105 protein-coding genes, 1 tRNA gene and 3 pseudogenes (2 of these 109 running past the window's edge) are annotated in these 111,591 nt (G+C 64.4%); 50 read left to right on the top strand and 59 right to left on the bottom strand.

Translation table 11 applies throughout. The features are described from left to right. Together ACKLLE_RS09095 and ACKLLE_RS09090 are read left to right on the top strand one after the other, a co-directional pair. Positions 1-1,174, top strand: partial view of an OprD family porin gene (locus ACKLLE_RS09095; RefSeq protein WP_420057711.1) — the 3' portion only. The gene continues 113 nt to the left of window position 1, outside the view; only the last 1,174 of its 1,287 coding nucleotides appear in the window; its start codon lies off the left edge, out of view; its stop codon occupies positions 1,172-1,174. Positions 1,175-1,484: 310 nt separating this feature from the next. After that, on the top strand, positions 1,485-2,993 hold the full coding sequence (locus ACKLLE_RS09090) for a sensor domain-containing diguanylate cyclase (RefSeq protein WP_420057679.1): 1,509 nt from the start codon (positions 1,485-1,487) through the stop codon (positions 2,991-2,993). Positions 2,994-3,067: 74 nt separating this feature from the next. Here ACKLLE_RS09090 and ACKLLE_RS09085 read toward each other — a convergent pair whose 3' ends face one another. Further along, complete coding sequence (locus ACKLLE_RS09085; protein ID WP_064302716.1) at positions 3,068-3,538, bottom strand: ferritin-like domain-containing protein; 471 nt, start codon at positions 3,536-3,538, stop codon at positions 3,068-3,070. A gap of 210 nt (positions 3,539-3,748) precedes the next feature. Between ACKLLE_RS09085 and ACKLLE_RS09080 the strand changes: the two genes are divergently transcribed. Further along, positions 3,749-3,973, top strand: coding sequence for a DUF3820 family protein (locus tag ACKLLE_RS09080; RefSeq protein ID WP_064302780.1), 225 nt, complete (start codon positions 3,749-3,751; stop codon positions 3,971-3,973). A 16-nt stretch (positions 3,974-3,989) separates the two neighbouring features. After that, the gene (locus ACKLLE_RS09075) at positions 3,990-5,186 is read left to right on the top strand and encodes an aminotransferase class V-fold PLP-dependent enzyme (protein WP_420057678.1); all 1,197 of its coding nucleotides are present in this window, start codon (positions 3,990-3,992) and stop codon (positions 5,184-5,186) included. 128 nt (positions 5,187-5,314) lie between these two features. On the opposite strand, the gene ACKLLE_RS09070 is transcribed toward ACKLLE_RS09075, so the two are convergent. The 3 genes from ACKLLE_RS09070 to ptsP are packed head-to-tail and all read right to left on the bottom strand — an operon-like array spanning position 5,315 to position 10,844. Next, entirely contained in the window at positions 5,315-7,039 is a 1,725-nt protein-coding gene (locus tag ACKLLE_RS09070) for a PTS fructose-like transporter subunit IIB (protein ID WP_064302714.1), read from the bottom strand. Further along, the gene (gene pfkB / locus ACKLLE_RS09065; protein WP_420057677.1) at positions 7,036-7,992 is read right to left on the bottom strand and encodes a 1-phosphofructokinase; all 957 of its coding nucleotides are present in this window, start codon (positions 7,990-7,992) and stop codon (positions 7,036-7,038) included. The genes ACKLLE_RS09070 and pfkB overlap by 4 nt, the downstream gene beginning before the upstream one ends. A 2-nt stretch (positions 7,993-7,994) precedes the next feature. Continuing rightward, positions 7,995-10,844: a phosphoenolpyruvate--protein phosphotransferase gene (ptsP, locus tag ACKLLE_RS09060; protein WP_420057676.1), complete on the bottom strand. Its 2,850-nt coding sequence runs from the start codon at positions 10,842-10,844 to the stop codon at positions 7,995-7,997. Positions 10,845-11,134: 290 nt separating this feature from the next. Between ptsP and cra the strand changes: the two genes are divergently transcribed. Both cra and ACKLLE_RS09050 read left to right on the top strand, forming a co-directional pair. Beyond that, positions 11,135-12,130, top strand: a complete 996-nt coding sequence (gene cra / locus ACKLLE_RS09055) for a catabolite repressor/activator (protein ID WP_420057675.1) — start codon at positions 11,135-11,137, stop codon at positions 12,128-12,130. A 1-nt stretch (position 12,131) separates the two neighbouring features. After that, positions 12,132-12,941: a TatD family hydrolase gene (locus ACKLLE_RS09050; protein WP_420057674.1), complete on the top strand. Its 810-nt coding sequence runs from the start codon at positions 12,132-12,134 to the stop codon at positions 12,939-12,941. A gap of 23 nt (positions 12,942-12,964) precedes the next feature. Here ACKLLE_RS09050 and ACKLLE_RS09045 read toward each other — a convergent pair whose 3' ends face one another. The 5 genes and pseudogenes from ACKLLE_RS09045 to ACKLLE_RS09025 form a co-directional block, all read right to left on the bottom strand. Further along, on the bottom strand, positions 12,965-13,669 hold the full coding sequence (locus ACKLLE_RS09045; protein ID WP_420057710.1) for a methyl-accepting chemotaxis protein: 705 nt from the start codon (positions 13,667-13,669) through the stop codon (positions 12,965-12,967). A gap of 150 nt (positions 13,670-13,819) precedes the next feature. Next, positions 13,820-14,026, bottom strand: a pseudogene (locus ACKLLE_RS09040) (HAMP domain-containing protein); the annotation flags it as partial. Between the two features lie 1,127 nt (positions 14,027-15,153). Next, positions 15,154-15,987, bottom strand: coding sequence for a regulatory signaling modulator protein AmpE (gene ampE / locus ACKLLE_RS09035; RefSeq protein WP_009404434.1), 834 nt, complete (start codon positions 15,985-15,987; stop codon positions 15,154-15,156). Positions 15,988-15,990: 3 nt separating this feature from the next. Beyond that, the gene (gene ampD, locus ACKLLE_RS09030) at positions 15,991-16,563 is read right to left on the bottom strand and encodes a 1,6-anhydro-N-acetylmuramyl-L-alanine amidase AmpD (protein WP_279897141.1); all 573 of its coding nucleotides are present in this window, start codon (positions 16,561-16,563) and stop codon (positions 15,991-15,993) included. Between the two features lie 79 nt (positions 16,564-16,642). After that, the gene (locus ACKLLE_RS09025; protein WP_420057673.1) at positions 16,643-18,835 is read right to left on the bottom strand and encodes a DUF1631 domain-containing protein; all 2,193 of its coding nucleotides are present in this window, start codon (positions 18,833-18,835) and stop codon (positions 16,643-16,645) included. A 257-nt stretch (positions 18,836-19,092) separates the two neighbouring features. Between ACKLLE_RS09025 and nadC the strand changes: the two genes are divergently transcribed. Beyond that, entirely contained in the window at positions 19,093-19,941 is an 849-nt protein-coding gene (gene nadC / locus ACKLLE_RS09020) for a carboxylating nicotinate-nucleotide diphosphorylase (RefSeq protein ID WP_009404447.1), read from the top strand. A 307-nt stretch (positions 19,942-20,248) separates the two neighbouring features. Then, a complete protein-coding gene (locus ACKLLE_RS09015) occupies positions 20,249-21,643 on the top strand; it encodes an amino acid permease (protein WP_009405810.1) in 1,395 nt (464 codons plus the stop codon). Between the two features lie 63 nt (positions 21,644-21,706). Here the strand turns inward: ACKLLE_RS09015 and trxB are convergent, their stop codons facing one another. Together trxB and ACKLLE_RS09005 are read right to left on the bottom strand one after the other, a co-directional pair. Beyond that, complete coding sequence (gene trxB, locus ACKLLE_RS09010; RefSeq protein WP_009405812.1) at positions 21,707-22,669, bottom strand: thioredoxin-disulfide reductase; 963 nt, start codon at positions 22,667-22,669, stop codon at positions 21,707-21,709. A 119-nt stretch (positions 22,670-22,788) separates the two neighbouring features. Then, entirely contained in the window at positions 22,789-23,388 is a 600-nt protein-coding gene (locus ACKLLE_RS09005) for a peroxiredoxin (protein ID WP_009405814.1), read from the bottom strand. A gap of 258 nt (positions 23,389-23,646) precedes the next feature. Here ACKLLE_RS09005 and cysZ point away from each other — a divergent pair, with 258 nt between their 5' ends. Beyond that, positions 23,647-24,381, top strand: a complete 735-nt coding sequence (gene cysZ, locus ACKLLE_RS09000; protein ID WP_064302705.1) for a sulfate transporter CysZ — start codon at positions 23,647-23,649, stop codon at positions 24,379-24,381. Here the strand turns inward: cysZ and ACKLLE_RS08995 are convergent, their stop codons facing one another. Then, positions 24,382-25,023 (bottom strand): DUF1109 domain-containing protein, encoded by a 642-nt coding sequence (locus tag ACKLLE_RS08995; RefSeq protein WP_420057672.1) that lies wholly within the window; start codon positions 25,021-25,023, stop codon positions 24,382-24,384. Further along, complete coding sequence (locus ACKLLE_RS08990) at positions 25,010-25,597, bottom strand: sigma-70 family RNA polymerase sigma factor (RefSeq protein ID WP_064302703.1); 588 nt, start codon at positions 25,595-25,597, stop codon at positions 25,010-25,012. The genes ACKLLE_RS08995 and ACKLLE_RS08990 overlap by 14 nt, the downstream gene beginning before the upstream one ends. A gap of 197 nt (positions 25,598-25,794) precedes the next feature. Between ACKLLE_RS08990 and ACKLLE_RS08985 the strand changes: the two genes are divergently transcribed. The 4 genes from ACKLLE_RS08985 to ACKLLE_RS08970 are packed head-to-tail and all read left to right on the top strand — an operon-like array spanning position 25,795 to position 28,141. After that, the gene (locus ACKLLE_RS08985; RefSeq protein ID WP_064302702.1) at positions 25,795-26,073 is read left to right on the top strand and encodes a BufA1 family periplasmic bufferin-type metallophore; all 279 of its coding nucleotides are present in this window, start codon (positions 25,795-25,797) and stop codon (positions 26,071-26,073) included. A 15-nt stretch (positions 26,074-26,088) separates the two neighbouring features. Then, a complete protein-coding gene (gene bufB, locus ACKLLE_RS08980; protein ID WP_420057670.1) occupies positions 26,089-26,922 on the top strand; it encodes an MNIO family bufferin maturase in 834 nt (277 codons plus the stop codon). Continuing rightward, positions 26,913-27,668, top strand: a complete 756-nt coding sequence (locus ACKLLE_RS08975; RefSeq protein ID WP_420057669.1) for an HvfC/BufC N-terminal domain-containing protein — start codon at positions 26,913-26,915, stop codon at positions 27,666-27,668. The genes bufB and ACKLLE_RS08975 overlap by 10 nt, the downstream gene beginning before the upstream one ends. An 11-nt stretch (positions 27,669-27,679) precedes the next feature. Next, positions 27,680-28,141, top strand: a complete 462-nt coding sequence (locus tag ACKLLE_RS08970; RefSeq protein ID WP_420057668.1) for a DoxX family protein — start codon at positions 27,680-27,682, stop codon at positions 28,139-28,141. Positions 28,142-28,186: 45 nt separating this feature from the next. Here ACKLLE_RS08970 and ACKLLE_RS08965 read toward each other — a convergent pair whose 3' ends face one another. Beyond that, complete coding sequence (locus ACKLLE_RS08965) at positions 28,187-29,500, bottom strand: methyl-accepting chemotaxis protein (RefSeq protein ID WP_064302698.1); 1,314 nt, start codon at positions 29,498-29,500, stop codon at positions 28,187-28,189. 180 nt (positions 29,501-29,680) lie between these two features. Here ACKLLE_RS08965 and ACKLLE_RS08960 point away from each other — a divergent pair, with 180 nt between their 5' ends. Further along, positions 29,681-30,898: a glycosyltransferase family 4 protein gene (locus ACKLLE_RS08960; RefSeq protein WP_420057667.1), complete on the top strand. Its 1,218-nt coding sequence runs from the start codon at positions 29,681-29,683 to the stop codon at positions 30,896-30,898. Here ACKLLE_RS08960 and ACKLLE_RS08955 read toward each other — a convergent pair. From ACKLLE_RS08955 to ACKLLE_RS08945, 3 genes are all read right to left on the bottom strand, one after another. Beyond that, positions 30,867-31,970 (bottom strand): NADH:flavin oxidoreductase, encoded by a 1,104-nt coding sequence (locus tag ACKLLE_RS08955; RefSeq protein WP_420057666.1) that lies wholly within the window; start codon positions 31,968-31,970, stop codon positions 30,867-30,869. The two genes, ACKLLE_RS08960 and ACKLLE_RS08955, sit on opposite strands and share 32 nt — an antisense overlap. A 213-nt stretch (positions 31,971-32,183) precedes the next feature. Beyond that, the gene (locus ACKLLE_RS08950) at positions 32,184-32,666 is read right to left on the bottom strand and encodes a glutathione peroxidase (protein WP_420057664.1); all 483 of its coding nucleotides are present in this window, start codon (positions 32,664-32,666) and stop codon (positions 32,184-32,186) included. A 157-nt stretch (positions 32,667-32,823) separates the two neighbouring features. Then, on the bottom strand, positions 32,824-33,309 hold the full coding sequence (locus tag ACKLLE_RS08945; RefSeq protein WP_009405827.1) for an FKBP-type peptidyl-prolyl cis-trans isomerase: 486 nt from the start codon (positions 33,307-33,309) through the stop codon (positions 32,824-32,826). Between ACKLLE_RS08945 and ACKLLE_RS08940 the strand changes: the two are divergent. The 3 genes and pseudogenes from ACKLLE_RS08940 to ACKLLE_RS08930 all read left to right on the top strand — a co-directional run. Then, positions 33,278-33,397, top strand: a pseudogene (locus ACKLLE_RS08940) (DUF3565 domain-containing protein); the annotation flags it as partial. The gene ACKLLE_RS08945 and the pseudogene ACKLLE_RS08940 overlap by 32 nt on opposite strands. 102 nt (positions 33,398-33,499) lie before the next feature. Then, positions 33,500-35,596, top strand: coding sequence for a phosphate acetyltransferase (gene pta / locus ACKLLE_RS08935; protein WP_064302695.1), 2,097 nt, complete (start codon positions 33,500-33,502; stop codon positions 35,594-35,596). Positions 35,597-35,598: 2 nt separating this feature from the next. Next, a complete protein-coding gene (locus ACKLLE_RS08930; RefSeq protein ID WP_420057663.1) occupies positions 35,599-36,477 on the top strand; it encodes an acyltransferase in 879 nt (292 codons plus the stop codon). A 78-nt stretch (positions 36,478-36,555) separates the two neighbouring features. Here the strand turns inward: ACKLLE_RS08930 and ACKLLE_RS08925 are convergent, their stop codons facing one another. The 4 genes from ACKLLE_RS08925 to ACKLLE_RS08910 all read right to left on the bottom strand — a co-directional run bounded on the left by ACKLLE_RS08925 (position 36,556) and on the right by ACKLLE_RS08910 (position 39,989). Then, entirely contained in the window at positions 36,556-37,254 is a 699-nt protein-coding gene (locus tag ACKLLE_RS08925) for a YiaD family glycine zipper/OmpA-like lipoprotein (RefSeq protein WP_009405833.1), read from the bottom strand. Between the two features lie 94 nt (positions 37,255-37,348). Continuing rightward, positions 37,349-37,993 carry an MBL fold metallo-hydrolase gene (locus ACKLLE_RS08920; protein WP_420057662.1) on the bottom strand — a complete coding sequence of 215 codons (645 nt, stop codon included), beginning with the start codon at positions 37,991-37,993 and terminating at the stop codon, positions 37,349-37,351. A gap of 94 nt (positions 37,994-38,087) precedes the next feature. Next, complete coding sequence (locus ACKLLE_RS08915; RefSeq protein WP_420057661.1) at positions 38,088-39,014, bottom strand: AEC family transporter; 927 nt, start codon at positions 39,012-39,014, stop codon at positions 38,088-38,090. A gap of 90 nt (positions 39,015-39,104) precedes the next feature. Further along, complete coding sequence (locus tag ACKLLE_RS08910) at positions 39,105-39,989, bottom strand: LysR family transcriptional regulator (protein WP_420057660.1); 885 nt, start codon at positions 39,987-39,989, stop codon at positions 39,105-39,107. Positions 39,990-40,136: 147 nt separating this feature from the next. On the opposite strand from ACKLLE_RS08910, the gene ACKLLE_RS08905 reads away from it, so the two are divergent. Both ACKLLE_RS08905 and ACKLLE_RS08900 read left to right on the top strand, forming a co-directional pair. Next, positions 40,137-40,529 (top strand): NUDIX hydrolase, encoded by a 393-nt coding sequence (locus ACKLLE_RS08905; protein WP_420057659.1) that lies wholly within the window; start codon positions 40,137-40,139, stop codon positions 40,527-40,529. Between the two features lie 194 nt (positions 40,530-40,723). Further along, positions 40,724-41,008, top strand: coding sequence for a DUF6555 family protein (locus tag ACKLLE_RS08900; RefSeq protein ID WP_009405842.1), 285 nt, complete (start codon positions 40,724-40,726; stop codon positions 41,006-41,008). Positions 41,009-41,079: 71 nt separating this feature from the next. Here the strand turns inward: ACKLLE_RS08900 and ACKLLE_RS08895 are convergent, their stop codons facing one another. Next, positions 41,080-41,571: a GNAT family N-acetyltransferase gene (locus ACKLLE_RS08895; RefSeq protein WP_420057658.1), complete on the bottom strand. Its 492-nt coding sequence runs from the start codon at positions 41,569-41,571 to the stop codon at positions 41,080-41,082. 429 nt (positions 41,572-42,000) lie between these two features. Between ACKLLE_RS08895 and ACKLLE_RS08890 the strand changes: the two genes are divergently transcribed. Together ACKLLE_RS08890 and ACKLLE_RS08885 are read left to right on the top strand one after the other, a co-directional pair. Beyond that, positions 42,001-42,312, top strand: coding sequence for a hypothetical protein (locus ACKLLE_RS08890; protein WP_064302777.1), 312 nt, complete (start codon positions 42,001-42,003; stop codon positions 42,310-42,312). Between the two features lie 261 nt (positions 42,313-42,573). Then, on the top strand, positions 42,574-42,909 hold the full coding sequence (locus tag ACKLLE_RS08885; protein WP_420057656.1) for a YceK/YidQ family lipoprotein: 336 nt from the start codon (positions 42,574-42,576) through the stop codon (positions 42,907-42,909). A gap of 5 nt (positions 42,910-42,914) precedes the next feature. Here ACKLLE_RS08885 and ACKLLE_RS08880 read toward each other — a convergent pair whose 3' ends face one another. The 6 genes from ACKLLE_RS08880 to peaA all read right to left on the bottom strand — a co-directional run bounded on the left by ACKLLE_RS08880 (position 42,915) and on the right by peaA (position 50,229). Beyond that, positions 42,915-43,610 (bottom strand): sensor histidine kinase, encoded by a 696-nt coding sequence (locus tag ACKLLE_RS08880; RefSeq protein WP_064303637.1) that lies wholly within the window; start codon positions 43,608-43,610, stop codon positions 42,915-42,917. Then, complete coding sequence (locus ACKLLE_RS08875) at positions 43,610-45,217, bottom strand: tetratricopeptide repeat-containing response regulator (protein WP_064303636.1); 1,608 nt, start codon at positions 45,215-45,217, stop codon at positions 43,610-43,612. Before ACKLLE_RS08875 ends, ACKLLE_RS08880 begins: the two co-directional genes overlap by 1 nt. Before the next feature lie 485 nt (positions 45,218-45,702). Next, positions 45,703-46,818, bottom strand: a complete 1,116-nt coding sequence (gene peaD / locus ACKLLE_RS08870; RefSeq protein ID WP_420057655.1) for a quinohemoprotein amine dehydrogenase subunit beta — start codon at positions 46,816-46,818, stop codon at positions 45,703-45,705. Between the two features lie 32 nt (positions 46,819-46,850). Further along, the gene (qhpC, locus tag ACKLLE_RS08865; RefSeq protein ID WP_009405860.1) at positions 46,851-47,174 is read right to left on the bottom strand and encodes a quinohemoprotein amine dehydrogenase subunit gamma; all 324 of its coding nucleotides are present in this window, start codon (positions 47,172-47,174) and stop codon (positions 46,851-46,853) included. 1 nt (position 47,175) lies between these two features. Beyond that, a complete protein-coding gene (gene peaB / locus ACKLLE_RS08860) occupies positions 47,176-48,606 on the bottom strand; it encodes a quinohemoprotein amine dehydrogenase maturation protein (RefSeq protein ID WP_420057653.1) in 1,431 nt (476 codons plus the stop codon). A 45-nt stretch (positions 48,607-48,651) separates the two neighbouring features. Further along, the gene (gene peaA, locus ACKLLE_RS08855; RefSeq protein ID WP_420057652.1) at positions 48,652-50,229 is read right to left on the bottom strand and encodes a quinohemoprotein amine dehydrogenase subunit alpha; all 1,578 of its coding nucleotides are present in this window, start codon (positions 50,227-50,229) and stop codon (positions 48,652-48,654) included. A gap of 398 nt (positions 50,230-50,627) precedes the next feature. On the opposite strand from peaA, the gene ACKLLE_RS08850 reads away from it, so the two are divergent. Next, on the top strand, positions 50,628-52,121 hold the full coding sequence (locus ACKLLE_RS08850; protein WP_420057650.1) for an aldehyde dehydrogenase family protein: 1,494 nt from the start codon (positions 50,628-50,630) through the stop codon (positions 52,119-52,121). A 184-nt stretch (positions 52,122-52,305) separates the two neighbouring features. On the opposite strand, the gene qhpG is transcribed toward ACKLLE_RS08850, so the two are convergent. The 9 genes from qhpG to ACKLLE_RS08805 all read right to left on the bottom strand — a co-directional run bounded on the left by qhpG (position 52,306) and on the right by ACKLLE_RS08805 (position 67,116). Then, a complete protein-coding gene (gene qhpG, locus ACKLLE_RS08845; RefSeq protein ID WP_420057648.1) occupies positions 52,306-53,613 on the bottom strand; it encodes a flavin-dependent monooxygenase QhpG in 1,308 nt (435 codons plus the stop codon). Continuing rightward, positions 53,610-54,275: a subtilisin-like serine protease QhpE gene (gene qhpE, locus ACKLLE_RS08840; protein WP_420057645.1), complete on the bottom strand. Its 666-nt coding sequence runs from the start codon at positions 54,273-54,275 to the stop codon at positions 53,610-53,612. Before qhpE ends, qhpG begins: the two co-directional genes overlap by 4 nt. Then, positions 54,268-55,983: an ABC transporter ATP-binding protein gene (locus ACKLLE_RS08835; RefSeq protein WP_420057643.1), complete on the bottom strand. Its 1,716-nt coding sequence runs from the start codon at positions 55,981-55,983 to the stop codon at positions 54,268-54,270. The genes qhpE and ACKLLE_RS08835 overlap by 8 nt, the downstream gene beginning before the upstream one ends. Beyond that, a complete protein-coding gene (locus ACKLLE_RS08830; RefSeq protein ID WP_420057642.1) occupies positions 55,983-57,884 on the bottom strand; it encodes a sigma-54-dependent Fis family transcriptional regulator in 1,902 nt (633 codons plus the stop codon). The genes ACKLLE_RS08835 and ACKLLE_RS08830 overlap by 1 nt, the downstream gene beginning before the upstream one ends. A gap of 188 nt (positions 57,885-58,072) precedes the next feature. Beyond that, complete coding sequence (locus ACKLLE_RS08825; protein WP_420057641.1) at positions 58,073-60,778, bottom strand: winged helix-turn-helix domain-containing protein; 2,706 nt, start codon at positions 60,776-60,778, stop codon at positions 58,073-58,075. A gap of 294 nt (positions 60,779-61,072) precedes the next feature. Further along, the gene (locus tag ACKLLE_RS08820; RefSeq protein WP_037062082.1) at positions 61,073-62,437 is read right to left on the bottom strand and encodes a DUF1329 domain-containing protein; all 1,365 of its coding nucleotides are present in this window, start codon (positions 62,435-62,437) and stop codon (positions 61,073-61,075) included. 29 nt (positions 62,438-62,466) lie between these two features. Further along, a complete protein-coding gene (locus ACKLLE_RS08815) occupies positions 62,467-64,347 on the bottom strand; it encodes a DUF1302 domain-containing protein (protein WP_064303626.1) in 1,881 nt (626 codons plus the stop codon). A 322-nt stretch (positions 64,348-64,669) separates the two neighbouring features. Further along, positions 64,670-66,352, bottom strand: a complete 1,683-nt coding sequence (locus tag ACKLLE_RS08810) for a fatty acid--CoA ligase (protein ID WP_420057640.1) — start codon at positions 66,350-66,352, stop codon at positions 64,670-64,672. Positions 66,353-66,489: 137 nt separating this feature from the next. Further along, the gene (locus ACKLLE_RS08805) at positions 66,490-67,116 is read right to left on the bottom strand and encodes a LysE family translocator (RefSeq protein WP_009405884.1); all 627 of its coding nucleotides are present in this window, start codon (positions 67,114-67,116) and stop codon (positions 66,490-66,492) included. 129 nt (positions 67,117-67,245) lie between these two features. Here ACKLLE_RS08805 and ACKLLE_RS08800 point away from each other — a divergent pair, with 129 nt between their 5' ends. The 3 genes from ACKLLE_RS08800 to ACKLLE_RS08790 all read left to right on the top strand — a co-directional run bounded on the left by ACKLLE_RS08800 (position 67,246) and on the right by ACKLLE_RS08790 (position 70,092). Beyond that, positions 67,246-68,202: a 2-hydroxyacid dehydrogenase gene (locus ACKLLE_RS08800; RefSeq protein ID WP_064303623.1), complete on the top strand. Its 957-nt coding sequence runs from the start codon at positions 67,246-67,248 to the stop codon at positions 68,200-68,202. A gap of 53 nt (positions 68,203-68,255) precedes the next feature. After that, entirely contained in the window at positions 68,256-69,254 is a 999-nt protein-coding gene (locus ACKLLE_RS08795) for a methyltransferase (protein WP_420057639.1), read from the top strand. A 253-nt stretch (positions 69,255-69,507) separates the two neighbouring features. Beyond that, complete coding sequence (locus ACKLLE_RS08790) at positions 69,508-70,092, top strand: TMEM165/GDT1 family protein (protein ID WP_170395132.1); 585 nt, start codon at positions 69,508-69,510, stop codon at positions 70,090-70,092. 122 nt (positions 70,093-70,214) lie between these two features. On the opposite strand, the gene ACKLLE_RS08785 is transcribed toward ACKLLE_RS08790, so the two are convergent. Further along, the gene (locus tag ACKLLE_RS08785) at positions 70,215-71,030 is read right to left on the bottom strand and encodes a M48 family metallopeptidase (protein WP_420057638.1); all 816 of its coding nucleotides are present in this window, start codon (positions 71,028-71,030) and stop codon (positions 70,215-70,217) included. Between the two features lie 157 nt (positions 71,031-71,187). Between ACKLLE_RS08785 and ACKLLE_RS08780 the strand changes: the two are divergent. Both ACKLLE_RS08780 and ACKLLE_RS08770 read left to right on the top strand, forming a co-directional pair. Continuing rightward, positions 71,188-72,471, top strand: a pseudogene (locus tag ACKLLE_RS08780) (methyl-accepting chemotaxis protein); the annotation flags it as partial. Between the two features lie 15 nt (positions 72,472-72,486). Then, complete coding sequence (locus ACKLLE_RS08770; protein WP_420057708.1) at positions 72,487-73,329, top strand: methyl-accepting chemotaxis protein; 843 nt, start codon at positions 72,487-72,489, stop codon at positions 73,327-73,329. Positions 73,330-73,338: 9 nt separating this feature from the next. Here ACKLLE_RS08770 and ACKLLE_RS08765 read toward each other — a convergent pair whose 3' ends face one another. From ACKLLE_RS08765 to ACKLLE_RS08755, 3 genes are read right to left on the bottom strand one after another with little or no spacing between them, the layout of a single operon-like run. Further along, positions 73,339-73,959 carry an SOS response-associated peptidase gene (locus ACKLLE_RS08765; protein WP_420057636.1) on the bottom strand — a complete coding sequence of 207 codons (621 nt, stop codon included), beginning with the start codon at positions 73,957-73,959 and terminating at the stop codon, positions 73,339-73,341. 10 nt (positions 73,960-73,969) lie between these two features. After that, entirely contained in the window at positions 73,970-74,230 is a 261-nt protein-coding gene (locus ACKLLE_RS08760; RefSeq protein ID WP_009405902.1) for a putative signal transducing protein, read from the bottom strand. Then, on the bottom strand, positions 74,230-74,412 hold the full coding sequence (locus tag ACKLLE_RS08755) for a CPXCG motif-containing cysteine-rich protein (protein ID WP_009405904.1): 183 nt from the start codon (positions 74,410-74,412) through the stop codon (positions 74,230-74,232). Before ACKLLE_RS08755 ends, ACKLLE_RS08760 begins: the two co-directional genes overlap by 1 nt. Positions 74,413-74,519: 107 nt before the next feature. On the opposite strand from ACKLLE_RS08755, the gene ACKLLE_RS08750 reads away from it, so the two are divergent. Continuing rightward, positions 74,520-75,686: a 1-acyl-sn-glycerol-3-phosphate acyltransferase gene (locus tag ACKLLE_RS08750; protein WP_420057635.1), complete on the top strand. Its 1,167-nt coding sequence runs from the start codon at positions 74,520-74,522 to the stop codon at positions 75,684-75,686. Between the two features lie 112 nt (positions 75,687-75,798). Here the strand turns inward: ACKLLE_RS08750 and ACKLLE_RS08745 are convergent, their stop codons facing one another. After that, complete coding sequence (locus tag ACKLLE_RS08745; RefSeq protein ID WP_009405908.1) at positions 75,799-76,059, bottom strand: hypothetical protein; 261 nt, start codon at positions 76,057-76,059, stop codon at positions 75,799-75,801. Between the two features lie 158 nt (positions 76,060-76,217). On the opposite strand from ACKLLE_RS08745, the gene ACKLLE_RS08740 reads away from it, so the two are divergent. Continuing rightward, positions 76,218-76,424: a hypothetical protein gene (locus ACKLLE_RS08740; RefSeq protein WP_009405910.1), complete on the top strand. Its 207-nt coding sequence runs from the start codon at positions 76,218-76,220 to the stop codon at positions 76,422-76,424. A 171-nt stretch (positions 76,425-76,595) separates the two neighbouring features. On the opposite strand, the gene ACKLLE_RS08735 is transcribed toward ACKLLE_RS08740, so the two are convergent. Beyond that, positions 76,596-77,180 (bottom strand): YajG family lipoprotein, encoded by a 585-nt coding sequence (locus ACKLLE_RS08735; protein WP_009405912.1) that lies wholly within the window; start codon positions 77,178-77,180, stop codon positions 76,596-76,598. A gap of 171 nt (positions 77,181-77,351) precedes the next feature. On the opposite strand from ACKLLE_RS08735, the gene ACKLLE_RS08730 reads away from it, so the two are divergent. Both ACKLLE_RS08730 and mqo read left to right on the top strand, forming a co-directional pair. Next, positions 77,352-77,585 (top strand): hypothetical protein, encoded by a 234-nt coding sequence (locus ACKLLE_RS08730; RefSeq protein WP_420057634.1) that lies wholly within the window; start codon positions 77,352-77,354, stop codon positions 77,583-77,585. Between the two features lie 603 nt (positions 77,586-78,188). Further along, positions 78,189-79,694, top strand: a complete 1,506-nt coding sequence (mqo, locus tag ACKLLE_RS08725; RefSeq protein WP_064303618.1) for a malate dehydrogenase (quinone) — start codon at positions 78,189-78,191, stop codon at positions 79,692-79,694. Between the two features lie 203 nt (positions 79,695-79,897). Here mqo and ACKLLE_RS08720 read toward each other — a convergent pair whose 3' ends face one another. From ACKLLE_RS08720 to ACKLLE_RS08705, 4 genes are all read right to left on the bottom strand, one after another. After that, positions 79,898-80,188: a PA4642 family protein gene (locus ACKLLE_RS08720; RefSeq protein ID WP_064303617.1), complete on the bottom strand. Its 291-nt coding sequence runs from the start codon at positions 80,186-80,188 to the stop codon at positions 79,898-79,900. Positions 80,189-80,249: 61 nt separating this feature from the next. Then, the gene (locus ACKLLE_RS08715) at positions 80,250-80,717 is read right to left on the bottom strand and encodes a hypothetical protein (RefSeq protein WP_064303616.1); all 468 of its coding nucleotides are present in this window, start codon (positions 80,715-80,717) and stop codon (positions 80,250-80,252) included. 67 nt (positions 80,718-80,784) lie between these two features. After that, positions 80,785-81,282, bottom strand: coding sequence for a WbuC family cupin fold metalloprotein (locus ACKLLE_RS08710; protein ID WP_420057632.1), 498 nt, complete (start codon positions 81,280-81,282; stop codon positions 80,785-80,787). Then, positions 81,263-81,820 (bottom strand): hypoxanthine-guanine phosphoribosyltransferase, encoded by a 558-nt coding sequence (locus ACKLLE_RS08705; protein WP_009405927.1) that lies wholly within the window; start codon positions 81,818-81,820, stop codon positions 81,263-81,265. The genes ACKLLE_RS08710 and ACKLLE_RS08705 overlap by 20 nt, the downstream gene beginning before the upstream one ends. A 165-nt stretch (positions 81,821-81,985) precedes the next feature. On the opposite strand from ACKLLE_RS08705, the gene upp reads away from it, so the two are divergent. Together upp and ACKLLE_RS08695 are read left to right on the top strand one after the other, a co-directional pair. After that, on the top strand, positions 81,986-82,624 hold the full coding sequence (upp, locus tag ACKLLE_RS08700) for a uracil phosphoribosyltransferase (protein WP_009405928.1): 639 nt from the start codon (positions 81,986-81,988) through the stop codon (positions 82,622-82,624). Between the two features lie 2 nt (positions 82,625-82,626). Beyond that, entirely contained in the window at positions 82,627-83,901 is a 1,275-nt protein-coding gene (locus tag ACKLLE_RS08695) for a uracil-xanthine permease family protein (protein WP_009405930.1), read from the top strand. 61 nt (positions 83,902-83,962) lie between these two features. Here ACKLLE_RS08695 and hemH read toward each other — a convergent pair whose 3' ends face one another. Together hemH and ACKLLE_RS08685 are read right to left on the bottom strand one after the other, a co-directional pair. Next, positions 83,963-84,976, bottom strand: coding sequence for a ferrochelatase (hemH, locus tag ACKLLE_RS08690; protein WP_420057630.1), 1,014 nt, complete (start codon positions 84,974-84,976; stop codon positions 83,963-83,965). Positions 84,977-84,988: 12 nt separating this feature from the next. Further along, positions 84,989-85,891 (bottom strand): TIGR01777 family oxidoreductase, encoded by a 903-nt coding sequence (locus tag ACKLLE_RS08685; protein ID WP_420057629.1) that lies wholly within the window; start codon positions 85,889-85,891, stop codon positions 84,989-84,991. Between the two features lie 191 nt (positions 85,892-86,082). Here ACKLLE_RS08685 and ACKLLE_RS08680 point away from each other — a divergent pair, with 191 nt between their 5' ends. The 5 genes from ACKLLE_RS08680 (at position 86,083) to ACKLLE_RS08660 (ending at position 91,158) form a co-directional block, all read left to right on the top strand. Beyond that, positions 86,083-87,069 carry an NAD(P)/FAD-dependent oxidoreductase gene (locus ACKLLE_RS08680; RefSeq protein WP_420057627.1) on the top strand — a complete coding sequence of 329 codons (987 nt, stop codon included), beginning with the start codon at positions 86,083-86,085 and terminating at the stop codon, positions 87,067-87,069. Positions 87,070-87,180: 111 nt separating this feature from the next. Further along, positions 87,181-88,137, top strand: a complete 957-nt coding sequence (locus ACKLLE_RS08675) for a YbgA family protein (protein WP_420057626.1) — start codon at positions 87,181-87,183, stop codon at positions 88,135-88,137. Continuing rightward, positions 88,127-89,068 (top strand): MerR family transcriptional regulator, encoded by a 942-nt coding sequence (locus tag ACKLLE_RS08670; protein WP_420057625.1) that lies wholly within the window; start codon positions 88,127-88,129, stop codon positions 89,066-89,068. Before ACKLLE_RS08675 ends, ACKLLE_RS08670 begins: the two co-directional genes overlap by 11 nt. Then, a complete protein-coding gene (gene phrB, locus ACKLLE_RS08665; protein WP_420057624.1) occupies positions 89,028-90,455 on the top strand; it encodes a deoxyribodipyrimidine photo-lyase in 1,428 nt (475 codons plus the stop codon). Before ACKLLE_RS08670 ends, phrB begins: the two co-directional genes overlap by 41 nt. 1 nt (position 90,456) lies before the next feature. Continuing rightward, positions 90,457-91,158 (top strand): SDR family NAD(P)-dependent oxidoreductase, encoded by a 702-nt coding sequence (locus tag ACKLLE_RS08660; RefSeq protein WP_420057622.1) that lies wholly within the window; start codon positions 90,457-90,459, stop codon positions 91,156-91,158. Between the two features lie 150 nt (positions 91,159-91,308). On the opposite strand, the gene ACKLLE_RS08655 is transcribed toward ACKLLE_RS08660, so the two are convergent. The 6 genes from ACKLLE_RS08655 to hemA form a co-directional block, all read right to left on the bottom strand. Then, a complete protein-coding gene (locus tag ACKLLE_RS08655; protein ID WP_420057621.1) occupies positions 91,309-91,827 on the bottom strand; it encodes an acyloxyacyl hydrolase in 519 nt (172 codons plus the stop codon). 121 nt (positions 91,828-91,948) lie between these two features. Beyond that, positions 91,949-92,746: a glutamate racemase gene (murI, locus tag ACKLLE_RS08650; protein WP_064303606.1), complete on the bottom strand. Its 798-nt coding sequence runs from the start codon at positions 92,744-92,746 to the stop codon at positions 91,949-91,951. Continuing rightward, the gene (locus tag ACKLLE_RS08645) at positions 92,739-93,494 is read right to left on the bottom strand and encodes a molybdopterin-synthase adenylyltransferase MoeB (RefSeq protein WP_064303605.1); all 756 of its coding nucleotides are present in this window, start codon (positions 93,492-93,494) and stop codon (positions 92,739-92,741) included. The genes murI and ACKLLE_RS08645 overlap by 8 nt, the downstream gene beginning before the upstream one ends. Further along, a complete protein-coding gene (gene prmC, locus ACKLLE_RS08640) occupies positions 93,488-94,318 on the bottom strand; it encodes a peptide chain release factor N(5)-glutamine methyltransferase (protein ID WP_064303604.1) in 831 nt (276 codons plus the stop codon). Before prmC ends, ACKLLE_RS08645 begins: the two co-directional genes overlap by 7 nt. Further along, entirely contained in the window at positions 94,319-95,401 is a 1,083-nt protein-coding gene (prfA, locus tag ACKLLE_RS08635; protein WP_064303603.1) for a peptide chain release factor 1, read from the bottom strand. Next, positions 95,398-96,675: a glutamyl-tRNA reductase gene (gene hemA / locus ACKLLE_RS08630; RefSeq protein WP_009405954.1), complete on the bottom strand. Its 1,278-nt coding sequence runs from the start codon at positions 96,673-96,675 to the stop codon at positions 95,398-95,400. Before hemA ends, prfA begins: the two co-directional genes overlap by 4 nt. Before the next feature lie 177 nt (positions 96,676-96,852). On the opposite strand from hemA, the gene ACKLLE_RS08625 reads away from it, so the two are divergent. The 8 genes from ACKLLE_RS08625 (at position 96,853) to ychF (ending at position 103,672) form a co-directional block, all read left to right on the top strand. Next, positions 96,853-98,586 carry a tetratricopeptide repeat protein gene (locus ACKLLE_RS08625; RefSeq protein ID WP_420057619.1) on the top strand — a complete coding sequence of 578 codons (1,734 nt, stop codon included), beginning with the start codon at positions 96,853-96,855 and terminating at the stop codon, positions 98,584-98,586. Between the two features lie 4 nt (positions 98,587-98,590). Then, positions 98,591-99,208: a lipoprotein insertase outer membrane protein LolB gene (gene lolB / locus ACKLLE_RS08620; RefSeq protein WP_420057618.1), complete on the top strand. Its 618-nt coding sequence runs from the start codon at positions 98,591-98,593 to the stop codon at positions 99,206-99,208. Between the two features lies 1 nt (position 99,209). Continuing rightward, on the top strand, positions 99,210-100,058 hold the full coding sequence (gene ispE, locus ACKLLE_RS08615) for a 4-(cytidine 5'-diphospho)-2-C-methyl-D-erythritol kinase (protein ID WP_420057617.1): 849 nt from the start codon (positions 99,210-99,212) through the stop codon (positions 100,056-100,058). A gap of 34 nt (positions 100,059-100,092) precedes the next feature. Next, positions 100,093-100,167, top strand: a tRNA-Gln gene (locus ACKLLE_RS08610). Between the two features lie 48 nt (positions 100,168-100,215). After that, positions 100,216-101,157: a ribose-phosphate pyrophosphokinase gene (locus tag ACKLLE_RS08605; protein WP_009405962.1), complete on the top strand. Its 942-nt coding sequence runs from the start codon at positions 100,216-100,218 to the stop codon at positions 101,155-101,157. A 138-nt stretch (positions 101,158-101,295) separates the two neighbouring features. After that, positions 101,296-101,889, top strand: coding sequence for a 50S ribosomal protein L25/general stress protein Ctc (locus tag ACKLLE_RS08600; protein WP_009405964.1), 594 nt, complete (start codon positions 101,296-101,298; stop codon positions 101,887-101,889). Positions 101,890-101,965: 76 nt separating this feature from the next. Next, a complete protein-coding gene (gene pth, locus ACKLLE_RS08595) occupies positions 101,966-102,550 on the top strand; it encodes an aminoacyl-tRNA hydrolase (protein WP_009405966.1) in 585 nt (194 codons plus the stop codon). 21 nt (positions 102,551-102,571) lie between these two features. Next, positions 102,572-103,672, top strand: a complete 1,101-nt coding sequence (gene ychF, locus ACKLLE_RS08590; RefSeq protein WP_009405968.1) for a redox-regulated ATPase YchF — start codon at positions 102,572-102,574, stop codon at positions 103,670-103,672. 58 nt (positions 103,673-103,730) lie between these two features. On the opposite strand, the gene ACKLLE_RS08585 is transcribed toward ychF, so the two are convergent. The 4 genes from ACKLLE_RS08585 to ACKLLE_RS08570 form a co-directional block, all read right to left on the bottom strand. Then, positions 103,731-104,363, bottom strand: a complete 633-nt coding sequence (locus ACKLLE_RS08585; protein ID WP_420057615.1) for a glutathione S-transferase family protein — start codon at positions 104,361-104,363, stop codon at positions 103,731-103,733. A 298-nt stretch (positions 104,364-104,661) separates the two neighbouring features. Then, a complete protein-coding gene (locus ACKLLE_RS08580; protein ID WP_420057613.1) occupies positions 104,662-106,005 on the bottom strand; it encodes an SPFH domain-containing protein in 1,344 nt (447 codons plus the stop codon). A 136-nt stretch (positions 106,006-106,141) separates the two neighbouring features. Further along, positions 106,142-107,038: a LysR family transcriptional regulator gene (locus tag ACKLLE_RS08575; protein ID WP_420057611.1), complete on the bottom strand. Its 897-nt coding sequence runs from the start codon at positions 107,036-107,038 to the stop codon at positions 106,142-106,144. 80 nt (positions 107,039-107,118) lie between these two features. Then, positions 107,119-108,321, bottom strand: a complete 1,203-nt coding sequence (locus ACKLLE_RS08570) for an MFS transporter (RefSeq protein ID WP_420057609.1) — start codon at positions 108,319-108,321, stop codon at positions 107,119-107,121. 214 nt (positions 108,322-108,535) lie between these two features. Here ACKLLE_RS08570 and ACKLLE_RS08565 point away from each other — a divergent pair, with 214 nt between their 5' ends. The 4 genes from ACKLLE_RS08565 to ACKLLE_RS08550 all read left to right on the top strand — a co-directional run. Continuing rightward, entirely contained in the window at positions 108,536-108,676 is a 141-nt protein-coding gene (locus ACKLLE_RS08565; RefSeq protein WP_279897861.1) for a hypothetical protein, read from the top strand. A gap of 108 nt (positions 108,677-108,784) precedes the next feature. Then, entirely contained in the window at positions 108,785-109,837 is a 1,053-nt protein-coding gene (locus tag ACKLLE_RS08560) for a helix-turn-helix transcriptional regulator (RefSeq protein WP_064303594.1), read from the top strand. Positions 109,838-109,846: 9 nt separating this feature from the next. Continuing rightward, on the top strand, positions 109,847-111,412 hold the full coding sequence (locus ACKLLE_RS08555; RefSeq protein WP_420057607.1) for a hypothetical protein: 1,566 nt from the start codon (positions 109,847-109,849) through the stop codon (positions 111,410-111,412). A 35-nt stretch (positions 111,413-111,447) separates the two neighbouring features. Further along, positions 111,448-111,591: the beginning of a hypothetical protein gene (locus tag ACKLLE_RS08550; protein WP_064303593.1), read on the top strand. 426 nt of this gene lie beyond the right edge of the window; 144 of the gene's 570 nt are visible here — the first part of the coding sequence; it begins with the start codon at positions 111,448-111,450; its stop codon lies beyond the right edge, outside the window.

Genomic DNA, 111,591 nt, shown 5'->3' with positions numbered 1-111,591 from the left:
CGTGCGCGATAACCGTGAATGGGGCCAGGGCTTCATCGGCAGGTTCGAATCAGGCTTCACCCAGGGCAGCGTCGGCTTCGGCCTCGACGCCTATGCCATGCTCGGCTTGAAACTGGATGGCGGTGGCGGCACCGCCGGTTCCAGCATCCTGCCGATCAACAGCCCGGGCAAGGAAGGGTATGACTACGGCAAGGCCCCGGACGACTTCTCCAGCGCCGGCGCCTCGATCAAGGTGCGCGCCTTCGACACCGTGCTGCGCGCCGGTGACCTGTTCCTGAGCAACCCGGTGATCGCCGGCGGCGAAAGCCGCATGCTGCCGCAGACTTTCCGCGGATTCAGCCTGACCAACAACAGCATCGATAACCTGATGCTCGAAGCCGGCCAGGCCAGCTTCACCAAGCCGTACAACCAGAGTGGCCACCGCCGCATCGATACCTTCTACGGCAGCCTCGCCGACGACCGCGACAGCCGTCACCTGAACTGGGCCGGCGCCGCCTGGACGCCGCTCGAAGGCTTGAGCAGCAACCTGTACGCCTCCGAGCTGAAGGACATCTGGAACCAGTACTACTTCGACCTCGACTACACCTGGCAGCTCGACGACCTGGTCAGCCTCAACCCGGGCCTGCACTACTACCACACCCAGGACACCGGCGACGCCCTGCTCGGCCATATCGACAACAACACCTACAGCCTGCACTTCACGGTGAATGTCGGGTACCACGCGATCACCGCGGTGTACCAGCGGGTCAATGGCAACACGCCGTTCGACTACATCAACCAGGGCGACAGCGTGTTCCTCGACAACTCGCAGATCTACTCGGACTTCAACGGGCCCAACGAGCGCTCCTGGAAATTGAAGTACGACTACGACTTCGCCGGGGTGGGCGTGCCGGGGCTGACCACATCGGTCTCGTATTCGAAGGGTGAGCTGGACCTGACCAAGGTCGACCCGGCGGGTACCGGGTATGGCCATTGGTACAGTGAAAACGACAAGAATGCCCGGCATTGGGAACGCGACCTGGACCTGGCGTACACCGTCCAGGAAAGCACGCTCAAGGACCTGACCCTGCGCCTGCGCTGGGCCGCGCACCGGGGCAGCCAGGGGTATTCGGCAGTGGATAACGATGTCGATGAATACCGGGTGATTGTCGAGTATCCGGTGAACATCTTCTGATTCATGGCCTCATCGCTGGCAAGCCAGCTCCCACAGGACCCTGTGGGAGCTGGCTTGTCGGACCGCCGAACCGCAGCGATGAGGCCATCAGCCCCGACACATGACCAACAGCCATACATCAGCCCCCACCACTAAATTCTTGTCCTACAATCCCCGCCCCACCTAGAATACCCGCCGCCGCACAGGCCCTTCGTGCGGTAAACCATGGAATTCCTTTACCCGAACCGTCCCCCGGAACAGTCCAGCCTGTCGCCGGCGCACGGCGTTATCCGTTTTCCGGCGCCATCGACGCCCAGGCAACTTCGCGACCATGAACGCGCACATCCCGCCCCCACGCTCCGGCCTGTACCGGAAGCACCCGGAGCTGCTCCTGAACCTGGGCAGTTGCCTTGCCGTGGGAGCGATCATTGCCATCGTCACCTTCCTGTTGATGCGCGAGCGGGCCAGCGTGGAACAGGGCGCCATCCGCTCGGCCGGCAATATCGTCAAGCTGATCGAGACCGACATCGTCCGCAACGTCGAGCTGTACGACCTGTCGCTGCAAAGCCTGATCTGGGCGGTGCAGCATCCAGAGCTGCTGGGCATCCCGGCGCCCATGCGCCAGCAGGTGCTGTTCAACCAGGCCTTCGGCAGCACGGTACGCGGCGATATCCTCTGGCTGGACCAGGACGGCAAGGTGGTCGCCGATTCGGCCAGCATTACCCCGCGCACAGCCAGCTTCGCCGATAACCCGATCTTCCAGGAACATCGGCGCAATCCCGATACTGGCCTGGTCATCAGCCCGCCCTTCAAGGCCCGATCCGGCGATCCGCACTGGCTCGTCAGCTTCAGCCGGCGCATCGACGGCGCCGATGGCAAGTTTGCTGGCGTGGCCATCGGTGCGATGCGGCTCTCGCACTTCAATGACATGTTCAAGCGGCTCGATGTCGGTCACGACAGCTCCATCAACCTGATGAACGTCGAGGGCCGGTTGCTGGCTCGTAACGCCACGGAGCCAAGCGTGCAGCGCAACGAGCAGATCGGTGACAGCTTCGCCAGCCGGCCCAATTTCCGCCGCCTGCTGGCCGAGGGCAACGGCAGTTTCACCGCGTCCTCGGCAGATGACGGCCAGTTGCGCCTGTATACCTTCGCCCGCGTCCAGGGGCTGCCGCTGGTGCTGGTGGTGACCCAGTCGGTAAGCGAGGTCTATGGCGCGTGGAAACGCACCGCGATCCTGGTCAGTACGGCGACGGCGGTGTTGTGCATCGGCATCCTGTGGCTGAGCCAGATGCTCGGTCGCGAGCTGAAGCGCCGCCGCAGCGCCGAGCGCAGCCTGGAGGAACTGGCGGCCACCGACAGCCTCACCGGCCTGGCCAACCGCCGCCAGCTGGACCAGACACTGCGCCGGGAATGGGCCAGGGCACAGCGGACCCAGCGCCCTGTCGCGGTGCTGATGATCGATGTGGATCACTTCCGCGGATTCAACCAGCGGCATGGACATCACGGGGGCGACGAGGCGTTGCGGCGGGTAGCCGGGGCCATCGCTGCCAGCCTGTTGCGCCCGACCGATCTGGCGGCGCGCTATGGCGGCGAGGAATTCGTGGCCGTGCTGCCGGACACCGTTCTGGTCGGCGCACTGATCCTGGCCGAACGGATCCGCCTGAACGTGCGGGCACTGCCGCCCTACGGCGCGGATGAACGTTCGGTAACCGTGAGCATCGGAATCGGGGTGTACGAGCCGGGAACTGCGATGGGCCTGGCGGAAATGATGGCCAAGGCGGACGAGGCGCTGTACCGGGCCAAGAGCAATGGTCGCGACCGTGTGGAAGCCCCCGCATGAAGGTGGGCTGCGCATAGGCCAGCTTCATGCAGAAAAAAGCCCCGCCGAAGCGGGGCTTTTTTTCAGGACCAGGATCAGGACTGGGCGCGAGCGCTGTTGCGCAGCACCTTGACCTGGTCGTGATTGCGCTGCACACCGTGGTACTGGCGCTCGACCAGGCTGTACGAAGCCGATGCCGGAGCGATTTTCGCCAGTTTTTCCAGCGCTTCCTTGTAAGCCTTCAGCGCATGGTCTTCACCACGCTCGGCCTCGTTCAGAACGGCTTCGTCGTCCTTGCCGGTGATCATGGCCTTCAGGTCTACCCAGCGGCGATGCAGGTCGCCGGTCAGGCTGGTGGAGGTTTCGGGATCGCCACCCAGGCTGCGGACATGCTGCTGCAGTTCGGCCGCCGCGCTGGCGCAGTCGCCGGAGCGTTGCAGGAAGTAGGTTTTCAGGTCAGCGCGCTTGATGTCCTCGGCGCAGGTGGCGAAGCCTTTCTCGCCGTCCTTGCTGAATTCGATCAGGTCGTTCAGGACAGAAATGACTTCTTTGTTGGTATCGGTCATGACACAGCTCCTTTTGCATGAGGAAAGATGCAAGGGATATCGCAGGCTTCGTGCCAGCTTCGCCTATTTCATAAAACCCAATAATTTCAATTGGTTAGAAAAACAGCCCGAATCTGTATGCTCGCTTTCTGCATGAACTGTCCTTTGGCCTTCGTGCAGATTGCCTGTATCGTCCCGCCAGTCGTCAGCCTTTTCCTGCATGTCTTTCTTATGAATCCCGAAGCCCTCGTCCTGCTGGTTACCCGTGAAATGCCCTACGGCAAATACCAGGGCCGATTGATCGCCGACCTGCCCGGCCATTACCTCAACTGGTTCGCTCGCCAGGGCTTTCCCAAGGGCGAGCTGGGCAGCCTGCTGGCGCTGATGCACGAGGTTGACCACAACGGCCTGTCCGACCTGCTCGAACCCCTGCGCAAGCAATACCCACGTCCCTGATCAAGCGAGAACATCCATGTCAGAACTGCCGTCATCCGAGTCCTCCCTGCTGGCCCGCGATGAGGACTACTGGCGCGATATCGCCGCCAGGTACGACGTCGAACCCGGCCCGATCAACCTGGAATACGGCTATTTCGGGCGCATGACCCGCACCGTCAGCCAGGCGTACCAGGGCCATATCGAAACCATCAACCGCTGCAACTCGGTGCCGGTGCGCCAGCATTTCGAGCAGATCGGCAGCCTGCATAGCCGCGATGCGGTGGCCGGGCTGCTCGGGGTTGCGCCGCGCAGCGTTGCCATCACCCAGAGCGCATCGGCCTCGGTGCAGGCGATCATTCGCAACTACAACCGTCTGCAGCCGGGTGATGAACTGCTGGTCACCGACCTGGACTACGACAGCGTGCAAAACGCCATGGGCTGGCTGGCCCGCCAGCGCGGATTGAAGCTGATCACCCTGGCACTGCCGCATCCGGCCACCTTCGACAACATCCTTGAAAGCTACCGCGACACCTTCGTGCGCAACCCGCGTATCCGCCTGATGGCCCTGACCCACGTCAGCCACCGCACCGGGCTGGTGATGCCGCTCGAAGCCATCGCCCGGCTGGCACGCGAACATGACGTGGAGATCATCCTCGACGGCGCCCACGCCCTCGGCCAGATGGAATTCGACCTGGAACGACTGGGCATTGGCCTGGCCGGTTTCAACCTGCAGAAATGGATCGGCGCGCCGCTGAGCCTGGGCGTGCTCTATATCGCCCCGGACCGGATCGACGCGGTCGATGCGGACATGGGCGAGCTGCGTTATCCACAGGACGACATCCGTTCCCGGGTGCCCTACGGCACACCGAACGTACCGGCCTGGCTGACCTTGCCGACGGTGATCGCCGAGCACGAGGCCATGGGTGGGTCGCTGGTGAAGGGCGCCCGGCTGAACTACCTGCGCGACCTCTGGGTGAAGCCGGCGCGGGAGATCGACGGGATCGAGGTGCTGACGCCGGATGATCCGCGGTTGTATTGCGGGATCACCTCGTTGCGCTTTACCCGGCATCACGACCAGATAGCAATGGCGCAGCGGCTGCTGCGGGAGTTCAACCTGTTCACCGTGGCGCGGGAGGGCTCGGCATGCGGGCCTTGCATCCGGATTACGCCGGGGTTCGTGACCACACCGGAAGAGGTTGGGTCGTTGGTGAGGGCTTTGGAGAAACTGGCCTGATTGTATGGCCTTGCAGGGCCTCATCGCCGGCAACGCCGGCTCCCACAGGGTTCGCGTTGGACACAGATTTTGTGACTGGCTCAGTACCCTGTGGGAGCCGGCGTTGCCGGCGATGAGGCCCGCAAGCGTTACCCCTTCACCGGCTGCACCGCCAGCTCCACCACCTCGTTCTTCTTGATCAGCGCATACACCACGCCGGTCACCAGGCTGCCCGCCAGGATCGCCAGCAGATACAGCACGGCGTGGTTGATCGCGTTGGGAATCAGCATGACGAACAGCCCGCCATGCGGCGCCATCAGCTTGCAGCCGAAGTACATCGACAGCGCCCCGGTCAGCGCGCCACCGGCGATGCTGGCGGGAATCACCCGCAGCGGGTCCTTGGCGGCAAAGGGAATCGCGCCTTCGGAGATAAAGCACATCCCCAGCACCAGCGCCGCCTTGCCGGCCTCCCGTTCGCTCTGGGCGAACTTGCGCCGGGCCAGGAGACTGGCGATCCCCAGGCCGATCGGCGGCACCATGCCCGCCGCCATGGTCGCCGCCATCGGCGCATAGCTCTGCGAAGCCAGCAGCCCTACCGAGAAGGCGTAGGCCGCCTTGTTCACCGGCCCGCCGAGGTCGACGCACATCATCGCGCCAAGGACGATGCCCAGCAGAATGGCATTGGTGGTGCCCATGCTGTCGAGGAATCCGGTCAGCCCGGCCAGCAGCCCGGCCACCGGCTTGCCCACCACGTAGATCATCACCAGCCCGGTGAACAGGCTGGCGAACAACGGGATCAGCAGGATCGGCTTCAAGGCTTCCAGGCTGCTCGGCAGCCTAAGCCAGCGGCTGATGGCTCGGGCGCTGTAGCCGGCCAGGAAGCCGGCGATGATGCCACCGATGAAACCCGCACCCAGGGAGCTGGCGAGCAATCCGCCGATCATGCCCGGGGCCAGCCCCGGACGGTCGGCGATGGACCAGGCGATATAGCCCGCCAGCAACGGCACCATCAGCTTGAATGCCGCCTCGCCGCCGATCTGCATCAGCGCCGCGGGCAAGGTGCCCGGCTCCTTGAAGGCCTCGATGCCGAAAACGAACGACAGGGCGATCAGCAGGCCGCCCGCCACCACCATCGGCAGCATGAAGGACACACCGGTCAGCAGATGCTTGTAGACCCCTGCCTTCTCGCTGCGCGCCTCGGTTTTCTGCGCCGCGCCCGGGCTTTCTTCGCGGGCTTCGGCCAGCGCCCTGGTCAGGGTCGCTTTCGCCTGCTTCAGCGCCACGCCGGTACCGCAGCGGTAGATGCGCTTGCCGGCGAAACGCTCGGTCGGTACCTCGATATCCGCCGCCAGCAGCACCACATCGGCTTCGGCGATGGCCGCCGCGCTCAAGGGGTTGCGCGCGCCCACCGAGCCTTGGGTTTCCACGCTCAGTTGCAGGCCCATCTGCTGCGCCGCCTGTTGCAGCGCTTCGGCGGCCATGAAGGTGTGGGCGACGCCGGTCGGGCAGGCGGTCACGGCAACGATACGGCTTGCCGAAGGCGCCGCGCCGCTTTCACCTGGCTGATGAACGATCGCCTGCGACGCCGCCGCCCTCAGGAAGTTATCCACATCCTCCAGCGCCTGGGCCGGAGTGCTCTGGAACAGGCGCTTGCCGGCGAAGCGCTGCAAGTCCAGCGCGGCACTGGAAACCACCAGCACCCAGTCGGCATCGGCGATGGCCGCCGGCGACAGCTGTCGCTCCGGGCGGGCCGGGTCGTGGATTTCCACGCAGGTGCTCCAGCCCAGGCGCTGGGCGGCGGCGTCCAGCAAGCGGGCGCTGACCACGCTGGACACCTGGCCATTGGGGCAGGCGGTGATGATCGCGAGTTTCATTGGTCACCCTCTTGTTCTGTGCCGGGGGTCTGGATGCGAACCTGCGCTTCGAAACGCGCCAGTTGCGCGCGATCGTTGATGCCGAAACCGATCTGGCTGACCGCCTGGGCGGCGATGGCGGTGGCGCGACGCAGGGTCTGCTGCGGCGCCTCGTTGGCCAGCAGGCCATGAAGCATGCCGGCCAGCAGCGAATCACCGGCACCGACGGTACTGGCGACCACCACGTCGGGCGGCACGCCGTGCAGCACGCCGCCAGCACTGAACCAGTTGACCCCCTGCTCGCCCTGGGACACCACCACATGCTCGATACCCTGATCGAGCAGGCGTTGGGCGGCGTCACGCTGGCGGGGGAAATCCACCAGCGCCTGGCCGACTGCCTCGCCCAGCTCCTCGGTGTTCGGCTTGATCAACCAGGGCGTGGCGCGCAATCCGGCGTCGAGGGCGGCGCCGCTGCTGTCGAAGGCGACCCTCAGGCCCATGCCCTTGAGGCGCAGCAACAACTGCTCCAGCCATTCGGGGCTGATGCCCCGCGGCAGGCTGCCGGCCACCACCACCGCGTCATGTCCGGGTGCCAATTGGTCGAGGCGCTGCAGCAGCGCCTGTTGCGCCGCCTCGTCCACCTCGGGACCGGGGCCGTTGATATCGGTGACCTGCCCGCCCGCCTCGACCAGCTTGATATTGCTGCGGGTCTCGCCGGGCACACGGATGAAGCCATCGACGAAGCCGCGCTGGCGTATCAGCGCCTCGAACGGGCCGAGGTTATCCCGCCCGAGAAAACCGCTGACGCTCAACTGATGGCCCAGATCGGCGAGGACCTGGGCCACGTTCAGGCCCTTGCCGGCGGCATGGCTGTGCTGCGTCGATGCGCGGTTGACCGCGCCGGTACGCAGGGCATCCAGGCTGACGGTCACGTCCAGCGCCGGATTAAGGGTCAAAGCGAGAATCCTGGCCATCGTTACTTCTCCACCAGTGCCCGCACGTCGGCGGCACTGCCCAGGGCCAGCGCCTGTCGCGCCAGCCCGCGGGCCTGTTCAATACCCAGCGCACGCACCTGCGCCTTGACTTCGGCAATGCTGCGCGCCGCCACGCTCAATTCGTCCACGTCCAGCCCCACCAACAGGGGCACCGCCTGGGGGTCGGCCGCCAGTTCGCCACAAACGCCGACCCACTTGCCATGGGCATGGGCGGCGCGCACCGTCATGTCGATCAGGTTGAGCACCGCCGGGTGCAGGCCGTCGGCCTGGGCCGAGAGGCTCGGGTGCCCGCGGTCGATCGCCAGGGTGTATTGGGTCAGGTCGTTGGTGCCGATGCTGAAGAAATCCACTTCTGCCGCCAGCACCGGGGCCAACAGGGCCGCCGAGGGCACCTCGATCATGATGCCGACCTGCAGATCGCTGACCGGAATCTGCGCCAGCAGCCGATCGACCATGCGCCGGGCCTCGCGCCATTCCTCCAGCTGGCCGACCATCGGGAACATGATCCGCAACGGGCGATCACCGGCAGCACGCAGCAAGGCCCGCAACTGGCTTTCCATGACCTGCGGGCGCTGCAGGGTAAGACGGATGCCGCGCACGCCGAGGAACGGGTTTTCTTCCTTGGCGATCGGCCAATAAGGCAAGGGTTTGTCACCGCCGACATCGAGGGTGCGGACCACCAGCGGGCGCCCGGCCAGGCCATCGAGGACGCGGCGGTACTCGGCCTCCTGGGCGGCCTCATCGGGCAGTTGCGGATGGGCCATGAAGATCAGTTCGGTACGCAGCAGGCCGACGCCCTCGGCGCCCTGCTCGACCACCGCGTCGATACCGGCGCTTTCACCGATGTTGGCGAAGACCTCGACGGCATGGCCATCCTGGGTGACTGCCGGCTCGAAGCGGCGCGCATGAGCCGCACGCAGGGCCTTTTCGCGCTGGTCGCGTTCGGCCAGGGCCTTTTCCAGTTGTTCGGTGGCCGGATCGACGGTGGCACGACCGCGCTGGCCGTCGAGCAACAAAGCGGTACCGGGCTCGATCAGCAACACCGCGTCGCCAGCGCCAACCACCGCCGGGATGCCCAGGGCCCGGGCAACGATCGCGCTATGGGCGGTGGCGCCACCACGGGCAGTGAGAATCCCCGCGACCCGCGACGGATCGAGACGGGCCACATCCGATGGCCCGACCTCGGCCATCACCAGCACGTAGGGCTGTTTCGGTTCAGGGGTTTCGCTGATGCCACACAGTTGCATCAGCACCCGCCGCCCGACATCGCGCAGGTCTGCCGCGCGCTCGGCGAGCAAGGCGTCCTGCAGCGATTCCTGCTGGCGCGCCGCCGTATCGATCACGGCCAGCCACGCCGCCGGCGCGCTTTCACCCTGGCGCAGGCGCAACCCGACCTCCTCGGCCAGGCCGGGGTCGGCAAGCATTTCCTGGTGGGTGACGAAGATCTCGCGGATAGCACTGACCTCGCTGCGCCGGATCAGCGCTTCGATATCGTTGCGCACCTGCAGCAGCGCGGCTTCCAGGCGCTGCAGCTCGTGGCTTGGCGACTCGCCCCGCAGGGGATAGTCGAAATGCTGCTGCAATTGCACATGGGCGGGCCCGGCGGCGATGCCGGGAGCAGCAGCGACGCCCTGTATGGTCGATCCGGCAGCGGGCGCAGCCAAGGTCGTTGCCACCGGCTCCGATGGCAAGGGCGCCAGTGCTGCCAGCGGCTCGACCTCCTCGCCCAGCCCGCCCTCCACCGCCGCCAGCAGCGCCGGCAAAGCATCGGCGATGACCGGCTCGACACTGAACTCCAGCACTTGCCCGCGCCGGGCGCCGAGGCCCAGCAGTTTGCTCAGGCTCTTGGCGGAAACCGGCGAACCGACGCCGTCGACCAGGCGCACCCGCACTTCGCCGGGGAATTCCTTCGCCAGTTGCGCCAGCACTTTCGCCGGGCGTGCATGCAGGCCATGGGGGTTGGCCAGGGTGATCCGCGCACTGGGCCAGTCGCCAGGAACGTCCCCGCCAAGCAGAGCCAGCACCGCGCGGACATTGCTGGCGCGCAGCAGCTCCTGGGCGCGACCTTCGATCAATAGCGAACACAGGCGATCCAGCAGCGGCGCCTGCGCCTCGCCATGCGCGGCGAGGCAGAACAGGCCGGCGAGCGGTCGATCGAGGTGGCGCAGCGGTTGCTGTGGCGTAACGAACGCCAGGGCGGGCTGGCGCACCGCCTGGTCACTGGCGACCAGCCACAGGCCATGGCCCAGCGGCAGCGGCTCGGCCCGGTGCAGATGGGTGATGAAACCGCTCTCCACACAATCGGCCCGACGCAGCAGGCGCGCGCCCTGCCAGAGCAGATCATCGAAGTCGTCGGCGGCCACACCCAGGCCAATGCTGCGCTCGTCCAGCACTAGCTCGCGCGGGGCGCCTTGCAGCAGTTGCAGCACGGCCTCGGCACTGTCGGCCTGGCTCAGGGCGATGGACAGATCGCCTTCGCCGAGCGCGCGGGTCAGTTGCTGGAGCAGGCGCAGGTGTTCGTCGGAGCGGGCGGCGATGGCGATCGCCAGGTGGACGATCTGTCCGTCGCCCCAATCGACCCCAGCGGGAAACTGCATCAGGCATACACCGGTGGCGAACACCTGGTCGCGGGTCTGGGGCGTGCCGTGGGGGATGGCGATACCTTGGCCGAGATAGGTCGAGCCCTGCTGCTCGCGGGCCTGCAAGCCCGCCAAGTAGCCCTCGGCCACCAGGCCGTCCTCGACCAGCCGGGCGGCCAGCAGGTCCAGCGCGGCGGACTTGTCCACAGCCTCTTGACCCATGGCAATCTGCGCCGTGGTGAATTGCAGCATCGTCCTCTCCTTTTGCAACGCCGGGGCGGCGCCGAGGTATTGTTGTGGGTACACAATCATAGGGCCAGTACTGTTCAGACCCATCGGCAAGCGTCAGGTGCGGCAGCGAAATCGCTTGCTGAAACGATTAATCTTGAAATGACGAGCACGTTACTCGATAACCTGCGAACAAAGAAGCCCCTTGCTGTCCGACAATTGCGACAATGGTCGTCTGCGCCGGCAGCACAGGATCGGCGACAATGACCGGTCAGGCTTCGCAGCCCGCCCCGGCATATAACAAGGAAAATCTGGTGAAACTCAGCGATATAGCCCGTCTGGCCGGTGTCTCCGTGACCACCGCCAGCTACGTCATCAACGGCAAGGCCGAGCAGCAACGCATCAGCAATGCGACCGTCGAGCGTGTCCGCGCGGTAGTCGAAGCCCACGGCTTCACCCCCAATCCGCAGGCTGCCGGCCTGCGCAGCCGGCACACGAAAACCCTCGGTTTCATTCTTCCCGACCTGGAAAACCCCAGCTACGCCTGCATCGCCAAGCGTCTCGAGCAGGGCGCACGGGCGCGCGGCTACCAGTTGCTGATCGCCAGCAGCGATGACCAGCCGGACAGCGAGCGCCAGTTGCAGCAACTGTTCCGCGCCCGCCGCTGCGATGCGCTGTTCGTTGCCAGTTGCCTGCCGCCGAGCGATGACAGCTATCGCGAACTGCAAGCCAAGGGCCTGCCGATCATCGCTCTGGACCGTAGCATGGATCCGCGGGTGTTCTGCTCGGTGGTCAGCGACGACCAGCCGGCCAGCCTGGAGTTGACCCGCAGCCTGCTGGACCTGCAGCCGGCGAATATCGCCCTGATCGGCGCCCGTGCCGAACTGAGCGTGAGCCAGGCCCGCGCCAGCGGTTTCGACCAGGCGCTGCATGCGTTCGACGGCAAGGTCAGCCAGTACCAGGGCGATGCCTTCAGCCGTGAATGCGGCCGCCAGTTGATGAGCCAGTTGCTGGCCGAGCAGGGCCGCCTGCCGGATGCCCTGGTGACCACCTCCTACGTGCTGCTGCAAGGCGTGTTCGACGTGCTCTCGACCCGCCCGGCGGATTCCCGTGCCCTGCACCTGGGCACGTTCGGCGACACCCAGTTGCTGGATTTCCTGCCCTTGCCGGTCAACGCCATGGCGCAGCAGCACGGCCTGATCGCCCAGACCGCATTGGAACTTGCCCTCGCCGCCGTGGAACAAAAGCACTACCAGCCCGGTGTCCACGCCGTGGCGCGAACCTTCAAGCAGCGGATCTTCAAGGGCTGACATGCGCCTGATCGACACCCACACCCACCTTGACTTCCCCGACTTCGACGCCGACCGCCGCGAACTGCTGGCGGCGGCGCGGGCAGGCGGGGTCGAGAAGATGGTGGTGCTGGGGGTGTACGAGGGCAACTGGCAACGGCTGTGGGACCTGGTCAAGGCCGAGCCCTCGCTGTATGCAGCGTTCGGCCTGCATCCGGTGTATCTCGACGATCATCGGCCGGAGCATCTGCTCGCACTGGGTGACTGGCTTACCCGGTTACGCGGAGATCCGCAGCTATGCGCCGTGGGTGAGTTCGGCCTGGATTATTACCTTGAGGAACTGGACCGCGAGCGGCAGCAGGCGCTGTTCGAGGCGCAATTGCAACTGGCGGTGGATTTCGATCTACCGGCGCTGCTGCATGTACGGCGCAGCCATGCGGCGGTGATTGCCACGCTCAAGCGCTTCAAGCTCAAGCGCGGCGGAATCATCCATGCCTTTGCCGGGAGTTACGAAGAGGCGCGGGAGTACATCAAGCTGGGCTTCTGTCTTGGCCTGGGCGGCGCCGCGACCTGGCCCCAGGCGCTGCGGCTGCAAAAGGTGCTGCCGCGTCTACCGCTGGACGCGGTGGTACTGGAGACCGATGCCCCGGACATGGCGCCGGCGATGTATCCGGGGGTGAGGAACAGCCCGTTGCATCTGCCGGAGATTGCCAGGGCGCTGGCCGGGATCATGGGGGTCGAGGTTGGGGTGTTGGCAGAGGCCAGTAGCCGGAATGCCTCCCAACTTTTTGGCTGGCCGCGAGGGCCTCATCGCCGGCAACGCCGGCGATGAGGCCCTCGCGGTTCATGCACTACTCAGACCCTGAACGCCCCGATCAACTGCTTCAACTCCATCACCTGGCTGCTCAACTGGCGGCTGGCATCCTCGGTCTGGTGGGCGCCCTGGGTGGTGTGCTCGGCCGCGCGGTTGATCTGCACGATGTTCTGGTCGATGTCATGGGCCACCGCCGTCTGCTGCTCCACCGCCGCGGCGATCTGCTGGTTCTGGTCGACGATGCTGCCGATCGCGCCAAGGATATTCTCCAGCGCCTGCTGCACCTGCTGCGACTGGCTCACCGTACCCGAAGCCATCTGGTGACTGCTGTCCATCGCCCGCACCGCCGCTCCGACACCGTTCTGCAGGCGCGAGATCATTTCGTCGATCTCGCCGGTGGATTGCTGGGTGCGCTTGGCCAGGGTCCGCACTTCATCCGCCACCACGGCGAAGCCACGCCCCTGCTCGCCCGCCCGCGCCGCTTCGATGGCGGCGTTGAGGGCCAGCAGGTTGGTCTGCTCGGCGATGCTCTTGATCACCTCCAGCACACGGCTGATGGCCTGGCTGTCACTGACCAACTGGTTGATCACCGCTACCGACTGGTCGATCTCCCGGGCCAGCCCGGCAATGCTGCCCTGCTGCGATTCCACCAGGCTGCGACCGGTCACGGTTTCCTGGTTGACGCTATGGGCGCTGCTCACCGCCGCCGCCGCGCTGCGTGCCACTTCCTGGGCGGTCGCCGACATCTGGTTCATCGCAGTCGCGACCTGTTCGATCTGCCCGCGCTGGCCGCTGACCGCCTGGTTGCTGCGTGACGACACCTCATGGACCTGCTCGGCCTGGCGCTCGACTTCGCCAACGGTGTGGCCGACCTTTTCGATCAGGTCGTGGATGCGCTTGACCGTGCCGTTGAACATCTGCCCCAGTTCGCCCAGCTCATCACGGCTCTGCACGGCGTAGCTGACGGTCATGTCGCCTGCCGCCACCTTGTCCATGACCGCGCCGAGGCTGTCGAGGGTGTTGCGGGTGGAGGCGTAGAAGCCGCTGTAGAGATAGACCACCAGCAGGAACACCGTGGCCAGCGCCACCACCAGCAGGATCATATGGCTGCGATAATCGCCCAGGCGGCTTTGCAACTGCTGGTCGAGGAAGCCGACCGTGGCCTCGTTCAGCTCGTAGGTACGGGCCATCAGGTCGGTGGTGCGCTGGTAGAACCCGGTCCAGGGCGCATCCAGGGTTTCCGCCACCACCACCTGGCTTTCGAACAACTCCGAGGCCTGTTTCAGCGACGCCTGGCTGGCAGCAGCCTGGGCGCCAAGACGGGCTTCGGCCTGGCGGTCTGCGGCGAGCGCCTCGCCGACTTTCATGGCGTAGTCGGCGGAGAGTTTTTCCAGTTGCAGCAGCAGGTCTTCGAAGCGGGTGCTGGCGGTGGAGTTGATAAAGCCCTGGGCCAGGGAATAGGAGCCCATGGCGCGGCCTTCGCCGAGGGTCCGGGTCACCTGCGGCGTTACCGTGATCAACAATTCGGTCAACTGGCGTACCGCGCCATCGATGTCCTGGCCAAGCCCGGACTGGCTGGCGACCAGGCGAGGCAGGTTTTGCGCCGGGGTCTGCAACTTGTCGAACAGCGCGACCTGGGCCGGCAGCGAGGACTCGTTCAGGGCGGTACGCAGGGCGTCGAGCAGTTCATCGCGCTTGTCGGCGAAGGCCTTGACCAGCGCTTCGTCGCTGTGCACCGGTTGCAGGGCAGTGAGCCTGGCCTGCACCTGCTGGCCGAGGCTGGCGATCCGCGCCTCGATATCCTCGGCCTTGCCCGACTGGCCGACCACGGCATTGATCTGCACCAGATTGCCAAGCGTCTCCAGGTCACCGCGCACACCCAGGGTGCCGCGCAGCAGGTCGAGGCTCTGCAATTCGTCGCGGGTAGCATTGAATTTGGCGTAGGAATCGCGGACCAGATAGAAGTTGGTCACCAGCATGGGCAGGAAGAACAGCACGCTGATCAGGCTGAACTTCATGCCGAAGCTCAGGCGGTTCATCAGGGCAATGGCCGGACGCAACAGGCTCTTCACTGGTCGTCTCCTTCGATTTCTTATTGTTCTTGGCGCGATGGCAGTTAGCCAGCGACGGCATTCCTGCATCCTGTATAGCGCATATCGAAGAAAGGCTTTGTAACTTAAGGTAAATGACCAGGTAGTCAGTTTTGGGGACCGCTTTGCGGTCCCGACACTCACCCCAACACCGTCCATAGGGCAAAGAACGCATACCAGAGCACCGCCGACCTCAGCAGCAGCTCCCAGATCTTGTCCAGCCCCGCCAACCCTGCCTCGCCCGCAGGCGCCGTGGCCGGCAATTCTGCCGCCGCATGCCCGGCGATGCTGATCAACCGTGGCGCGGCGACATGCCAGTTGAGCAGTTCATGCAGCATCACCCGGCTCACCGCAACGAAGTTGCCGACCAGGGCGAAGCTCGCCGCCAGTACCCGTACCGGCGCCCAGTCGAAGGCATGACGCAGTTGCCGGGCGCGCTCCTGCACCGCCGGGCTGGCGGCATGCTCGGCAGCCAGCGCCAGCAGGCGATAGGCCAGGGCCGCCGCCGGCCCCAGCAGGACATACCAGAAGATCACCACGAAGAAGCTCTGGCAGGCGTCCCATAGCAAGTGGCCCTGGACCTTGTGCAACAAGCTCTGCTCGTCATCGGCAATCACCTTCAGGTCGCGTTCGGCCACATGCACCGCCGCCTGCTCGTCGCCGCGCCGCCAGGCATCGCGGAACGGCCCGAGCGCCGCCTTCACATCGCCGCGTCCCAGGCTGTAGACAAGCACCAGCAGATGCACCGGCAAGGCCAGCAAGCCATAGGCTACCGGGTCCAGCACATGCAGGAGCAAGGCCACCAGCAGCACCGGGCACAGCACCAGGAACGCCAGCACCCACCAGGGCCGGACCTTGCCGGTACGCTCCAGGCGCGCCAGTTCGGCCAGGAAGAAACCGTCACGCTGCACGCGGGCGCGCAGGCCCGAGAATTTCTCGACCCACAGCATCAGCAGCAAAACCAGGAACGTCATCGATCAGTTCTCCTTGCCATATAGCGGGGCTCGCAGGCTGGCACGCAAGCGCTCCCAGTCGAAGGCCGGGCCCGGGTCGGTCTTGCGCCCCGGGGCGATATCGCTATGACCGCAGATCCGTTCGCCATCGAGCGCCGGCCAGGCCGCGCGCAGTTGCCGGGCCAGGCACTCCAGCGCCACATATTGGGCATCGCTGTAGGGCAGATCGTCGGTGCCCTCCAGCTCGATGCCGATGGAAAAATCGTTGCAGCCCTCACGTTCGCCAAAGCGCGAGACCCCGGCATGCCAGGCACGGTCGAGGCAGGAAACGAACTGGGTGACCCCGCCGTCGCGCTCGATCAGGAAGTGAGCCGACACGCGCAGATCCTTGATAGTCTCGAAAAAGGGATGTTCGGCGGGGTCGAGGCGGTTCTGGAAGAAGGCCTGGACCTTGCCGGTAGAGAATTGCCCGGGTGGCAGGCTGATGTTGTGGATCACCAGCAGGGCAATGGCCTCGCCATCGGGGCGGGCATTGAAGTTGGGGGAAGGGCAATGGGTAACGCCAGCGAACCAGCCTGTAGTGCGATCCAGCTGCATAGAAAGTCCGTAAACACGAGGGCACCCGCGCAGTATGCCCCGAGCCGAGCCGCCCTGTATCGTTAAAAAGTGTGAGGCTTCACTGGCGCTCGCGCCGCAGTTGGCCGACCACCGACTCCAGGGCACGGTCGAACAGCAGGCTGGCGTCGAGCAGCCTTGCATCACCTCGCTGCAACGCCGCCGCCAGGCCCATGCCAGTCCATTCGCGAACCTTCATGCCGCTGCGATTGACGAACACATAGCGGTCGCTGTCATCGAACAGGCCGATCAACTTGCAGCGCAGGGTTTGCCCATCCTCCTGCAGCTCGATCCAGGCTCCGGGTTGCAAGGCACGAACCCGCAACAGCTGCGGATCGTCCGCAGCCAGCAGCGCCTGGCTATCGCAAGGCGCTCCATGTTCCGGGTCCTGGAGGATGATTTCGTCGCGCACCAGTACCCGCTCGGTGCCCGCCTGCGCCTCGCCCTGGCGGCCCGAGGGATCGAACGCGCCGATATGCAGCAACTCCAGGGCAGCGAAGAATTCGCTGGTGGCAAACGGATCGAACACCACACCGCCCAGGCCATCGCGCAGCGCCTTGAGCAGACCTGGTACACGCACCAGCAACTGTTGGCGATCTTCCGGCAGTTCCAGCGGCCCGACGCTCCATAGCAACTCGTCCATGGTCTGCAGCGCCTCGCGCCATGGCGACGAGTCTTCGCCATGCTTGAGCCAGGCCAGCAGCAACACCTGGCTCCAGGCTTCCTCCAGCATCCTTATCACGATGCGCGGCAAGTTCCTGCCCTGCAGCCGCCGGTTGAGCTCGTGCTGGACCCGCCCTCGACCTTGCTCGGTGCGGGCGCGCCCCTCTTCGGCATCGCGGGTACGTTGCTCCAGCAGTTCGGTACGGCGCCGCTCGTCGTTGATGAAGGCGAGGAAATCCTCGAGGAGCTCGGCGAAAATCGCCGGGTCGTCATCGAAGTCGTCGAGCAACCGCTGCACCATCCGCTCCACGTGCTGGTAAAGACTGTCGCGCTGAGGGTCGCCACGCTTGTCCCAACCCATGGCGGCGGCGGCCACTTCATTGAGCAAGCGCCGCGCCGGGTGGGTGGCGCGGCTGAACAGGCGCTTGTCGAGCAAGGCCGCCTTGAGCATGGGAATCTGCAGGCGGCCGATCAGGATCCGCAAGGAGTGCGGCAGGTTGCGGTCGCGAAGAATGAAGTCGAAGAGCATGGCGATCAGGTTGATCACGTCCTCGTCGCCGGCGTCGAGACGGCGCCCTTGGCCGCTCTGCACGCTGAGCCGGGTCAAGAGTTGCTCCAGGTGGTGACGCAGGTCGAAGTCCTCGTGCTCCAGTTCCGCCGGCACGTAGCGTTGCAGGTGGGTCAGCAGCCGCAGCAGGTCGCGGCTGCTGATCGGGCGCACCGGAGCGCCTCCCAGGCGCGGGGCCAGACGTCCGCGTACCGGACGCAACAGTGACTGCAACGAGGAGAACAGCGCCTGGGTCGCGGCATCGGTTTGCTCAGCGTCCGGGCTGTCCGCCACTTCGTTGGCCGGCGCCCGGGTTTCCACGCGGATACGGTCCTGGGCGCGGCGGCGCGGCGGCGCCTGCAGCTCGGGAAGAACGCCGCTGTCGGCCAGCGCCTGGTTGGCCTCGTCATAAAGCTGGTCGGCTTCGCGCAGCACATAGCGCTCGAACAGCTTGAGCAGGACCAGCTTGACCTTGATGCCCACGCCAAGGCTGCGCCCGGCATGCAGGAAATACTCGCAAAGCAGGGTCGGGCCCAACGGATTACTGCGATCGTCGAGGGGTTGCTGCAGCAGGCTGTTGAGACGTCGGGTCAGTTGCCCGAGGGCAAGACCATCGCGATTCATCACCCGTGCGACCATGCCATCCACCGCCACGGCGCGTTCCAGTTCATCGCCGACAATCAGGCCGAGCGTACCAGGCAGCGCCGCTCGCGCCGGCAGGGCGGCCAACGGGTCACCATGGCCGGCTTCCATGAACGCGGCATAGAAGCTGTCGAGAAAACCGCGCTCGATGCTCTTGCGCTTGTGCCGCAGGTCGCGCATGGCCTCGAACAGCAGGTTGCGCTCCTTGCTCCCGGTGGCCTTGTCGGCCATTTCGAAGAGCGTGTCGTCGGCATTGTCGAACAGCACTTGAAGGGACTGGCGCAACTGCAATGCCGCCCGGTCGCGAACATGCAGCAGGGCGACCGGCAGACGGACGACAGGCGCGGGCACCGCCTGGCTGGCGAGGCTGCGAAAGGGCACAACCTTCCCGTCTTTGTGCATCCCGGTCTCCTTGTTGGGGGCTGTTTCGCGATCGTCAAAAGCATGACGTCAAATATAGGTCGCGCATTATCTTGAAATTAATTTCCGTTTGCCAGAGGGACAACGCGCGGAACTCCAGCCCCGGGTAGACCGTCGTGGCAGGAAAAACGCTCAACTTTCCCGACCAAAGGCAACTGCCGGACGCAATGCCCACCGGCTGCTGCGCGCACGCCCCGGCCTGCCCTATAATCCCGGCCACTTTGCTTGTGGAGCTCGTCATGCCGAACCTACGCCTCGCCGATCTGACCGCCGAAATCGAAGCCAACGTGCGCCGTGCGTTGCTCGAAGATGTCGGCAGCGGCGATATCACCGCGCAACTGATCCCTGCCGAACGCCTGGCCAAGGCCACCATCATTACCCGCGAGGACTGCGTGATCGCCGGTACGGCCTGGGTCGATGCGGTGTTCCGCCAGCTCGATCCGCGGGTGGCAGTGCATTGGCAGGTGCAGGACGGCCAGCGCGCGGTGGCCAACCAGGCGCTGTTCCACCTGGAAGGTCCGGCACGCTCGCTGCTGACCGGCGAACGCAGCGCGCTGAATTTCCTGCAGATGCTGTCGGGTGTGGCCACCCATGCCCGGGCCCTGGCCGACAAGGTCGCCGATACCCGGGTACAACTGCTCGATACGCGCAAGACCCTCCCCGGCCTGCGCCTGGCGCAGAAGTACGCGGTCACCTGCGGTGGTTGCCATAACCACCGCATCGGCCTGTTCGATGCCTTCCTGATCAAGGAAAACCACATCGCCGCCTGTGGCGGCATCGCCGAAGCCATTGGTGCCGCGCGGCGCATCGCCCCGGGCAAGCCGGTGGAAGTCGAGGTGGAAAGCCTGGACGAGCTGCAACAGGCCCTGAACGGCGGCGCCGACATCATCATGCTCGACGAACTGAGCCTGGATGAAATGCGCGAAGCGGTACGCATCACCGCCGGTCGCGCCAGGCTGGAGGCCAGCGGCGGGATCAACGACAGCACCCTGCGCGTGATTGCCGAGACCGGGGTGGACTACATCTCGATCGGTGCGATGACCAAGGACGTAAAGGCGGTGGACCTGTCGATGCGCCTGAGCCTCTGATAAATATCAAAAGCGACGCGGGCCCTGTGGGAGCGGGTTCATCGGAACGCCGAACCGCCGCGATTGCGGTGGTGGATTCACCATTGCAATCGCGGGTGAACCCGCTCCCACAGGGCCCGCGTCTGCCTTTCTGCATGTCGCAATCGGAAAGCCCCAAGCCGCAACCGGGTCAATTTGCCCGCCCTGCCTCGCGGTAAGGTAGCTGCGCCGGACCGCTACCGGCTCATAACAACACGCGTAGAGGCACGCCCTTGAGCGTCGCTGCCTTGTCTCTGCCCCGATAATCCTCATCCAACAAGAGCAGAGTATGTCGAGCCCGAACGACTCCCACGGTGGACAACTGTCCGCCGGCTTCAAGCCCCGCCACGTCACCATGCTGTCAATCGCCGGGATCATCGGCGCCGGATTGTTCGTCGGCTCCGGCCATGCCATCGCCGCAGCCGGACCTGCAGTGATCCTCGCTTACCTGGCCGCCGGCACCCTGGTGGTGCTGGTCATGCGCATGCTCGGCGAAATGGCCGTGGCCAACCCGGACACCGGCTCGTTTTCCACCTATGCCGAGAAGGCCATCGGTGGCTGGGCCGGTTTCACCATCGGCTGGCTGTACTGGTGGTTCTGGGTGCTGGTGGTGCCCATCGAGGCGCTTGCCGCCGGTTACATCCTCAACCAGTGGTTTCCCGGTATCGATAGCTGGATCTACGCCCTGGCCTCGGTGCTGCTGCTGAGCATCACCAACCTGTTCGGCGTGGCCAAGTACGGCGAGTTCGAGTTCTGGTTCGCCCTGCTCAAGGTCACCGCGATCATCCTGTTCATCGGCTTCGGCGCTGCCGCGCTGACCGGCTGGGTGCCCAACCATGAAGGCGCCGGGCTGTTCAACGTGATGAAGGAGCACGGCGGTTTCGCCCCCAACGGCATGACCGCCGTGGTCGGCGCCTTCATTACCATCATGTTCAGCTTCATCGGCACCGAGTCGGTGACCATCGCAGCCGCCGAATCCGGCGAACCGTCGCGCAATATCGCCAAGGCCACGCGCTCGGTGATCTGGCGTATCGGCGTGTTCTACCTGCTGTCGATCATGGTGGTGATTTCCGTGGTGCCGTGGAGCGATCCGCAACTGGCGACGGTCGGCTCGTACCAGCGCGCCCTGGAACTGCTGGACGTGCCCTATGCCAAGCTGATCGTCGACCTGGTGGTGCTGGTGGCGGTGACCAGCTGCATGAACTCGTCGATCTACATCGCCTCGCGCATGCTCTACTCCCTGGCCCGCCGCAAGGACGCGCCGGCTGCAGCGGCGCGCACCTCGCGCAATGGCGTGCCACGCACGGCGGTACTGGTGACCGCGGCGGTGGGTGCCTTCATTGCCGCCCTCAACCACTTCGCCCCGGCCAGCCTGTTCGACTTCCTGCTGTCCAGTTCGGGGGCGATCGCCCTGCTGGTGTACCTGGCAATCGCCATTTCACAGTTGCGCATGCGCCGCCTGCACGGCGATGCGCTGGTCCTGAAGATGTGGCTGTTCCCCTGGCTGACCTACGGCGTGATCCTGTTCATTTCGGCAGCGCTGGCCGTACTGGTGGTGACGCCTGAACATCGTGCCGAAGCGACCAGTACCCTGATGCTGGCGATGGGTGTGTCGCTGGTGGGGATCATCGTCTGCCGCAAGCGCGGCAAGGAAACGGAGGCGGGGCTGGAGCGGGTGTATTGACGGCACCCGGACATGAAAAAGCCGCGAAGGACCCTCAGGCCCTTCGCGGCTTTTTTGCGTCGATCAGAACGAAGCGTTCTGCAGACCGTCCAGGTAGCGCTCGACATCCAGCGCGGCCATGCAACCGGCACCGGCCGAGGTGATCGCCTGGCGGTACACGTGGTCGGCCACGTCGCCTGCGGCGAACACGCCTTCGATGTTGGTCGCGGTGGCGTTGCCTTCACGGCCGCCGGCAACCACCATGTAGCCGTCCTTCAGTTCGAGCTGGCCTTCGAACAGCGAGGTGTTCGGGGTGTGGCCGATGGCGATGAACACGCCGTCCACCTTGATCTCGTCGAAGCTGCCGTCGTTGTTCTTCAGGCGCGCACCGGTGACGCCCATGTTGTCGCCCAGGACTTCGTCCAGGGTGGCATTGAGCTTGAGTTCGATCTTGCCTTCGGCAACCCGGGCATGCAGCTTGTCGATCAGGATCTTCTCGGCGCGGAAGGTTTCGCGACGGTGGATCAGGGTCACCTTGCTGGCGATGTTGGCCAGGTACAGCGCTTCTTCCACGGCCGTGTTGCCGCCACCGACCACGGCTACCGGCTTGTTGCGATAGAAGAAACCGTCGCAGGTTGCGCAGGCGGAAACGCCCTTGCCCATGAACGCCTCTTCCGATGGCAGGCCCAGGTAGCGGGCGCTGGCGCCGGTAGCGATGATCAGCGCGTCACAGGTGTAGGTACCGCTGTCGCCCTTGAGGGTGAACGGCTTTTGCTGCAGGGCCACTTCGTTGATGTGGTCGAAGACGATTTCGGTCTCGAACCGCTCGGCGTGTTCCTGCATGCGCTGCATCAGGGCCGGGCCGGTCAGGCCGTGGGGGTCGCCCGGCCAGTTGTCGACCTCGGTGGTGGTGGTCAGCTGGCCGCCAGCCTGCATGCCGGTGATCAGCAGCGGCTTGAGGTTGGCCCGCGCCGCGTAGACCGCAGCACTGTAGCCGGCAGGGCCGGAGCCCAGGATGATGACGCGGGAATGACGTACTTCGGACATGACACGCTCCTGTCGGGCCGGCGCTGAATGACTGCCAACCCCGAAGAATAAAAAAGAACCTGCCGAGCCTTGGGGAAGACCTATCGCGACAGGTTCTGAAAACCGTTGCGGCGAAGGCCTTACAGGCTCTTGGCGTTTTCCGCCAGGTAATCGGCGACACCCTGGGCGTCAGCCTTCATGCCTTTCTGGCCAGGACGCCAGCCGGCGGGGCAGACTTCGCCATGTTGCTCGGTAAATTGCAAGGCTTCGACCAGACGGATCATTTCGTCCACTTCGCGACCCAGTGGCAGGTTGTTCACCACCTGGTGCTGCACCACGCCTTGCTGGTCGATCAGGAACGATGCACGCAGGGCCACGCCATCGTCGTGCTCGACACCGTAGGCGCGGGTGATCTCGTGCTTGACGTCGGCGACCATGGTGAACTCGACCGCACCGATGCCACCCTTCTCTACCGGCGTGCTGCGCCAGGCATGGTGGGTGAACTGCGAGTCGATGGACACGCCGACCACTTCAACGCCCAGCTCGCGGAAACGCGCCATGCGGTTGTTGTGGGCGATGATTTCCGACGGGCAGACGAAGGTGAAGTCCAGCGGCCAGAAGAACAGCACGACGTATTTGCCGCGCAGGGACGAGAGCTTGAAGCTGTCGACGATCGAACCGTCGCCCAGCACCGCTGCGGCGTCGAAATCGGGGGCTTGCTTGTTGACCAGAATGCTCATGGGAACTCCTTGAGAACCGTGGATTCGAAGGCGTTGAAAAAGAATGTGCGCACTGTAGCGAGGGCCCAGAGATTAAGGAAATATCCTTAAACAATCCACCTTATAGACTTGCTCTATATAGGCCCTCGGAGTGTGTCTCTTTAGCTATGACCTATCCTTCCGAGGAATTGTTACACCCGGTTTCCTGGCCATCGGTCAGCTTTCGTCAGGTGGCCAAACTCGGTAAGGTCGGCGCGTTTTCCATCCCCGGAGCCCTTTATGCAAGCCCCCGTTCTGTCTGGCCCGCAATACCTGCGCGAGGGCCTGAAACTGGTCCTGAGCCCCGGCCTGCGTCTGTTCGTGCTGCTGCCGCTGGCAATCAACCTGCTGCTCTTCACTGGCCTTGTCTACCTGGCCGGGCATCAGTTCGCCCTATGGGTCGATGCGCTGATGCCTACCCTGCCCGACTGGCTGGGTTTCCTCACCTACATCCTCTGGCCACTGTTCGTGATACTGGTGGTGCTGATGGTGTTCTTCACCTTCACCCTGCTGGCGAACATCATCGCCGCACCGTTCAACGGCTTCCTGGCGGAAAAGGTCGAGGTGGTGGTACGCGGCAAGGATGACTTCCCGCCCTTCAGCTGGGGCGAGCTGGTGGCCATGGTGCCACGCACCTTCGGCCGCGAGATGCGCAAGCTCGGCTACTTCGTGCCGCGGGCCCTGGGCCTGTTCATCCTGTCGTTCATCCCGGTGGTGAACATCATCGCCGCGCCGCTGTGGCTGCTGTTCGGCATCTGGATGATGGCGATCCAATACATCGACTACCCGGCGGACAACAACAAGATGAGCTGGCAGGACATGCTCGCCTGGCTGCGCGCCAAGCGCTGGCAAAGCCTGAGCTTTGGCGGCATCACCTACCTGGCACTGCTGGTGCCGTTCGTGAATATCCTGATGATGCCGGCGGCGGTGGCCGGTGCGACGCTGTTCTGGGTACGCGAGCGCGACGGTCGCTGACTACCAGCGCAACAGGCGCGGCCCGAGGGCCGCGCCCAGCAAGGTGGGCAGGAGCATGCCCAGCAGGTACCAGATGCCCCAGAACGGAATGCCCATTTCCGGGCAGTGCAGGCAATAGGCGAGGGTCGCCGTGCTCCCGGCCAGCAGGCCGGCGGCCGCACCGGCCTGGCGCAGGCGAGTGGGTGCCAGGCCGCGCAAGGCCCAGAACACGCCGATGAAGGTCGGCAGCGACAACAGCCCGATGTTCAGTGCACAGGTACGCCAGGTACTGCCGAAGATCAGTTCGGATCGAGCCTGCGGCGCCGCTCCGGCCAGACTCGATGCTGCGCCCAGCCAGACCAGCACGATCGGCACGGCCAGCAAGGCCCAGACCGCTCCGCCCTTCACTCCGGGCCGGGCCAGGCGCCGGGTCAGGGTCAGCGCCAGCAACGCCAGGCTGGCCGGCAGCGCCACCTTGCCCCAGAACAGCGGGGTCGGCGCCACGCTCGCCAGGTCGCTGCGCACGCCATACAGCGTCATGGTCAGCAGCAAGGCCCCCAGGCCGCCGCCAAGCAAGGCCAGGCCCAGGCGTCGCAACAAGGCATGACGATCCACCGGACCTTCGCCACTGGCCAGCAGGTTGATCAGTTCATCGGTCTTCATCGCTACCCTTTCCTCGAATCATGCTCGCCAGCGCCTTCAGCCCGCGATGGATGCCGACCTTGACTGCCGAACCGGACATCCCGGTCAGGCGCGCCGCCTCCTCGACCGACAGACCCTCGACCTTGACATGGACGATCGGCAGGCGCTGGCGCTCGGGCAACTGCTCCAGCAGCCTGTCGAGATCACGCCGGGCATCGCTCGCCTCTTCATCCCCGTCGCCGAACAGTGCGTCGTCATCACCAAGCGGATCATGCAACGCGTCACGCCGGGCGAAGCCACGGAAATGATCGGCCAGCTTGTAGCGGGCGATGGCCTGCACCCACGCAGTCAGGGGTTGCCCGGCCTGATAGGTATGGCGGGCATTGTGCACCGCCAGCAGCACTTCCTGCAGCAGGTCTTCGACCTCCTCCGGACGCTGCGCGAGGCGTCGGCGCAGGAAACCACGCAGGTGAACGGCCAGGGCGGCGAGGAAATCGCGGTACGCCAGCGCATCGCCGGCCATCCCTCGCAGCAGCAGGCTGTGCAACTGCGCCTCGCGCGCGCTCAGGGCGTCATATGGACTAGTTCGTTGCATTGGCCGACCAGGTTACACCCATGGGACATTCCTTTTGTTGGCCGGGAAACACGGCACGGGATGGAACAGTAGGAGAGCGGCGAAGGAATCTCAAAAAAAATTTTCCGCACGCTGTAACCGTTCCCGATTCCCCGGCGAACTACTCCACGAGCCGCCGGTAAATCACCGGGGCCATCCAACCCTGTGGAGACAGCACCATGAACAATCTCACCCTCGCCACCGCCGCCCTGGCCCTCGCCGCCCTGGCCGGTACCGTGCATGCCGACGACATGAAGGCCCAGGCCCCGGCCATGGAGAAATGCTACGGCGTGGCCATGGCCGGCAAGAACGACTGCAAGGCCGGCGCCGGCACCTCCTGCGCCGGTACGTCGAAAAAGGACTACCAGGGCGATGCCTGGAAGAACGTTCCCGCCGGTACCTGCACTTCGATCAAGACGCCCACCGGCATGGGCTCGCTGACCCCGCTCAAGTCCTGACCCGGAGCGCCAGCCATGACCCCGTGCAAGCGAATCGGTGCCGGCCTCGGACTCAAGGCGCAGCATTACGCCGAGGCCCTGACCTGCACGGCCGAGGGCCTGTGGTTCGAGGTCCATCCGGAAAACTACATGGTTGGCGGCCCGCGTCGCGCCTGGCTGCAGCGGATCGGCGAACGTCATCCGCTGTCGCTGCACGGTGTCTCGCTGTCGCTGGCGGCGGATACACGCCCGGATGAAGAGCATCTGCGCCGCCTCCGCGAACTGGTGGATCTGGTCGATCCGCTGCTGGTTTCCGAACACCTGGCCTGGTCGGCCTGGCGTGGGAGCTATCACCCGGACCTGCTGCCCTTTCCACGCACCAGCGAGGCACTCGGGCGTATCGCCGACAACATCCAGCGCACCCAGGAGGCGCTGGGTCGGCGGATCGCGATTGAAAACCCCACCCACTACCTGCGTCTGGACGGACACGACCGGGACGAGATCGACTTCCTCGTCGAACTCACCCGGCGTACCGGCTGCGCCCTGCTGCTGGACATCAACAACGTCCATGTCAGCGCCCATAACCTCGATTACGACGCCAGTGCCTGGCTGGAGCGGATTCCCGCCGCACTGATCGCCGAAATCCATCTGGCCGGTTTCAGCGAAGACGACACCGGCAGCCTGCTGATCGATTCGCACGCCGCTCCCGTTGCCGGAGCGGTGTGGGACCTGTACCGGCAACTGATCCAGCGCATCGGCCCGCGCCCGACCCTGATCGAGCGCGACGATGCCATTCCCGCGTTCAGCGAATTGCTGGATGAACGTGAAACGGCCCAGGCGCTACTCGACCAGGCGGAGGAATGCCCATGAAACTCGAAGAATTCCAGGACGCCTTCGTCGAAGCGCTTTACCAGCGCCCGGCCCCTGCCCTGCTGCAACTGACCGCACAACCGGCGTTCGCCGTATACCGCAATACCGTGCTCAAGGGTTGTGTCGATGCCCTGTGCGCCAATTTCCCCAGTGTCGAGCGCCTGGTCGGCAGCGACTGGATGCAGGCGGCAGCCCGTGACTACGCGTTGCGCTCACCACCCGGTGATGCCCGCCTGGTGCTCTATGGCGCGGACTTTCCCGCCTGGCTCGCCCGGTTGGCCAACCTCGCCGAGCTGCCCTGGCTGGCCGACGTCGCTCGCCTCGATCACGACTGGCTCAGCGTTTTCTGCGCCCATGACGAACCGGCACTGGACCTGGCAGCGCTGACAGGTGTCACCGCCAGCGACCTCGCCAACCTGAACCTGGCGCCACGCGGCGCGGCGCGCTGGCGCTGGTGCGAAAGCCATCCGGCCTACAGCCTCTGGCACTACAACCGCGAGGGGCTGGACTGGCACGACCAGGTGCCGTGGCAAGGCGAAGGCACGCTATTGACCGGCGCCCCGGAAGGCGTCACGCATCAGGCGCTGGAGCGCGCGGGCTGCGTGTTCCTCGACGCCTGCGCCGCCGGCGACAGCCTCGACCACGCTTCCGCCCGGGCCCTGGCGATACAACCCGACCTCGATTTCACCGACCTGCTCGGACGCCTGCTGCGCGCCCGGGTGTTCCGCCCTATCGCGCTGGATTGAAGGAGCTCGTCATGGATATCAGCCACACCGCCCCGCACTGCTACCGCTCGCGCTACAGCCGTATCGCCGACGCCGCGCAACGGCTGCTCAGCGACTCCGTTCTGAGCCTTGTCGCGCGGCTGGCCATCGCCGCCGTGTTCTTCCTGTCCGGACGCACCAAGGTCGAGGGCCTGCTGACCCTGACCCCAAGCACCTTCGAGCTGTTTCGCAGCGAGTACATGCTGCCGCTGATCCCGCCGCACCTGGCCGCCTACCTGGCGACCTACGCCGAGCATCTGTTTCCGTTGCTGCTGATCCTGGGGTTGTTCACCCGTGGCGCAGCGCTGGCCTTGCTGGGCATGACCCTGGTGATCCAGGTGTTCGTCTACCCGGATGCCTGGCCGACGCACCTGACATGGGCAGGCCTGCTGCTGCTGCTGATCGCGCGGGGTGGTGGTGGCTGGGCGCTGGACAGGTTGTTGCGGATTCGCTGAAAACATTGGCCGGTGCCTCGCGCACCGGCCATTTTCCATCCGCGATTACTTCAGCTGATTGGAGAACTGCCCCACCGCGTTCACCACCTTCCGCGCGCCGTCCTGGATCTCGGTGATCACCGTCCCCGTCTGCCCGGCCAGTTCAAGGCCTTGCTCGGCCTGGCGCTTGCTGCTGTCGATGATGTCCACCGCGGCCTTGGCCAGTTCCTCGTTCTGCTGCACCACGCGAGCGATTTCCTCGGTGGCGGTGCTGGTGCGCGAGGCCAGTTGGCGGACTTCGTCGGCGACCACGGCGAAGCCCCGGCCCTGCTCGCCGGCACGGGCCGCTTCGATGGCAGCGTTGAGCGCCAGCAGGTTGGTCTGCCCGGCGATGTCGCTGATGGTCTTGATGATCGAGCCGATCACCTGGGACTGCTTGTCCAGTGCCTGGATGCCGTTGGCGGCGTCCTGCATGCAGGTTTCCAGGCCACGCATGACATCCACCGTCTGGGTCACCACCTCGGTGGCCCGGCGCGCACTGGTGTCGGTGGCCAGCGAATTGGTGTAGGCAATATCGGCCGCCTGGGCGACGGCATTTTCCTGATTCACCTGGTCGGTGATCACGGTGGCGAACTTGACGATTTTGTACAGCACATCATGGGCATCGATGATCGGGTTGTACGAGGCTTCCAACCACACGATCCGGCCGTGGGCATCGATGCGTTTGAAGCGCTCGGCGACAAATTCGCCGCGGCGCAGCTTGCCCCAGAACGCTTGGTACTCGGCGGAGTTGTACTCCTCCGGCTCGCAGAACATCCGGTGATGCTTGCCGCGCACCTGCTCCAGGCTGTAGCCCATGGTGCGCAGGAAGCGGTCGTTGGCCGTCAGCACTTCACCGTCGAGGTTGAATTCGATCACGGCGGTGGAACGCATCAGCGCCTTGATCAGGCTCTCGTGCTCCCGCGAGGTCTCGATGGTCCGGGTCAGGTCGCTGGAGTGCATGGTGAAGTACTGAATACGGCCGTTGCCGTCCTTCACCGGTTGCAGGATCGAACGCAGCCAGGCCTCCTCGCCATTGCCACGAAGCAGGCGGAATGCACCGTTGAGATGCTCGCCGCGGGTGATGGCCTGCTTCATGCGCTGGTAGAAATCCAGCGGCTTGACGTGCGCCGGAACGATATCCTCGATAGGCCGGCCGACCAGTTGCGAACTGCTCCAGCCCATTTCCTTTTCGAAGTTGATATTCACCGACTCGATGCGCCCGCTCGGGTCCAGTTGCAGCACCAGCATTTCGCTGTCCAGGCTGTCCTTGACCTGCTCCAGGCTCAGCAGTCTTTCGCGCAGTTCCTGGTTTTCTTTCTTCAGTTTGCTGTTGAACATCACCGCTCTCCTGGAGCGCTATCGTCATCGGGGGAATGCGTATTGCATCGGCTGACGGGACGTCATTCTTGAGCAACAAAACGGGAATATTTCTTTGCCCGGAGCGCCAAGGATCGGGCGTCATGAAGTTGTCATGCGAACGTCACCCGCAAGCCATTTCAGCGCTGGAGACTGGACAGCATGACGACGCTCGCGCTGCACATCACCCTTATCAGCGAAACCTTCCCGCCGGAAATAAACGGCGTGGCCAACACCCTCGGCCGCCTCAGCGAAGGCCTGCGCCAGCGCGGCCACCGGGTAGAACTGGTGCGGCCGCGGCAAAGCGACGACCCGCCCGGGCAGGCCAACGCCGACCAACTGCTTTGCCGCGGCTGGCCGCTGCCGGGGTACCCGGGATTGCAGTGGGGCCAGGTGTCGATGCACAAGCTGCTGCGGCGCTGGCGCAGGGACCGCCCGGATGTGCTCTACATCGCCACCGAGGGCCCACTGGGCCTGAGTGCGCTGCGCGCCGCGCGGCGCCTGGGGATAACCGTGGTCAGTGGCTTCCATACGAACTTCCAGCAGTATTCCAGCCAGTACGGCCTGGGCCTGCTGGCACGGATGCTGACCCACTACCTGCGCTGGTTTCATCAGCGCACCCACAGCACCCTGGTGCCCAGCCCGAGCCAGCGCCTGGCTCTGGAAAGACGTGGCTTCGAGCGCCTGGCCCTGTTGTCCCGCGGAGTCGATGGCTGCCTGTTCAACCCGTCGCGACGCAATGCGGCGCTACGTGAGCGATGGGGGCTGGGCCACGACGATATCGCCCTGCTGCATGTCGGCAGGCTGGCCGCGGAAAAGAACCTGGGGATGCTGGGGCGTACCCTTCAGGAATTGCAACGCCGGTACCCGGAACGCCGCATCCGCCTGGTGATCGTCGGCGACGGCCCGCAACGGGCCGCCCTGCAGGCACAACTGCCCGACGCCATTTTCTGCGGCCCGCAGCGCGGCGAACCCTTGGCCGAACACTATGCCTGCGGCGATATCTTCCTGTTCCCGAGCCTGACCGAGACCTTCGGCAATGTGGTATTGGAGGCCCTCGCCTCGGGGCTGGGCGTGGTTGCCTATGATGAAGCCGCAGCGGCCCAGCATATCCGCCACGGGCACAATGGCGCACTGGCGATACCAGGCAATGCCGCCGCCTTTATCGATGCCGCCTGCTGGCTTCTGGAAGATGACGAGACCTTGCGCCGGGTTCGCCTGAATGCCCGCCAGCACGCCAGCCGCCAGGGCTGGCCGGCGATCGTCGAGCAGTTCGAGGCCCACCTGCGCAATGCCTGCGAGCCGCTACGAGGCAGGCCCGTCGCAATGAACGGGCCCGACCTGCTGGTCAAACCAGGCTCGTCAGCGCCTCGCGGCTGAACGGCAGGATCTCGCCTTCGCGGCCGTCCCGCACCTTGGCCGCCCATTGCGGATCGACCAGCAGCGCGCGCCCCACCGCGACCAGGTCGAACTCTTCGGCGTCGAGCCGTTGCAACAGGTTTTCCAGGCTGGCCGGTTGCGCCACCTTGTCGGTATCGACCATGAACTGCAGGAACTCGCCATCCAGGCCTACGCTACCGACGGTGATGGTCGGCTTGCCGGTGAGCTGGCGCGTCCAGCCCGCCAGGTTGAGCGGCGAACCTTCGAACTCCGGCTCCCAGAAGCGACGGGTAGAGCAGTGGAAGATATCCACGCCGGCCTCGGACAAAGGCTTGAGGAAGTCTCCCAGGGCTTCGGGCGTGGTAACCAGGCGTGCGTTGTAGTCCTGCTGCTTCCATTGGGAGAAGCGGAAGATGATCGGGAAATCCGGACCTACCGCAGCACGCACCGCCTGGATCAATTCGATGGCGAACCGCGAACGCCCCGCGAGATCGCCACCGTACTCATCGTCGCGACGGTTGCTGGCGTCCCAGAAGAACTGGTCGATCAGGTAACCGTGGGCACCATGGATCTCCACGCCGTCCATGCCGATGGATCGAGCATCCCTGGCGGCCTGGGCGAAGGCGGCGATAACCTCCTGGATATCCTCGCGGGTCATGCCGTGGACCACCTCCTGCCCATCCTTGAGCTTCTCGCTCGGGCCGTAGCCCGGCACGCTGGCGTCCGGCTCGGTACCGAGGCGGCGGACCATGCCCACATGCCACAGTTGCGGCACGATGCGGCCACCCTCGGCATGGACGGCCTCGACCACCTTCTTCCAGCCGGCCAGGGCATCCTCACCGTAGAAGCGCGGTACGTTCGGGTAACCGTTGGCGGCCTTGTGGCCTACGGTGGTGCCCTCGGTGATGATCAGGCCGACACCGGCGGCGGCACGGCGGCGGTAGTACTCGACCACCTTGGCGTGAGGCACGCCGCCGGGGCAGAAGGTGCGGGTCATCGGCGCCATGACTACACGGGTCGGCAGCTCCAGGGCGCCCAGTTGGAAAGGCGTGAACAGTGCATTGGCGGACATGTGGCGCTCCTCGGGATGAAAGGCGCCTGAGCATAGAATGGGTGGTTGTGAGGGACGAGTACTATTGATTCGAGTGATTTAAAGGCATGGTCTTTGTGTTGTTCTTCCGGGCCTCATCGCCGGCAACGCCGGCTCCCACAAGGTTCAGCGGTGTACGCGATACCTGTGGGAGCCGGCGTTGCCGGCGATGAGGCCCAAAAGGCCAACAAAGAGTCACGCCAACGCCTTCTCGATCGCCTGCACCACTGCCGGATCATCCGGCGCGGTCCGCGGCGAAAACCGGGCCAGCACCCGCCCGTCCTTGCCTACCAGGAATTTCTCGAAATTCCAGGTGATGTCGCCCGGAAACTCCGCGCCCTCGCCCGCCAGCAAGCGATACAGCGGATGCCGCTGCGCCCCGTTGACCTCAAGCTTGCCCCCAAGCGGGAAAGTCACCCCATAGTTGAGGCTGCAGAAGCTGGCGATCTCTTCCTCGCTGCCCGGCTCCTGCCCGGCGAACTGGTTGCACGGCAGGCCCAGTACGCTGAAACCCTTGCCCTTGTACTGCTGATAGAGATTTTCCAGCGCCGCATACTGCGGCGTCAGGCCACATTTGGAGGCGACATTGACCACCAGCACTACCTGGCCCTTGAACGGTGCCAGCGACAGGTCCTGGCCGTTCAGCGCTTGCAGTTTCAGGTCGTGAAATGCACTCATGACGTACTCCCCTTCTACGACGGATCCCGGGCATCCCGGCGGTCGGCCACGATCGCGGCCCACTAAAAAGGCGCCTGGCCTGCCGCATGCACCCTTGCGGGACTGCACGACGGAAGGACAAGGCGCCTTCGCGACTCTCTGAGCTTAGCGCAGAAAATCAGTGGTGATGGCCACCTTCGCCATGGACGTGGCCATGGGCGATTTCTTCTTCGCTGGCGTCACGCACGTTGACCACCTTGACCTTGAAGTTCAGGCGCTGGCCGGCCAGCGGGTGGTTGCCGTCGACGGTGACGTCGTCGCCGTCCAGGTCGCGGATGGTGACGATCTGCATCTGGCCGTCCGGCGCCGAGGCGTGGAACTGCATGCCGACTTCCAGTTGGTCGACGCCTTCGAACATGCTGCGGTTCAGGGTGCTGACCAGCTCGGCCAGGTATTCGCCGTAGGCGTCTTCCGGCTCGATGGTGACGTTCAGCTCTTCGCCGGCGCCCTTGCCTTCCAGGGCCTTTTCCAGGCCCGGGATGATATTGGCGGCGCCGTGCAGGTATACCAGCGGCGCGCCGCCAGCGGAGCTGTCGATGACCTCACCGGCGTCGTTGGTCAGGGTATAGTCGATGGAGACAGCCTTGTTGGCGGCGATCAGCATGGGGCGAGACCTTTTGCATAAGAAGTGTGAGCGAGCAAGTGTAACCAACGCATCGCCCGAAAGCGAACGCAACCCGGACAGACGGGACCGCCATCCCGGGGCTTTTGCCACTGGCGGATGCACGGCAGGGCGGGTTAGCGATACCCTTGGCAATTGACGTTTTTTGCACTGGCTCATTCGAGAAGTTCGCATGCAAACCTTTTTCATCGCGCCGACCGACTTCGGCGTTGGCCTGACCTCCATCAGCCTGGGCCTGGTCCGCACCCTGGAGCGGGCCGGCCTGAAGGTCGGTTTCTTCAAGCCAATCGCCCAGCCGCACCCGGGCGACACCGGGCCGGAACGCTCCACCGAGCTGGTTTCGCGGACCCACGGCCTGAAACCGCCCAAGCCCCTGAGCCTGGCCCATGTCGAGCGCATGCTCGGTGAAGGCCTGCTGGATGAACTGCTGGAAGAAATCATCACCCTGTACCAGCAGGCCTGCGTCGACAAGGACGTGCTGGTGGTCGAGGGCATGGTCCCGACCCGTCACGCCAGCTATGCCGCGCGGGTCAACCAGCACCTGGCCAAGAGCCTCGATGCCGAGGTGATCCTGGTTTCCGCGCCGGAAAACGACGTGCTTGCCGAACTCTCCGGTCGCGTCGAATTGCAGGCCCAACTGTTCGGCGGCCCGCGCGACCCGAAAGTGCTCGGGGTGATTCTTAACAAGGTGCGCAGCGACGAGGACATGGCCGGGTTCGCCAGCCGCCTGCGCGAACATTCGCCCTTGCTGCGCAGCGGCGACTTCCGCCTGCTCGGCTGCATCCCGTTCCAGGCCGGGTTGAACGACCCGCGCACGCGGGATGTCGCCGACCTGCTCGGTGCCCAGGTGCTCAATGCCGGCGATTACGAAACCCGGCGCATGAACAAGATCATCCTGTGCGCCCGCACCGTGGCCAACACCGTGCCGCTGCTCAAGCCGGGCACGCTGGTGGTGACCCCGGGCGACCGCGACGACATCATCCTTGCCGTCAGCCTCGCCGCGATCAACGGCGTGCCCCTGGCCGGCCTGCTGCTGACCAGCGACAGCAAGCCCGATCCACGTATCCTCGAACTGTGCCAGGGCGCCCTGCTCGCCGGCCTGCCGATCCTCTCGGTGAGCACCGGGTCCTACGACACCGCCAACCAGCTCAACCAGCTGAACAAGGAAATCCCGGTGGATGACCGCGAGCGCGCGGAGATCATCACCGACTTCGTCGCCAGCCACCTCGATGCCGACTGGCTCAACCAGCGCTGTGGCACCCCGCGGGAAATGCGCCTGTCGCCGGCGGTGTTCCGCTATCGCCTGATCCAGCAGGCCCAGGCGGCGAACAAGCGCATCGTCCTGCCCGAGGGCGCGGAGCCCATGACCGTGCAGGCCGCCGCCATCTGCCAGGCCAGGGGTATCGCCCGCTGCGTGCTGCTGGCCAGGCCGGACGACGTCCAGGCGGTCGCCCGGGCCCAGGGCATCAGCCTGCCGGAAGGCCTGGAGATCATCGACCCGGACCTGATCCGCGAGCGCTATGTCGAACCCATGGTCAGCCTGCGCAAGAGCAAGAGCCTGAACGCCCCGATGGCCGAGCAGCAACTGGAAGACCCGGTGGTGATCGGCACCATGATGCTGGCCCTGGACGAGGTCGATGGCCTGGTATCCGGCCTGGTGCACTCCACCGCCAACACCATCCGCCCGGCCCTGCAATTGATCAAGACCGCACCGGGTTGCAGCCTGGTGTCCTCGGTGTTCTTCATGCTCTTTCCCGAGCAGGTGCTGGTATACGGCGACTGCGTGATGAACCCGCACCCGAGTGCCGCCGAGCTGGCGGAAATCGCCCTGCAAAGCGCCGACTCCGCACAAGCCTTCGGGATCAACCCACGGGTCGCGATGATCAGCTACTCCAGCGGCGAGTCTGCCAGCGGCGAAGAAGTGGAGAAGGTCCGCGAGGCCACCCTGCTCGCCCAGGAAACCCAGCGCGCCCTGCAGATCGACGGCCCGCTGCAGTACGACACCGCCGCCAACCTGGAAATCGCCCGGCAACTGGCGCCCAACAGCCCGGTAGCCGGGCGCGCCACGGTGTTCGTGTTCCCTGACCTGAACACCGGCAACACCACGCACAAGGCGGTACAGCGCAGCGCCGATTGCGTCAGCCTCGGGCCGATGCTGCAAGGCTTGCGTAAACCGGTGAACGACCTGCCGCGCGGGGCCCAGGTGGACGACATCGTCTACACCATCGCTCTGACCGCGATCCAGGCCAGCCGCGCGGCGGAGTTCTGATCATGCCCGACATCCTGCGCGGCACGCTGGCCGCCTTGCTGCTGGGGCTCAATACCCTGGCCTGCTGCACACCGCTGTTCATCGTCAGCCTGGTCAAGCTGTGCCTGCCGTTCGCGGCGGCGCAGCGGGTTACGGACGAGCTGATGCGGCATATCCACGAAGCCTGGATCAGCAACAACAAGGGCTGGATGAAGCTGCTCGGGCGCACCCGCTGGCAGGTGCAAGGGCTGGAGGGGCTCGACTACCAGCACAGCTACCTGGTGACCAGCAACCACCAGAGCTGGGTCGATATCCTGGTGCTGCAATACGTGCTGAACCGGCGCATTCGCCCGCTGAAGTTCTTCCTCAAGCAGGCATTGATCTGGGTGCCGGTGATCGGTCTGGCCTGGTGGGCGCTGGGCTTCCCGTTCATGAAGCGCTACAGCAAGGCGTACCTGGACAAGCACCCGGAAAAGCGCGGCAAGGACCTGGAAACCACGCGCAAGACCTGCGCCAGGTTCCGCGGCAAGCCCACGGCGATCTTCAATTTCGCCGAGGGAACGCGCTTCACCCAGGCCAAGCATGACCAGCAGCATTCACCCTTCCGCCATCTGCTCAAGCCCAAGGCCGGGGGCATTGCCTTCGTGCTGGATGCGATGGGCGAGCAGCTGGAGTCGATCATCGATGTCACCATCCACTACCCCGACGGCGCGCCTGGCTTCTGGGACTTGCTGTGCGGACGGGTGCGGCGGATCGTCGTGCAGTTCGAGGAACTGGCGATTCCGGGGGAATTCCTTGGAAAGAGTTATGACCAGGACGAGGAATACCGGGCGGCATTCCAGCAGTGGATCAACCGGTTATGGGAGAGGAAGGATCAGCGGTTGGAGCAGATGAATCGTTGAGATCCCGAGGGCCCCATCGCTGGCAAGCCAGCTCCCACACTGTGGGAGTTGGCTTGCCAGCGATGGGGCCGTCAAAGATTACTGCTGATAGTTCTGCCCTGGAATCGGCTTCAGGTTCACCTCTACCCGGCGGTTCTGCGCCCGGCCGTTGGCATCGGCATTGCTCGCGATCGGTTGGTCGGGGCCCATGCCGCGCACGCTCACTCGCGACGGATCGACGCCCTGGGAAGTCAGGTAGGTACTGACGGCCTGCGCGCGGCGCTGCGACAGGTCCATGTTGTGCTGGCGGCTACCGGTGCTGTCGGTGAAGCCCACCACCTCGATGGTGTTCTGGTTGAACTGCTTGAACGAGTTCGCCAGGTTGTTCAGCGGCGAATAGAAGCTTGGCGCGATGTTCGCCGAGTCGGTGGCGAAGGTGATGTTGCCCGGCATGATTAGCTTGATCTGGTCGCCTTCACGCTGCACTTCCACACCGGTGTTGGCCATGCTCGCGCGCAGCTCGGCTTCCTGCTTGTCGGCGTAGTAGCCGTAACCCGCAGCCGCGGCACCCACTGCCGCCGCGCCGATCAGCGCGCCCTTGCCACGGTTGTTGTGATCGATGGCGGCACCGGCGATGGCACCGGCCAGCGCACCCAGGCCGCCATACTTGGCAGTCTTGCTCATCCCTGAGGAGCCCTGCGCCTGGCCACCCTGGTTGTCATAGGGGTTCTGGCTGGCACAGCCAGTCATCAGGGCAGCGGCGGTAGCGACGATAATCAAACGGCGCATGGTGAACATGGACAAGCTCCTGCGAACAATTCGTATAGATGGCCAACTGACGTGAGTTCGCCACCAGCCTTGGAGTGCGGCGGCGAAGAAAAATTCCCTGCGCTCATGCCCGAACAAACGGATTTTCACGCATTTCCTCACCCAGACGGGTGTCGGGACCATGCCCGGCCACCACCGTCGCCTCTTCGTCGAGACGATACAGCCGCTGTTTGATAGAACGAACGATAGTTGCCTGATCGCCACCCCACAAATCGGTGCGGCCCACGCCACGGCGGAACAAGGTATCGCCGGCGATCAGCAGCTTGGCGTCGGCGAACCAGAAGCTCATCGAGCCCGGGGTGTGACCTGGCGTATGCAAGGCCACGCCGCAACCACAGGCCAGTTCCTCGTCATCCTCCAGCCAGCGGTCCGGCGACGGCACCGGCACGTACGGCACGCCGAACATGCGGCACTGCATTTCCAGGTTGTCCCAGAGGAACTGGTCGTCCTTGTGCAGGTGCAGGGTGGCGCCGGTCTTTTCCTTCAACTGGCCGGAGGCCAGGAAATGATCGAGGTGGGCATGGGTATGGATGATGCTGACCACCTTCAGGCCATGGGCATCGAGCTTCTGCATGATCAGGTCGGGGTTGCCGCCCGGGTCTACGACTATGGCTTTCTTGGTGACCGGGTCGCCGATGATGGTGCAGTTGCACTGCAAAGGGCCGACGGGGAAGGTTTCGCGGATTAGCGTAGATGGGGCGGGATTCATGACAGCGTCCTCTCAGGCGAATCGCCTATTCTAGCCATTCCCGCGGTTCCCTGCGGGAGGTGGCCTGTCAGCGAGAGGACCCTGAAGGACACCTTCAAACCCAAGGCAATAAACTGCTCACCGCCAACGGCAAGGCCACCCCCGCCAGCAATGTCTGTCCGGCGATGATCCCCGCCATCAGCGGTGCATCGCCGCCCAGTTGCCGGGCCATGATGTAGGACGATGAGGCGGTGGGCAGCGCCTGGAACAGCAGCGCGGCAATGGCCGCTTCGCCACTGAGGCCGAACAAATGGCAAGCGGCCAGGGTCACCATGGGCATGACCACGAACTTCGCCAGCGACGCCATGCCCACCGGCCGTAGCCAACTGCGCGCCGCCTTGAGATCCAGCGCTGCGCCCACGCACAGCAGGCCCAAGGGCAGCGAGGCCTGGCCAAGGGCTTTCAACAACGGCTCGATTGCTGGCGGGAGGCCCAGCTCCGTTGCGTGCAACAGGATCCCGAGCGCACAGGCCAGCAACAGCGGGTTGACGACCATCTGCCGGGCCACGCCCCTCCAGCTCATGCGCCCTGCCGAGCCGTATCGGGCGAACACCAGTACGCAGAGGATGTTGACGGTGGGCACGATCGCCGCATTCGCCACCGCTGCCAGGGCAATGCCCTGGGCGCCGAACAGGCCTGCCGCCGCCGAAACGCCAACGTAGTTATTGAAGCGCACCCCGCCCTGGAAGACCGAGGTGAACGCCGCGTCGCTCACGGCGAAACAGCGGCGCGAGAGCACCAGCAGCAACGCCACCAGCACCGTGGAGGAGACCAGCGCCAAGGCCATCCCCAGCACCGGCACGCCGTCCAGTTTCGCCGTGGCCAGGCCATGCACGAACAGCGCGGGCAACAGGACGTAATAGCCGAGGCGCTCGGCCTGGGGCCAGAAACTGTCGGCCAGGAAATGGCTGCTGCGCAGCCAGGTACCCAGTGCGATCAGCAGGGCAATGGGCACAAGGGCCAGCAACAGGGAAAGGGTCATGGCAGGGTCCGCACGATCAACAGATGAGCGTCACGATAAAGACCCGGTAGCTTGATTAAAAACGATGAATTATCGAGCAGCCCTCAAGTTTTACTCATCAGTCAGCGCGGCCTGCCGGCGAATCGTCTGGGCCAGCGCCGCGGCCAGACGGCCCCGCGGGCGGTCCTCGCGCTCGATCAGGACCACCTTGCGGGTGCGTTGTGGATCGCCGAAAGGGCGGTAGGTCAGTTGCTCGATCTTCCCCAGCACCCGTTCCGACGACGGCACGATGGACACCCCGAGGCCGCTGGCGACCATGCGGATCAGCGCTTCCTGGCTATCCAGCTCCATGGTGGTGCGCACCCGCAGGCGCATGCGCCGCAGTTCACGCTCGATGGTGCGGCCGGCCCAGGCACGACGATCGAAGCGAAAGAACGGCTGGTCCTGCAACAGGCTGCGCGAGTCGGCATCGGCGAGCCGCTGCGGAGCGATGATCCAGAACCCCTCCTCGTACAGCACGGTGCTCACCAGGCCGTAGGGGTGTGGCTTGACCGGCTCGGTGGTGACCGCCGCGTCCAGCTCCCCCGCCTCGACCCGGGTAGCCAGTTCTGCCGACATTCCCGACAGGACATTGACCCGCACATGCGGATGCTCGGCGTTCAACGCAGCCAGGGCCGCCGGCAGGACACCCGCCAGCGCCGTATGGATAGCGCCCACCCGCAAGCGCCCGCGCAGTTCGCTGTCCTCGCCAAGCTCGGCGGCGATGCCGTCGTAGAGCGCCAGGATCTCCCGCGCCCGCTCCAGCGCCAGGTACCCGGCTTCGGTCAGCACCGGCAGGCGCCGCGAACGGTCGAACAGCGGCGCGTTGAACTCTTCTTCCAGCCCGCGGATATGCAGGCTCACCGCCGACTGGGTGAGGTGCACCGCCTCGGCAGCACGGGCGAACGAGCCGTGCTGGGCAATGGCGACCAAGGTTCGCAGGGCACGCAGGGACATGGATCGGGGTCCGTAGGAAATGATGAAAGGTCTGACAGCACATCTGGCTGGCACGCCAGATGCTTCCGAATTCAACTACGTTTAATTGAACCTGACCGGAAGTACACAAGTCTCCCGCAAAAGAACACCGATTTACAGGATTGCCCGATGTCAGGAAAAAGCCGCAGATACAAAGCCAGAGCCACCATCATTTGCCTGCGTAGCGGCAAGGTACTGCTCGTGCGCAAGAAAGGCGGCAAATGGAACTTCCCAGGCGGTACCGTCGAGGCCGGTGAGCAGCCGATCCAGGCGGCAGCCCGGGAACTGGAGGAAGAGACGAAGTTGCGCAGCCTGGGCCTGTTGCAATTATGTTCGGTGGAAGTGGGCAATATCGTCCACCACGTATTCACCACCCAGTTCGATGACTACACCGAAGCGGTGGCCGACAACGAAATCGTCGCCTGCAAATGGGTACGTCGCGAACAGCTGAACGGCACGCTGCTCACCCCCAACGCCGCAGCGCTGATGATGCGTCAACTACCGGCCCTGTGCGCCAGCTGAACCGCGCGTTTTGCACGGCCCGGCGAGGGCCGTTCATGCAAAATGCACCGCGTGCGTCCTGCCACTTCCAGTGTTTACTGGGTCAAATGCATGTCCAGGATCGGGCACGGCATTCGCAACTGTCCCTCACATCCGATACCTCGGCGCATCACGGCTGCGTCGACGGCCGGCAAGAAAACGGAGGGATTCCACCAATGGCGGGACAACAGTTGTACGTGATCGATTATGAACTTCAGGGGCAGCCACGCACCTTCATCATTCGCCTGGAAAACATGAACAACGCCGAGGCCTGGCACTGGGCCAGTTGCGATGCCGGCGTCGGCGTGATTCCCCGCTTCGGGCAGCAGAAAATCAAGAAGGTCAGCCGGCCGATGGCCGAGCGCTACGGGATCACCAATGTGCGCTGGCGGGTATCCGGCCAGGGGCCGGAATTCAAGCCGATGCCGGTGGATGTGGGGAAGTTTGCCGGGTCTGAATGATCCAGGGTGGCCCCTCGGGCCTCATCGCTGCGGTGCGGCGGTCCGACAAGCCAGCGATAAGGCCTTGAATCTCACCCGAGAACCTTGGCCATTTCCGCCGTCTTCTCCCATCCCAGCCCTTCATAAACCGGCCGCCCCACCTCGGTAGCATGCAACACCGCAAACCCCAGCCCGCGTCGCGTGAACTCCGCCTCGCCCAGTTTCATCAATTTCGAAGCCAAGCCCCGTCGCCGATACGCCGGCTCGACATACACATTCAACACATACCCACGCTGATCCCTCTGCGGATGCGCCGGATGCGGTGGCCAGTCGATGCTCATCAAGCCGATCGCCGCGGCTACCGTGCCGCCATCGACCACGGCGAACCCGTAATAACACCCGTCGTCCAGGCGCGGCAGCAGCCAGGGGCGGAAGTGCTCGGTCATGACGCGCAGCTTCGCCGGATCACCTCCGGCCTCGACAAACATCGCCTCCCGATGGGCGCAGATAGTCCCGGCATCCTCCGGCCCGAGTCGACGCACCGTCAGCTCGCCGAAATCGATATCACCCGTCAGCTCGGTCATCACACTCACACCTTGGTCGAAAACCTCATTGTGTAACCCGAACCGGTAGAGCGTTAGATACAGATTCGCCAGGCGCCGGCCATACAGCTACATTAGGCAAAAACCTCATCTGCTTCCGACTTTCTTGTAGGCAATTTCCCAAGCATACTTCCGCCGCTTGTTTGCCGTTGCGTGCCGGGGAAACGCTGCCTAGTCTTGCTGCCGTCGCTGATGTCTGGCGACCGGCTTTGACAGGCTGAACAGCGATTGAACCGCGGCACCCATTTCACCTGAACAGGCGTTTTCGCCTGGGCATCGTGTCATGGCGGCTGTGCGTGGGGCGCTTCGTGCGCGCCGGGTTCTCTCGCTCTCGGTCTGTCAACCTACGTACAGCTGCCACCCTTTTGTTTGACAGCGATGGGTGGTGGCATTGATAGCGAGATGACCACCATGAAGAAGATCGTCCCCGATCCACCCGCGCCATCCCCGCGCGCCGTAACCGTCCACACCCGCTTCGCTGGCTGCGATGGCCATCATCCCCCGCTCTTCGCCGTGCGTGCCGGAGCCGATGTGGACAAGGCGCTGGTCCATCTCACCGTGCTGCTGCGTTCGGCCTATGAAACCAATCTGCAGGCCTGCGACGTGGTGAAGGACAACCATCTCGCCGGCATCCTCTGGGCGACCCAGCACGCCCTGGAGGCGTCGCGGGCATTGGCCGAGTCGATGGCGAGCGGGATTTCGCTGATGCAGGCTTCGGGTTGAAGCCTGAGGACTGAAGTGGTTGCTCCCGGCCTCATCGCCGGCAACGCCGGCTCCCACAGGTTTTTGCTTCGCTCACTCATTTTGTGGCTGATACATAACCTTGTGGGAGCCGGCGTGGCCGGCGATGAGGCCGGAACTGACAGAAGTAGTACCCAGCCTACCCCGGCAACATTTCCCTCCTACGATTTCCTCGCTGGCAGCTGATAGCCCTCCCCCCGGAGCCTGCGATCAACTAAGGTTCTTCGCCAAGGAGCAGCCCTCATGAATTTCAGCAAGCCATTCCTCATATTTCTCGCCCTGAGCCTGCCCGGCTGCGGCACCTTCAACACAGTGGTCCGTGGCGACCAGGTAACGGCAAAGAACCTTCGGGAATGGCGCACCTACTGCGCCTCCCTGCCACGGGTCTACAGCGGTGCGGTGTACAACTTCTGCATTCTCAACGGCGAGCCGAACTATTCCACCGACGCGCCGGGTTCACCTGCCGCAATTCCCTTCACCATGGTGGATATCGCCTTGTCCGGCGTGCTGGATACCCTGGCATTGCCGTACACGATCTATCGCCAGTCGGAAGACGGGAACATCGAGCTCCATCCGTAGAGGGGTCAGGGCAGATACAGCCTGAACAATCCACCGCCCAAGGCCCCGCCATTGGCAATCTCGATCCGCCCCGGCACGCCGTTGCGCGCGTGCAGCGCGGCGATCCTGGCGGCGAAATACAACCCCAGCCCGGTACTCGCCGTGCTGTGCTCGATGCCCTGCACATACTCGTGCTGCTGGGCGATCATCGCCGCCGGGAAACCCGCGCCGTCGTCGTTGACGCTGATCACCAGCGCCTCGTTTTCCTCGCGCACGGTGACCAGCAACGCGTGTCCTGCATAGCGAATGGCGTTGTTGATGATGTTGGAAATCACCGACCCCACCAGCTCGCGATCAAAGAAGCCGAGGGGTGTGGCCTCGTCGATTTCGTAGCGGGCAACGATGTCGCGGCTGTGGAGGATCTCCTGGTAACCGGCCAGCAGCCCGCCGATGAAGTCATCGAGTTCGTGGTAGTCCGGCAGCATCGGCAACTGGTTGATACCGAGCTTGTACAGGCCCAGCAGCTGCACCAGCATGCCGTTCAGGTGAACGAACTCGTGCTCGATCACTATCTGCTCGGGCGCCTGCTGGTGGCTGTCCGGCAGGCGCGAGAGCCATTGGCTATGGGCCTGCATGAGCATGGCCAGCGAGTTCTTCATGTCGTGCACGGTGGAGGCGATCACCGTGGAAAAATCCAGCCCCGATTCCTTGTCCCTGGACATCATGACCCCACAGCGCGAATGCGCAGTTTGCGGTAGCGCTCGTAGCGCGGATCGGTATCGGGAATGCCGGCCACCTTGGCCAGGCAATCGCGACACTCCTGCAGCAACGCCGCCGCCGGACTTTCCCCGCCGATACGCAGCAGGGCCTGGGCGGTGTTGAGCGCGATGCTGATGTTCTTCGGTTGCAGCTTCAATGCCTTGCGGAACTGCTCCAGCGCTTCGTTCAACTGCCCGGCCTGGTAGCTGCGCACGCCCTGGCGATTGAGATCGACCGCCTCGTTGCCGGCCCTGAGGATGGCCGGGTCGTCGGTAAGCTTGGCGATGTTCTGCATGACCGCATTGTCATCGCCGTAGACCTCGACGCAGTTCTTCAGGATGGTCTTGCCGGCATCTTCCTGGCCCAGTTGCTTGAGCTGGGCGGCGACCGCCAGGGCGGCCTCGGCCGAGAAGAACTGGTCCATGGTTTCCAGGCGCGCCAGGGCCGCTTCAGTGAGCTTGGCCGCCGTCTCGGCATCGCCGGCCTGGGCCACGCCGGTGGCCTTGATCAGCCGTGCGCGCACCTGCAGGCCCTGGTCTTCGGCGTACTCCTTGGCGACATCACCGAGCACCTGGTTGATCTCGACCCGGGTGCGCGCGTCCAGGCCATTGCCGGTGTTTTTCTGGATCAGCGCCTGGGCCAGCCCCAGGTTGCTTTCCGGGTCCTTGAAGCGCGAGTTCTGGCCCTGGCTCACCGCCTGCCGATAGGCCCGCGATGCACCGTCGAAGTCGGCGTTGGCCAAGGCCAGCTTGCCCAGCAGCATCTGCCGTTTCACCGCCAAGGGCGACAGGCGCACCGCATCCTCCAGCACATGCTGGGCACGACGGCTTTCACCCAGGGCCACCAGCACCTCGGCCAGGCCGTCGTACAGCCCGGGCATCATCGAGAAAGCCTTGATCGCCTGCTCGTAGACATCCTTGGCCTGGCTGGTCTGGCCGCGCTTGAACAGCAGCTTGCCCAGTGCCGAATAGGCCCAGGGGGTCGGGCGGTTGGCGAGGATCGCCTTGAGGAAGCGCTCCAGTTCTTCATGCCGGTTCAGCGCGGCCATGGCGTCGGCGCGGTAGCGCAGGCACAGCGGGGCGAAGCGCGGATCCTGGCGGCACAGTTGCTCGCAGGCCACCAGCACTTGCGCCGGGTTGCCACGGTCGAGCGCCTGAAGGATGGGCTTGAGCAGGGTCTTGCGCTGCACCAGCTTGTCCAGGCGCTGGGTGAGGCCGACACGGTTGAACGGCTTGGTCAGGTAGGCATCGGGTTCGTGCTCCAGGGCACTGAGCACCACGGCCTGGCTGCTTTCAGCCGTGATCATGACGAAGATCGCTTCGTGGCTGATCAGCTTGTCGAGCATCAGGTCTTCGAGTACCTGCTGGCCGTTCTTGCGACCGTCGCCCATGTGGAAGTCGTGGAGGATGAAGTCGTAGCGCTTCTGCCCGCACATGCGGATCGCCGTCTCGCCGCTCTCGGCGGTGTCGACGTCCTTGATCCCCATCTCGCGCAGCATCGAGCGCAGCGAAGTACGGAAATCGGTGAAGTCATCGACGATGAGAAAACTTTTCTGGCTGTAGACCAACATCCGCAAAACCTGTCTTGGAATTGAATGAAACGCACACGAACACACACAAGGACAGGCGCCTGGAGGGAACCAGGACGAAATCGTCGCCGCCGATCGTCGTAACGCTATCGGCAGCACGCGACATTTGCTTGAGCCGGCGAACGCCAGGGCGTCGACGGAGGTGAAACGAGGGCCGGGAGGGTGATGCCAGGCAACAATAGCCAATTGCCACTATTGAAGTCCAGACTTCCGGCCCCGGGGTGTGCGCCAGTTCACTTGCGCGGTGCTGGCAAAGGGCTTGAACAGGGATCGCGTCGAGCCCGGTAGCGGTGACTTGCACACCCTTGTGGGAGCCGGCGTTGCCGGCGATTTGGCCAGATCAGGCAACCACTTTGCCTGGTCTGGCCTGATCGCTGGCAACGCCAGCTCCCACAGGTCCAGCGGTGCACTCAGATCACTGTGGGAGCTGGCTTGCCAGCGATGAGGCCCTCAACAACGAAGCAGGACTACCTGACGAACACCTGCGCCGTAGTAATCGCCATATCCCCCCCAGGCAGCTTGATCTTGCCCAGCGGCTTCAAACTGTCCGCATCGAAGATCGCCACATCGTTGTACGTCCCCGCCAGGTACACCTTGCTTCCCGCCTTGTTCAGCGAAATGCAGTAGTACGAGTGGTCCAGCGCCGCTGCCTTGACCAGTTTCTTCGCCTTGATGTCGTACTTCGCCAGCCGGTTGAGCACGCCATACACCACGTTGGGATCCTTTGGCGAGCGCATGCCGCTGAAGTAGATTTCCGTCAGCGGGCCGAAGTCGACGGTCTGGGTCTTGCCGGTCTTGAGATCTATGTTGAAGAAGCCGTAGAGGTTCTCCGCCGTGGCCGGATCCTGCTTGTCGTCGGTGAATTTCGCCGTGGTGTAGAGCAGCGAGAAGTCATGCCGGTAGGTCTGCTGGTTCCATACGTAGAGCACGTCCGGCGCACTGTAGCCGGGGCGCTTCCAGTGCCGGCTGGGGACCAGCACATCGAACTTGCCGGTCTTCACGTCCACCTTGTAGATATCCGGCCCGGCCACGTACAGGGCGCCGTCGTCGCCGCTTTGCATGATGGTCAGCTGGCGCGGGGCCGGGAAGCTGCGCAGTGGTTTGGCGTTCAACCCGCCATCGGTGGCGTAGACGTCCAGACGTGGCGCCTGCACTTCGTAGTGGTCGCTGAAGATCTTCGTGGGATTGGCCACGGTGTAGATCTCCTTGCCGTCGTGGCTGACGGTGAAGGAGAACATCGACCGCGCCTTTTCGCCCGGCAACTGGGTGATGCTGGCGTGGAACACCTGCTTGCAGGTGTCCAGCTCGACGCCGTAGATATCGGCATAGTGGTTGTTGAGCACGTAGGCGATGCGCTTGTCCGGGGACAGCTGTACCGAGCCCGGGCCGAACGCATCGGGCATGACGCAGGTCTTGTAGAGTTTCTCGCTGTTCAGGTCGATGACGTGCAGGTTGTTCGGGTAGTTGGTGACCACCATGTACTCGTGGCCGGCATTCAGGGCCTTGCCTTCGTCGGCGGCCATCGCCGTACCGGCGCCGAGCGCCACCAGGGCGGCCAGGCCGCGGGTTGCAATCTGGAGCATGCGGTTATCCCTCTTCTTGTTCGCCTGGGGGCTCATTTGTCGTCCGGGAACACGGTCCCGAGGTTGCGCCAGCCATCACCGGAGGACTGCGCGTCCTTGTTCCAGTCGGGGAAGGTGCTCATCATGTCCGGCACCTGCGCCGGCCACCAGCACGGGTCGGAGCAGCCATACAGGTCCGACTCCATCGGCTGGCACAGCGACGAGACGCCACCAAAGGCGTCGATTTCCCAGCCCGGGTCGGTGGTCGAGGCGCAGCCGGCGACCGAGTTCATCGCCACCACTTCCTCGATGCGGTTTTCCTCGGCGGCCTGGTCCAGCTTGAGGGCTTTGTTGTTGATCGGCTTGAGATGTTTCATGTCAGTGCACCTTGCGCGCAGTGATGTAGCGAGTGATGAAGGCCGGGTTTTCGGCCATGATCCGGCTGTAGACTTCGATGCCGAAGTCCACCCAGTCGCGCATCAGTTCGCAGTAGTGATAGGTCGGATGAGTCGGGTCGCCATAGCGGGCATAACTCTCGTGGTAGCAGCCGCCGGAGCACAGGTTGCGAATGCGGCAGCTGTCGCAACCGGTGTTTGTGCGGTCCAGGCGCTGTGACAGGAAGTCGTTGAGCTCGACCTGCTTCACCCCGCTGTGCACGTTGCCGAAGGTCGGCAGGCTGGAGCCGGTGAAACGGTGGCAGAGGTTCAGTTCGCCCTTGTGGTCCACCGCCAGCATCTTCAAGCCGGCACCGCACGGCAGCGCCTTCTTGTGGCCCTCGTGGATATCGGTGAGCAACTGGTGCAGGTTGGAGAAGCCGATATTGCGATGCTCCAGCGCCGCCTCCAGGTAGCGCCGACCGAGAGCCTTCATGTTGGCGAAGACTTGCACCAGCTCCTCACCGGTGAGGTTGTAGGCACTGATATCGCCGGATGTCACCGGCGCGAAGCCCACCTCGGCGAAACCTATCTCGTTGAACAAGTGATTCCAGATGGTCTCGATATCGGTGACCCCGGTGGTCAGGGTTACCCGCGCGCCTACCGGACGGCTGTCGTAGCGCGACAGCAGCATGTCGGCCTTGCGCCGCACAACATCGTAGGTGCCCTGCCCGCCCACGGTGATGCGGTTGCGGTCGTGCACGGTCTTCGGCCCGTCGATGCTCACCGACAAGCCGAAGCGGTGGGCATTGAGGTAGTCGACGATCTCCTCGGTGAGCAGGGTGGCGTTGGTGGTCATGACGAACTCGACGCGCTTGCCCGCCTCGGTGAAACGCCGCTCGCAATAGTCGACCATGTACTCGATCAACTTGCGGTTGCTCAACGGCTCGCCGCCGAAGAACACCACGGTGTAGACCGGCTCGTCCGGCGACTCCTTGAGCAGCATTTCCACCGAGGCCACGGCGGTCTCGACGTCCATGCGCTTGCCAGCCGACGGTTTGTCCAGGTCTTCCTTGTAGCAGTAGGTGCAGCTCAGGTTGCAGCCAGTGTTGACGTTGAGCACCACGGTGTTCAGCGCGGTGCGCTCGACCCGCTTCGCCGCGATGTCCGGGGTCAGCGGCGAACCATCGCTGACCAGTTCCAGGGCGATCAGCTCGCGCAGCACCTCGTTGACTTCATCACCATCGAAGCGCTCGGCCAGGCGCTGCACCAGCGCTTCGCTGGAGCAGCCGGCGCCGCGCAGGCTGTCGATGATTTCCCCGGTCAGGGCATCGCTGGCGAACAGCGAGCTGCTGGGGATATGGAACAGCATGCGGGCATCGTCGACCCGCACTTCATGCAGATTGCGTTCTACCAGATTCAGGATGGCACCCATCACAACCTCCTCGAAAACTCGAATGTGGCCCGGTCGATCCGCTCATCAAGGGATAGGCGGGTTGTTCCAGCGCTGGATGGTCACGATCATCTGGCCCTCGCCGGTGCGCGCGGTGCCGGCATCGTCCACTGCAGCAATCACCTTGAGGTTACCGGCGTTGTTGGTGGACATCTTGCGCGCCGGGTTCGGCCCGGCATCACCCGGGGTGAACACGCCGGTATCGGCCTGCATCACGCCGGCGAACCTGACGTCCTCGTCCTCGCGGGCACGCTCGTCGAACGGCTCGACCTTCCATTTGGCCGGGAACACGCCGATGCGGTAGGCCTTGCCATCGGCGCCCTGGCCCCAGGCCTCGGCGTCGAAGCGCCCCTGCACCTTCGGCGTCGAGCCGCCGTTGTCACCCACCCGGGCGACCGAGAAGGCCGGCACCACCTTCACTTCGGCGATTTCGCGATAGACGGCCAGTTGCTGGCCGCCGAGCATGCCGACGGATACCTCCTGCAGACCACTGGCAGCATCGGCGGCGGCCTTCACCTTCACGCGGATACGCTGCGGCGTGTTCTCCAGCACCTCGACCACTTCAACGCCCTTGCCGAACGACGGCGTACCGCTCAGGCCGCTGCCGACCAGGGTCAGCTCGCTTTCGCTGCCGGCCTTCACATAGCCCGGCTGCACTGCCAGCAGGCGCGCACTGCCCTGCTGCGCGGCGGTGAAATCGAGGCCGCGTTCGTCGTGGGCCTTGTCGAACATGCGGCCGCTGAGCTGGCCATTGTTGGCGGCGAGCACCTGGCGCATGCTCACGCCGTCGACGGTCACCGTGCCGCGCCATTCATAGCCGCTGTACAGCACCGCCGAGCCCTCGCCCTTGAACGGCTTGCCATCGGCGTACTGCCCGTCGAGGCTGACCTTGAAGCGATCGCCGTCCTCGGCGATGACCTTCATCACCCCGTTCAGCTCCCCCTTGCCCGGCAGATGGCCGCTGAAGCTCCAGTCGCCGGCCAAGGACGCGGACTTCGGCATGGACTTCTGCCAGTCGCTCCAGGCCTTGCTGTCGAAGGGATACTTCTGCGCCAGCAGCGGGACCATGTCCTGCTTCGCCAGTTCGAACCAGTCGCGATCGCGAGACAGTGCCTGATACTCCAGCGACGGCCACTGGCCGAGGTGGAAATGCACCAAGCGCTCCCATTCCTGGGCCGGTCGCCGCTGCAGGGCGACCCGCGCGCCGGAGTGGCAGCGGGCACACATCTGCTGGGTGGGTTCCTCGATGTTCTCGACGGTGTTCAACCGACGTTCGAGGGCATAGCGCACGCCGTCGGTCTCGCTGGGGGCGAGGCCCTGGGTGTCGGCGAGGTACTTGACCAGGGTGCGACGGTCTTCGTCGCTGATCTGCAACTGGTGCATGGTCTGCATGCGGCCGATGGTCATCAGCCAGCCTTCCGGCGTTTTGCGCTGGTGGCTGATGCGGCTCAGGGCGTCGTTACCTTCGGGAAGGTGGCAGCCCTGGCAGGTCTCCATAAGAATCTGCTTGCCCTCGCGCGCCTCACTGACCTGCGGCTGCACGGCAAGGCCGACGGCCACTGCCAGCACGCCACCGGCGCTGGCGAACCTGAGTGTTCTCTTCATCGATGACTGACCTCCCACGGGGTTCTTCTTATTGTTCGTACACTTCTTATAGGTCTCTTCCGTCGGCCGTACAGCGGCAGAGCGCGCACCGAAGAGCCGCTTGAGGGGGGCGATACACATTGTGTGCCAAGAGCCGCAAGCGCCGTTTTACGCGGCTTGCAGGCCGCGGAAGGCGGGCCCTGTGCTACGTTTCGCGACGAACGAGACGGCGTGAGACAGCTGTCTCACCGCGCTGGGACTGTCTCGCCCGCTGTCGCATTTTGCGACTGACGGTATAAGACATGGCGTTGCCGCGCCGGTGCTCCGGCCTTGGATTGCATGGGCTGGCGCCAACATCGACGGGCTTGGCACAGCGGTTGCGATGGCCCTGGCAATCACTCACAAGAACGAGGTTTGCCATGTCCACCACTGCCCCTTTGCACCCGGCCGTCGAGGCTTTCGTCCGGCGCGCGCCCACCATGCTGATCGGTGCCGACTGGGCCGAGGCCGCGGACGGCGAACGCCTGACCTTGCGCAACCCGGCCAACGGTGACGTGCTGTGCCAGGTGCCGGCAGCGACCGCGGCCGACGTGGCCCGCGCGGTGGGCGCGGCGCGCCAGGCCTTCGACGATTCGGCCTGGAGCCGCAGCCGCCCCCGTGAACGGCAGAACCTGCTGTGGAAGCTGGCCGACCTGATGGAGCGCGACGCCGAGATCCTCGCCCAGCTCGAATGCCTGAACAATGGCAAGAGCGCGGTGGTGGCACGGGCCATGGACGTGCAGTTGTCCATCGACTTCCTGCGCTACATGGCCGGCTGGGCGACCAAGGTCGAGGGGCATACGGTCGATGTCTCCATGCCACTGATGCCGCACGATGAATTCCACGGCTTCGTGCGGCGTGAAGCGGTAGGCGTGGTAGGTGCCATCGTCGCCTGGAACTTCCCGCTGCTGCTGGCCTGCTGGAAACTTGGCCCGGCCCTGGCCACCGGCTGCACCGTGGTCCTCAAGCCGGCCGACGAAACTCCGCTCAGCGCCCTGAAGCTGGCCGAACTGGTGCTCGAAGCCGGCTACCCGAGCGGGGTGTTCAATGTGGTCACCGGCACCGGCGCCATTGCCGGCGACGCCCTGACCCGCGACCCGCGCGTGGACAAGCTGACCTTCACCGGCTCGACCGCCGTCGGCCAGCACATCGGCCGCATCGCCATGGACAACATGACCCGGGTCACCCTGGAACTGGGCGGCAAATCGCCGACCATCGTCATGCCCGACGCCGACCTCGCCAGCGCTGTCGCCGGCGCCGCCACGGCGATCTTCTTCAACCAGGGCCAGGTGTGCTGCGCCGGCTCGCGCCTGTATGTACACCGCAAGCACTTCGACAACGTAGTCGCGGACATCGCCGGGATCGCCAACGGCATGAAACTGGGCAACGGCCTTGATCCGAGCGTGCAGATGGGCCCGCTGATTTCCGCGCGCCAGCAGAAACGCGTGTTCGACTACATCGAGCAAGGGCGCAGCAGCGGCGCCACCATCGCCTGTGGCGGTGAGCAGTTCGGTCCGGGGTATTTCGTCAAGCCGACGGTGATCGTCGATGTGGACCAGCAGCACCCACTGGTACAGGAGGAAATCTTCGGGCCGGTGCTGGTGGCCATGCCGTTCGATGACGAGGCCGAGGCGCTGCGGTTGGCGAACGATAGTCCGTACGGGCTGGGGGCAAGTATCTGGTCGAACGACCTGGGCGCGGTGCACCGCATGATTCCGCGAATCAAGTCGGGCTCGGTCTGGGTCAACTGCCACAGCGCCCTGGACCCGGCGCTGCCGTTTGGCGGCTACAAGATGTCCGGCGTCGGCCGCGAGATGGGCGCCGCGGCGATCGAGCATTACACCGAGCTGAAGTCGGTATTGATCAAGCTTTAAGCAAATTCAGGTACCAGATGCCCGGTGGCTGATCGGGGCTGATCACCACATGCGAGGGCGGTCTGGTACCTGATCCATTCAAGCGGACACGGACCCTGTGGGAGCGGGTTTACCCGCGATTACGGTGGTGAGTCCACTGTTGCAATCGCGGGTGAACCCGCTCCCACAAGGTCCGCACTCGGCTTCAGGGGCGGTAGCCCTGGCTCAGAAGCCAGCTGCGCAGGTATCGCTGTTGCTCAGGGCTCAGATGGGCCAATACCTGCTCCGCCGTCTCGCTGTGCAAGCGACTCACCAACGGCGCCAGTTCCACCCCATTCAAGTGCCAGATCCCCAACGGCTGGTCCGGGCTGATCACCACCTGCGCAAGATCGACGAACCCATCCCGCAACACCGGCGCCTGCTCGACCCGCAGGTCATCGAAACACGCCTCGGCATGCACCGGCTCGCCATCCGGCCATTGCCGCCGAACCTGCCAGAACGGTTCCTGCGCCCAGCGCCTTTCCTCCAGATAGAAATCCCGCCCCAGCCGGGCGAAGCGCCAGAACAGATGTTCGACCCGTTGCTGGTGGAACCGCAACGCCAGCTCACGACGCTCGGGATGAACCAACAGGGTGTTAATCACCGTCGGCGCCTGCAACGCCGAGGACAGCGACTGGAAGATGCCGTTGCCCGACAGCGGATCCACCGCCATCGCCGCATCCCCCACCCGCAACCAGTTCTCCCCGCCACACACGGGCGTGAGGATCGCCGTGCTGCTGCGGGCATGCAGCTCAAGATCCTGTTCCTGGTCGTTGTCGAAGAACGCCCTGGCCAACACCGACTCCCAACGCCGCTGACGACAGAAATCCAGCAGCGCCGCCTTCTCCGGCAACGGTGTGGCGCTGACATCCAGGGTCCATTGCCAGTAGCACCGGCCATCCGCCTGCCGGGCCATCCACATCCAGCCATCGGGCTGGCTTTCCACCGCACTGGCGCTTTTGCCGGGCGGGCCTTGCCAGCGATTGAGCAGGCTCAGGGTCTCCGGGCCACGGGCGGCACGTCCAAGGGTTTTGTCGTGTTGCGGCGCCTGACGACCACGGGCTTCGACATGGAAATCAGCAACCAGGGAAGGCGCTCCATCCAGCTCGATCACGCTGTGCCCTTCCTCCTGCCGCACACCCAGCACCCGCGCTTCGATCAAGGCGATACCAGCGGCACGCAGGTCGTCCCGCAACCCCTGATCGAAGCGCGGACGATCCAGCAGGAATTCGACATTGCGGTTCTGCGCCTCGCTGTTCCACCGCGAATGGCGCCGCGACGGCTCGCCCGCCACCGCCAGCGCACGGCGCAGGCCAACCCCGCGGAGCGCCTCGATCACCCGCTGCGAAACACCTTCTAGCGCGGAGAATCGCCGCCACTCACTGACAACGCTGACCTGGTAGCCAAGCCGCTTGAGACCAAGGGCAACCGCCGCGCCCGCCGGGCCGGCACCTAATACGACAATGGATTTCAAGCACGTCCTCGATATTCACGACCACGGTAATGAGCGTTGTGCAGCAGCCAGGCCATGACCAGGGCATTGCTTGCATGGGGCTGGTCACGCAGGAAGGCGGCGATATGCCCGGTGAGCGCCGCACACGCGAAACTGGCGCCGGACAGCGGGCTTTCCTTGGCCCGCACGCAGGCGCCGAAATCCGCCTGGGGCGTGTCCAGCCAGCTCCACTCGTCGCGCTGGCAACGGGCATCGCCGGTAATGCGCAGCACGCCGGGATAGGCAGCGGGATAGACCGGCGCCCCCTGCGCAGGCGTCGAAGCGCAGATCAGCACGCCGGCATTCTGCGCCGCCTCGCAGGCCTCGCGCAGGGCCGGGCGATCCTCGCGCAGGCCAAGGCTGAGATTGATCAGGCGCACACCGCGCATCACCAGCCATTCGATTCCGGCAGCGACCTGCAAGGCACTGGTAACACCGCGCTCGTCGAACACCTGGGCGACATGGATCGGCATGTCGCCGGCCCCGGCAGCGATCAGCTCGACCACCGCGCTGCCATGGCCCAGGGCATCGTCGCGAACCGGCTGCTCGCTGACGCCGACAGCCGCCAACTGGAAACGCCGCGACTCGGCCATACGCGCCAGCGGCGCGCCGCTGTCCACCACACCAATGCGCACCTCAGACATGCCCGGCCTCCCGCGCGCGCAACTGACCGTCGCGCAGGACCAGGTGCAGGTCGGCATTGGCCAGGGTCGAGGGGCGATGGCTGACCAGAATCCGTGTGCGGTCAGAAAAGAGTTGGTCTATTGCGGCAATCACTTCGCGCTCCGTGTCTTCATCGACTTGTGAGGTGGCTTCGTCCAGTACCAGCAGCAGGGGATTCTGGAGCAATGCCCGGGCAATGGCGATACGTTGTTTCTGGCCACCGGAAAGCTGTTGCCCGCGCTCGCCCAGCGGGCTGTCCAGGCCCTGCGGCAAGCTGGCGACCAGGCTGTCCAGTCGCGCCAGCCCGGCCACCTCGGCAACGGCTTCGCGACTGGCATGCGGAACACTGTAGGCGATGTTGTCGGCCAGGCTGCCGCGGAACAGCACGATATCCTGGCTGACCACCGCCACGCACCGACGCAGGTCATGCAGATCGAAATCTCTCAGGTCCGTGCCGCCCAGCAGGATCCGGCCGGACTGGGGATCATGGAAACGTTGCAACAGGTCGATCAGGGTCGATTTGCCGGCACCGGACATGCCGCTCAAGGCAACCTTGCAGCCATGGGGAATATCGATCTCGACGTCCTGCAACAGTGGCGGCCGCCCCGGATGGGCGAAGCACACTCCGCGCAATTGCAGGTCTCCACGGCCGGGCACCGGGCAGGCCTGGGCAGGGCTTTCCACTTCCGGCGGCACCCCGCGCAACTCCATGACCCGGCCAAGACTGACGCTCATGCGCTGCATCGCTACATACAGCCCAAGCAGGCTCTGCACGGGGCCGACCGCCATTCCCAGGTACGTCGAAAAGGCAATCAGGGCACCCAGTTGCCAGGTGCCCTGCACCACCCAGTAACCGCCCACCAGGAACGCGCAGGCCCGGGACAGCGAGGTCAACGTTCCGGGAACGGCCTGGGTGAAGAACTCGGTGACCTGCAGGCGCAGCAGTTGGCTCATGTAGCCCTGGCCCAGGCCATCGAGCCGTCGCGCCTCACGCTGCTGCTGGCCGGCGGACTGAATGAACTTCATAGCCGGCAAGGTCTCCACCAGGAACGACGAGATGTCCGCCGAGCGCTCGCGCAACTGCCGCACCTCGCACTCGACCTTGCGCCGCATCCAGCGCAGCCAGAGCACGTCCAGCGGAATCAGGAGCAAGGCCAGCAGCGACAATTTCCACGACAGCATCAGCAGCATGCCCAAGGCACAGACCAGTCCAAGCACGCTGGACACGGCGGAAAACAGCGAGTCCACGGCAAAGCGCTGGATCTCCGCCACATCGCCATCCAGCCGCGACATCAGGTCGCCCAGGCGGCGCTGGGCGAAGAAGCCTGGCGAGAGACGCTGCAGATGGCGATACAGCTCATCGCGCAGGGCAAACAGGATGCGCCCCGAGAGGCGGGTATGCAGGTAGCGGTTTAGCCCTGACAACAGGGTGCCGAGGATACCGGCGAGGATCATCGCCCCGGCGATCAGCACCAGCTTCGGGAAATCCTTCGCCAGCAGGCCGTCGTCGATCAGCAGCTTGGTCAGCCAGGGCTGCACCAGCACCACCGCAGTGGCACACATCGACAGGCCGAGCAGGCCAAGGATCGCCAGGCGATGGGGGCGAATGAATCCATACAGCCAGTGGAGTGCATCCTGCAGGGCGGGCCGGTCCTGATGGTCGATCAGACGGCTGAGCAGGCGTTGCATCACGGATTCATCTGCTTGAGCTTGCGATACAGCGTGGCGCGGCTGATGCCCAGGGCAGTCGCGGCGGCCGTGGCGTTGCCGTGGTGACGATCGAGGGCCTGGCGGATCAGCTCGAGCTGGTTATCGCGCAGGCTCTCGTGCCTGGCCGGTCGTTCGCCGCTGCGCAGTTCGTCGAGCAGGTTGTCGGGGACATGATCGAGGCCGAGCACCTGTTCACCCGCCTCGCGCATGGCCAGCAGCAGGCGCAGGCTCATTTCCAACTGCCGGATATTGCCCGGCCAGTGATAGCCGTGGAGCAACTGCGCCAGCTCGTCGGACAGGCGCACGCCCTGCCCGCCGAGGCGGGACAGCAGGCTGTCGATCAACGCCGGCAGGTCGTCTCTCTCGCGCAGCGCCGGCAAATTCACGCTGATGCCGTTGATGCGGTAGTAGAGGTCTTCGCGGAAATGCTGGTCCTGGACCTGGCGCTTGAGGTCGCGGTGGGTGGCGCAGATCAGGGCGATGTCCAGGTCCTGCTCCTGGGCCGCGCCCAGCGGTGCCACCTTGCGCTCCTGCAATACCCGCAACAGTCGGGCCTGGAGGGCCAGGGGCATGTCGCCGACCTCATCGAGGAACAAGGTGCCGCCATGGGCCTGTTGCAGGCGCCCGACCATCCCGCCACGGCGCGAGCCGGTGAAGGCGCCTTCGCGGTAACCGAACAGTTCCGACTCGATCAGCCCCTCGGGAATCGCCGCGCAGTTCACCGCGATGAAGGGCTTGCCGGCACGGACGCTTTCCTGATGCAGGGCACGGGCGACCACTTCCTTGCCGCTGCCGGTCTCGCCCAGCAGCACCACCGGCAGATCGTTGGCCAGGCCCTGGCAGGCCATGCGCAGGGCACGGGCGAAGCGAGCGTTGCCAGCGCCAAGGACTTCCAGGGACGGCGTGGTGGATGCCGGGGCGTTGCGCCGGGCCGTCGCCGGTACCGACAGCGCCAGCGGGCGCTGCGGCACGTGCAGGGTCTTGTAATGGAAGGCGCCCTTGGCGGTTTCGACACTGTCGCACTGCCCCTGCTGCAGACGTGCCAGCCACTGCTCGATGCGCAGGCCCAACAGGCTGTCGCAGCGCTGTCCGACCAGGCCGGCGCGGTCGCTGCGCAGCAATTGGCAGGCTTGGTTGCTGACGGCGAGGATACGTCCATCGAGGCTGACCGCAAGCAGGCCCTGCCAGCTGGAATCGAGGTACTGCCGGCGATTGTGGAACGCCAGGACGATCTGTTCCGGGAAGCTGTTCATGAACAGGCGGCTCTCGATCTGCATCACCGCCAGGGCCAGTAGCGCGGTGCGATCCGGCAGGCGGCCGAGGGGACCTTGGCGGGTCAGGTCGAGCACGCCCAGCAATTCCCCCTGCGGGCAATGGATGGGGACCGAGGTGCAGGAAAAGTCGCTGAGGCGCTCGAGGAAATGCTCGCCGCAATCGATCTGTACCGTGCGCGCTTCCACCAGCGCGGTGCCCAGGGCATTGGTACCGCGGGCCGCCTCGCTCCAGCAGGTGCCGGGTGCGATATCGCCGAGGCCGCGCTGCTTGAGCACGGCGGATTCGCCCTGGATGGTGAGGATGGTGGCGTCGGCGTTGGCAAGGATCACCAGGCTGTCCTGGCCCTGCCGTGCGCCGAGATAGTCCAGTTCGGCGGTAGCCGCGTCCAGCAGCGGGCGGTTGTTGGCCAGCAGCAGGTCGAGGCTGGCGGCCGTGGTCAGGGCGACTTCCTGCCCGGCGTTACCGGTAACCCCATGACCGAGGCTGCGACGCCAGGAGGCATCGATTTCGGCCCGAAGAAAACCGTCGGGCAAGCGGCCCTCGATGGACAGGCGTTCCCTGGCAAGACGCGGGTTCGAGGTCGGGGCGGTTTTTATTGTGCTCATCGGCGGCTCCGGGTCGGATATCCGATACAAGCAAGACCTGCGCCAGATCAGGCGGGTAACACTTCTTCAAGAGCGACGCGTACCCTGTGGAAGCGGGTTTACCCGCGATTGCGATAGTGGATTCACCGACGCAATCGCGGGTAAACCCGCTCCCACAGGGTACGCGTGCAGCTTCAAGTACAACCCCGTTACAAAAGCCCCAGCGCCTTGGCCCGGGCCACGGCCTGGGTGCGCCGTTCGACTCCGAGCTTGCTGTTGATATGGCTGGCGTGGGTTTTCACCGTATGCAGCGAGATGAACAGTTGCTCGCTGATTTCCTGGTTGGAACAACCCTGGGCAATCAGCTTGAGGACCGACCTTTCGCGCGCGCTCAGGGTATCGGCGCCGGTGGTTTCCTGGCTGGGCAGCAACCCCAGCAGGCTGGCCTGGACCGGCCCCGCCGGCTGGGCCTGAAGCTGCTCGCGCAGCCATTGCGGATGCCCGACAAGCAAGCGCTGGAAAGGTTGCAACGCCCCGCCCCGCGCAGCTTCGAATGCCTGCAGCAGGCGCTCGCGCGCCTCCGCCTGGTCGCCCTGTGCCAGCAACAGGCCGACCTGCTGGCACAGGGCGGTCACGCAAAGCAGCTGCCCGCCACTGGCCTGCCCACGATTGACCAGGGCCTGCAACCGTTGCCCGGCCTGGGCGCTCCGGCCCTGGGCCTGTTCGAGCAAGGCCTGCTGCAACTCGATATGCAACGGCAGCAGCGGGTGGAATTCCGGCGCCGCTGCGGCTTGCTGGCCGCCATAGGTCTGGCTCAGGCGCAGCAACCAGGACTCGGCGAGATCGTTGCGTCCCTGGGCCAGCCACAGCTCGCATTTCACCAGAGTGATCATCGCCAGGTAGAAGATCGGCGGCACGTCCCAGATATGCATCAACCGTTCAGCTTCGGCCAGTTCGGCGAAGGCCTCGGCGAAGCGCCCTTCGCGACCGTCGAGGGTCGCCAGGGCGCAATGGCCGATCAGCACGCTGATGTCGCGACAGGCCCTGGCCTCGATCAGCCCGGCGCGCAGGCGGCTGCGACCGGCCTCCGGCTGCAGGCGTCCGATCAGCAGGTAGCCTTCGTAGAGCATCAACCGCGCACGCACCGCGTACAACCGCTGGGAAGACAGGCCACGCAGCCGCTGCAGGCCCTGGCTCACCTCGTCCATCGCCCGCAGTACTTCGCCCCGCGCGTGCAGGACGCGGGCGCGGTCGTAATGGGCCAGGGCTTCGAACAGCGGATTGCCGACCCGTTGCGCCAGCTCCAGGGCTTCGCGGTTCCAGCCGCGGGCACGCCAGAAATCGGCTTCGGCGATGGCCAGGTTGGACAATGTCGACAGGCACATCAGGCGCTGCCCGTAGCGCTTGTGCGGCAGGCTTTGCAGGGCCTGCTCGCAGTAGGACCGCGTGCGCTCGCGGTCACCGCGACCGCGGGCGATGATCCCGCTCAGGGCCAGCCATTGGGCGAGCATGGATTTCTGCGCCGTGGCCGACGGCGCCGGAAGGAAACGGCTCAGGTGGCTGGCCAGCTCTTCGGCGGCATCCAGTTGGCAGGCCAGGCCCAGGGCCCAACTGTACAGGACGATCAGCCGCGGGGTGCTGATGAGCAGGCTGTCGGGCAGGTCCATCTTCCAGCGCAGGAGCATGCCCACGTTCTGCTCGGCCAGCAGTTGCTCTTCGGAAAGGTTCTGCACCAGGTTGGCGGCCACGTCCAGGTGCCCGGCCCGCAGGGCCTGTTCCACCGCCTCGTCGAGCAGGCCCTGGCTGTGGAACCAGCGGCAGGCGCGCAGGTGCAGGCTCGACAACGGCAGGCTGGCCTGGCGGGTACGCAGCAGGTCGGAGAACAGATGGTGGTAGCGGAACCAGTAGCCATGCTCGTCCAGCGGCACCAGGAACACCTGGTGCGACTGCAGGAAACGCAGGATCTCGCTGCTGTCATGGCTTTCCCGCAGGGCGTCGCAGAGGTCGGCGCAGAAGCGGTCCTGGCAGGCGGTGTCGTTGAGGAAGGCCTGGACCTCGGGTGGCAGGCAGTCGATGACTTCTTCCAGCAGGTAATCGCGGATCAGCCCTTCGCCGCCGTGCAGCGCCTGGGGCAGATGGCTGTCGGTCCCGGACTCGTTGGCCGCCAGCAGCCAGAAACGCAGGCCGGCGACCCAGCCGTCGCTGCGCTGCACCAGGTTGTCCAGGGCCTGGCCGCGCAGCAGCGTGGGGTGCTGGCCGAGCACGGCGAAGGATTCGTCGGGGGTCAGGCGCAGGTCCTGTTCGGTCAGTTCCAGCAACTGGCGCGACAGGCGCAGGCGTGCCAGGTGCCAGTCCGGACGCAGGCGACTGGTGACCAGCAGGACCAGGCCCGGCGGCAAGTGATTGAGGAAAAACTGCAGGCAGCGATCGAGCACGGGGCCCTGCGCCAGGTGATAGTCATCGAGGACCAGCAGGATCGGCGCACCGTTTTGCAGATGGACGGCCAGTTCGTCCAGCAGCCCGTCGAGCCACTCCTCGAAGGCGAAGGGCTGATGTCGCTGGCGCATCTTCAGCAGGCCGAGCGCCTGGGCGCCCAGGCTCGGGCAATGTTGCTGAAGGCCTTCGAGCAGGCGCTCGAGGAAACGGCCTGGATCGGCATCGCGCTTGCTCAGGCCCAGCCACAGGCTGCGCCACTGCGCGGGCAGGCTTTGGCAGAACTCTACCGCGAGGGAGCTTTTACCGAAGCCGGCCGGCGCATTGACCAACAACAGGCGGCCGCCAAGGCCGGCCTGCAGTCGCTGGCACAGGCGTGCCCGCGGCACATGCCCTTCAGGCAGCGGCGGCCGGTAGAAACGCCCCTCCAGCGCAGATACGGTCTGGCCGGGGAATCCTTGCGTGCTGGACAGATCGGTCATGGCCGGCTCGTTTGTTGGAAAGTCTCGGCGACAGGGATTGCCGGAGACTAGCGGTTTACCCGGCATATTTGAAGGCGATTGCAGCAGGTAAGCCAAAAAAGACTACAACAAGAAGCAACAGGAATGACATTGATGGGGGGCAAGGGATGATTGCCTTGCAGGGAGGATTTGAGGGTGTTGCTGATGGCCTCATCGCTGGCAACGCCAGCTCCCACAGGATCCGGCGGTGCTTCACAAATCAAAACGCCCCGGCAAGCCGGGGCGTTCTGGGGGATCACACGGAGTAGGTGAAACTTAACGAATACCGCTCTGACGTAGGGCCGCCGGCTGGAAGTCAGCCTTGGAGGCGGTGAAGCCGAAGTCGTAGGCTTTCTTCTCTTCGTTCTTCATGCCCAGTGCCAGGTAACGGCCCGATTGCAGGTCGTAAATGGCCTCCAGGGTGTACCACGGGACCTGGACGTTGTAATAGTCCTGGGCATGGGCCTCGGACACACGCCACAGCTGGCCACGGCCGTCATACTGGTCGATCACCGCAGCTTGCCAGGTGTCCTCGTCGATGTAGAAGTCACGCTTGGCGTAGATGTGCCGCTGGCCCGGCTTCAGGGTGGCGACCACGTGCCAGACACGGCGCAGCTCGTAGCGGGTCAGGTCCTGGTTGATATGGCCCGGCTTGATGATGTCGGCGTACTTGAGGGTCGGCGAGTCCAGCTTGTAGGCGTTGGAGGCGATATACATCTCCTTCTTGCCTTCCAGTTTCCAGTCGTAGCGATCCGGCGCGCCGTTGAACATGTCGAGGTTGTCGGAGGTGCGCAAACCATCGGCGGCGGTACCCGGACCGTCGTACGACACTTGCGGTGCCTGGCGTACCCGACGCTGGCCGGCGTTGTAGATCCACGCCTTGCGTGGCTCCTTGACCTGGTCGAGGGTCTCGTGGACCAGCAGCACGGTACCGGCCAGACGTGCCGGGGCGGTCACTTCCTGCTTGAAGTAGAACAGCACGTTGCCCGGGTTGGCCGGATCGAAGTCCTTCATCCGGTCGCGGAAAACGAACTGGTCAGCGAAGTACACCAGGCTGTAGCTGCCGTTCTGCTGCGGCGTGGCCTGGGTCACCAAACGCGACACGCTGCCACCACGATAGCGGGTGATGTGGTTCCAGATGACTTCCACACCGCTTTTCGGAATCGGGAACGGCACGGCAACCTGGAAGTTGTTCAGGCCGTTGCCGCCCTCGACCAGGGTGGTCGCGGTAGCGTTCTTCTTGATCGCGGCAAAGACGTCGTCCGGTACGGTGGCGCCGCGGTGGGTCTTGTACACCGGGATCTTGAAGGTGTCCGGATAGCGCTTGAGCATGGCGATCTGCCCAGGAGCCAGCTTGTCCTTGTACTGCTCGACGTTCTGCGCGGTGATGGTGAACAGCGGCTTGTCGGTACCGTAAGGATCGGACAGGAAGCCCCGGGCATCGGCGCTGCCGGCAGTTTTCGACAGCGGCTCCCACGGGCCGATGGAGCCATCGGCATTACCGGCCTTTTCCGCGCCCATCGGGGTCAGGGTAGTGCCCAGCTTGGCGGCTTCGTCGGCGGAAACCGCGGCCATCACGCTGCTCGCCAGCAGGGACAGGCCCAGTACGCCGGCTTTCAGCAAAGTCTTGGTGCTTTTCATGGTCATGTGCTTCTTCCTGGAAAATGCGCTTAGAAGTTCACGCCGAAGCTGAGGGCGACGAAGTCGCGATCATCCACGGTGCTGTACTTGCCGTCGAAGAAGTTGGTGTACGACAGGCTGGCGGTGTAGGTGTTGAGGTAGTCGGCATCCAGGCCGAGGCTGATCGCCTTGCGACCTTCCTCGAAGTTGCCGCCAGGGCCAGGCGAGTAGCCGTCGACGTCGTGGGACCAGGCCACGCTCGGCTTGAGGTTCACGCCGGCGAACACGTCCGGGTATTCCCAGATCGCACGGCCGCGGTAGCCCCAGGAAGTACGGGTGGTGTAGCCGTCGTCTTCGCAGTTGCGCGTAAGGTTGGCGGTGGACGCTCCGTTGGCGGCACCGGCGATGGTGTTGGCGTTGAGCACCGCGCAGGTATTGCGGCCGGCGGTGGCTGGCAGAGGGCCAGGGCCGAAGACCGGGTCACGGCCGTAACGCACCTTGTCGCTGCTTTCCAGGCCACCCACCACGGTCATGCCGACTTCACCCACCAGCGTCAGGCGGCTGGCGCCCATCACCTGGTCGAAGAAGTGCGTGAAGGTGGTTTGCAACTGGGTCACTTCCTTGCGGCGATAGCCGTGCAGGTCCTGGCCCGGTTGGCCCTTGAGCAGGGATGCGTTGCTCAGGCCGAATGCCGGTGGCAAGGCGGTGACGCCGGCATACAGGATGTCGGTGGTGTTCAGCTGTACCGGAGCATTGGGACGGTAGCTGATCTCGCCGCTCCACGCAGTACCGGTGGGCAGCGTGGTGGAGAAGCTCAGGCCGTAGAGACGGATGTCCTCCGGATATTCGACGAAGTACTTCGAGTTGCCGGCGACGATGACCGGAGCCAGGGCCCCGGAGGCTGCTGCCGCCGTGTAGGCCGCCTGCGGAGCACCGGTTGCGCTGAAGATCGGCGACCGGCTGTGATAGTTCATGGCGTACAGGCCGAACTCGGTGTTCAACGGCTCGAACATGTAGCGCAGCGCCACACCGAACTGCCCGCTGTCGCGTGCGTCGCGGTCGGGTCCGCGGGCGACCTTCACCCCTTCTTCGTTTACATCGATGCCCCGGCTGCGCAACAGCGCCTGCACAGGTGCCGACAGGGCACGGCTGCTGGACAGTACGCGCAGGTTGTCGGAGCAACCATCGGCAATCACGTCCGGCTGCGAGAAGAAGGTGCCGCAGTTGTCCACTACGGTCTGGTCCCATTCGAGCTGGTAGAAGGCTTCGGCCGAGAGGTTGTCGGTCAGGCTCTGGGAGAAATAGAACATGTTGACCGGGATCAGGCCTTCCTTGATCTCGGAACCCGGGCGACGGAACGCGGCCACGTCGATCGGGTTGATGGCGTTGATGCCGCTGCCGATGAAGGTACTTTCACCCCAGCTCACCACCTGCTTGCCCAAACGTACGGAGCCCGGCTGATCGGCGATGGAATAGTTGTGATAGACGAATGCGTCGAGAATCTGCCCGCCGGAGGACTGTGCCCCCTCCTTGCGGTTGGAGTCGCTGATGTCCTTGAACTCGCGGTGCTCGTCCTTCAGCTCGAAGTCATACCAGTACTTGCCGCGCACGAAGACACCGGTGTCGCCGTACTTCAGCTCCAGGTCATGGATACCCTTGAAGATTTTCGAGAAGGTTTCACCGCGCTTGAAGTTCAGGTGACCGTCGTCGGAGGTCTGGGACAGGCCCTTGCCGCCGTTGTTCACCCCGATCAGGTTCTTGTTCGGGCTTTGCGTGGACCAGCTGGCGCCGACCGACAGCGACGAGTCGAAGCTGCCCTCGATCTCCCCGATGTTGAAACTGACCGCGAATGCAGGGCTTGCAAGCGTAGAAGCGAGGCTGACGGCCAGGGGCAGTTTTGCCCGGCGCCAGAACAGATTTACTGATGTCATCGACGCTACTCCATGTACTTTATTTTTATGGCAGTGAGTCCTTCAAAGAAACGAGGCCGATCGGTCGCCAGTTGGCAGGGCGTGTCGGTTGCGCAGTTGCGCGGTCCCCATTCCTCAAAATCCCCTGACCCGACTATAGCCAGCAGGTAGTAGTGCTTGATCCCTCTAAAGTGTGATTTGCACATCACCCTCGCCCGTGCTGCTGCCAGAGCGGGCGACACGAGGACTGGCCGGGCAAAGAATGGCTGATATTTTTCATTTCACAAGGCGGCGAAGCGTCTGCAACACGGCTCGCGCCGGCCAGGGCGCGAGCCGGAGCGGCTCACAGGGTGGAAAGAAATGCGCTGTTGCTGGCCTGCCATTCGATGATGTCGACGCGGATGCGCTTCTTGTCCAGCTTGCCGACGCTGGTCTTGGGAATTTCGGTAACAACGGCGATCTGGCTGGGGATCGCCCACTTGTTGATATGCCCCAGCTCGACGAACGGCTTGAGGTGCTCCTTCAAGACCCGGGCGTCGATGCTGGCCCCTTCGTGCACCACCAGCAGGGCGAACGGGCGCTCGCCCCACTGCGGATCGGCAACGCCCACCACTGCCACTTCGCGCACTGCGGCATGGCGGCTGATCAGGTCTTCCAGGTCCAGCGACGAGATCCACTCGCCACCGGTCTTGATCACGTCCTTGATGCGGTCGCGGATATCGATCACGCCCATGGCGTCGAGGGTGGCGACGTCACCGGTATGCAGCCAGCCACCGGCCCACAGTTCCTCGCTCTTCTCCGGCTCGCGGAAGTAGCCCATGGTCAGCCACGGCGCCCGCAATACCAGTTCGCCCTGGGACTCGCCATCGGCGGGCAGGAAGTTGCCGTCGCCATCGATGATCGCCGCCTCGACCAAGGGTACCGGCACGCCGGCCTTGATCCGGTAGGTGATGCGCTCGTCCTCGCTGCCGGCCAGCAATTCTTCGTTGAGGTGGGCGCAGGAAATCAGCGGGCAGGTTTCCGACATGCCGTAGGCCGCCGTCAGCTGGATGCCACGGGCCTTCGCCGCCTCGTACAGGGCACGGTTCAGCGCGCTGCCGCCGATGATGATCTTCCAGCCGCCGAAGTCTTCGTTCTGCGCGTTCTTGCAGTGCAGCAGCATCTGCAGGATGGTCGGCACGCAGTGGGAGAAGCTGACCTTCTCCTCGCGCCATAGCCGGACCAGCATGTCCGGCTCGTAGCGCCCGGGATACACCTGCTTGAGCCCGAGCATGGTGGCCACGTAGGGAATGCCCCAGGCATGCACGTGGAACATCGGGGTGATCGGCATGTACACATCGTCGGTGCCGAGCAGGCGCACGCTGTCGATGCTGCCGGTAACAGTGGCCACGCCCATCGTGTGCAGGACCAGTTGCCGATGGGTGAAGTACACCCCCTTGGGGTTGCCGGTGGTGCCGGTGGTGTAGAAGGTGGTGGCGACGGAGTTCTCGTCGAAATCCGGGAAGTCGTAGTGAGGGCTGGCGGCGGCCAGCAGTTGCTCGTACTCGCCCACCAGGTTGGGCAGTTCGGCGGTTTTCTCCTCGCCGTCGGTCAGCAGCAGGGTGTTTTGCACCGTGGTCAGTTGCCCGGCGATGGCCTGGTAGAGCCCGACGAAATCGCTGTTGACCAGCACGAAGCGGTCTTCGGCGTGGTTCATGGTGTAGAGGATCTGTTCTGGCGACAGCCGCACGTTGATGGTGTGTACCACCGCGCCGATCATGGGGATGGCGAACATGCATTCCAGGTAGCGATGGCTGTCCCAGTCCATCACCGCCACGGTGTCCCCGGCCTTGACCCCGGCCTCGGTGAGGACGTTGGCCAGGCGCGCAATGCGCTCGTTGAGGGTCGGGTAGCTGTAGCGCAGCTGGTCGCGATAGACGATCTCGCGGGTTTTCTCGTAGCGGCTGCCGGACATCAGCAAGCGCTTGATCAGCAGCGGGAACTGGTAGGCACCCTGGGCGGGAGCAATGACACGAGTCTGCAACATGGGAATCCCTTTTCTGGAGTTGCACGAGGCATTGGACACATGGTCCTTACTCTAGAACGGGGCTGCGGCGGCAAAATCAGCCAAAGGAATGATTTGGCCGCCTCCCGACCCGACGGGCATGCCGTCGGGCACTTCGGTCAGCGCATTTCGCTGAAGGCGATCCTGATTCCCAGGGCGATCAGCACCGCCCCCATCGCACGGTCGAACCAATGCCCCATGCGGGCGAAGGTGGCGCGCACACGGGCCTGGCTGAACAGCATCGCGACCAGGCAGAACCAGAGGCCGGTCGCCAGGGCCAGGTAGACGCCATAACCGGCCTGGACCAGCAGCGGGGTGTGCGGGTCGATGACCACGGTAAACAGGGACAGGAAGAACAGGGTCGCCTTGGGGTTGAGGCCATTGGTCATGAAACCGGCGATCCAGGCCGCCCGTGGAGTGCGTTCGACCGTGGAGACCTGCACCGCCTCGCCGGCAGCGGCCGGACGCGCGCGCAAGGCCTTGAACCCGATGTACACCAGGTAGGCCGCGGCGGCCCATTTCAGCGCATTGAACAGCATGATCGACTGCGACACGATCAGGCCGATGCCCAGCAGCGAATAGCCGACATGCAGGAAGATCGCCGTGCCGACGCCAAAGGCGGTCCAGGTACCGGCGCGGCGGCCGTGGGTAACACTTTCCCGCACTACTACGGCAAAGTCGGGACCAGGGCTGGCCACGGCGAGCAGGTGGATAAGTGCGACGGTGAGGAATTCTGCCCAGTACATCGGTGAAGGCTCCTGGTGAGAAAGAGGGCGCTTACCTTAACACCTTGTTACAACTTGGGTTGCGGGGATGGCGTCATCACCCCGATCATCTGCCTTCATCGAACGCCACCACCTTCCAGGAGCCCCGCCATGACCCACGCCGTCTTTCTCGACCACAGCTCGCTGGACCTGGGCGATCTCGACCTCAGCGGCCTGCGCGAGAGTTTCAGCCGCCTGGACGTGCACGCCTCCACCGCGCCGGAACAGGTGGTGGAGCGCTTGCAAGGGGCCAGCGTGGCGATCAGCAACAAGGTGGTGCTGGACGCCGCTGTGATCCAGGCCTGCCCGGAGCTGAAACTGATCCTGGTGGCCGCCACCGGCACCAACAATATCGACCTGCAGGCCGCCCGCGCGCGCGGTATCGTCGTCAGCAATTGCCAAGGCTACGGCACGCCGTCGGTGGCCCAGCACACCCTGGCCCTGCTGCTGGCCCTGGCGACCCGCCTGCCGGATTACCAGCGCGCGGTGGCCGACGGCAAGTGGAGCCAGGCCAAACAGTTCTGCCTGCTGGACTTCCCCATCGTCGAGCTGGAAGGCAAGACCCTCGGCCTGCTCGGCCATGGCGAACTGGGCGGCGCAGTGGCGCGCCTGGCCGAGGCGTTCGGCATGCGCGTGCTGATGGGCCAGTTGCCCGGCCGCCCGGCGCGCAACGACCGCCTGGGCCTCGAAGAACTGTTGCCGCAGGTGGATGCCCTGACCCTGCATTGCCCGCTCAACGACAACACGCGCAACATGATCGGCGCCGCGCAACTGGCCTTGCTCAAGCCCGGGGCCTTCGTCGTCAACACCGCCCGCGGCGGGCTGATCGACGAACAGGCCCTGGCCGACGCCCTGCGTGCCGGGCACCTGGGCGGAGCAGCCACCGATGTGCTCACGGTGGAGCCGCCGGTCAACGGCAATCCGCTGCTGGCAGCCGATATCCCGCGCCTGATCATCACCCCGCACAGCGCCTGGGGCGCGGTGGAAGCGCGCCAGCGCATCGTCGGTCAACTGGCCGAGAACGCCCGGGCCTTTCTCGCCGGAGCGCCGCGCCGCGTGGTCAGCTGATAAAGGCCGGCTTCTGCTAGAATTCGCCCCTTTTTTCTCAGGAGCCGCCGTCCATGGACCCGCGCAGTGAAGTGTTGCTTCGTCAGGCCGATCTGTTCACCGGCCCGCTGTTGCTCGCCGGCTTGCCCGCCGACAGCCTGCTGGGCAGCTTTGCCCAGGCGCATGGCTGGAGCTGGCATGCCGGCGACCAGGCACTGCTCGATGCACGTTTCGCCGGGCGCAGCCATTACGGGGTAGAAGTGCCGGACGTCGCCTTCGAGGCAGCCGTAGTGTTCCTGCCCAAGTCCCGGGACCTCGCCAACTATTTGCTCAACGCCCTCGCCTCGCGCCTGGGCGGGCGCACCTTGTACCTGGTCGGCGAGAAACGCGGCGGCATCGAGGGCGCGGCGAAGCAACTGCATGCCTTCGGCAAACCACGCAAGCTCGACAGCGCCCGGCATTGCCAGCTCTGGCAGGTGACGGTGGAGAACCCGCCGGTGGCGCAACCGCTGGACAGCCTGGCCCTGCGCTTCGAGTTGCCGCTAAGCGATGGCCCGCTGCACGTGGTCAGCCTGCCGGGGGTCTTCAGTCATGGCCGCCTGGACCGGGGCACGGCCCTGCTGCTGCAGCATCTGGACGGCCTGCCGACGGGCCATGTGCTGGATTTCGGCTGCGGTGCCGGGGTGCTTGGCGCGACCATCAAGCGGCGTTATCCACAGAGCCGGGTCACCCTGCTCGACGTCGATGCCTTCGCGGTTGCCAGCAGCCGCCTGACCCTGGCCGCCAACGGGCTGGAGGGCGACGTCATCAGTGGCGACGGGATCGACGCGGCCCCGCGTTCGTTGAATGTGATCCTGAGCAATCCGCCGTTTCACACCGGCGTCCACACCAATTACCAGGCCTCGGAAAACCTGCTGAAAAAATCAGCCGATCATCTGGAAAAAGGTGGGGAAATGCGCCTGGTGGCGAACAGTTTCCTGCGCTACCCGCCACTTATCGAAGCGGCCCTGGGCAACTGCGAGACGCTGGTCCAGGCCGACGGTTTCAAGATTTACCGGGCATTGCGCAACTGAAAAACAGCGCTTGCACAAACCGATCGGCGCGGGCAGAATCCGCCCCGTCCTAGGGGAGTAGTCTCCCGCGAGCGCCCTGCTCGCATGGTGTGACGTCAACATACTTGGTCCACAGACCATGGCGCGCACGACCCACGATCCGCACCAGACGGATCCAGGGTTTGACAAGACCTATGACACGCACACCTTACCCGGGGCGGGGAGGTTGTACGTGTCATAGCCGTGTCGACCCGCCCCCGTAGGAATCCTGATGCTGGAATCGCTGCTCGTCCCCACCGGAATCGTTGCCCTCGCTGAAATCGGCGACAAGACGCAACTGCTTGCCCTCATTCTCGCCGCGCGCTTCCGCAAGCCCTGGCCGATCATCGCCGGCATCGTTGCCGCGACCCTGGCCAACCATGCCGCCGCCGGTGCCGTCGGGGCCTGGGTGGGCAGCTTCTTCAGCAATGTCACCCTGCACTGGATCCTGGCCGCGAGCTTCCTCGCAACCGCCGCCTGGACGCTGATTCCGGACAAGATGGACGACGACGAAGCCAGTACCGCGAAGCGCTACGGGCCGTTCCTGACCACACTGATCGCATTCTTCCTTGCCGAGATCGGCGACAAGACCCAGGTCGCCACGGTGATGCTGGCGGCGCAGTATCCGCATCTGATCATGGTGATCATCGGCACCACCCTGGGCATGCTGATTGCCAACGTGCCGGTGGTATTGGCCGGCAACTTCGCCGCGGAAAAACTGCCGTTGACCCTGATCCGCCGACTGGCGGCGAGTGCGTTCGCGGTGCTGGCGCTGATCGCCGTGTACTCGGCGATGCAGGCCAGTGGCTGGGTGGGCTGACACGATCGAGAGAATTGAAACAAAACCCTGTGGAAGCGGGTTTACCCGCGATTACGCCGGTGAATTCACCATCGCAATCGCGGGTGAACCCGCTCCCACAGGGATCGGCGCAGGCCTGAGATTTACTTTTTCGCCTGCTCGTACAGCGGCATTACCTTCGGAATCGCCGCCTGCAACGAGGCAATGCGGCTATCCGAAGCCGGGTGGGTGCTCATGAACTCCGGCGGTGCCTCGCCCCCCGAGGCCTGGGCCATCTTGTTCCACAGGGTGATCGCGGCGTTCGGGTTGTAGCCGGCGCGGGCCGCCAGCTCCAGGCCGATCAGGTCGGCCTCGTTTTCGTTGCTGCGGCTGTTGGGCAGGGTCAGGCTGTACTGCACGACGGTGTCCGCCAGTTGCAGGCTGTCTTCGCCCAGGCCGAGCAAGGCACCGGCGCCGGAACGCGCCATCTGGATGCCATAGGCCTTGGACATCGCTTCGCGCCCGTGCTCACGCAGGGCGTGGGCGATTTCATGGCCCATCACCGCGGCGATTTCATCGTTGGTCAGCTTCAGCTTGTCGATCAGGCCCGTGTAGAAAATGATCTTGCCGCCAGGGCCGCAGTTGGCGTTGAGCTCGTCGCTCTTGATCAGGTTGACCTCCCACTGCCATTGCGCCGAATCCGGGCGGAATTTCGGCGCCTGGGCGATCAGGCGATCGGCGATGGCCTGGATCCGCTTGGCATTGGCGCTGGTCTTGTCCAGCACACCCTTGCCGGACGCCTCGCCAAGGGTCTGCTGGTAGGACTGGGCGTACATCTGGTTGACCTGGTCGGTCGACAGCATGCTGAACATGTACTGCTTGCGCTCGACCCCGACCGCGCCGCCGCTGGTGGTGTTCACGGCCTGGCAACCGGCCAGGATCGAAGCGCCCAAAGCACCGACAACAATCAATCTACGCATGAAAAAACTCCCTTCTGACATGGGCCGTATCCTAGGACGGTGCCAGTGATCGCGCCACAACCGTAAGCAAAGATTTCTCTCAGACCGCCTAATGATTTAGTGGTTTCGCGCCGATAACAGCGGAGCAAGGCGACCTTCCCCTGCGTTCGGAGCTCCCATGAAGTTCAAGTCGATCCAGTTTTCCGTTGCCGCCCTGGCGGGCGCTATCGTGTTGAGTATCGTCGCGGCACTGGTGCTGTATGCAGTGATTTCCGGGGCCCGGACCCAGGACCTGGTGGAACGCCGGACCCAGGAGCAGTTCGATGCGGTGATCGAACAGCGCCTCACTGCCCTGGCCCAGACCCAGGCCAGCCAGATTCTCCGGCGCCTGGAAGCGCCACTGTTGATCACCCGCGGCATCGCGACCACCAATGCCCAGATCGGCCTGAAGGACGAAGCCGGCAACTCGCGCCTGAAGGTCGAGCGCGAGCAGTTGATCGGCCTGCTCAAGCAGACTCTTGTGGATAACCCGCTGCTGCTGGGCACCTATGTCGCCTGGGAGCCGAATGGCGTCGACCGTAATGACGGCAGCTATGTCGGCACCACGGTCGAAGGCATCGATCCGGCCAATGGCCGCTTCCAGCCCTGGTGGTACCGCAATACCGACGGCAGCCTCGCCCTTGAGAAACTGGTCGACCTGAGCAACGACACCCTGCTCTCCACCGGCGTGCGCGCCAGCGAGTATTACCTGTGCTCGAAGGAAAGCAAGCGGGCCTGCGTTATCGACCCGGCGCCATACAAGGTCGGCGACAAGATGGTGATGCTCGCCTCCTTTATCCAGCCGATCCTGGTCGACGGCCAGTTCCACGGCATCGTCGGTGCCGACCTGTCGGTGAACTTCATCCAGGACCTGCTCAAGGCTGCCGACGCGCAGCTCTACGACGGTGCCGGCGAGCTGGCGCTGGTCGCCAACAACGGCCGCCTGGTCGCCTATACCAAGGACGAAGGCAAGTTCGGCGAGAAGGCCAGCGATGTCCTGCCCGCCGCCGACACCGCCGGCCTGGGCAAGCTCAGCGGCGACGCCCTGCGCTATGAACTGGACCGCGACGGCGGGCAGATCCGCCTGTTCCTGCCGTTCCAGATCGGCGATACCGCGCAGCGCTGGACCCTGCTGATCGACCTGCCGCTGAGCGCGGTGATGGCCGACGCCGAGAAGATGCAGAACGAACTGAGCGAGCAACGCCGCACCGACCTCACCGGCATGACCCTGGTCGGCCTGGCCATCGCTGCCCTCGGCCTGCTGGTCATCTGGCTGCTGGCCCACGGCATCGCCCGCCCGCTGCGGCAGATGGTGGCGATGCTCGACGATATCGCCCAGGGCGAAGGCGACCTCACCCGCCGCCTGCACAGCGACCGCGCCGACGAACTGGGTTCGATCGCCAAAGGCTTCAACACCTTCCTCGGCAAGCTGCAGACCATGATCAGCCAGGTGGTGACGTCGGTGCAGAAGGTCAGCGACTCGTCGGAGCACACCGCCGACATCGCCATCCGTACCAACCAGGGCGTGCACAAGCAGATGGCGGAGATCGATCTGGTCGCTACCGCCGTCCATGAAATGACCGCCACCGCCCAGGACGTCGCGCGCAATGCCACCCATGCCGCGCAGGCCGCGAGCAACGCCGACCAGGCGGCCAACCAGGGCCTGTCGATCGTGCGCGACACCTCGCAGTCCATTACCGCGCTGGCCGACGAGATCGGCCGCGCCGTGGGCGTGGTGCAGACCCTGGCCCGGGACAGCGAGAACATCAATGCGATCCTCGTGGCAATCCGCGCCATCGCCGAACAGACCAACCTGCTGGCCCTCAACGCCGCCATCGAAGCAGCCCGGGCCGGTGAGCAGGGTCGTGGCTTCGCCGTGGTCGCCGACGAAGTGCGCAACCTGGCGCAGAAAACCCAGCAGGCCACCGAAGAAATCCAGCAGATGATCCAGCAACTGCAGCAAGGCACACGCGATGTCGTGCGGGTGATGGAGGACAGCCAGGGCAAGACCGACATCAGCGTGCAGCAGGCGGCGAAGGCTGCGGATGCGCTGGAAAGCATCACCCGCGCGGTGTCGGTGATCAATGACATGAACACCCAGATCGCCAGTGCCGCCGAGGAACAGAGCGCGGTGGCCGAGGATATCAACCGCAACGTGATCAATATCGGCCAGGTCGCCAACGAAGTGGCCGGCGGCGCCGACGAGTCGAGCAGCGCCAGTGCCGAGCTGACCAAGCTGGCGGAGCAGCAGCGCCGGCTGATCAACCAGTTCCGCGTTTGACACAGGGCATCATGCCGGGGTCAGGCACTCCGGCGCATCGAGCCTGGGATCATTGACGAAGTTGGCCAGCACCCGCTCGCGCAAGGCGGCGGGCGGACTGGCCAGCAGGGCATGGAGGTCGGCCAGCGGGGTCTCGGGATCCAGCCAGGCGGCCTGTCCTGCCGTATCGAGGATCAACGGACGGCGCTGGGTCATGGCCGGCTGGGTCACCACCGCCGTACTCAGCCAGACCTGCTCCTGCACCGGATACGCTTCCCAGATCGCCGCGAAGAACAACGACGCGCCCTCCCCTGGCGTCAGCCAGTACGGGCGCTTGCGCGCGGTGCCGCGCCATTCGTAGAAACCGTTGGCCGGCAGCAGGCAGCGGCGTTTGGCGAAAGCGTCGCGGAACATCGGCTGGTCGGCCAGGGTTTCGGCGCGAGCGTGGGCCGGAGTGCGGGTCAGGTCGGTGAGCCAGGACGGCGTCAGGCCCCAGCGGGCACGGGCCAGGGTCAAGCGGTCGGCTTCGCGGCGCTGGATCAGTACCTGGGCACCCGGGGAGATGTTCCACTGCGCCTTCTGGTCAGCAGGGAAGCCGGGCAGCGCGGCGAAGGCCGGCGACCAGCGAAAGAGAGCGTAGCGTCCACACATCAGGCAAAACCTAGCAAATCAGGATTCCGGGGAAACTCTCCGGCTCGTCGCCAGGAAGCGGCTGGGCAGCATTGTACGCGGCGATCAGTTGCCGTGCGTACTCGGCCTGGTCATCCGGCACGGCAAGGCCGAGCAAGCCCTGCAACGGCAGCTCGCCGATACCGCCCATCAGGTCGCGGCCGACCAGATGGGCATCCACGCCTTCGTTGCCGAGCATGCCCAGCAGGACTTCGGCTTCCAACAGGTTTTCCGGATCGTAGATTCGCTGCATCAATCATTCTCGGCTTTCACGTCGAGCATCCATTCGTCACCGTGCACCTGCAGGATGAAGAGGACCGGCTTGCAGCAGACCTGGCAATCTTCAATGTACTGCTGGTCGCCGCCCGAGAGGTCGACGGTGGTTTCCACTTCTTCACCGCAATAGGGACAATCGTAGATCGCAGTTTCGAGCATCGCGGCCTCCGCGGTTACTTATGCGTATAATTGCCGGTCCTGCGCCCCGAGCCCGGATTTGCGGCGCAGCCCTACCCTTTACCCTAGTCGTTTCACAACAAGAGAGCATGATGGGCGAATTCGATGCCATCCGACCCTATGACGACGCTGAAGTCCCTGCCGTTCTGGCACGCCTGCTCAGCGATCCGGCATTCCTCGATATCCTGACCCGGTTCCGCTTTCCGCGGATGGCCAATGGCTTCGGCTGGCTGCTCAAGCCGCTGATCGCCCGGCGCCTGCGCAAGGAGTTCGCCGGGGTGAAGTGTGTGGCAACCCTGCAGGACAAGGTCGAGTTCTACGTCGATCACACCATCGAACGGGCCACCGACGGTGTTACCTACACCGGCGTCGAGCAGTTCAAGTCGGGCACCGCCTATCTGTTCCTGGCCAACCACCGTGACATCGTCATGGACCCGGCCTTCGTCAACTACGCCGTGTACCACGCCGGCCTGCCGACCCCGCGCATCGCCATCGGCGACAACCTGCTGCAAAAGCCGTTCGTCAGCGACATGATGCGCCTGAACAAGAGCTTCATCGTGCACCGCTCCATCAGCGGCCGGCGCGAGAAGCTGGCGGCCTACCAGTTGCTTTCGGCCTACATCAACCACTCGATCCGCAAAGACGGCGCGTCGATCTGGATCGCCCAGGCCGAGGGCCGGGCCAAGGACGGCGACGACCGTACCGATTCGGCGATCCTCAAGATGTTCCACATGAGCCGCAAGGACGAGCCGTTCGGCGAGGTGATCCAGTCGTTGAACCTGAGCCCGGTGTCGATCAGCTATGAATACGACCCGTGCGACCAGGCCAAGGCCCGCGAGCTGTATATCCGCGCGACCACCGGCACCTACACCAAGGCGCCGGGCGAGGACGACCTGAGCATCGGCCTGGGCATCACCGGCTACAAGGGCCGGGTGCATATCAACTTCAACGCGCCGGTGACTGCGCTGTTCGAGGACACCAAGCAACTGGCGGCGCATATCGACAGGCAGATTCTCGGCGGCTACCGGTTGTTCCCGGTGCACTACCTGGCGTATGCGCAATGGGCGGACGCTGACCCGCAATTGCAGGTGCCGAAGGCCAACGAGGTGTTCGGTGCCGAAGAGCTGGCCAAGGCCCAGGCGGAGTGGCAACGGCGGCTGGAGGCTTGTCCTGAAGAGCACCGGCCATACCTGGTGTTGCAATATGCGATGCCGGTGCGCAATCAGTATCGGGTCAAGGCCGGGTTGCCTTTGTAAGGTCAATGCAAGACCTTGTGGGAGCGGGTTCACCCGCGATGACGCCAGTGAATTCACCATTGCAATCGCGGGTGAACCCGCTCCCACAGGGTACAGAGTTGCTCTTACGAGCTCAGATCCAGGTACTGACCCACGACAACAGCAGGGCCATCGCCAGGAAGGCAAAGCCCATGCTGTAGTGGAAGCGATTGACCCGCTGGGTCAGCAGGTCGATCGCCGCTTCACCTGCGGGCAGGCTGTTCATGGCCCGCGCCGCGCGGCGGCGGGCGCCGTGCAGGAGCAGGCCCGCCGGGCAGGTGAGCACAAGGGCGAACAGGTTGATGAGTTTGGCCGGGTGGGCAACGAACAGCCCCCAGAGCATTTGCAGCGACATCGCCTTACCTCGAATTGACCACGATTGCATCGGAACGCGCGCATTCTACCCAAGCGCCCGGCTCGCGCTCGTGCTTTGCGACCAAATGACCGGCGCCGTCATACGTTCGTCATGATCCCGGGCCACCCTGTCGCACTCGCAACGCACAGGAGCTTGTCATGCTGCACGCCGAAAACCAGGATCGCCTCTATCTGATTGCCCAGAGCGAGGAGCAGGAAGCGCTGATCGACGGTTTGGCCTTCAATGTCCAGGACCGCCAGTGGCTGGTCTATTGCGCGCTGGGCGGCCACCAGCACGAGCATTTGCCGGAGATCGACAGCCAGACCGGCATCAGCGTGCTCGATTTCTACGTCGAGGCAGCCTGAAGGATCAGAACAGCACCACGCCCCCTGTGGGAGCGGGTTTACCCGCGATTGCGTCGGTGAGCCCACTACCGCAATCGCGGGTGAACCCGCTCCCACAGGGGGCGTGTAGCCCAGAAGAAAAAGCCCGCGCCCTGATACAGGACGCGGGCTTTTGCGTTTCTGCGGTAAGGCTTACTCGCCCAGCACCTGACCGATGGTCGGGTCCTTGAACAGGCGGGTCAGCGCATCGCTGAGCACGTCGCTGACCAGCTTGGTATTGGTTTCCTGGTTCGGCGCCATGCCGAAGCGCTGGTCCAGGGACGCACCGTAACGGCCGCTGTAACGACGGTTGGCGTTGTTAACGTCAGCCTTGAAGGTGGCGCCGATGGTCGCTTCGGTGACGTACATGCCCTCTTTCGGCGACTGGTATTTCAGTTCCGCCAGGGTCACGGTCAACTGCGGCGCATTGTAGGCATTCGGCGTCGGGGTGAAGCCGAGCAGACGCACGGCAGCTTCGGCCTGTGCCTGCAGCTTGGGCAGCACATCATTGCCGGTCACGGTGATGGCGCTGGTTTCCGGGTACAGGCCGCCGCGGGTGCCGAGGGTCTGGGTGCCACGCCCATCGACAACCCGCACCACCACCGGCTGGCCATGGCCGACGGGAGCGAGCTGGGCGGTGAGTTTCGGTTGCGGGCTGAGTTGTTGCGGACTATGGGCACAACCCACCAGGGTCAGGCTGGTCACAGCGATCAAACCGAACAACAAACGTTGCAACATGCTCATCTCTCCTGGAATGGCGAAAAAGGGCGCCAGTATACCCAGCGCCCGCGGCGCCAGTCATCGGATCCCTGCAGGGTAAGACCCTTCTTTCATCCACGGATTCCGCTGTCACACGCACTTCATCATCACCGGCTTATCCTTGCGCCAGCCCCCACAAGGTACTTCGCCATGAACAGCTTCTGGTCCCTGCTCTTCAAGCGCCAGCCACAACGCCACTTCGCCCGCCTCGATGCCAGTGGCCTGTGCCAGGCATTCAAGTGCTGCGAGCTGCCGCCCGTCGGCGCCGGCTGGGTCGAAGTCAACGAGCCCGCGCTGTGCTGGCTGAACCGCCCCCTGCCCGCCAGCGCCCGGCTGGTGCAGCGTCGTCGTGGCAATCTGCTGCGGCGCACGCTGGCCGCCTGACGGGCGCGCAAGAAAAGTCTGCAATAAAGGCCATTTCTGCCCGCGACATCGTTATAATCTGCCCCCGATTATAAGGACGTCTCCTGATCGGGCCCCGCAACACCGCCAATGTCATGCATCGGCATTCCCAAGATCGCCCACAGAGAGCCGTTCACACAGGTCTTGCGCAGCCGGTGTGCCCGCTTTTCGGCCCTCCACGCTCTGCACTGAACCTGACGAGCCTGCCCTGCACGGCTCCTTTTTGAGGTTCACGACTCCAAAAGAGCGTGAAAAAACGGGTTTTCACAACTTCACAAGAGTGTGGCGAGCATGAACAGTCTGGTATGTGCAAAAGCATCATCAGTACCCCTGGCAGCTTCAGGCAGTGGGTATCGGCCCTCATCCGAGGTGAACGACTGAGGCCGGTCCACAGCGCACGACGGGCACCTCGACCATAAGTCGAATTGCCGAACCGGCCGCTGGATGCGTTCATATGCAACGTAGAGAGCCCGGTTGGCAGTGTCCGTGAACGTTGGAAAAACTGTGAAGTAGCGGATAGGGCATTCCGGCGGGTCCGGGGTCCTATGCTGTCAATTAGGTGCTGATGATTTTGGAGATGCGTTAATGGCGCAGAACGAAGCAGTCGATGTAGTACTGGTGGGCGCGGGCATCATGAGTGCCACCCTGGCCGTGCTGCTCAAGGAGCTCGACCCGGCGATCAGGCTGGAAGTCGTCGAGTTGATGGATTCGGGTGCCGCGGAAAGTTCCAATCCGTGGAACAACGCCGGTACCGGCCATGCCGGGCTGTGTGAACTGAACTACACGCCTCAGGCTGCCGACGGCAGCATCGACATCAAGAAAGCGGTGCACATCAACACCCAGTTCGAGGTTTCCCGGCAATTCTGGGCCTACCTGAGCAAGAAAGGCGCGTTCAGCTCGCCACGGGCGTTCATCAACCCCGTGCCGCACCTGAGCTACGTCGAGGGTGACAAGGGCATCGCCTTCCTCAAGAAGCGCTACGAGCTGCTCAAGCAGCACCACGCCTTCGCCGAAATGGAATACACCGAAGACCATGCGGTGATGAAGGACTGGATGCCGCTGATGATGCCGGGCCGCCCGGCGGACCAGAAGATCGCCGCGACCCGCGTCATGAAAGGCACCGACGTCAACTTTGGCGCCCTGACCAACAAGCTGCTCAAGCACCTGGGCAACGCTGCGGACGCGCAGGTCAAGTATTCCAAGAAGGTTACCGGCCTGCGCCGTAACGGCAGCGGCTGGACTGTCACCGTCAAGGACGTCAACAGCGGCAGCAGCCGTGATGTCGATGCCCGCTTCGTGTTCCTCGGCGCCGGTGGCGCGGCCCTGCCGCTGCTGCAGATGTCGGGCATCCCGGAAAGCAAGGGCTTCGGTGGCTTCCCGGTCAGCGGCCAGTGGCTGCGTTGCGACAATCCGGAAATCGTCAAGCAGCACCAGGCCAAGGTCTACAGCCAGGCCGCCGTGGGCGCTCCGCCAATGTCGGTACCGCACCTCGATACCCGCGTGGTCGATGGCAAGAAATCCCTGCTGTTCGGCCCATACGCCGGCTTCACCACCAAGTTCCTCAAGCACGGCTCGTTCCTCGACCTGCCGCTGTCGGTGCGCATGGGCAACATCGGTCCGATGCTGGCCGTGGCCCGCGACAACATGGACCTGACCAAGTACCTGGTCAGTGAAGTGATGCAGTCGATGGAACAGCGCCTGGACTCCCTGCGCCGCTTCTACCCGGAAGCGAAAGCCGAGGACTGGCGCCTGGAAGTGGCTGGCCAGCGCGTGCAGATCATCAAGAAGGACCCGAAGAAAGGCGGCATCCTGCAGTTCGGTACCGAACTGGTGGCTGCACAGGACGGCTCGCTCGCCGCGCTGCTGGGCGCTTCACCAGGCGCCTCGGTGACCGTGTCGATCATGCTGGAACTGATCGAGCGCTGCTTCGCCGACAAGGCCAAGGGTGCCTGGGCCGAGAAGCTCAAGGAAATCTTCCCCGCCCGGGAGAAGGTCCTGGCGGCCGACGCCGAGCTGTACCACAAGGTCGCGGCCTACAACGACGAGGCCCTGGGCCTGGTCGAAAGCAGTCCGGCGCCTAGCTACGCCTGATCTGCACCCATGAAAAAACGCCCATCTGGGCGTTTTTTTATGTCTGCCGATTTGTGATGCTTACACCACTGGAAAGCACAATACAGCCCCTGTGGGAGCGGGTTCATCGGGGCGCCGAACCGCCGCGATTACGGTGGTGAATCCACCTACGCAATCGCGGGTGAACCCGCTCCCACAGGGTCGGCGTCAGGCCATAGAGATGTTCAACCCCGGGCCTTTTCGATGATCTCGATGTATTCCGGCGCATTGCGCTGGTCGGCGATTACCTCGACGAAGGTCTTGCCGTGCTCGTCCTTGCCGTCCAGGTCATAACCTGCCTCGACGAAGAAACCGACGAAGCGCTCGAAGTCGTCGATGCGCATGCCGCGGTAGCCCTTGATCAGCTTGTGATGCGAAGGGGAGCCCTGGCCCTCGGCCGGCTCGTACTGGAGGAAGGATTTGACGTAGTCGTCGCTGATCTCGTCGCCAATCACCTGCTTCTTGTCTTTACGCATTACCGACTCCAACTGAACCATCAAGGACATTTTCCAATGGGCCGGGAGTGTACCCCGCCGCTCAGCGCGTGCGAAGGGTTCCGGTATGCAGGTCGGCCCAGATATGCCCGTTGGCGTAGCTGAGGAACTGGACGTAGACGATGTCGTTGCGCAGCAGGTCGAGGATCACCTGGTACTGCGCCGGCGCATAGTTGAGGGTCAGGGTGCGGGTCGCGCTGTCGTAGGCCGGTTTGCGCAGGCTCTTGCCCTCGCCGTCGAAGCTGATGACCACCTGGCTGATGCTGGCGCCCTGGTTCAGCGGCTTGCCCTTGAGGCGCATGGTCAGCGACGAGGTGATCGGCAATGGCTGCTGGCTGGACTGGCGCTGGTTGCCCACTACCACCGAATAGCTGGTGACCTGCAACAGTTGCTGGCTTTCCGGAGCATCCTGGCGTACGGCCAGTTCATCCGGCGGCAGGAACTGCCCATGCATCGGCGCAGCAGCGACGGGAAAACCGAGGAACAGGAGAAGCGGGAGAATCGCACGCATGACAGGCTCCTTGAAGGCGGCCTGGCACTCTAGCATGGCAAAAGGGCCCTGGCGGGGCCCTTGCGGATCAATCGAACTGCGCAAGCATCCAGGCTTGATAGGCTGCCACCTCCGGCTCGCCTTCCCGCGGCGCCCAGGGTGCCATGTCGCCGTCGGCCACCGGACGATAAGGCCCGGCCTTGCACTCGAACATCACGCTGTCGCGTTTTAGCACCACCAGGCCATGGAAAATCCCCGGCGGCAGGTCGACGCCCAGGCAGTCCCCACCCGGCTCCAGGATACGCTTGTCGATGACCGTGCCCGCCTCGTCGAAAATCAGCAGGCCCAGCTTGCCCTTGAGCACGATCAGGGTTTCCGCCTTGTCCAGCGCCTGGTGGCGATGTGGCGGGATGTAGGTCTCGGGCTGCAGGCCGACCGCCATCCGGTGGCACGGATCTTCCATCGCATGGAAGTTATGGTGCTGACGTCCGCGTGGGCTCTGCGCGGCCTTCTGCGCGACATCGGCAAACAGCGTTTGATCGAGGAACTGGGTGTTGCTCACGGTTTCAGAGTCCTTTGACGGCATAGATGCCATTGGCGTTGCGCCAGTAGCCTTTGTAATCCATACCATAACCGAAGACGTAGCGATCGACGCAACTCAGCCCGGTGAAATCGGCCTTCAGGCCAGGGCTGGCCTTGCGCTCATGGTCCTTGTCGATCAATACCGCCGTATAGACGTTGCGCGCCCCGGCATGGCGGCAGAAATCAAGAATCGCGCTGAGGGTATGACCTTCGTCGAGGATGTCGTCGATGATCAGCACGTCGCGGTCGATGAACGAGACTTCCGGCTTGGCCTTCCAGAACAGGTCGCCGCCGCTGGTCTGGTTGCGGTAGCGGGTGGCGTGCAGGTACGAGGCTTCCAGCGGGAACTGCAGCTGGGTCAGCAGTTTGCCGGCGAAGATCAGGCCGCCATTCATCACGCAGAACACCACCGGGTTGCTCTCGGCGAGCTTTTCGCTGATTTCCACGCCGACGCGGACGATCGCCGCTTCGACTTCGGCTTCGCTGTGCAGGCAGTCGGCTTCCCGCATGACTTGGCGGATGTGCTCGAGATCAGCGGACATGAATGCTCTCCAGGTGGTCAGGTTTTGGAAAAGCGGGCAAAGGTACGCATCCACACGCACCAGATCAAGCATTTATGGACTAACGTCCTGTATGCCTATAGGAGCACGTGGACGAATAGATTAATCTAGCGCGGTTTTTTTGCCCGCATTCCGGAGCCCTCCCCTATGCCCATCCGTGAGATCCGCCATCCGCTGATCCGCCACAAGCTCGGCCTGATGCGCCGCGCTGATATCAGCACCAAGAACTTTCGCGAACTCGCCCAGGAAGTCGGCGCGCTCCTGACCTACGAGGCCACCCAGGACCTGCCCCTGGAAAGCTATGAAATCGATGGCTGGTGCGGCAAGGTCCAGGCCGAGAAGATCGCCGGCAAGAAGATCACCGTGGTTCCGATCCTGCGCGCCGGCATCGGCATGCTCGACGGCGTGCTGAGCCTGATTCCGGGCGCCAAGGTCAGCGCCGTGGGCGTGGCACGCAACGAGGAAACCCTCGAAGCGCACACCTACCTGGAAAAACTCGCGCCGGAAATCGACCAGCGCCTGGCCCTGATCATCGACCCGATGCTGGCCACCGGCGGTTCCATGGTCGCCACCATCGACCTGCTCAAGCGCGCCGGCTGCAAGGACATCCGTGCGATGGTCCTGGTCGCGGCGCCGGAAGGCATCGCCGTGGTGGAAAAAGCCCACCCCGACGTACAACTCTTCACGGCTTCGATCGACCAGCGCCTGAACGAAGACGGCTACATCATTCCCGGCCTGGGCGATGCCGGCGACAAGATCTTCGGTACCAAGCAGAAGGACGCCTGAGCATGCAGGACGAGTTCAACGACCCGCTGTGGCGGCAGATCGTCTCGGGCGCGCAGATGCTCTTCGTGGCCTTCGGCGCCCTGGTGCTGATGCCGCTGATCACCGGCCTGGACCCGAACGTGGCATTGTTCACCGCAGGCCTTGGAACCATCCTGTTCCAGGTGGTGACCGGCCGTCAGGTCCCGGTGTTCCTCGCCTCCAGCTTCGCCTTCATCACGCCGATCATCCTCGCCAAGGGCCAGTTCGGCCTGGCCGAGACCATGGGCGGGGTGATGGCCGCCGGCTTCGTCTACACCTTCCTGGGCCTGGCGGTGAAGATCAAGGGCACCGGTTTCATCGACCGCCTGCTGCCGCCGGTGGTGATCGGCCCGGTGATCATCGCCATCGGCCTGGCCATGGCGCCGATCGCGGCGAACATGGCCATGGGCAAGGCCGGTGACGGCAGCGTCCTGATGCCGTACAGCACGGCGATGATGATCTCCATGCCGGCGCTGCTGACCACCCTGATCGTCGCCGTGTTCGGCAAGGGCATCTTCCGCCTGGTGCCGATCATCGCCGGCGTGCTGGTGGGCTTCGCACTGTCCTTCGCCTTTGGCGTGGTCGATGTGGCCAGGATCGCCGCGGCGCCCTGGCTGGAACTGCCGAAGTTCACCGCCCCGGCGTTCAACTGGCAGGCCATCCTGTTCATTGTCCCGGTCGCCCTGGCTCCGGCGATCGAGCATATCGGCGGAGTGATCGCAGTGGGCAGCGTGACCGGTCGCGACTACCTGAAGACCCCGGGCCTGCATCGCACGCTGCTGGGCGACGGCATCGCCACCACCACTGCCGGCCTGTTCGGCGGCCCGCCCAACACCACCTACGCCGAAGTCACCGGCGCGGTGATGCTGACCAAGAACTACAACCCGAAGATCATGACCTGGGCGGCGATCTTCGCCATCGTCCTGGCCTTCATCGGCAAGTTCGGTGCGCTGTTGCAAAGCATCCCGGTACCGGTGATGGGCGGGATCCTCTGCCTGCTGTTCGGCTCCATCGCGGCGGTGGGCATGAATACCATGATCCGCCACAAGATCGACCTGAGCGAGGCTCGCAACCTGGTGATCGTCTCGGTGACCCTGGTGTTCGGTATCGGCGGCGTGCTGGTCGGCAGCGGCGACGGCCCGGACGACTGGGGCCTGAAGGGCATCGCCCTGTGCGCCATCGTGGCCATCGGCCTGAACCTGCTGCTGCCGGGCAACGATAGCTGGAAGAAGAAAGTAATGGACGATCATCTGCCGTGAGCCGGTGATCCTCCGCTGAACGAAGAAGGGGCTGCATGTGCAGCCCCTTCTTCGTTTCAGGTCAGGCCCGCTCGCAGAGCGTGGCCAGGGCCTCGATCCATTGCGGATGGTCATTGAGGCACGGCACCAGGGTAAGCTCCTCGCCGCCCGCCTCGATGAACTGCTCGCGGCCGCGGTCACCGATCTCCTCCAGGGTCTCGATGCAATCGGCGACGAAGGCCGGGCACATCACCAGCAGCTTCCTGGTTCCGCCCTTGGCCAGCTCGTCGAGGCGCGTTTCGGTGTAGGGCTCGATCCACTTGGCCCTGCCCAGGCGCGACTGGAAGGATACCGACCACTTGCCGTCCGGCAGGCCCATCTGCCGGGCGAACGCCTCGGCGGTGCGCAAGCACTGGGCGCGGTAACAGACGGCAAGGGTCTCGGCCGGGGCGTTGCGACAGCAGTCGGCATTCTGCAGGCAGTGATTGCCGGTAGGATCGACTTTCTTCAGATGCCGTTCCGGCAGGCCATGGAAACTCAGCAGCAGGTGATCGAACGCCTGTTGCAAGTACGGCCTGGCACTGGCGACCAGCGCATCGATGTACTCGGGCTGGTCATAGAAGGGACGCAACTCGCGCATCTCCAGCGGCAGGTTCTGCTCGCGGATGGTGGCCCTGGCCTGCTCCACCAGGGTCGTCACGGTGCTATCGGCGAATTGCGGATAAAGCGGCGCCAGGGTCACCTTGCGTACGCCCTGGGCGGCAAGGCGCTGCAGGACCGTCGGCAGCGCCGGCTCGCCGTAGCGCATGGCGATTTCAACCGGGCCGTGACGCCAATGAGGACGCATCGCCTCCTGCAGGCGCAGGGTCAGCACCACCAGCGGCGAACCCTCCGGCCACCAGATGGAGGCATAGGCGTGGGCCGACTGTTCCGGGCGTTTGATCAGGATCAGCGACACCAGCAGACGCCGAACCGGCCACGGCAGGTCGATGACATACGGGTCCATCAGGAACTGGTTGAGATAACGGCGCACATCGGCGACGGAAGTGGACGCCGGTGAACCCAGGTTGACCAGCAGCAGAGCATGATCGGTCATGCAACATCCTTTTCAGAGGCGCGCAGACAAGTCGTCCAGCGCCGATTGCACATCGTTGAAACGGAAGGTGAAACCCGCCGCCAGGGCCCGGACCGGCCGGGCCCGCTGGCCGCCGAGCAGCAGCGTGGACAACTCGCCCAGCCCGGCCTTGAGCACCAGCGCCGGCAACGGCATGAAAGCCGGACGATGCAGGGCTCGCCCCAGGCGCCGGGCGAACTCGCGATTGCGCACCGGCTCCGGAGCGCAGGCATTATAAGGACCGCTGGCGTCCTCGTGCTGCAAGAGAAAATCGATCAGGGCGATTTCGTCGTCCATATGGATCCACGGCATCCATTGCCGACCATCGCCGATAGGCCCGCCCAGCCCGAGCTTGAACGGCAGGCGCAGGCGCGACAAAAAGCCGCCCTCGGCGGACAGCACCAGCCCGGTCCTGATCAATGCCACGCGAATGCCCAGGGCCTCGGCACGCAGGGCGGTTTCTTCCCAGGCGATGCACAATTGGCTGGCGAAGTCTTCCTTCACCGGACGCGACGCTTCGGTCAGCTCGCGTTCGCCACCGTCGCCATACCAGCCGACCGCCGAGCCCGACAGCAGCACCGACGGTCGCTGCTGTCGCCGCTCGAGCCAGGTGAGCAGGTGTTCGGTCAGGGTGATCCGGCTTCCCCACAGCTGCGCGCGCCGGGCCGCGGTCCAGGGGCGATCGGCAATCGGTGCACCGGCCAGGTTGACCACCGCATCCAGCACCCCGTCGCCGTAGTCGTGCAATTGGCCGATACCTCGAACTCCCGCGCCACACAGCTTTCCAACTTCATCAGGGCGCCGGCTCCAGACGGTCAGGTTATGCCCCTGATCCTGCCAATGACGACACAACCGCTGTCCGATAAGGCCTGTACCGCCGGTCAGCAATATATTCATGGCCGTGTCCTCTCTGTGGCGTGTGCTGGTCTATTTTTAAGAGCAAGGCACTTTTTTGACCGTTCACTCTGGGATAAACATAGGCCAACCTGTTGTAAAGAGCCGGTTAATCTTATACACAATGCCAGGGTTGTACAGGTTTTATTGACAGCGAGGCTGTCCGTACACATCACGGGTTCGAAGAGGCCATCATGACTGTACCTATCGCCATCATCGGTGCCGGCATCGCCGGACTCTCCGCAGCGCAGGCATTGCAGAAGCAGGGGCTGGCCGTTCACCTGTTCGACAAGGGCCACGGCAGCGGCGGGCGCATGGCCAGCAAGCGCAGCGACGCCGGCGCGCTGGACCTCGGCGCGCAATACTTCACCGCGCGCGACCGGCGCTTCGTCGAGCAGGTCCAGCACTGGCAGGACAAGGGCTGGGTCGCCGAGTGGAAACCGCAGCTGTACAACTATCGCGACGGCCAGTTGACCCCGTCCCCCGACGAACAGACGCGCTGGGTCGGCGTGCCGCGCATGAGTGCGATCACCCGCGGCCTGCTCAAGGACGTCACGGTGAACTTCAGTTGCCGTATCAGCGAAGTGTTTCGCGGCAAGCACTACTGGCACCTGCAGGACACCGACGGCTGCAGCCATGGCCCGTTCAGCCGGGTCATCGTTGCCGTACCCGCCCCCCAGGCCACGCCGTTGCTGGCAGCCACGCCGAAACTCGCCGCGGCCGTGGCAGGCGTGCAGATGGAGCCGACCTGGGCCATCGCCCTCGGCTTCGACACGCCGCTCGATACGCCGATGCAAGGCTGCTTCGTCCAGGGTTGCGCCCTCGACTGGCTGGCGCGCAACCGCAGCAAACCGGGCCGTGACGAGCACCTCGACACCTGGGTCCTGCATGCCAGTTCGAGCTGGAGCAAACAGCACATCGACCTGCACAAGGAGGCCGTGATCGAGCAGTTGCTGGGCGACTTCGCCGAACTGGTCGGCTGCGCCGTACCCGCCCCGAGCTTCACCCTGGCGCACCGCTGGCTGTACGCCCGTCCCGCCGGCAGCCATGAATGGGGCGTGCTGGCCGATGCCGACCAAGGCCTCTATGCCTGCGGCGACTGGTGCCTGTCCGGTCGGGTCGAGGGGGCCTGGCTCAGCGGCCAGGAAGCAGCGCGTCGGCTGATCGAACACCTGGAATAAACCCTGCGGGCATGGCGACCTCTACAGGGATATTGACTTGTACAACCTTGGGCCTATGCTAGGCGTAAGTTGTACATGTTTTTATCTTTGTACAAGAAAGGTCGTCACCGCATGTCCCACACCAAGCCGAAAATCGCCCTCAGCGCCTGCCTTGCCGGGGCAGAAGTCCGCTTCAACGGCGGCCACAAGCAGTCCCGTTTGTGTACCGATGTGCTGGCCGAGCACTTCGAACTGCTGCCCGTCTGTCCGGAAGTGGCCATTGGCCTTGGCACGCCACGCGCGGCGATCCATCTCAGCGGTGACCCGGAAAACCCCCGGGCCGTTGGCAGCCGTGATCCATCCCTGGACGTTTCCGACGCGCTGCGCGCCTACGCCGAGCAAACCGCCGCGGAACTGGACGACATCTGCGGCTACATCTTCATGCAGAAATCCCCGTCCTGCGGCCTGGAGCGCATCAAGGTCTACCAGGCCAACGGCTATCCCGCCCGGCAGCTCTCCAGCGGCCTTTACGCCGCGCGCTTCCGCGAACTGCGCCCTGACCTGCCATTGGAAGAAGAAGGCCGCCTGCACGACCCGGTGCTGCGGGAAAACTTCATTACCCGGGTACTGGCCTATGCCGACTGGCAGCGTTTGCGCAGCGAGGGGCTGAGCAGGCATGCACTGATCGCCTTCCACTCGCGCTACAAGTACCAGTTGATGGCGCACAACCCCGAACAGTACAAGGTACTCGGCAAGCTGCTCGGCAGCATGACGCGCCAGGATGATCCCGAGGAACTGGGCACGCGCTATTTCAGCCAGTTGATGAGCGCCCTGTCGCGCTGCGCCAGCCGTGGCACCCATGGCAACGTGCTGATGCACCTGAGCGGCTATCTGCGGGACTTCCTCGGCCCACAGGACAAGCAGGAAATCCGCCGCCTGATCGATCAGTACATGGCCGGCGTGGTACCGCTGGTAGTGCCGATGACCCTGCTCAAGCACCATCTGCGACATCACCCCGATCCCTACCTGCTGGCCCAGGTCTACCTGCAACCGCATCCGGAAAACCTGAGCCTGCGCAATGCCATCTGATCAACTGCTGCCAATCCGCGAAATCGCCCGCCTCACCGGGGTCAACCCGGTCACCCTGCGCGCCTGGGAACGACGTTACGGCCTGGTGGTGCCACAGCGCACCAGCAAGGGCCATCGCTTGTATAGCAGCGACCAGGTACAGCGGATCCAGGCCATCGTGTCCTGGCTCAACCGCGGTGTCGCGGTCAGCCAGGTCCTGCCGTTGCTGGACGCCGATCCGCCATCGGCAGGGCGCAATACGGGGGATGACTGGTCCGTGCTGTCGGCGCACCTGACCAACTGCATCGCCCACCTTGGCGAACGTCAGCTCGACCAGCAGTTCAACCAGGCCATGGCGCTGTATCCGGCGGCCACCCTGTGCGAACAACTGCTGCTGCCGTTGCTGGACCAACTGGAAGTGCGCTGGCAGGTTCATCCTTGTGCCCAGGTAGAACGGGCATTTTTCCACAGTTGGCTGCGCAGCAAGCTGGGCCTGCGGGTCTACCACAACAACCGCCAGCTCAACGGCGTGCCGGTGCTTTTGCTCAGCACCGGCAACCAGGCCATCGATCCGCACCTGTGGCTGTGCGCCTGGCTGGTCAGCGACGCGGGTTGCCCGGTGGAGGTTTTCGATCTCCCGCTGCATGGGCGCGACCTGGCCATGGCAGCAGAACGCCTCGGCGCCGGGGCATTGCTGCTCAGCGTCAATGCCGTTGCGGACTGTGAGCAACTGCGTCGCGACCTGAACCCGCTCGAGGTGCCGAAACTCCTGTTCGGCGCTGCGGTCATCCTTCATAAGCAAGCACTGGGCGACGATCCAGGCTGGCATCTGCTCGACACGCCATTGGCGGCACAGCGTTGCCTGCACGGCCTGGGAGCGCTTGCTGCCCCTATCTCCACGGAAACCCTGAATGCAACTGATCTGGCTGCGCAACGACCTGCGAATCCATGACAACACCGCACTGTGCGCCGCCAGCGAACGCGGGCCGACCCTGGCCCTGTGGCTGGTCAGCCCCGGGCAATGGAAAGAACACGACGACGCGCCGTGCAAGGTGGATTTCTGGCTGCGCAACCTGCGCGAACTCCAGGGAGCACTGGCCCACTACAACATCCCGCTGTTGATCGGCCATGCCGAGCACTGGCGAGACGCGCCGCAGGTGGTGCTGGAGGTCTGCCAGGCACACGGCGTGCAGGATGTGCACGTCAACGAGGAATACGGCATCAACGAAACCCGGCGTGACCGCCAGGTTGGCGAGCTGCTGCAGCGTCACGACATTCGCCTGCACAGCCACCTCGACCAGTTGTTGTTCAAGCCGGGCACGGTTTTGACCAGGAACGATGGTTACTTCAAGGTCTTCACCCAGTTCCGCAAGGCCTGTTACCAGCGCCTGCACCATGCCCTGCCGCCGTTGCAGAGACTGCCGCGCAAGCAGGACAGGCCAGCCGTGGCCAACGACGCCATTCCCGAAGCCATCGAAGGCTTCGCGCTCCCCTGCGACACGCTGCGCGACCTGTGGCCGGCAGGAGAACGCCACGCCCGCAAGCGTCTGGAGGATTTCGCCCAGGACGCCATGGCCGACTATCCCGAGCAGCGCGATATACCGTCGGTGGACGGCACCAGCCAGCTTTCGCCCTATCTCGCGGCCGGCGTGGTCTCGGTGCGCCAGTGCCTGCACGCGGCGCTGGCGCACAATCACGGCGAGTTCGAGAGCGGCAACCCCGGCGCGGTTACCTGGATCAACGAACTGCTCTGGCGCGAGTTCTACAAGCATGTGCTGACAGGGTATCCACGGGTTTCCCGTCACCGCGCCTTCCGTCCGGCCACCGAGGCAGTGCAATGGCGCGATGCCCCCGAAGACCTCAAGGCCTGGCAGGAAGGCCGCACCGGCGTGCCGATCGTCGACGCCGCCATGCGGCAACTGCTCGCCACCGGCTGGATGCATAACCGTCTGCGTATGGTCGTGGCGATGTTCCTGAGCAAGAACCTGCTGATCGACTGGCGCAAGGGCGAAGCATTCTTCATGCGTCACCTGATCGACGGCGACCTCGCCGCCAACAACGGTGGTTGGCAGTGGAGCGCCTCGACCGGAACCGATTCAGTGCCTTATTTCCGGGTATTCAACCCGGTGAGTCAGTCGGAACGCTTCGACAAAAAGGGACGCTTCCTGCGACACTGGCTGCCGGAGCTGAAAGACCTCGACGACAAGGAAATCCACAGCCCCGGCGGCCTGTTTTCGGTAAAGGGTTATCCACAACCCATTGTCGATCTGGGCACGAGCCGCCGCCGGGCCATCGAGGCATTCAAACAACTCCCGAAAGAACAAGAAGTCGAGCACTAACGTGACAACCGAGCACAGCAAACGAATCTGGGTCACCGGCGCCAGCAACGGCCTCGGTCACGCATTGGCCTTGCACCTGCTTGCCCTCGGTCACCGTGTGGCAATCAGCGGGCGAATGCCCTTCGAGCCCCTGCCAGAGCACCTGATCCCCGGCTGCCTGGAGCTGCACGGCAACCTCGCCGAGGCGGCCGACGCCGAAGCCATGAGCGTGCGCATCCAGGAAGAATGGGGTGCGCTGGACCTGCTGATCCTCAATGCGGGGTCTTGCGATTACCTCGACGGGGCGTCCAGCGGTACGGCGATGTTCGAAACGCTGATCGCCAGCAACGTGAGCGCCAGCACACATTGCCTGAGCAACGCCGTGCCGCTGCTGCTGGCCGGCAGGAAGCCGCAGGTCGTGGGGATCCTCAGCAGCATCACCGCACTTCAGCAGCATGAAGGCAGCCAAAGTCCCACGGCACATAACAGCTTGGGCCAGTGGTTCAGCGAAATGCGCAGCCAACTGGCGCCACAGGAAATAGACCTGACCCTGGTTACGCCGCAAACCGTGAAGAAGCCGGTGACCTCGACGATCGCTCTGCCGCAGCGCTGGACGGCAGACACGGCGGCGTTGGCAATCATCGACCGGCTGCCGCAGCGGATGCCGGAGATGGTGCTGGAAGCCATGTCGGTGAGTAGCCTTTGGCCTTTGCGGCGAACCTGAGGGCCTAATCGCTGGCAAGCCAGCTCCCACAGGGGTTGCGGTGCACGCGATCCCTGTGGGAGCTGGCTTGCCAGCGATGAGGCCCGTAAAAACGACACAAAGCCAGAAACACCGCCATCTCCGGCGGCGTTTCTTTCAATCCATCAAACTTCAGAGCGCCATGCGGTAATGCAGGGCGAAGCTCTCGACACCATCGTTGGGCTGGCTGATGCCGGCGTTGGAGTAATGGATTGCCCGGACACCGACCTCATGCCCTCCCGCAAAGCGCAGACCGAAGCCGATGCGGTCCTCGAACTGGAAGGAGCCGCCCAGGTTGTTGCTTTCCAGCTTGGTGTGGGCGAATGCCGCGACGCCGATCCCCGCCTCGATATAAGGCTTGACCGAACCGCCAGCGAACTCGTAGACGAATACCGGCGCGAACGACAGGCTGTGGTTGCTCGAGGTTTCGTCACCGTCCCAGTAGGTGTAGCCAGCATCCCAGTAGCCGGTCAGGCGACCGACGCTGGTCTGCCACCAGCTGGCGTCCCAGTTGGACTCCAGGCCGAGACGATAGGTCATGGTCGAATCGCTGGTCTGGCCGACTGCGAAGGTGATGTCCGCAGCTTGTACGGTGAATGCTTGCCCCAGGGTTGCAACTGCAAATGCAGCCGCGCAAATCAGTTTCTTCATGAGAAACGTCCTTTATAGAAATCCTGCTTGTTGGTTTTTTGTCCCATCAGACAACATATCAGAAATCAGCGCTTACAAAGGAGTTCAGTGAATTTTCGACTTTTTGTGAAAATTTTGTCGATTACCGGCAGAAGCTTCGCACAAGGTCCGATTTTTTCCACAACAACGGCAGGATGTTTTTCAGATGCTGGGGATCCGCGCTGGTCCAGAACTCTGCCGGCCGGGCGGGACCGGTGGCGAGCAGCTCGCGCTCGGCCAGCAGGCGCTGCAACTGGCGGGCAACTGCGGCCCCCGTATCGATGATCGCCACGCTGGGCGGAACCATCTGGCTGAGCAGCGGACGCAGGAAGGGATAGTGGGTGCAGCCGAGGATAATGGTGTCGCAACCGGCAGCCAGCAGAGGCTCGACGTAGCCTTGCAGCAACTGGCGCAGCGCCGGGCTGTTCAGGTCACCCGACTCGATGCGCTCCACCAGGCCGGGGCACGGCTGGGTCACCACCTGGACATCGGTAGCGAAGCGGTCGAGCAATGCCGCGAACTTGGCACTTTGCAAGGTACCGGTAGTAGCCAGCACACCGACCACGCCGCTGCGGGTCGCTGCGGCCGCCGGCTTGACCGCAGGCTCCATGCCGACCAGCGGCCAGTGCGGGAATTGCTCGCGAAGGTCGGCGGCGGCGGCCACCGTCGCGGTATTGCACGCCAACACCAGGGCCTTGACGCCCTGCTCCTGGAAGAAACCGGCAACAGTGCGACAACGCTGACGGATGAACTCGGGAGATTTTTCCCCGTAGGGAATGTTCCCGCAATCGGCGACATACAGCAGCGACTCGTTGGGCAGCAGCCGGGCTATCTCGGCCAGGACCGAGAGGCCGCCGACGCCGGAGTCGAATACGCCGACCGGCGCCGAGGCATCAACCATGTTGGCTCCCGCACACCGCGCAGCCCGGATCGCGCTTGACCCTCAGCTCGCGGAAACGCGTGCCCAAGGCATCCACCAGCAGCAGGCGGCCCACCAGCGGCTCGCCGAAGCCGGCCAGCAGTTTCAGCGCTTCCAGCGCCTGCAAGCTGCCGACCAGCCCGACCAGCGGCCCGACGACGCCGGCTTCGCTGCAGGTCAGTTCCGCATCGCTGCCGTGGCCATAGAGACAGTGGTAGCAGGGGCTGTCCGCACGCCGTGGATCGAACACCGACAACTGTCCTTCCAGACGGATCGCCGCGCCGCTGACCAGCGGCTTGCCGGCCTGGACGCAGGCCGCGTTGACCGCTTCGCGAGTGCCGAAGTTGTCGGAGCAATCCAGCACCAGGTCGATTGCATCCACCGCTGCGGCCAGGGAGTCCGCGTCCAGCGCGCGAGGATGGGCGACCAGCCGGATATCCGGGTTCAGCGCGCGCAGGCGGGCCAGCGCCGAGTCCACCTTGGGCTGGCCGACCGTGCTGCTGTCATGGATGATCTGCCGCTGCAGGTTGGTCAGGTCGACCGTATCGAAATCCGCCAGGTGCAAGGTCCCGACTCCCGCCGCCGCCAGGTACAAGGCGACCGGCGAACCGAGACCGCCGAGCCCGACGATCAGGGCGCTGGCATTCTTCAGGCGCAACTGGCCGTCGATATCGATCTGCGCCAGCAGGATCTGCCGGCTGTAGCGCAGCAGTTCCTCGTCGGTCAGCACGGCAGGCGCCCCAGGGTGATGCGCTCGTGGGCATTGAGGTCAAGACGGCTTTCGATCTGCTCGAAGCCGTGTCGGGCCAGCAACTCGCGCACCGCCGCAGCCTGGTCGTAACCGTGCTCCAGCAGCAGCCAGCCGCCTTCGACCAGGTGCGCAGGCGCTTCGGCGACGATCTGGCGCAGATCGTCCAGGCCGTCGGCGCCGGCCACCAGCGCACTGCTCGGTTCGAAACGCACGTCTCCGGCAACCAGGTGCGGGTCTTCGGCAGCGATATAGGGCGGATTGCTGATGACCAGCTCGAAACGCTGTCCGTCCAGGGCGCTGAACCAGTGGCTTTGCAGCACCCTGACGTTGTCCAGTTGCAGGCGCTCGCGGTTGCGCTCGGCCAGGGCCACGGCCTCGGCCACGCGATCCACGGCGGTGACCTGCCATTCACGACGCTCGCTGGCCAGGGCCAGGGCAATGGCGCCGGTGCCAGTGCCGAGATCGAGGACGCGGGCCTTTGTGGCAGGCTGCAGGGCCATGGCGGTTTCCACCAGCAGCTCGGTTTCCGGACGCGGGATCAGGGTATGCGGGGCAACTTCCAGATCAAGATTCCAGAAGCCTTGCTGGCCAAGGATATAGGCTACCGGCTCACCGGCGCGACGCCGTTGCAGGTACCCGGCGAAGGTCTGCGCCGCCTCGCTGGCGACGATGCGCTCCGGCCAGGTGTGCAGGTAGCTGCGGGTCTTGCCGATGGCTGCGGCCAGGAGCAATTCGCTGTCGAGGCGCGGTGTCGGCGAGTCGGGAAGCTCCGCGCTGCGGAGCAGGCTGGCGATAATGGTCATTCAATCACCCAGTGCGGCCAGTTGATCGGCCTGGTATTCCGCCAGCAACGGTTCGATCACGGCATCAACGCCCCCCGCCAGGACTTCGTCCAGCGAATACAGGGTGAGGTTGATGCGGTGGTCGGTGACCCGGCCCTGTGGATAGTTGTAGGTACGGATCCGTTCCGAGCGGTCGCCGGAGCCGACCAGCAGCTTGCGCTCGGATGCCATGGCGTTCTGCGCGGCGCTGGTCTGCATGTCGTTGAGCTTGGCCGACAGCCAGGACATCGCCCGGGCACGGTTCTTGTGCTGGGAGCGCTCTTCCTGGCATTCGACCACGATACCGGTGGGCAAGTGGGTGATGCGGATCGCCGAGTCGGTCTTGTTCACGTGCTGGCCACCGGCACCGGACGCGCGATAGGTATCCACGCGCAGATCGGCCGGGTTGATCTCGATGGCGACCTGCTCATCGGGCTCGGGCAGCACGGCAACGGTACAGGCGGAGGTATGGATGCGGCCCTGCGACTCGGTCTCGGGAACCCGCTGCACGCGGTGCGCGCCGGACTCGAACTTGAGCTTGCCGTACACCGCCTCGCCTTCGACGCGAGCAATGATTTCCTTGTAGCCACCGTGTTCGCCCTCGTTTTCCGAGAGGATCTCCAGGCGCCAGCCGCGCCGCTCGGCATAACGCGAATACATGCGGAACAGGTCGCCGGAGAAGATCGCCGCCTCGTCGCCGCCGGTGCCGGCGCGGATTTCCAGGAACACGTTGCGCCCGTCGTTCGGGTCTTTCGGCAGGAGCATGCGTTGCAACTGGTCTTCCAGCGCCTGCAACTGCTCCTTGGCTTCACGGACTTCCTCGACGGCCATCTCGCGCAGGTCGGGGTCGCTGTCCTTGAGCAGGGCTTGCGCGCCCTCGAGGTCATCCTGCAGCTTGCGCCATTGCACATACCCGGCGGCCACCGGCTCGACTTCGGCATATTCCCGGGAATAGGCGCGGAAGCGGGTCTGGTCGGAAATGACCTCGGCATCGCCGAGCAGCGCGGTCAGTTCCTCGAAGCGGTCCTGGAGGATCTCCAGTTTTTTCAGCAGCGACGCTTTCATTGCGGGGTTTTATCCGTGGGGCCCTCGTTGAGGGCAAAGAGTTCCTGGGCCATGGCCAGCGCATCGACGCGGCCCTCGGCAGAGAGCTTTTTCAGTTGCACGCTGGGAGCATGCAGCAGCTTGTTGGTCAGGCCGCGGGCGAGCTGCACCAGCACGTCCTCGGCGCTCGCGCCGTTGGCCAGCAGGCGCTGTGCCTTTTGCAGTTCCTCGTCGCGCAACCGTTCGCTCTGCTGGCGATAGGCACGCAACACATCCACCGCCGCCAGCTCGCGCAGGCGCGACATGAAGTCCTCGACGCCGGCGCAGACCAGCTCCTCGGCGGCCTGGGCGGCGCCCTGGCGGCTCTTGAGGTTTTCCGCGACGACATCGTGCAGGTCATCGACCGTATAGAGGTAGACGTCGTCCAGTTCCCCCACTTCCGGCTCGATATCCCGGGGCACGGCGATGTCGACCATGAAGATCGGCTTGTGCCGGCGCTGTTTCAGGGCGCTCTCCACCGCGCCTTTGCCGAGGATCGGCAACTGGCTGGCGGTGGAACTGATGACGATATCGCTGTTGACCAGTTCCTGTGGAATGTCCGCCAGCAGCACCGCACGGGCGCCGAACTGCTCGGCCAGGGTGCTGGCACGCTCCAGGGTCCGGTTAGCCACCACGATGCGCCGCACGCCCTGCTCATGCAGGTGGCGGGCGACCAGGGTGATGGTTTCGCCGGCCCCGATCAGCAGCGCCTGGCTGCGCCCCAGGTCGCTGAAGATCTGTCGGGCCAGGCTCACCGCGGCGAAGGCTACCGATACCGGGTTCTCGCCGATCGCGGTGTCGGTGCGTACCTGCTTGGCCGCGTTGAAGGTGGCCTGGAACAGGCGCCCCAGCAGCGGGCCTATGGTACCGGCCTCGCGCGCCACGGCGTAGGCCGACTTCATCTGGCCGAGGATCTGCGGCTCGCCGAGCACCAGCGAGTCGAGCCCGGATGCGACCCGCATCATGTGCCGGACCGCGTCGTGGTCCTCATGGATGTAGGCGCTGGCCCGAAGCTCCTCGACGCTCAACTGATGATAATCGGCCAGCCAGCGCAGGACGCTGTCGGCCGCCAGGTGGTCCTGCTCGATGTACAGTTCGCTGCGATTGCAGGTCGAAAGGATCGCGGCTTCGCGGCTGGCGGTCAGTCGACAGAGCTGCTGCAAGGCTTCGACCAGCTGCTCGGGGGTAAACGCCACGCGCTCGCGTACGTCTACCGAGGCAGTCTTATGGTTGATACCGAGGGCAAGAAAGGCCATTCAAGGTCGCTGGTTGTGACGTGAAGCCGATAATTGTCCTACTTCGCTGGATCGAGAACAACCACCGCTCGCGATTGTCTCTATAGACTGTATGCATAACGCCATCGCGAAGTGGGTTTGCCCAGGCGCTTGTGTCATGATGGCCCGACCGCAGGTTAGTCGCTCAAAATCCTCATTATGAATAGATCTTCCGCGTTGCTGCTCGCCCTCGCCCTGCTCCAGGGCTGCCAGGCCCTGCCGGGTTCCGGGGAGGCCTCGTCGCCTGCCGCCGAGCAAGCCGCCGCGCCGGCGGCCAGGCCAGAGCCGACGGTGTACGGCTCGTTCACCCAGGACACGCTCTACAGCCTGCTGGTCGCGGAACTGGCCGGGCAGCGCAATCGCTTCGACATCGCCCTGGACAACTATATGGTCCAGGCCGAGAAGACCCAGGACGCCGGCGTTTCCGAGCGCGCCTTCCGCATTGCCGAATACCTGGGCGCCGACCAATCGACGCTGGAGGCTTCGCTGTTGTGGGCGAAGAACGACCCGGAAAACATCGATGCGCAGCGTGCCGCGGCCATCCAGCTTGCCCGCGCAGGGCGCTACGACGATTCCATGAGTTACATGGAGAAGGTCCTGCAGGGCCAGGGCGATACCCATTTCGACTTCCTTGCCTTGTCGGCCGCGGAAACCGACCAGGACACCCGCGACGGCCTGCTCAAGAGCTTCGATCGTCTGCTGCAGAAATACCCCGATAACAGCCAGCTGGTATTCGGCAAGGCCCTGCTTCTGCAACAGGACGGCAAATCCGAGGAGGCCCTGGCCCTGCTCGAAGCCCATCCGCCGCAGCAGGACAGCGAAATCGCCCCGGTCCTGCTGCGCGCACGCCTGCTGCAAAGTCTCGACCGCGGCGGTGAAGCCCTGCCGTTGCTGCGCAAGAGCATCGCGCGCAACCCCGACGACAAGCGCCTGCGCCTGACCTACGCACGCATGCTGGTCGAGCAGGACCGCATCGACGATGCCAAGAACGAATTCGCCAGCCTGCTCCAGCAATACCCGGACGACGACGAACTGCGTTATTCCCTGGCCCTCGTCAGCCTCGAGGCCAAGGCCTACGACGAGGCGTCCGGCTACCTGCAGGACCTGATCGACCGTGACAGCCACGTCGATGCCGCGCACCTCAACCTCGGCCGCATCCGCGAGGAGCGCAACGACCTCGAAGGTGCGCTCAGCGAATACGCCCAGGTCGGCGCCGGCAACGATTACCTGCCGGCGCAACTGCGCCAGGCCGATATCCTTATCGCCAACGGCCGCACCGACGAAGCCATCCGCCGCCTCGACCAGGCCCGCGACAGCCAGCCCGACTACGCCATCCAGCTGTACCTGATCGAAGCCGAAACCCTGGGCAACAACGGCAAGGAAGACCAGGCCCGGCGCGTCCTCGATAATGCCATCAAGCAGTATCCGGACGATCTCAATCTGCTCTATACCCGGGCCATGCTCGCCGAGAAGCGCGACGATCTGGCGCAGATGGAAAAAGACCTGCGCGCCATCATCGCCCGCGAGCCGGAAAACGCCATGGCCCTCAACGCCCTTGGCTACACCCTCGCCGATCGCACCACGCGCTACGCCGAAGCCCGGCAGCTGATCGAAAAAGCCCACCAGCTGACCCCCGACGACCCGGCCGTGCTCGACAGCCTGGGCTGGGTCAATTACCGCCTGGGCAACCTGGACGAGGCCGAGCGCCTGCTGCGCCGTGCCCTGGAGCGCTTCCCCGACCACGAAGTCGCTGCCCACCTGGGCGAAGTGCTCTGGGCCAACGGCAAGCAACGCGAAGCCCGCCAGGTCTGGGCCAAGGCCTTCGAAGCCCAGCCCGACAGCCCTATCCTGCGCAAGACCATCCTGCGCCTGACCGGATCCGAGACCCTTTAAGCCTATGTTTGTGCGCCACCTGATCACCTTCAGCCTGATTGCCCTGCTCGCCGGTTGCGCCGGCTTCGGTTCCAAGGAAGCCGTACAGGGCCAGGGCAGTCCACAACTGTGGAAAGAACATAAAGCCCAACTGAGCACCCTCGACGGCTGGCAAATCAGCGGCAAGGTCGGCATCCGCGCGCCGAAGGACTCCGGCAGCGGCACGCTGTTCTGGCTGCAACGCCAGGATTATTACGATATCCGCCTGTCCGGCCCGCTGGGCCGCGGCGCCGCACGCCTGACCGGGCGCCCGGGCCAGGTGGTGCTGGAAGTCGCCAACCAGGGCCGCTTCGAGGCGCCGACTCCGGAAACCCTGCTGGCCGAGCAACTGGGCTGGGAATTGCCGGTATCGCACCTGGTCTGGTGGGTCCGCGGCCTGCCTGCGCCGGACAGCAAGAGCCGGCTGACCCTCGACGGCGACAGCCGCCTGGCCAGCCTGGAGCAGGACGGCTGGCAGGTGGAATACACCCGCTACACCGAACAGAACGGCTACTGGCTGCCCGAGCGGATCAAGATGCACGGCCAGGACCTGGACGTGACCGTGGTCCTCAAGGAATGGCAACCGCGCCAGTTGGGGCACTGAAATGAGCGAACGCCTGACCTTGCCGGCGCCGGCCAAGCTCAACCTGATGTTGCATATCCTCGGGCGCCGCGCCGATGGCTATCACGAGCTGCAAACCCTCTTCCAGTTCCTCGACCATGGCGATGAACTGGACTTCGCCGTGCGCGAGGATGGCCAGATCCGCCTGCACACCGACATCGCCGGCGTTCCCCACGACAGCAACCTGATCGTCCGCGCCGCGCGCAAGCTGCAGCAAATGACCGGCACCACGCTGGGTGCCGACATCTGGCTACACAAGGTGCTGCCCATGGGCGGCGGCATCGGCGGCGGCAGCTCGGACGCGGCGACCACCCTGCTCGCCCTCGATCATCTGTGGCAAACCGCCTGCGGTGAAGACCGGCTCGCCGAGCTCGGCCTGGGCCTGGGCGCCGACGTGCCGGTGTTCGTTCGCGGCCATGCGGCCTTTGCCGAAGGCGTGGGGGAAAAGCTCACGCCCGTCGATCCGCACGAGCCCTGGTACGTCGTGCTGGTTCCGCAAGTGTCTGTAAGTACGGCGGAAATTTTTTCGCATCCTTTGTTGACACGTAATTCAAAGCCCATTAAAGTGCGCCCCGTTCCCGAGGGAAACAGTCGAAATGACTGTCAAGCGGTAGTTGAGCAAAGTTACCCAGAAGTACGTAACGCCTTGAATTTGTTAAACAAATTCACTGAAGCAAGACTCACCGGCACTGGAAGTTGTGTGTTTGGGGCCTTCCCAGACAAAGCTGAAGCTGATAGAGTTTTGGCCCTTCTTGCAGAGACCCAAACAGGGTTCGTGGCAAAGGGAAGCAATGTTTCGATGTTGCATCGCAAGCTACGAAGTCTGCGCTAGGAATCGAGTACCAGGTACTCGCAGCAACAGATACAGGGGCGTCGCCAAGCGGTAAGGCAGCAGGTTTTGATCCTGCCATGCGTTGGTTCGAATCCAGCCGCCCCTGCCATTTTCCTTATACTCATCCAGGTATACCCTCAGCCTTCAGGTACTGCGCGTGTCCAAGATGATGGTCTTTACGGGGAACGCCAACCCCGATCTGGCTCGGCGTGTCGTACGTCAGCTGCATATCCCACTGGGTGATGTTTCTGTCGGCAAGTTCTCCGACGGCGAAATCAGCACTGAGATTAATGAAAACGTTCGCGGTAAGGACGTCTTCATCATTCAGCCGACTTGCGCGCCAACCAACGATAACCTGATGGAACTGGTAGTGATGGCCGACGCCTTCCGCCGCTCCTCAGCGTCCCGAATCACCGCTGTGATTCCTTACTTCGGATATGCCCGCCAGGACCGCCGTCCGCGTTCGGCGCGTGTTGCAATCAGCGCCAAAGTCGTCGCTGACATGCTCACCGTCGTGGGTATCGACCGTGTTCTCACCGTCGACCTGCACGCTGACCAGATCCAGGGGTTCTTCGATATTCCGGTAGATAACATCTACGGCTCCCCCGTCCTGGTGGATGACATCGAAGACCAGCGTTTCGAGAACCTGATGATCGTCTCCCCGGACATCGGTGGTGTCGTGCGTGCACGCGCCGTCGCCAAGTCCCTGGGCGTGGATCTCGGTATCATCGACAAACGCCGCGAGAAGGCCAACCACTCCGAAGTGATGCACATCATCGGTGACGTCGAAGGACGTACGTGCATTCTGGTCGACGACATGGTCGATACCGCCGGCACCCTGTGCCATGCGGCCAAGGCCCTGAAAGAACACGGCGCTGCAAAGGTTTACGCCTATTGCACGCACCCTGTACTCTCCGGTCGCGCGATCGAGAACATCGAGAATTCCGTGCTCGACGAGCTGGTGGTGACCAACACCATCCCGCTGTCCGCCGCTGCACAAGCCTGTGACCGTATCCGCCAACTGGATATTGCACCGGTCGTCGCCGAAGCGGTTCGCCGCATCAGCAACGAAGAATCGATCAGCGCGATGTTCCGCTAAGGCATCAGCCTCGCGAACATCCGTTGACGTAAAGCGCCCCGCCCCAACACCGGTTGTTGGGGCGGGGCTTTTTTGCCCTTTCCGCTCTGGTGCTGGTCGCAAGCCCCATTCGGAACAGGCTAATTTTGGAGATACAAAATGACCGATTTCATCCTGAACGCCCAAGCGCGTACTGACCTGGGGAAAGGTGCGAGCCGCCGCCTGCGTCATGCCGCCAGCATCCCTGCCGTTGTCTACGGTGGTAACAAGGACGCCGAGTCCGTAACCATCCTGGCCAAGGAAATCGCCAAGCTGTTCGAAAACGAAGCTGCCTTCAGCCACGTTATCGAACTGAACGTCGATGGCAAAAAGCAGAACGTCATTGTCAAGGCAATGCAGCGTCACCCAGCCAAGCAGTACATCATGCACGCTGACTTCGTTCGCGTCGTTGCTGGCCAGAAACTGACTGCCGTTGTTCCGGTTCACTTCATCAACGAAGAAGCTCCGGTCAAGAAAGGCGGCGAGATCTCCCACACCCTGAACGAGATCGAAGTTTCCTGCGAAGCCAAGGACCTGCCTGAGTTCATCGAGGTTGACCTGGCCAACGCTGAAATCGGCACCATCGTCCACCTGTCGGACCTGAAAGCTCCGAAAGGCGTAGAGTTCGTTGCTCTGGCCCACGGTGATGACAAGGCCGTTGCCAACGTTCACGCTCCGCGCGTTGCTCCTGAAGCAGAAGGCGCTGCCGAGTAATCCACTCGGTTCGCCGGTGTTGCCCGGATTGCGGCGCTGATGCCGCAATCCCCAACTCCAAGGAAGAGCCCCTGACGTGACCGCCATCCAGTTGATCGTCGGCCTGGGAAACCCGGGCCCCGAATACGAACAGACCCGGCATAACGCAGGGGCTCTTTTCGTTGAACGCATTGCCAGCGCCCAGCGCGTCAACCTGACCGCTGACCGCAAGTATTTCGGCCTGACGGCAAAATTCAGCCATCAGGGCCACGATGTTCGCCTGCTGATCCCCACCACCTACATGAACCGCAGCGGCCAGTCCGTTGCCGCTCTGGCCAACTTCTTCCGTATCGAGCCAGATGCCATCCTGGTGGCCCACGACGAACTCGACCTGCCCCCCGGCGTCGCCAAACTCAAGAAGGGCGGCGGCCACGGCGGGCACAACGGCCTGCGCGACATCATCGCGCAGCTCGGCAACAAGAACGACTTTCACCGTCTGCGGCTTGGCATCGGCCACCCGGGTGATGCCAAGCTGGTGTCGAACTTCGTCCTGGGCAAGGCGCCCCGCGCCGAACAGGACAAGCTCGACGCCAGTATCGATTTTGCCCTCGGCGTGCTGCCGGACATCCTCGCCGGCGAATGGGCGCGTGCGATGAGAGAGCTGCACAGCCAGAAGGCCTGACTTCACGAAGAGGGATTCACCATGGGATTCAATTGCGGCATCGTCGGCCTGCCCAACGTCGGCAAGTCCACCCTGTTCAACGCCTTGACCAAATCCGGCATCGCGGCGGAGAACTTCCCCTTCTGCACCATCGAGCCGAACAGCGGCATCGTGCCGATGCCGGACGCCCGCCTGGACGCCCTGGCGGCCATCGTCAAGCCACAGCGCATCCTGCCGACCACCATGGAGTTCGTCGACATCGCCGGCCTGGTGGCGGGCGCGTCCAAGGGTGAAGGACTCGGCAACAAGTTCCTCGCCAACATCCGCGAGACCGACGCCATCGCCCACGTGGTGCGCTGCTTCGAAGACGAGAACGTGATCCACGTTTCCAACAGCGTCGACCCCAAGCGTGACATCGAGATCATCGACTTGGAACTGATCTTCGCCGACCTCGACAGCTGCGAGAAGCAACTGCAGAAGGTCGCGCGCAACGCCAAGGGCGGCGACAAGGAAGCCCTGGCGCAGAAAGCCATCCTCGAAAAACTCATCCCGCACTTCACCGAAGGCAAGCCGGCGCGCAGCCTGATGAAGAACATGGCTGACGACGAGAAGGCGGTGATTCGCGGCTTCCACCTGCTGACCAGCAAGCCGGTGATGTACATCGCCAACGTGGCCGAAGACGGCTTCGACAACAACCCGCACCTGGACGTGGTGCGTGCCATCGCCGAAGAAGAAGGCGCGGTGGTGGTGCCGGTGTGCAACAAGATCGAAGCGGAAATCGCCGAGCTGGACGAAGGCGAAGAGAAGGACATGTTCCTCGAGGCCCTGGGCCTGGAAGAGCCTGGCCTGAACCGCGTGATCCGTGCCGGCTACGCCCTGCTCAACCTGCAGACCTACTTCACTGCCGGCGTGCAGGAAGTCCGCGCCTGGACCGTGCGCGTCGGCGCCACCGCGCCACAGGCGGCCGGCGTGATCCACACCGACTTCGAGAAAGGCTTCATCCGCGCCGAAGTGGTCGCCTATGACGACTTCATCCAGTACAAGGGTGAAGGCGGTGCCAAGGAAGCCGGTAAATGGCGCCTGGAAGGCAAGGACTACATCGTCAAGGACGGTGACGTGATGCACTTCCGCTTCAACGTCTGATTCCTGCGCTGAAACGAAAAGCCCCCTGTGAGCCTCGGCTCCAGGGGGCTTTTCGTTTTCAGGCCTGCGCCGGCCGGCCCGGCATCAGCTCATAGGGTGGCTTCCAGCCCGGCAGGTCGCGGATCCTGTCTTTCCACGCCTCGATATGACGGTACACGGCGAGGTCCATGCCGGTATCTTCCGGCATGAAGACGTAGCCGGCCAGGGAGAAGTCGGCGATGGTCAGGCGCTCGCCGAGCATGAACGGACGATGGGCCAGGTGCCCATCGACGATGTCGTAGGCCGCTTTCGCACGCTCGCGCAGGAACGTGGTGACCGGCGTCTCGCCGCTGTGCTTCAGCCCGTAGATAAAGCGCAGGGTGGCGTAATAGGAAGTGAACTTGTGGTTGTCGAAGAGCATCCAGCGCCAGATCTCGCGGCGCTCCTCCTCGCTTTGCGGCCCGAAACGACCGCTGTACCCGGCCAGGTAGTCGAGGATCAAGGCCGACTGGGTCAGCGTCTGCCCGGCATGTTCCAGCACCGGCACCTCGCCCTGCTCGTTGACCTCGTCGCGCCAGGCAGCCTGGCGTGTCTGCCCGTGGAAGAAATCGACGAACACCGGCTCCCAGTCCAGGCCACTCAGTTCGAGCATCAACGCGGCCTTGTAGGCGTTTCCGGACTCAGCAAAACAATGCAACTTGAAGTCTGACATGACGCTCCCTTTTCCTTTGGAAAACGACGCGGTCCAGGTAGGAGCTGGCTTGCCTGCGATGGACCGCAAAGCGGTCCCAAATCCATCCAGCACGAGCATGCGCCATACAACAACGCTGGATTCAGCGCCGGTCTGATCGCGATCAACCAGACGACCCGGCGTAGCCGGTTTTGGGACCGCTGCCGCGGTCCATCGCAGGCAAGCCAGCTCCTACAGTGACCGCGTAGCCGTTGGTTGCTTGCAAGCCTTCGGAGCAAAGCATGTCTTGGCGGGAAGGGTCAATTGCCAGCGCCAGCAGTTACTCCGTTCGCAGATCCACCGCCAGATCCCGCGCCGCCTTGGTCGCCAGCACGCTCATCAGCTTGCCCATCTCGTCCTGCCGTCCGGTTCCGCCGTCACCGGCGCCCATCATGACAGACGGCACCGGTGCACGAGCCGCCGCCTCGGCCCACGCCTGGTTGATCCGCACCAACGCATCGAGCTTCGCCTGCAACGCACCGTCGGCCTTGATCGACGCCGCCCGGGCATAGGCTTCGGCATCAGCGGTTATCTTGGTCGCTTCACCTGTCACCCGGGCCTTGTCCCGCAGCAGTTCGGCGGTCTTCTTCTCGATCTCGGCGCGGCGCTGCTCGCGTTCGGCATTGATCAGGGTGAGCTGTTTTTCGGTCTCGGCCTGGGTGGTGCGCTCGATCTGCTGGCGCAGGCTTTCCTGGCGCTTGGCTTCGACATCCTTGGCACCGCGGGCGGAGACCAGTTGCTTCTCCTCCTCTTCCTTGAGCCGGTTCTGCCGGGCCACGGCCAGCTCGGCAAGAGCCTGCTGCACACGGACCATACGCTCCTGATACTGCGGATTTGGGTCGATGTGAGTGACCCGGGCGTCCACCACATCCACGCCGAACAGGCGGAACTGCTGTTGCTTGCGGATTTCCACGCCGTTCTCGTCACGCAGCTTCTCGATGACGAAGCGCGTGGAGATGCTGTCGCCGTATTGCCCCTGCTCGGTGCCGGCCTGGAGGATCGCCGTCTGCGCCGGCGAGTGGTCACGCTGGACCCGCACTTCCTTGCGCTTGGTCAGGTACAGGCCATCACGCAACTGGTTCTCGAACTCGGCGCCAAACTGGTTGCGGTCGCCGGCGTAGTAGTCGTCGGCACTCATCAGCGAGGCGGTGGCCTGCAGGGTTTCCTTGACCGCCGGGAGCAAGGCGCGCTGCAGGAAGTTCTCCGGCGTGCGGTACTCATGGGCGATGGTCAGGAAGGCTTCGCCGCTCGGCATGCGGAACTGGGTGCTGAACTCGGCCTTGGCATCGACGTTACCAAGGAACACGATCGGCAAGGTGCCGACCGTCACCGTCGGATTGCCGCTGGCATGGGTATCGCCCTGCAAGGCCGATTGAACGCCGATGGTGCGCTTCCACACCGTTGTGCGCCCGAACCACTGGGTGGCGTAACCGACGTCCTCGACCACTTTCTCCTCGCCGAAGATCGTGCGCACGTGGGCCATCTGGCCGGCTTCGTTGTAGAAGAACACCTGGTTGAACAACGCGGCGCAGGCACCGATGGCAATCAGGGGAATGGCGGCCAGGGCGATGGTCTTGCGGCTGAGGCGGGGTAGATCGACGTTTGGCAGTGAAAGATTGGACATGGACGTCTCCTTGAATGAGGGACGTGCATGCTCGTTGGGGGGCATTTCCCCAGCAATGAGGAGATTCTGCTTGAACCGTGGGAAACATCTGGCTTAAGCAGGCGGTCCGACAAGCCAGCTCCCACAGGGTCCGCGTTCAGCCGCAGATTTCTTCTAGAAACCCCACGAACACCCGAATCCGGCTCGAATCCCGATGGCTCGGCAGATACAGCGCATTGATCGCACAACTGGCACTGCCCGGGCTCGCCTCGAACCCTTCCAGCACCCTTAGCAACCTGCCCCGCCGCACGTCCTCGGCAACCAGCCAGTCCGCCAGCAGTGCCAGGCCACCCTCGGCAATCGCCGCCTCGCGCAGGACATCGGCGTTGTTGCTGCGCAAGCGCCCCTGCACATTGATCGGAATACTGTCACCCCCTTCACGGAACACCCAGTTCTGTAACGCCGGGCCGTAATCGAACACCAGGCATTGGTGCTCCAGCAGATCCAGCGGATGCCGCGGGATGCTGGCTCGCTCCAGATAGGCGGGGCTTGCGACCAGCCAGCGCTCGAAGCGCCCGATCGGCTTGCTGATCACGTCCTCGCTGCCGAGGGCCGAGCCCAGTCTCACGCACAAATCGACCCGCTCGGTGAGCAGGTCGGTCATCTGGTCGCTGAGGGTCAGGCTGATCTCCAGTTCCGGATGCCGCGCCAGCAGACGCCCCAGGTGCGGCGCGATAACCCGGCGACCGAACTCCACCGGCACGTTCACCCGCAACCGCCCTCGCGCTTCGCTGCCACGATCGAACACCGCGCCATCCGCCTCGGCCAGGGCTTCGAGAATGGCCACGGCCTTGTCGTAGTAATCCTGGCCGGCCACCGTCGGGCTGCTGTGGCGGGTGGTGCGGTTGAGCAGCGTGGTGCCCAGCTGGGCTTCGAGGGCGGCGACCTGGCGGGTCACCGAAGAGGTCGCCACGCCAAGCTTGCGCGCTGCAGCCGAGTAGCCACCGCAGCGCACGGTTTCGACGAACATGCTCAACGCCTGCAATTTGTCCACGGCCCGGCTCCTGGCTTCGGCTGATGTCTCTGGCCGGGCAGTGTGCCGCAAAGCGTCGCGCTGCGCTTGCATGAGCGTGCTCAGCCGCGCGGACGGAGAATGAACAGGATCAGCGCGGCCAGCGGTGGCAGGGCCGCCATGCAGGCGAACAATGGCCAGCCGACGTGCTCGTAGAGCGGGCTGGCGATCAGCGAGCCCAGGGCGCCGCCCACGAAGATGCTGGTCATGTACACCGCATTCAGCCGGGCCCGGCTGTGCGGATCCAGGGCATAGATTTCGCGCTGGCCAAGCACCATGTTCAGTTGCACGGCAAAGTCCAGGACCACCGCCGTGACCACCATCCACAACCAGCCAGCCCCGGACAGCGAACCGGCGATCAGCGACAGCGGCGCCAGCAGCAAGGCCGCCAGGGTGCCGCGCACGCCATGTCCGGCGTCGGCCAGGCGCCCGGCGATCGGCGCCGCGATCGCACCCACCGCGCCAACCAGGGCGAAGATCGCCACTTCGGTCTGGCTGAAGCCGTAATGCCGCACCAGTTCGATCGGAGCGATGGTCCAGAAGCTGCTGAACGCGGCGAACAACAAGCCCTGGTACAGCGAGCGCTCGCGCAGCACCGCGTAACGCCGGGCCAGGGTGAACACCGAGCCGATCAGTTGCGCGTAGCTGGCCTGGTGCGTCGGCACCCGGCGCGGCAACAGCAGGCCCATGACCACGGCCATGAACGCCATCAGGCCAGCAGCGCCGAAGAATACCCCGCGCCAGCCGAACGCTTCGGCCAGGGTGCTGGAGATCGGCCGCGACAGCAGGATGCCCAGCAGCAGGCCGCTCATGATATTGCCGACCACCCGTCCGCGAGAGGCTTCCGGCGCCATATGCGCAGCCAGCGGCACGAGGATCTGCACCGCCACCGACGTCAGGCCGATCAGCAAGGAACTGATCAGGAACAGCGATGGCGTGGTGCTCAGCGCTGCGCCCGCCAAACACACGGCCGCCGCGAGGGTGAAGCCCACCAGCAGGCGGCGATTCTCAAGCAGGTCGGCCAGGGGCACGAGGAACAGCAGGCCGATCGCATAGCCGAACTGGGTCAGCGACACGATCAGGCTGGCATTGGCGCTGGACAGGCCGATCGACGGGGCGATCAGCTCGACGATCGGCTGGGCGTAATACAGGTTGGCGACCACCGCGCCACAGCAGATGGCCAGGAAGATCACCAGGGAACTGGACAGCGTGGGTGTCGCCAATGCCGAGCGGGACTCGGCAGTGACAGGATTGCCAAGGGACATGGCGGACCTCATCGAAAGGGCTGAACGGAATGGCACCAGAGTAGAGGGCCTGGCGCCACCACGGAATCCGTCCACAGGGCAAAACTGCGGTGCGTCGTGCGCAAAGCCGGGTGGTCCGGTCGGGGCTTTTTTTCGCTTTTTTTGCAAGGTGCGACGCAGGCTGTCGCAGCCCCGCCGGATGATCGCCTCAACCCCGGTCAACGAGCGAACCGTCATGAAAGAACTGATCTGCTTCACCCTCGGCGTGGTCATCGGCGTGATCACCATGAAAAACCGCCAGGCCTTCAGCGAGCTGGAAAAGGAACTGGAGCGGGAAAAGTCCCGTAATAGCGCCGGGCAACACGGCGCAGCCTGAACCTTCGACGGATGAACTATTGGCGGAGTGCACAAGATGATGTTAAAAGGCCACGAAGGAATGTTCGTCGCACCCGCGAACTTTCAAGGCAGATCGGATTCTTCCCCCATGTCAGATCCCAAGGACCGGTTGTTCAGGCATTTGGCATTGCTACGCCTGATTCCCCGTGCGCCGAAAAGCATCTCCACCACCGAGCTGCTGAAAAAGCTCAAGGCCGAAAATTTCGATATCGACCAGCGAACCCTGCAACGCGACCTGATCGGACGCCTGGGCCTGGACTTCCCCCTCGACTGCGATGAAAGCCGCAAGCCGTTTCGCTGGAGCTTTCCCAGCGACATGCCGCGCTTCGATTTCCCGGCGCTGGACACCCCGACGGCACTGGCCTTCGCCCTCGCGCAAAGCCACCTGAACAAGGTGTTGCCGCCGAGCATCCTTGAGCTGCTCGCGCCGCACTTCGACCTGGCCCACCGGCAATTGCAGGGCCTGGAGCACAACCCCCTGGCCAACTGGCCCGGGCGCGTGCGGGTGATCCCGAACGGCAAGGCCCTGCTGCCGGCAGCCGTGGAAGCCACGGTGTGGAGCGAGGTGGCCATGGCAGTGCTCGAAACGCGGCAACTGGACATCCGCTACCACAGCCGCAGCAAGGCCGAGCACAAGGCCCTGCGCATTCACCCCAGCGGCATCGTGTCGCGCCATGCGGTCAGCTACTTGGTCGGCCGGGTCGAAGGCTACAGCGACGTGCGCCAGTTCGCGATGCACCGTATCCAGCAGGCGACCTGTCTGGACCAGGCCTGTGTCGAGCCGCCCGGCTTCGAGCTGGACACCTTCATCCGCAGCGGCTTCAACCACAAGGGCCAGATCGGCCAACAGCGCCTGGTTGCCGATGTCGCGCCGTCGATCGCCTGGATGCTGCACGAAACCCCGCTGAGCGCCGAACAGTCCCTCACGCCGCTTGCGGATAGCGATTGGCAGCGCCTGCAGGCCACGGTACCGGACGACCAGGAAACCTTCTGGTGGGTCTTCGGCCTTGGCGAAAGCATCCGCCTGCACGAGCCGCAACCCTGGATCGACGCGATCAAGGACAAGCTGGACAAAGTCACCGCCCTGTATGCAACGCCGGCCAACCCCGGCCAGCCCTCTTCCACCTGCGACCCGTTTTGAGGAGCGCGCATGAACTTCAATGATATTGCCCCCGTGCCTACCGCGGACACCGAGGAGCAACCGCTCGCGCCAGCGGATCGCGAGGCCATCGCCCGCGACCGGGCCAACACCGCCACCGCGCTGTCGGCCAGCGAAACCGTGTCGCGCTACGGCAGCGCCAACGCCGAATTCGTCAAGGCCTACACCGGCGTCGACAACGAATACGGCGTCAAGCTGAGCAAGGGCCTCAAGGGCATCAGCCAGGAGAACACCGGGGTCAAGCACCGCGCCGGCTGGGCGGCGGAAGTCTCCAGCACCAGCCGCGAGAACGCCGAGGCGATCATCAACAAGTCGAGCGAGCGCAGCATTCGCAGCGATGATCTCAAGCACTACGGCATCGAGACCGACGGCAAGTACCGCCAGGCGGTGGACCGGGTCCGGGTGAAGGACGGCGAGATCGTCTACGAAGCCCAGACCAAGGTCGAGGCCAACGGCAACCGGGTGGCCAACCAGGTCAGCCACGAGGACCACAAGTACAGCAAGTACTTCGGCAAGAAGCTCGAACTGCCCACCGAACAGGTGGAGGAAGCCAAGACCTACTGCCGTACCCGTGCGCAGAACCTGCGAAACCGCGCCGACAAGCTCGATAGCGAAGGCAAGCCCGAAGTGGCCGCCAAGTTCCGCGAGCGCGCCGAGCGCTTCGACAAGCTGGCCGACGAAGACATCGTCGACCTCGGCCTGGATACCGCCCAGGCCATCGACTACGCCGAGCGTCCGCTGCGCGAAACCCTCAAGGACATCGCCCGTACCAGCCACCGCGCCGGTGTCGAAGGGGCCAAGTATGGTGCGCTGATCGGCGGCAGCATCTCCTTGCTGACCAACGCATTCAAGGTGGCCCAGGACACCAAGGAACTGGGCGAGGCCGCACAGGACGTGGTGCTGGACACCGCCAAGGCAGCCGCACTGGGCTACGGCACGGCGTTCGCCGGCTCGGCGCTCAAGGGCGCCATGCAACAGTCCAGCAGCCAGACCCTGCGCACCCTCGCCGGCACCAACGCCCCCGCGCTGGTGGTGAACATCTGTCTGTCGCTGACGACCTCCATTCATCGCTACATCAAGGATGAGATCAGCGAAGCGCAACTGCTCGAAGAACTCGGCGAGAAAGGCGCGGGCATGCTGTCGAGCAGCATGATGGCGGTGCTGGGCCAGATTGCCGTGCCGATTCCCTTCGTCGGCGCCGCCATCGGCGGCATGATCGGCTACACCCTGTCGTCGAGCTTCTACCAGTGCGCCTTCGAGGCCGCCCGCGACGTGGAATTGTCCCGCCGGCAACTGGCCCGCGTGCAGATGATCCAGGAAGCCGCCCGCGAGCGCATCGCCGAGGAACAAGCCCGTCTCGATGAATTCACCCGCCGCGAGATCCCGCAGTTGCGCACGGAAACCGCGCAGCTGTTCGTCGCGGTGAACGGCGCGGACAGCGATGCCTTCGCCGTCGCCATCAACCAGTACGCCACCCTGTTGGGCAAACAGCTGGAGTTCAGCTCGCAGAGCGAATTCGACACCTTCATGGACAGCGATGCCCCTCTGGTGCTCTGACCCTACGCCTGCTACCGGAAAAAGGACCCTATGCAATGCTCATGAAATTCCTGTCCCGATCGGACAAGCAACACCTCATCGACCTGGCGAAACTGCTCGCCATCGCCGACAAGCCGCTGCGCTGGGATGGCAAGACCCGTGACCAGCTCACCTCCAGCAGCAACCTCGACGCCCTGACC

It is taken from the genome of Pseudomonas bharatica (assembly GCF_048586865.1).
Taxonomy (GTDB): domain Bacteria; phylum Pseudomonadota; class Gammaproteobacteria; order Pseudomonadales; family Pseudomonadaceae; genus Aquipseudomonas; species Aquipseudomonas bharatica.
Note: the sequence above shows the minus strand (reverse complement) of the source record. Positions and strands in the feature narration are given on the sequence as shown.

What these genes read in the sequence shown, in the direction of transcription:
- ACKLLE_RS09090 (WP_420057679.1), top strand. Translation starts at nt 1,485, where the DNA reads ATGAACGCGCACATCCCGCCCCCACGCTCCGGCCTGTACCGGAAGCAC.
- ACKLLE_RS09085 (WP_064302716.1), bottom strand. Translation starts at nt 3,538, where the DNA reads ATGACCGATACCAACAAAGAAGTCATTTCTGTCCTGAACGACCTGATC.
- ACKLLE_RS09080 (WP_064302780.1), top strand. Translation starts at nt 3,749, where the DNA reads ATGAATCCCGAAGCCCTCGTCCTGCTGGTTACCCGTGAAATGCCCTAC.
- ACKLLE_RS09075 (WP_420057678.1), top strand. Translation starts at nt 3,990, where the DNA reads ATGTCAGAACTGCCGTCATCCGAGTCCTCCCTGCTGGCCCGCGATGAG.
- ACKLLE_RS09070 (WP_064302714.1), bottom strand. Translation starts at nt 7,039, where the DNA reads ATGAAACTCGCGATCATCACCGCCTGCCCCAATGGCCAGGTGTCCAGC.
- pfkB (WP_420057677.1), bottom strand. Translation starts at nt 7,992, where the DNA reads ATGGCCAGGATTCTCGCTTTGACCCTTAATCCGGCGCTGGACGTGACC.
- ptsP (WP_420057676.1), bottom strand. Translation starts at nt 10,844, where the DNA reads ATGCTGCAATTCACCACGGCGCAGATTGCCATGGGTCAAGAGGCTGTG.
- ACKLLE_RS09050 (WP_420057674.1), top strand. Translation starts at nt 12,132, where the DNA reads ATGCGCCTGATCGACACCCACACCCACCTTGACTTCCCCGACTTCGAC.
- ACKLLE_RS09045 (WP_420057710.1), bottom strand. Translation starts at nt 13,669, where the DNA reads ATGTCGGCGACCGCCCAGGAAGTGGCACGCAGCGCGGCGGCGGCGGTG.
- ampE (WP_009404434.1), bottom strand. Translation starts at nt 15,987, where the DNA reads ATGACGTTCCTGGTTTTGCTGCTGATGCTGTGGGTCGAGAAATTCTCG.
- ampD (WP_279897141.1), bottom strand. Translation starts at nt 16,563, where the DNA reads ATGCAGCTGGATCGCACTACAGGCTGGTTCGCTGGCGTTACCCATTGC.
- ACKLLE_RS09025 (WP_420057673.1), bottom strand. Translation starts at nt 18,835, where the DNA reads ATGCACAAAGACGGGAAGGTTGTGCCCTTTCGCAGCCTCGCCAGCCAG.
- nadC (WP_009404447.1), top strand. Translation starts at nt 19,093, where the DNA reads ATGCCGAACCTACGCCTCGCCGATCTGACCGCCGAAATCGAAGCCAAC.
- ACKLLE_RS09015 (WP_009405810.1), top strand. Translation starts at nt 20,249, where the DNA reads ATGTCGAGCCCGAACGACTCCCACGGTGGACAACTGTCCGCCGGCTTC.
- trxB (WP_009405812.1), bottom strand. Translation starts at nt 22,669, where the DNA reads ATGTCCGAAGTACGTCATTCCCGCGTCATCATCCTGGGCTCCGGCCCT.
- ACKLLE_RS09005 (WP_009405814.1), bottom strand. Translation starts at nt 23,388, where the DNA reads ATGAGCATTCTGGTCAACAAGCAAGCCCCCGATTTCGACGCCGCAGCG.
- cysZ (WP_064302705.1), top strand. Translation starts at nt 23,647, where the DNA reads ATGCAAGCCCCCGTTCTGTCTGGCCCGCAATACCTGCGCGAGGGCCTG.
- ACKLLE_RS08995 (WP_420057672.1), bottom strand. Translation starts at nt 25,023, where the DNA reads ATGAAGACCGATGAACTGATCAACCTGCTGGCCAGTGGCGAAGGTCCG.
- ACKLLE_RS08990 (WP_064302703.1), bottom strand. Translation starts at nt 25,597, where the DNA reads ATGCAACGAACTAGTCCATATGACGCCCTGAGCGCGCGCGAGGCGCAG.
- ACKLLE_RS08985 (WP_064302702.1), top strand. Translation starts at nt 25,795, where the DNA reads ATGAACAATCTCACCCTCGCCACCGCCGCCCTGGCCCTCGCCGCCCTG.
- bufB (WP_420057670.1), top strand. Translation starts at nt 26,089, where the DNA reads ATGACCCCGTGCAAGCGAATCGGTGCCGGCCTCGGACTCAAGGCGCAG.
- ACKLLE_RS08975 (WP_420057669.1), top strand. Translation starts at nt 26,913, where the DNA reads ATGCCCATGAAACTCGAAGAATTCCAGGACGCCTTCGTCGAAGCGCTT.
- ACKLLE_RS08970 (WP_420057668.1), top strand. Translation starts at nt 27,680, where the DNA reads ATGGATATCAGCCACACCGCCCCGCACTGCTACCGCTCGCGCTACAGC.
- ACKLLE_RS08965 (WP_064302698.1), bottom strand. Translation starts at nt 29,500, where the DNA reads ATGTTCAACAGCAAACTGAAGAAAGAAAACCAGGAACTGCGCGAAAGA.
- ACKLLE_RS08960 (WP_420057667.1), top strand. Translation starts at nt 29,681, where the DNA reads ATGACGACGCTCGCGCTGCACATCACCCTTATCAGCGAAACCTTCCCG.
- ACKLLE_RS08955 (WP_420057666.1), bottom strand. Translation starts at nt 31,970, where the DNA reads ATGTCCGCCAATGCACTGTTCACGCCTTTCCAACTGGGCGCCCTGGAG.
- ACKLLE_RS08950 (WP_420057664.1), bottom strand. Translation starts at nt 32,666, where the DNA reads ATGAGTGCATTTCACGACCTGAAACTGCAAGCGCTGAACGGCCAGGAC.
- ACKLLE_RS08945 (WP_009405827.1), bottom strand. Translation starts at nt 33,309, where the DNA reads ATGCTGATCGCCGCCAACAAGGCTGTCTCCATCGACTATACCCTGACC.
- pta (WP_064302695.1), top strand. Translation starts at nt 33,500, where the DNA reads ATGCAAACCTTTTTCATCGCGCCGACCGACTTCGGCGTTGGCCTGACC.
- ACKLLE_RS08930 (WP_420057663.1), top strand. Translation starts at nt 35,599, where the DNA reads ATGCCCGACATCCTGCGCGGCACGCTGGCCGCCTTGCTGCTGGGGCTC.
- ACKLLE_RS08925 (WP_009405833.1), bottom strand. Translation starts at nt 37,254, where the DNA reads ATGTTCACCATGCGCCGTTTGATTATCGTCGCTACCGCCGCTGCCCTG.
- ACKLLE_RS08920 (WP_420057662.1), bottom strand. Translation starts at nt 37,993, where the DNA reads ATGAATCCCGCCCCATCTACGCTAATCCGCGAAACCTTCCCCGTCGGC.
- ACKLLE_RS08915 (WP_420057661.1), bottom strand. Translation starts at nt 39,014, where the DNA reads ATGACCCTTTCCCTGTTGCTGGCCCTTGTGCCCATTGCCCTGCTGATC.
- ACKLLE_RS08910 (WP_420057660.1), bottom strand. Translation starts at nt 39,989, where the DNA reads ATGTCCCTGCGTGCCCTGCGAACCTTGGTCGCCATTGCCCAGCACGGC.
- ACKLLE_RS08905 (WP_420057659.1), top strand. Translation starts at nt 40,137, where the DNA reads ATGTCAGGAAAAAGCCGCAGATACAAAGCCAGAGCCACCATCATTTGC.
- ACKLLE_RS08900 (WP_009405842.1), top strand. Translation starts at nt 40,724, where the DNA reads ATGGCGGGACAACAGTTGTACGTGATCGATTATGAACTTCAGGGGCAG.
- ACKLLE_RS08895 (WP_420057658.1), bottom strand. Translation starts at nt 41,571, where the DNA reads ATGACCGAGCTGACGGGTGATATCGATTTCGGCGAGCTGACGGTGCGT.
- ACKLLE_RS08890 (WP_064302777.1), top strand. Translation starts at nt 42,001, where the DNA reads ATGAAGAAGATCGTCCCCGATCCACCCGCGCCATCCCCGCGCGCCGTA.
- ACKLLE_RS08885 (WP_420057656.1), top strand. Translation starts at nt 42,574, where the DNA reads ATGAATTTCAGCAAGCCATTCCTCATATTTCTCGCCCTGAGCCTGCCC.
- ACKLLE_RS08880 (WP_064303637.1), bottom strand. Translation starts at nt 43,610, where the DNA reads ATGTCCAGGGACAAGGAATCGGGGCTGGATTTTTCCACGGTGATCGCC.
- ACKLLE_RS08875 (WP_064303636.1), bottom strand. Translation starts at nt 45,217, where the DNA reads ATGTTGGTCTACAGCCAGAAAAGTTTTCTCATCGTCGATGACTTCACC.
- peaD (WP_420057655.1), bottom strand. Translation starts at nt 46,818, where the DNA reads ATGCTCCAGATTGCAACCCGCGGCCTGGCCGCCCTGGTGGCGCTCGGC.
- qhpC (WP_009405860.1), bottom strand. Translation starts at nt 47,174, where the DNA reads ATGAAACATCTCAAGCCGATCAACAACAAAGCCCTCAAGCTGGACCAG.
- peaB (WP_420057653.1), bottom strand. Translation starts at nt 48,606, where the DNA reads ATGGGTGCCATCCTGAATCTGGTAGAACGCAATCTGCATGAAGTGCGG.
- peaA (WP_420057652.1), bottom strand. Translation starts at nt 50,229, where the DNA reads ATGAAGAGAACACTCAGGTTCGCCAGCGCCGGTGGCGTGCTGGCAGTG.
- ACKLLE_RS08850 (WP_420057650.1), top strand. Translation starts at nt 50,628, where the DNA reads ATGTCCACCACTGCCCCTTTGCACCCGGCCGTCGAGGCTTTCGTCCGG.
- qhpE (WP_420057645.1), bottom strand. Translation starts at nt 54,275, where the DNA reads ATGTCTGAGGTGCGCATTGGTGTGGTGGACAGCGGCGCGCCGCTGGCG.
- ACKLLE_RS08835 (WP_420057643.1), bottom strand. Translation starts at nt 55,983, where the DNA reads ATGCAACGCCTGCTCAGCCGTCTGATCGACCATCAGGACCGGCCCGCC.
- ACKLLE_RS08830 (WP_420057642.1), bottom strand. Translation starts at nt 57,884, where the DNA reads ATGAGCACAATAAAAACCGCCCCGACCTCGAACCCGCGTCTTGCCAGG.
- ACKLLE_RS08825 (WP_420057641.1), bottom strand. Translation starts at nt 60,778, where the DNA reads ATGACCGATCTGTCCAGCACGCAAGGATTCCCCGGCCAGACCGTATCT.
- ACKLLE_RS08820 (WP_037062082.1), bottom strand. Translation starts at nt 62,437, where the DNA reads ATGAAAAGCACCAAGACTTTGCTGAAAGCCGGCGTACTGGGCCTGTCC.
- ACKLLE_RS08815 (WP_064303626.1), bottom strand. Translation starts at nt 64,347, where the DNA reads ATGACATCAGTAAATCTGTTCTGGCGCCGGGCAAAACTGCCCCTGGCC.
- ACKLLE_RS08810 (WP_420057640.1), bottom strand. Translation starts at nt 66,352, where the DNA reads ATGTTGCAGACTCGTGTCATTGCTCCCGCCCAGGGTGCCTACCAGTTC.
- ACKLLE_RS08805 (WP_009405884.1), bottom strand. Translation starts at nt 67,116, where the DNA reads ATGTACTGGGCAGAATTCCTCACCGTCGCACTTATCCACCTGCTCGCC.
- ACKLLE_RS08800 (WP_064303623.1), top strand. Translation starts at nt 67,246, where the DNA reads ATGACCCACGCCGTCTTTCTCGACCACAGCTCGCTGGACCTGGGCGAT.
- ACKLLE_RS08795 (WP_420057639.1), top strand. Translation starts at nt 68,256, where the DNA reads ATGGACCCGCGCAGTGAAGTGTTGCTTCGTCAGGCCGATCTGTTCACC.
- ACKLLE_RS08785 (WP_420057638.1), bottom strand. Translation starts at nt 71,030, where the DNA reads ATGCGTAGATTGATTGTTGTCGGTGCTTTGGGCGCTTCGATCCTGGCC.
- ACKLLE_RS08770 (WP_420057708.1), top strand. Translation starts at nt 72,487, where the DNA reads ATGATCAGCCAGGTGGTGACGTCGGTGCAGAAGGTCAGCGACTCGTCG.
- ACKLLE_RS08765 (WP_420057636.1), bottom strand. Translation starts at nt 73,959, where the DNA reads ATGTGTGGACGCTACGCTCTCTTTCGCTGGTCGCCGGCCTTCGCCGCG.
- ACKLLE_RS08760 (WP_009405902.1), bottom strand. Translation starts at nt 74,230, where the DNA reads ATGCAGCGAATCTACGATCCGGAAAACCTGTTGGAAGCCGAAGTCCTG.
- ACKLLE_RS08755 (WP_009405904.1), bottom strand. Translation starts at nt 74,412, where the DNA reads ATGCTCGAAACTGCGATCTACGATTGTCCCTATTGCGGTGAAGAAGTG.
- ACKLLE_RS08750 (WP_420057635.1), top strand. Translation starts at nt 74,520, where the DNA reads ATGATGGGCGAATTCGATGCCATCCGACCCTATGACGACGCTGAAGTC.
- ACKLLE_RS08745 (WP_009405908.1), bottom strand. Translation starts at nt 76,059, where the DNA reads ATGTCGCTGCAAATGCTCTGGGGGCTGTTCGTTGCCCACCCGGCCAAA.
- ACKLLE_RS08740 (WP_009405910.1), top strand. Translation starts at nt 76,218, where the DNA reads ATGCTGCACGCCGAAAACCAGGATCGCCTCTATCTGATTGCCCAGAGC.
- ACKLLE_RS08735 (WP_009405912.1), bottom strand. Translation starts at nt 77,180, where the DNA reads ATGTTGCAACGTTTGTTGTTCGGTTTGATCGCTGTGACCAGCCTGACC.
- ACKLLE_RS08730 (WP_420057634.1), top strand. Translation starts at nt 77,352, where the DNA reads ATGAACAGCTTCTGGTCCCTGCTCTTCAAGCGCCAGCCACAACGCCAC.
- mqo (WP_064303618.1), top strand. Translation starts at nt 78,189, where the DNA reads ATGGCGCAGAACGAAGCAGTCGATGTAGTACTGGTGGGCGCGGGCATC.
- ACKLLE_RS08720 (WP_064303617.1), bottom strand. Translation starts at nt 80,188, where the DNA reads ATGCGTAAAGACAAGAAGCAGGTGATTGGCGACGAGATCAGCGACGAC.
- ACKLLE_RS08715 (WP_064303616.1), bottom strand. Translation starts at nt 80,717, where the DNA reads ATGCGTGCGATTCTCCCGCTTCTCCTGTTCCTCGGTTTTCCCGTCGCT.
- ACKLLE_RS08710 (WP_420057632.1), bottom strand. Translation starts at nt 81,282, where the DNA reads ATGCCGTCAAAGGACTCTGAAACCGTGAGCAACACCCAGTTCCTCGAT.
- ACKLLE_RS08705 (WP_009405927.1), bottom strand. Translation starts at nt 81,820, where the DNA reads ATGTCCGCTGATCTCGAGCACATCCGCCAAGTCATGCGGGAAGCCGAC.
- upp (WP_009405928.1), top strand. Translation starts at nt 81,986, where the DNA reads ATGCCCATCCGTGAGATCCGCCATCCGCTGATCCGCCACAAGCTCGGC.
- ACKLLE_RS08695 (WP_009405930.1), top strand. Translation starts at nt 82,627, where the DNA reads ATGCAGGACGAGTTCAACGACCCGCTGTGGCGGCAGATCGTCTCGGGC.
- hemH (WP_420057630.1), bottom strand. Translation starts at nt 84,976, where the DNA reads ATGACCGATCATGCTCTGCTGCTGGTCAACCTGGGTTCACCGGCGTCC.
- ACKLLE_RS08685 (WP_420057629.1), bottom strand. Translation starts at nt 85,891, where the DNA reads ATGAATATATTGCTGACCGGCGGTACAGGCCTTATCGGACAGCGGTTG.
- ACKLLE_RS08680 (WP_420057627.1), top strand. Translation starts at nt 86,083, where the DNA reads ATGACTGTACCTATCGCCATCATCGGTGCCGGCATCGCCGGACTCTCC.
- ACKLLE_RS08675 (WP_420057626.1), top strand. Translation starts at nt 87,181, where the DNA reads ATGTCCCACACCAAGCCGAAAATCGCCCTCAGCGCCTGCCTTGCCGGG.
- ACKLLE_RS08670 (WP_420057625.1), top strand. Translation starts at nt 88,127, where the DNA reads ATGCCATCTGATCAACTGCTGCCAATCCGCGAAATCGCCCGCCTCACC.
- phrB (WP_420057624.1), top strand. Translation starts at nt 89,028, where the DNA reads ATGCAACTGATCTGGCTGCGCAACGACCTGCGAATCCATGACAACACC.
- ACKLLE_RS08655 (WP_420057621.1), bottom strand. Translation starts at nt 91,827, where the DNA reads ATGAAGAAACTGATTTGCGCGGCTGCATTTGCAGTTGCAACCCTGGGG.
- murI (WP_064303606.1), bottom strand. Translation starts at nt 92,746, where the DNA reads ATGGTTGATGCCTCGGCGCCGGTCGGCGTATTCGACTCCGGCGTCGGC.
- prmC (WP_064303604.1), bottom strand. Translation starts at nt 94,318, where the DNA reads ATGACCATTATCGCCAGCCTGCTCCGCAGCGCGGAGCTTCCCGACTCG.
- prfA (WP_064303603.1), bottom strand. Translation starts at nt 95,401, where the DNA reads ATGAAAGCGTCGCTGCTGAAAAAACTGGAGATCCTCCAGGACCGCTTC.
- hemA (WP_009405954.1), bottom strand. Translation starts at nt 96,675, where the DNA reads ATGGCCTTTCTTGCCCTCGGTATCAACCATAAGACTGCCTCGGTAGAC.
- ACKLLE_RS08625 (WP_420057619.1), top strand. Translation starts at nt 96,853, where the DNA reads ATGAATAGATCTTCCGCGTTGCTGCTCGCCCTCGCCCTGCTCCAGGGC.
- lolB (WP_420057618.1), top strand. Translation starts at nt 98,591, where the DNA reads ATGTTTGTGCGCCACCTGATCACCTTCAGCCTGATTGCCCTGCTCGCC.
- ispE (WP_420057617.1), top strand. Translation starts at nt 99,210, where the DNA reads ATGAGCGAACGCCTGACCTTGCCGGCGCCGGCCAAGCTCAACCTGATG.
- ACKLLE_RS08600 (WP_009405964.1), top strand. Translation starts at nt 101,296, where the DNA reads ATGACCGATTTCATCCTGAACGCCCAAGCGCGTACTGACCTGGGGAAA.
- ychF (WP_009405968.1), top strand. Translation starts at nt 102,572, where the DNA reads ATGGGATTCAATTGCGGCATCGTCGGCCTGCCCAACGTCGGCAAGTCC.
- ACKLLE_RS08585 (WP_420057615.1), bottom strand. Translation starts at nt 104,363, where the DNA reads ATGTCAGACTTCAAGTTGCATTGTTTTGCTGAGTCCGGAAACGCCTAC.
- ACKLLE_RS08580 (WP_420057613.1), bottom strand. Translation starts at nt 106,005, where the DNA reads ATGTCCAATCTTTCACTGCCAAACGTCGATCTACCCCGCCTCAGCCGC.
- ACKLLE_RS08570 (WP_420057609.1), bottom strand. Translation starts at nt 108,321, where the DNA reads ATGTCCCTTGGCAATCCTGTCACTGCCGAGTCCCGCTCGGCATTGGCG.
- ACKLLE_RS08565 (WP_279897861.1), top strand. Translation starts at nt 108,536, where the DNA reads ATGAAAGAACTGATCTGCTTCACCCTCGGCGTGGTCATCGGCGTGATC.
- ACKLLE_RS08560 (WP_064303594.1), top strand. Translation starts at nt 108,785, where the DNA reads ATGTCAGATCCCAAGGACCGGTTGTTCAGGCATTTGGCATTGCTACGC.
- ACKLLE_RS08555 (WP_420057607.1), top strand. Translation starts at nt 109,847, where the DNA reads ATGAACTTCAATGATATTGCCCCCGTGCCTACCGCGGACACCGAGGAG.